The organism is Pseudomonas sp. 203-8, from assembly GCF_020708595.1.
GTDB classification, from domain to species: Bacteria; Pseudomonadota; Gammaproteobacteria; order Pseudomonadales; family Pseudomonadaceae; genus Pseudomonas; species Pseudomonas aeruginosa.
In genome coordinates this window covers 1-110,934 of the sequence record NZ_JAJFDF010000001.1, presented here as the reverse complement: position 1 = coordinate 110,934, position 110,934 = coordinate 1, and the positions used below count along the sequence as shown (strand labels likewise).

At 65.7% G+C, this 110,934-nt stretch carries 106 protein-coding genes and 2 tRNA genes (1 of these 108 only partly in view); 59 read left to right on the top strand and 49 right to left on the bottom strand.

What is annotated here, in order from left to right; translation table 11 throughout:
* A protein-coding gene (locus tag LJF27_RS00540) for a DUF4136 domain-containing protein (RefSeq protein WP_003095282.1) crosses the window boundary here: on the bottom strand, nt 1-173 show its 5' end (the start). The gene continues 391 nt to the left of window position 1, outside the view; 173 of the gene's 564 nt are visible here — the first part of the coding sequence; the start codon lies at nt 171-173; the stop codon falls past the left edge of the window.
* Nucleotides 174-304: 131 nt separating this feature from the next.
* On the opposite strand from LJF27_RS00540, the gene LJF27_RS00535 reads away from it, so the two are divergent.
* Nucleotides 305-1,240, top strand: a complete 936-nt coding sequence (locus LJF27_RS00535; protein WP_003102260.1) for a glycerophosphodiester phosphodiesterase family protein — start codon at nt 305-307, stop codon at nt 1,238-1,240.
* On the opposite strand, the gene LJF27_RS00530 is transcribed toward LJF27_RS00535, so the two are convergent.
* From LJF27_RS00530 to LJF27_RS00515, 4 genes are all read right to left on the bottom strand, one after another.
* Nucleotides 1,225-1,845: a DUF4136 domain-containing protein gene (locus LJF27_RS00530; RefSeq protein WP_023116781.1), complete on the bottom strand. Its 621-nt coding sequence runs from the start codon at nt 1,843-1,845 to the stop codon at nt 1,225-1,227. The two genes, LJF27_RS00535 and LJF27_RS00530, sit on opposite strands and share 16 nt — an antisense overlap.
* A 65-nt stretch (nt 1,846-1,910) precedes the next feature.
* Nucleotides 1,911-2,660, bottom strand: a complete 750-nt coding sequence (locus LJF27_RS00525) for a methyltransferase domain-containing protein (protein WP_003111303.1) — start codon at nt 2,658-2,660, stop codon at nt 1,911-1,913.
* A complete protein-coding gene (locus LJF27_RS00520; protein WP_023116780.1) occupies nt 2,657-2,962 on the bottom strand; it encodes a nucleotide pyrophosphohydrolase in 306 nt (101 codons plus the stop codon). The genes LJF27_RS00525 and LJF27_RS00520 overlap by 4 nt, the downstream gene beginning before the upstream one ends.
* A gap of 81 nt (nt 2,963-3,043) precedes the next feature.
* Nucleotides 3,044-3,901: a MaoC family dehydratase gene (locus LJF27_RS00515; protein WP_023098142.1), complete on the bottom strand. Its 858-nt coding sequence runs from the start codon at nt 3,899-3,901 to the stop codon at nt 3,044-3,046.
* Between the two features lie 260 nt (nt 3,902-4,161).
* Between LJF27_RS00515 and LJF27_RS00510 the strand changes: the two genes are divergently transcribed.
* Nucleotides 4,162-5,163, top strand: a complete 1,002-nt coding sequence (locus LJF27_RS00510) for an AraC family transcriptional regulator (protein ID WP_003095270.1) — start codon at nt 4,162-4,164, stop codon at nt 5,161-5,163.
* Between the two features lie 74 nt (nt 5,164-5,237).
* Here the strand turns inward: LJF27_RS00510 and LJF27_RS00505 are convergent, their stop codons facing one another.
* Nucleotides 5,238-6,593 carry a 3-oxoacyl-ACP reductase gene (locus LJF27_RS00505; protein ID WP_004352620.1) on the bottom strand — a complete coding sequence of 452 codons (1,356 nt, stop codon included), beginning with the start codon at nt 6,591-6,593 and terminating at the stop codon, nt 5,238-5,240.
* A gap of 254 nt (nt 6,594-6,847) precedes the next feature.
* Between LJF27_RS00505 and LJF27_RS00500 the strand changes: the two genes are divergently transcribed.
* Nucleotides 6,848-8,125 carry an acetyl-CoA C-acetyltransferase gene (locus tag LJF27_RS00500; RefSeq protein WP_003102247.1) on the top strand — a complete coding sequence of 426 codons (1,278 nt, stop codon included), beginning with the start codon at nt 6,848-6,850 and terminating at the stop codon, nt 8,123-8,125.
* A gap of 323 nt (nt 8,126-8,448) precedes the next feature.
* Here the strand turns inward: LJF27_RS00500 and LJF27_RS00495 are convergent, their stop codons facing one another.
* Nucleotides 8,449-8,916 (bottom strand): Lrp/AsnC family transcriptional regulator, encoded by a 468-nt coding sequence (locus tag LJF27_RS00495; protein WP_003095262.1) that lies wholly within the window; start codon nt 8,914-8,916, stop codon nt 8,449-8,451.
* A 154-nt stretch (nt 8,917-9,070) separates the two neighbouring features.
* On the opposite strand from LJF27_RS00495, the gene yedA reads away from it, so the two are divergent.
* The 6 genes from yedA (at nt 9,071) to LJF27_RS00465 (ending at nt 14,092) form a co-directional block, all read left to right on the top strand.
* A complete protein-coding gene (gene yedA, locus LJF27_RS00490) occupies nt 9,071-9,961 on the top strand; it encodes a drug/metabolite exporter YedA (protein WP_003112921.1) in 891 nt (296 codons plus the stop codon).
* Nucleotides 9,962-9,994: 33 nt separating this feature from the next.
* Entirely contained in the window at nt 9,995-10,240 is a 246-nt protein-coding gene (locus tag LJF27_RS00485) for a hypothetical protein (RefSeq protein WP_003102243.1), read from the top strand.
* 107 nt (nt 10,241-10,347) lie between these two features.
* Complete coding sequence (locus LJF27_RS00480) at nt 10,348-11,529, top strand: cyclic di-GMP phosphodiesterase (RefSeq protein ID WP_023116779.1); 1,182 nt, start codon at nt 10,348-10,350, stop codon at nt 11,527-11,529.
* A gap of 123 nt (nt 11,530-11,652) precedes the next feature.
* Nucleotides 11,653-12,546: a PA4780 family RIO1-like protein kinase gene (locus LJF27_RS00475; protein ID WP_003095255.1), complete on the top strand. Its 894-nt coding sequence runs from the start codon at nt 11,653-11,655 to the stop codon at nt 12,544-12,546.
* 89 nt (nt 12,547-12,635) lie between these two features.
* Complete coding sequence (locus tag LJF27_RS00470; protein ID WP_003161352.1) at nt 12,636-13,529, top strand: EamA family transporter; 894 nt, start codon at nt 12,636-12,638, stop codon at nt 13,527-13,529.
* The gene (locus LJF27_RS00465; RefSeq protein WP_010793738.1) at nt 13,526-14,092 is read left to right on the top strand and encodes a nucleotidyltransferase family protein; all 567 of its coding nucleotides are present in this window, start codon (nt 13,526-13,528) and stop codon (nt 14,090-14,092) included. The genes LJF27_RS00470 and LJF27_RS00465 overlap by 4 nt, the downstream gene beginning before the upstream one ends.
* Here the strand turns inward: LJF27_RS00465 and cueR are convergent.
* The 9 genes from cueR to LJF27_RS00420 form a co-directional block, all read right to left on the bottom strand.
* Nucleotides 14,061-14,459 carry a Cu(I)-responsive transcriptional regulator gene (gene cueR, locus LJF27_RS00460; protein WP_003095248.1) on the bottom strand — a complete coding sequence of 133 codons (399 nt, stop codon included), beginning with the start codon at nt 14,457-14,459 and terminating at the stop codon, nt 14,061-14,063. The two genes, LJF27_RS00465 and cueR, sit on opposite strands and share 32 nt — an antisense overlap.
* 63 nt (nt 14,460-14,522) lie before the next feature.
* Complete coding sequence (gene pmrB, locus LJF27_RS00455) at nt 14,523-15,956, bottom strand: two-component system sensor histidine kinase PmrB (RefSeq protein ID WP_003102237.1); 1,434 nt, start codon at nt 15,954-15,956, stop codon at nt 14,523-14,525.
* 23 nt (nt 15,957-15,979) lie between these two features.
* The gene (pmrA, locus tag LJF27_RS00450; RefSeq protein ID WP_003095244.1) at nt 15,980-16,645 is read right to left on the bottom strand and encodes a two-component system response regulator PrmA; all 666 of its coding nucleotides are present in this window, start codon (nt 16,643-16,645) and stop codon (nt 15,980-15,982) included.
* Nucleotides 16,646-16,657: 12 nt separating this feature from the next.
* The gene (locus LJF27_RS00445; RefSeq protein ID WP_014603335.1) at nt 16,658-17,518 is read right to left on the bottom strand and encodes a hypothetical protein; all 861 of its coding nucleotides are present in this window, start codon (nt 17,516-17,518) and stop codon (nt 16,658-16,660) included.
* A gap of 2 nt (nt 17,519-17,520) precedes the next feature.
* Nucleotides 17,521-18,648, bottom strand: coding sequence for a fused MFS/spermidine synthase (locus LJF27_RS00440; protein ID WP_003102234.1), 1,128 nt, complete (start codon nt 18,646-18,648; stop codon nt 17,521-17,523).
* A complete protein-coding gene (speD, locus tag LJF27_RS00435; protein ID WP_003095236.1) occupies nt 18,648-19,130 on the bottom strand; it encodes an adenosylmethionine decarboxylase in 483 nt (160 codons plus the stop codon). The genes LJF27_RS00440 and speD overlap by 1 nt, the downstream gene beginning before the upstream one ends.
* A 226-nt stretch (nt 19,131-19,356) precedes the next feature.
* Nucleotides 19,357-22,173, bottom strand: coding sequence for an FAD-binding and (Fe-S)-binding domain-containing protein (locus LJF27_RS00430; RefSeq protein WP_003123510.1), 2,817 nt, complete (start codon nt 22,171-22,173; stop codon nt 19,357-19,359).
* A 66-nt stretch (nt 22,174-22,239) separates the two neighbouring features.
* The gene (gene lldD / locus LJF27_RS00425; RefSeq protein ID WP_003100494.1) at nt 22,240-23,385 is read right to left on the bottom strand and encodes an FMN-dependent L-lactate dehydrogenase LldD; all 1,146 of its coding nucleotides are present in this window, start codon (nt 23,383-23,385) and stop codon (nt 22,240-22,242) included.
* A gap of 126 nt (nt 23,386-23,511) precedes the next feature.
* The gene (locus LJF27_RS00420) at nt 23,512-25,194 is read right to left on the bottom strand and encodes a lactate permease LctP family transporter (RefSeq protein WP_023116778.1); all 1,683 of its coding nucleotides are present in this window, start codon (nt 25,192-25,194) and stop codon (nt 23,512-23,514) included.
* A gap of 328 nt (nt 25,195-25,522) precedes the next feature.
* On the opposite strand from LJF27_RS00420, the gene LJF27_RS00415 reads away from it, so the two are divergent.
* Complete coding sequence (locus LJF27_RS00415) at nt 25,523-26,296, top strand: FCD domain-containing protein (protein ID WP_003095221.1); 774 nt, start codon at nt 25,523-25,525, stop codon at nt 26,294-26,296.
* Nucleotides 26,297-26,318: 22 nt separating this feature from the next.
* On the opposite strand, the gene smpB is transcribed toward LJF27_RS00415, so the two are convergent.
* Nucleotides 26,319-26,798, bottom strand: a complete 480-nt coding sequence (gene smpB, locus LJF27_RS00410; protein ID WP_003100496.1) for an SsrA-binding protein SmpB — start codon at nt 26,796-26,798, stop codon at nt 26,319-26,321.
* Between the two features lie 275 nt (nt 26,799-27,073).
* On the opposite strand from smpB, the gene LJF27_RS00405 reads away from it, so the two are divergent.
* Nucleotides 27,074-27,508, top strand: coding sequence for a type II toxin-antitoxin system RatA family toxin (locus LJF27_RS00405; RefSeq protein ID WP_003100497.1), 435 nt, complete (start codon nt 27,074-27,076; stop codon nt 27,506-27,508).
* Nucleotides 27,501-27,806 (top strand): RnfH family protein, encoded by a 306-nt coding sequence (locus tag LJF27_RS00400; RefSeq protein WP_003100502.1) that lies wholly within the window; start codon nt 27,501-27,503, stop codon nt 27,804-27,806. The genes LJF27_RS00405 and LJF27_RS00400 overlap by 8 nt, the downstream gene beginning before the upstream one ends.
* Nucleotides 27,807-27,873: 67 nt before the next feature.
* On the opposite strand, the gene LJF27_RS00395 is transcribed toward LJF27_RS00400, so the two are convergent.
* Nucleotides 27,874-28,404, bottom strand: a complete 531-nt coding sequence (locus LJF27_RS00395) for an outer membrane protein assembly factor BamE (protein ID WP_003113904.1) — start codon at nt 28,402-28,404, stop codon at nt 27,874-27,876.
* Nucleotides 28,405-28,501: 97 nt separating this feature from the next.
* On the opposite strand from LJF27_RS00395, the gene fur reads away from it, so the two are divergent.
* Nucleotides 28,502-28,906, top strand: coding sequence for a ferric iron uptake transcriptional regulator (gene fur / locus LJF27_RS00390; RefSeq protein ID WP_003095216.1), 405 nt, complete (start codon nt 28,502-28,504; stop codon nt 28,904-28,906).
* A gap of 69 nt (nt 28,907-28,975) precedes the next feature.
* On the opposite strand, the gene recN is transcribed toward fur, so the two are convergent.
* Nucleotides 28,976-30,652, bottom strand: a complete 1,677-nt coding sequence (recN, locus tag LJF27_RS00385) for a DNA repair protein RecN (RefSeq protein WP_003100507.1) — start codon at nt 30,650-30,652, stop codon at nt 28,976-28,978.
* A gap of 167 nt (nt 30,653-30,819) precedes the next feature.
* On the opposite strand from recN, the gene grpE reads away from it, so the two are divergent.
* From grpE to LJF27_RS00340, 9 genes are all read left to right on the top strand, one after another.
* Nucleotides 30,820-31,380, top strand: a complete 561-nt coding sequence (grpE, locus tag LJF27_RS00380) for a nucleotide exchange factor GrpE (RefSeq protein WP_003095213.1) — start codon at nt 30,820-30,822, stop codon at nt 31,378-31,380.
* Between the two features lie 89 nt (nt 31,381-31,469).
* Complete coding sequence (gene dnaK / locus LJF27_RS00375) at nt 31,470-33,383, top strand: molecular chaperone DnaK (protein ID WP_003095212.1); 1,914 nt, start codon at nt 31,470-31,472, stop codon at nt 33,381-33,383.
* Nucleotides 33,384-33,498: 115 nt separating this feature from the next.
* Nucleotides 33,499-34,632, top strand: coding sequence for a molecular chaperone DnaJ (gene dnaJ / locus LJF27_RS00370; protein ID WP_003095211.1), 1,134 nt, complete (start codon nt 33,499-33,501; stop codon nt 34,630-34,632).
* A 60-nt stretch (nt 34,633-34,692) separates the two neighbouring features.
* On the top strand, nt 34,693-35,499 hold the full coding sequence (dapB, locus tag LJF27_RS00365; RefSeq protein ID WP_003095210.1) for a 4-hydroxy-tetrahydrodipicolinate reductase: 807 nt from the start codon (nt 34,693-34,695) through the stop codon (nt 35,497-35,499).
* Nucleotides 35,500-35,681: 182 nt separating this feature from the next.
* Entirely contained in the window at nt 35,682-36,818 is a 1,137-nt protein-coding gene (carA, locus tag LJF27_RS00360) for a glutamine-hydrolyzing carbamoyl-phosphate synthase small subunit (RefSeq protein ID WP_003095209.1), read from the top strand.
* A gap of 11 nt (nt 36,819-36,829) precedes the next feature.
* Nucleotides 36,830-37,480, top strand: a complete 651-nt coding sequence (leuE, locus tag LJF27_RS00355) for a leucine efflux protein LeuE (protein WP_003095208.1) — start codon at nt 36,830-36,832, stop codon at nt 37,478-37,480.
* A 19-nt stretch (nt 37,481-37,499) separates the two neighbouring features.
* Nucleotides 37,500-40,721 (top strand): carbamoyl-phosphate synthase large subunit, encoded by a 3,222-nt coding sequence (carB, locus tag LJF27_RS00350; RefSeq protein WP_003095207.1) that lies wholly within the window; start codon nt 37,500-37,502, stop codon nt 40,719-40,721.
* The gene (greA, locus tag LJF27_RS00345) at nt 40,718-41,194 is read left to right on the top strand and encodes a transcription elongation factor GreA (RefSeq protein ID WP_003095206.1); all 477 of its coding nucleotides are present in this window, start codon (nt 40,718-40,720) and stop codon (nt 41,192-41,194) included. Before carB ends, greA begins: the two co-directional genes overlap by 4 nt.
* Nucleotides 41,195-41,204: 10 nt before the next feature.
* Entirely contained in the window at nt 41,205-41,612 is a 408-nt protein-coding gene (locus LJF27_RS00340) for a hypothetical protein (RefSeq protein ID WP_003113906.1), read from the top strand.
* A gap of 40 nt (nt 41,613-41,652) precedes the next feature.
* On the opposite strand, the gene yhbY is transcribed toward LJF27_RS00340, so the two are convergent.
* The gene (gene yhbY, locus LJF27_RS00335) at nt 41,653-41,967 is read right to left on the bottom strand and encodes a ribosome assembly RNA-binding protein YhbY (protein ID WP_003095204.1); all 315 of its coding nucleotides are present in this window, start codon (nt 41,965-41,967) and stop codon (nt 41,653-41,655) included.
* 94 nt (nt 41,968-42,061) lie between these two features.
* On the opposite strand from yhbY, the gene rlmE reads away from it, so the two are divergent.
* From rlmE to LJF27_RS00250, 17 genes are all read left to right on the top strand, one after another.
* Nucleotides 42,062-42,685, top strand: a complete 624-nt coding sequence (rlmE, locus tag LJF27_RS00330; RefSeq protein ID WP_023116777.1) for a 23S rRNA (uridine(2552)-2'-O)-methyltransferase RlmE — start codon at nt 42,062-42,064, stop codon at nt 42,683-42,685.
* Nucleotides 42,686-42,883: 198 nt separating this feature from the next.
* Entirely contained in the window at nt 42,884-44,803 is a 1,920-nt protein-coding gene (ftsH, locus tag LJF27_RS00325; RefSeq protein ID WP_003095200.1) for an ATP-dependent zinc metalloprotease FtsH, read from the top strand.
* Nucleotides 44,804-44,812: 9 nt separating this feature from the next.
* On the top strand, nt 44,813-45,664 hold the full coding sequence (gene folP / locus LJF27_RS00320; protein ID WP_003095197.1) for a dihydropteroate synthase: 852 nt from the start codon (nt 44,813-44,815) through the stop codon (nt 45,662-45,664).
* Between the two features lie 16 nt (nt 45,665-45,680).
* The gene (glmM, locus tag LJF27_RS00315; RefSeq protein ID WP_003116076.1) at nt 45,681-47,018 is read left to right on the top strand and encodes a phosphoglucosamine mutase; all 1,338 of its coding nucleotides are present in this window, start codon (nt 45,681-45,683) and stop codon (nt 47,016-47,018) included.
* 65 nt (nt 47,019-47,083) lie between these two features.
* The gene (tpiA, locus tag LJF27_RS00310; RefSeq protein ID WP_003100513.1) at nt 47,084-47,839 is read left to right on the top strand and encodes a triose-phosphate isomerase; all 756 of its coding nucleotides are present in this window, start codon (nt 47,084-47,086) and stop codon (nt 47,837-47,839) included.
* Between the two features lie 2 nt (nt 47,840-47,841).
* On the top strand, nt 47,842-48,231 hold the full coding sequence (gene secG, locus LJF27_RS00305; RefSeq protein WP_003095194.1) for a preprotein translocase subunit SecG: 390 nt from the start codon (nt 47,842-47,844) through the stop codon (nt 48,229-48,231).
* A gap of 13 nt (nt 48,232-48,244) precedes the next feature.
* Nucleotides 48,245-48,330, top strand: a tRNA-Leu gene (locus LJF27_RS00300).
* A 90-nt stretch (nt 48,331-48,420) separates the two neighbouring features.
* Nucleotides 48,421-48,497, top strand: a tRNA-Met gene (locus LJF27_RS00295).
* A 126-nt stretch (nt 48,498-48,623) separates the two neighbouring features.
* Nucleotides 48,624-49,082 carry a ribosome maturation factor RimP gene (gene rimP, locus LJF27_RS00290; protein ID WP_003095193.1) on the top strand — a complete coding sequence of 153 codons (459 nt, stop codon included), beginning with the start codon at nt 48,624-48,626 and terminating at the stop codon, nt 49,080-49,082.
* A gap of 44 nt (nt 49,083-49,126) precedes the next feature.
* Nucleotides 49,127-50,608 (top strand): transcription termination factor NusA, encoded by a 1,482-nt coding sequence (nusA, locus tag LJF27_RS00285; protein ID WP_003095192.1) that lies wholly within the window; start codon nt 49,127-49,129, stop codon nt 50,606-50,608.
* A 27-nt stretch (nt 50,609-50,635) separates the two neighbouring features.
* Nucleotides 50,636-53,158, top strand: coding sequence for a translation initiation factor IF-2 (infB, locus tag LJF27_RS00280; protein ID WP_003113908.1), 2,523 nt, complete (start codon nt 50,636-50,638; stop codon nt 53,156-53,158).
* 102 nt (nt 53,159-53,260) lie between these two features.
* Nucleotides 53,261-53,650, top strand: coding sequence for a 30S ribosome-binding factor RbfA (gene rbfA / locus LJF27_RS00275; RefSeq protein ID WP_003095188.1), 390 nt, complete (start codon nt 53,261-53,263; stop codon nt 53,648-53,650).
* A 2-nt stretch (nt 53,651-53,652) separates the two neighbouring features.
* The gene (truB, locus tag LJF27_RS00270) at nt 53,653-54,567 is read left to right on the top strand and encodes a tRNA pseudouridine(55) synthase TruB (protein WP_003100522.1); all 915 of its coding nucleotides are present in this window, start codon (nt 53,653-53,655) and stop codon (nt 54,565-54,567) included.
* Nucleotides 54,568-54,662: 95 nt separating this feature from the next.
* On the top strand, nt 54,663-54,932 hold the full coding sequence (gene rpsO, locus LJF27_RS00265) for a 30S ribosomal protein S15 (RefSeq protein ID WP_003095184.1): 270 nt from the start codon (nt 54,663-54,665) through the stop codon (nt 54,930-54,932).
* Nucleotides 54,933-55,105: 173 nt separating this feature from the next.
* Nucleotides 55,106-57,211, top strand: coding sequence for a polyribonucleotide nucleotidyltransferase (gene pnp / locus LJF27_RS00260; protein WP_003095181.1), 2,106 nt, complete (start codon nt 55,106-55,108; stop codon nt 57,209-57,211).
* Between the two features lie 272 nt (nt 57,212-57,483).
* Nucleotides 57,484-57,828: a BON domain-containing protein gene (locus LJF27_RS00255; RefSeq protein WP_003095177.1), complete on the top strand. Its 345-nt coding sequence runs from the start codon at nt 57,484-57,486 to the stop codon at nt 57,826-57,828.
* Between the two features lie 49 nt (nt 57,829-57,877).
* Nucleotides 57,878-58,075, top strand: coding sequence for a CsbD family protein (locus tag LJF27_RS00250; RefSeq protein WP_003095174.1), 198 nt, complete (start codon nt 57,878-57,880; stop codon nt 58,073-58,075).
* A 63-nt stretch (nt 58,076-58,138) separates the two neighbouring features.
* Here the strand turns inward: LJF27_RS00250 and LJF27_RS00245 are convergent, their stop codons facing one another.
* From LJF27_RS00245 to dksA, 16 genes are all read right to left on the bottom strand, one after another.
* Nucleotides 58,139-58,453 (bottom strand): DUF2845 domain-containing protein, encoded by a 315-nt coding sequence (locus tag LJF27_RS00245; protein ID WP_003100526.1) that lies wholly within the window; start codon nt 58,451-58,453, stop codon nt 58,139-58,141.
* Complete coding sequence (locus LJF27_RS00240; protein ID WP_003100541.1) at nt 58,450-58,743, bottom strand: DUF2845 domain-containing protein; 294 nt, start codon at nt 58,741-58,743, stop codon at nt 58,450-58,452. The genes LJF27_RS00245 and LJF27_RS00240 overlap by 4 nt, the downstream gene beginning before the upstream one ends.
* A 4-nt stretch (nt 58,744-58,747) precedes the next feature.
* Nucleotides 58,748-62,020 (bottom strand): DUF748 domain-containing protein, encoded by a 3,273-nt coding sequence (locus tag LJF27_RS00235; protein ID WP_003116075.1) that lies wholly within the window; start codon nt 62,018-62,020, stop codon nt 58,748-58,750.
* A gap of 124 nt (nt 62,021-62,144) precedes the next feature.
* Nucleotides 62,145-63,026 carry an oxygenase MpaB family protein gene (locus LJF27_RS00230; RefSeq protein ID WP_003113910.1) on the bottom strand — a complete coding sequence of 294 codons (882 nt, stop codon included), beginning with the start codon at nt 63,024-63,026 and terminating at the stop codon, nt 62,145-62,147.
* 97 nt (nt 63,027-63,123) lie between these two features.
* Nucleotides 63,124-65,061: an acetate--CoA ligase gene (gene acs, locus LJF27_RS00225; protein ID WP_003095161.1), complete on the bottom strand. Its 1,938-nt coding sequence runs from the start codon at nt 65,059-65,061 to the stop codon at nt 63,124-63,126.
* Nucleotides 65,062-65,254: 193 nt separating this feature from the next.
* Nucleotides 65,255-66,919, bottom strand: coding sequence for a glucose-6-phosphate isomerase (gene pgi / locus LJF27_RS00220; RefSeq protein ID WP_003100194.1), 1,665 nt, complete (start codon nt 66,917-66,919; stop codon nt 65,255-65,257).
* An 89-nt stretch (nt 66,920-67,008) separates the two neighbouring features.
* Nucleotides 67,009-67,389, bottom strand: a complete 381-nt coding sequence (gene panD / locus LJF27_RS00215; protein WP_003095150.1) for an aspartate 1-decarboxylase — start codon at nt 67,387-67,389, stop codon at nt 67,009-67,011.
* Between the two features lie 93 nt (nt 67,390-67,482).
* Nucleotides 67,483-68,334, bottom strand: coding sequence for a pantoate--beta-alanine ligase (gene panC / locus LJF27_RS00210; protein ID WP_003457159.1), 852 nt, complete (start codon nt 68,332-68,334; stop codon nt 67,483-67,485).
* Nucleotides 68,331-69,131 carry a 3-methyl-2-oxobutanoate hydroxymethyltransferase gene (gene panB / locus LJF27_RS00205; RefSeq protein WP_003095147.1) on the bottom strand — a complete coding sequence of 267 codons (801 nt, stop codon included), beginning with the start codon at nt 69,129-69,131 and terminating at the stop codon, nt 68,331-68,333. Before panB ends, panC begins: the two co-directional genes overlap by 4 nt.
* 249 nt (nt 69,132-69,380) lie before the next feature.
* A complete protein-coding gene (folK, locus tag LJF27_RS00200; protein ID WP_003095144.1) occupies nt 69,381-69,869 on the bottom strand; it encodes a 2-amino-4-hydroxy-6-hydroxymethyldihydropteridine diphosphokinase in 489 nt (162 codons plus the stop codon).
* The gene (locus LJF27_RS00195; protein WP_003095142.1) at nt 69,866-71,269 is read right to left on the bottom strand and encodes a polynucleotide adenylyltransferase PcnB; all 1,404 of its coding nucleotides are present in this window, start codon (nt 71,267-71,269) and stop codon (nt 69,866-69,868) included. The genes folK and LJF27_RS00195 overlap by 4 nt, the downstream gene beginning before the upstream one ends.
* A 900-nt stretch (nt 71,270-72,169) precedes the next feature.
* The gene (cbrB, locus tag LJF27_RS00190) at nt 72,170-73,606 is read right to left on the bottom strand and encodes a two-component system response regulator CbrB (protein WP_003095138.1); all 1,437 of its coding nucleotides are present in this window, start codon (nt 73,604-73,606) and stop codon (nt 72,170-72,172) included.
* Between the two features lie 26 nt (nt 73,607-73,632).
* Complete coding sequence (gene cbrA, locus LJF27_RS00185; RefSeq protein WP_014834135.1) at nt 73,633-76,584, bottom strand: two-component system sensor histidine kinase CbrA; 2,952 nt, start codon at nt 76,582-76,584, stop codon at nt 73,633-73,635.
* A complete protein-coding gene (locus tag LJF27_RS00180; protein WP_003095129.1) occupies nt 76,568-76,744 on the bottom strand; it encodes a hypothetical protein in 177 nt (58 codons plus the stop codon). The genes cbrA and LJF27_RS00180 overlap by 17 nt, the downstream gene beginning before the upstream one ends.
* A gap of 69 nt (nt 76,745-76,813) precedes the next feature.
* Nucleotides 76,814-77,695, bottom strand: coding sequence for a tRNA glutamyl-Q(34) synthetase GluQRS (gene gluQRS / locus LJF27_RS00175; RefSeq protein WP_003146131.1), 882 nt, complete (start codon nt 77,693-77,695; stop codon nt 76,814-76,816).
* A 67-nt stretch (nt 77,696-77,762) separates the two neighbouring features.
* Complete coding sequence (dksA, locus tag LJF27_RS00170) at nt 77,763-78,209, bottom strand: RNA polymerase-binding protein DksA (RefSeq protein WP_003095122.1); 447 nt, start codon at nt 78,207-78,209, stop codon at nt 77,763-77,765.
* A gap of 192 nt (nt 78,210-78,401) precedes the next feature.
* Between dksA and LJF27_RS00165 the strand changes: the two genes are divergently transcribed.
* Together LJF27_RS00165 and sfsA are read left to right on the top strand one after the other, a co-directional pair.
* The gene (locus LJF27_RS00165) at nt 78,402-79,574 is read left to right on the top strand and encodes a pyridoxal phosphate-dependent aminotransferase (RefSeq protein ID WP_003113459.1); all 1,173 of its coding nucleotides are present in this window, start codon (nt 78,402-78,404) and stop codon (nt 79,572-79,574) included.
* Nucleotides 79,574-80,281 carry a DNA/RNA nuclease SfsA gene (gene sfsA / locus LJF27_RS00160; RefSeq protein WP_003100180.1) on the top strand — a complete coding sequence of 236 codons (708 nt, stop codon included), beginning with the start codon at nt 79,574-79,576 and terminating at the stop codon, nt 80,279-80,281. Before LJF27_RS00165 ends, sfsA begins: the two co-directional genes overlap by 1 nt.
* Nucleotides 80,282-80,312: 31 nt before the next feature.
* Here sfsA and trmA read toward each other — a convergent pair whose 3' ends face one another.
* Nucleotides 80,313-81,404, bottom strand: coding sequence for a tRNA (uridine(54)-C5)-methyltransferase TrmA (gene trmA / locus LJF27_RS00155; protein ID WP_003116071.1), 1,092 nt, complete (start codon nt 81,402-81,404; stop codon nt 80,313-80,315).
* Nucleotides 81,401-82,696, bottom strand: a complete 1,296-nt coding sequence (locus LJF27_RS00150; protein WP_003095114.1) for an NCS2 family permease — start codon at nt 82,694-82,696, stop codon at nt 81,401-81,403. The genes trmA and LJF27_RS00150 overlap by 4 nt, the downstream gene beginning before the upstream one ends.
* A gap of 413 nt (nt 82,697-83,109) precedes the next feature.
* Here LJF27_RS00150 and LJF27_RS00145 point away from each other — a divergent pair, with 413 nt between their 5' ends.
* The gene (locus tag LJF27_RS00145; RefSeq protein ID WP_003100175.1) at nt 83,110-83,586 is read left to right on the top strand and encodes a SecDF P1 head subdomain-containing protein; all 477 of its coding nucleotides are present in this window, start codon (nt 83,110-83,112) and stop codon (nt 83,584-83,586) included.
* Between the two features lie 21 nt (nt 83,587-83,607).
* On the opposite strand, the gene LJF27_RS00140 is transcribed toward LJF27_RS00145, so the two are convergent.
* Together LJF27_RS00140 and LJF27_RS00135 are read right to left on the bottom strand one after the other, a co-directional pair.
* Nucleotides 83,608-84,501, bottom strand: a complete 894-nt coding sequence (locus tag LJF27_RS00140; protein ID WP_003095112.1) for a neutral zinc metallopeptidase — start codon at nt 84,499-84,501, stop codon at nt 83,608-83,610.
* 67 nt (nt 84,502-84,568) lie between these two features.
* A complete protein-coding gene (locus tag LJF27_RS00135) occupies nt 84,569-85,423 on the bottom strand; it encodes a PhzF family phenazine biosynthesis protein (RefSeq protein WP_023116776.1) in 855 nt (284 codons plus the stop codon).
* A 169-nt stretch (nt 85,424-85,592) separates the two neighbouring features.
* Here LJF27_RS00135 and alaC point away from each other — a divergent pair, with 169 nt between their 5' ends.
* Nucleotides 85,593-86,828 (top strand): alanine transaminase, encoded by a 1,236-nt coding sequence (alaC, locus tag LJF27_RS00130; protein WP_023103540.1) that lies wholly within the window; start codon nt 85,593-85,595, stop codon nt 86,826-86,828.
* Between the two features lie 58 nt (nt 86,829-86,886).
* Here the strand turns inward: alaC and LJF27_RS00125 are convergent, their stop codons facing one another.
* Nucleotides 86,887-87,336, bottom strand: a complete 450-nt coding sequence (locus LJF27_RS00125) for a DUF411 domain-containing protein (RefSeq protein WP_003095106.1) — start codon at nt 87,334-87,336, stop codon at nt 86,887-86,889.
* A 249-nt stretch (nt 87,337-87,585) separates the two neighbouring features.
* On the opposite strand from LJF27_RS00125, the gene LJF27_RS00120 reads away from it, so the two are divergent.
* The gene (locus LJF27_RS00120) at nt 87,586-88,035 is read left to right on the top strand and encodes a DUF4345 family protein (protein ID WP_023116775.1); all 450 of its coding nucleotides are present in this window, start codon (nt 87,586-87,588) and stop codon (nt 88,033-88,035) included.
* 3 nt (nt 88,036-88,038) lie between these two features.
* Here the strand turns inward: LJF27_RS00120 and LJF27_RS00115 are convergent, their stop codons facing one another.
* From LJF27_RS00115 to phuR, 3 genes are all read right to left on the bottom strand, one after another.
* The gene (locus LJF27_RS00115) at nt 88,039-88,551 is read right to left on the bottom strand and encodes a DUF4136 domain-containing protein (protein ID WP_003100166.1); all 513 of its coding nucleotides are present in this window, start codon (nt 88,549-88,551) and stop codon (nt 88,039-88,041) included.
* Nucleotides 88,552-88,631: 80 nt separating this feature from the next.
* Nucleotides 88,632-88,979: a Rieske (2Fe-2S) protein gene (locus tag LJF27_RS00110; RefSeq protein WP_003121065.1), complete on the bottom strand. Its 348-nt coding sequence runs from the start codon at nt 88,977-88,979 to the stop codon at nt 88,632-88,634.
* 102 nt (nt 88,980-89,081) lie between these two features.
* The gene (gene phuR, locus LJF27_RS00105; protein WP_003113453.1) at nt 89,082-91,376 is read right to left on the bottom strand and encodes a heme/hemoglobin uptake receptor PhuR; all 2,295 of its coding nucleotides are present in this window, start codon (nt 91,374-91,376) and stop codon (nt 89,082-89,084) included.
* 179 nt (nt 91,377-91,555) lie between these two features.
* Here phuR and LJF27_RS00100 point away from each other — a divergent pair, with 179 nt between their 5' ends.
* The 5 genes from LJF27_RS00100 to LJF27_RS00080 are packed head-to-tail and all read left to right on the top strand — an operon-like array spanning nt 91,556 to nt 96,222.
* Nucleotides 91,556-92,620, top strand: a complete 1,065-nt coding sequence (locus tag LJF27_RS00100) for a hemin-degrading factor (protein WP_014603331.1) — start codon at nt 91,556-91,558, stop codon at nt 92,618-92,620.
* Nucleotides 92,621-92,629: 9 nt separating this feature from the next.
* Complete coding sequence (locus LJF27_RS00095) at nt 92,630-93,523, top strand: hemin ABC transporter substrate-binding protein (RefSeq protein ID WP_003095100.1); 894 nt, start codon at nt 92,630-92,632, stop codon at nt 93,521-93,523.
* 50 nt (nt 93,524-93,573) lie between these two features.
* Nucleotides 93,574-94,557 carry a FecCD family ABC transporter permease gene (locus LJF27_RS00090; RefSeq protein ID WP_003121063.1) on the top strand — a complete coding sequence of 328 codons (984 nt, stop codon included), beginning with the start codon at nt 93,574-93,576 and terminating at the stop codon, nt 94,555-94,557.
* Nucleotides 94,557-95,324 carry a heme ABC transporter ATP-binding protein gene (locus tag LJF27_RS00085; RefSeq protein WP_003095098.1) on the top strand — a complete coding sequence of 256 codons (768 nt, stop codon included), beginning with the start codon at nt 94,557-94,559 and terminating at the stop codon, nt 95,322-95,324. Before LJF27_RS00090 ends, LJF27_RS00085 begins: the two co-directional genes overlap by 1 nt.
* Nucleotides 95,325-95,334: 10 nt before the next feature.
* On the top strand, nt 95,335-96,222 hold the full coding sequence (locus tag LJF27_RS00080) for a ChaN family lipoprotein (protein WP_016264158.1): 888 nt from the start codon (nt 95,335-95,337) through the stop codon (nt 96,220-96,222).
* 463 nt (nt 96,223-96,685) lie between these two features.
* Here the strand turns inward: LJF27_RS00080 and cbpA are convergent, their stop codons facing one another.
* The 4 genes from cbpA to LJF27_RS00060 form a co-directional block, all read right to left on the bottom strand.
* Nucleotides 96,686-97,483, bottom strand: a complete 798-nt coding sequence (gene cbpA, locus LJF27_RS00075) for a cAMP-binding protein CbpA (protein WP_003095096.1) — start codon at nt 97,481-97,483, stop codon at nt 96,686-96,688.
* A gap of 104 nt (nt 97,484-97,587) precedes the next feature.
* Nucleotides 97,588-97,860: a TfoX/Sxy family protein gene (locus LJF27_RS00070; RefSeq protein WP_003095094.1), complete on the bottom strand. Its 273-nt coding sequence runs from the start codon at nt 97,858-97,860 to the stop codon at nt 97,588-97,590.
* A 225-nt stretch (nt 97,861-98,085) separates the two neighbouring features.
* Entirely contained in the window at nt 98,086-98,433 is a 348-nt protein-coding gene (locus tag LJF27_RS00065; RefSeq protein WP_003095090.1) for a pentapeptide repeat-containing protein, read from the bottom strand.
* Between the two features lie 91 nt (nt 98,434-98,524).
* Entirely contained in the window at nt 98,525-100,087 is a 1,563-nt protein-coding gene (locus tag LJF27_RS00060) for a bifunctional aminoglycoside phosphotransferase/ATP-binding protein (protein WP_003111353.1), read from the bottom strand.
* 212 nt (nt 100,088-100,299) lie between these two features.
* Here LJF27_RS00060 and mrcB point away from each other — a divergent pair, with 212 nt between their 5' ends.
* From mrcB to LJF27_RS00045, 3 genes are read left to right on the top strand one after another with little or no spacing between them, the layout of a single operon-like run.
* On the top strand, nt 100,300-102,624 hold the full coding sequence (gene mrcB / locus LJF27_RS00055) for a penicillin-binding protein 1B (protein ID WP_016562373.1): 2,325 nt from the start codon (nt 100,300-100,302) through the stop codon (nt 102,622-102,624).
* 16 nt (nt 102,625-102,640) lie between these two features.
* Nucleotides 102,641-103,420, top strand: a complete 780-nt coding sequence (gene lpoP / locus LJF27_RS00050) for a penicillin-binding protein activator LpoP (RefSeq protein ID WP_019485574.1) — start codon at nt 102,641-102,643, stop codon at nt 103,418-103,420.
* The gene (locus LJF27_RS00045) at nt 103,420-103,749 is read left to right on the top strand and encodes a YqcC family protein (RefSeq protein ID WP_023116774.1); all 330 of its coding nucleotides are present in this window, start codon (nt 103,420-103,422) and stop codon (nt 103,747-103,749) included. The genes lpoP and LJF27_RS00045 overlap by 1 nt, the downstream gene beginning before the upstream one ends.
* Before the next feature lie 107 nt (nt 103,750-103,856).
* Here LJF27_RS00045 and LJF27_RS00040 read toward each other — a convergent pair whose 3' ends face one another.
* Nucleotides 103,857-104,309 carry a DUF4124 domain-containing protein gene (locus LJF27_RS00040; RefSeq protein ID WP_003095076.1) on the bottom strand — a complete coding sequence of 151 codons (453 nt, stop codon included), beginning with the start codon at nt 104,307-104,309 and terminating at the stop codon, nt 103,857-103,859.
* On the opposite strand from LJF27_RS00040, the gene LJF27_RS00035 reads away from it, so the two are divergent.
* From LJF27_RS00035 to msrQ, 7 genes are all read left to right on the top strand, one after another.
* On the top strand, nt 104,299-104,571 hold the full coding sequence (locus LJF27_RS00035) for a hypothetical protein (RefSeq protein ID WP_152934532.1): 273 nt from the start codon (nt 104,299-104,301) through the stop codon (nt 104,569-104,571). The two genes, LJF27_RS00040 and LJF27_RS00035, sit on opposite strands and share 11 nt — an antisense overlap.
* A gap of 288 nt (nt 104,572-104,859) precedes the next feature.
* A complete protein-coding gene (locus tag LJF27_RS00030) occupies nt 104,860-106,584 on the top strand; it encodes an acetolactate synthase 3 large subunit (RefSeq protein ID WP_003095071.1) in 1,725 nt (574 codons plus the stop codon).
* A gap of 2 nt (nt 106,585-106,586) precedes the next feature.
* Entirely contained in the window at nt 106,587-107,078 is a 492-nt protein-coding gene (ilvN, locus tag LJF27_RS00025) for an acetolactate synthase small subunit (protein WP_003095069.1), read from the top strand.
* Nucleotides 107,079-107,120: 42 nt separating this feature from the next.
* Nucleotides 107,121-108,137, top strand: coding sequence for a ketol-acid reductoisomerase (ilvC, locus tag LJF27_RS00020; RefSeq protein WP_003095066.1), 1,017 nt, complete (start codon nt 107,121-107,123; stop codon nt 108,135-108,137).
* Between the two features lie 154 nt (nt 108,138-108,291).
* Nucleotides 108,292-109,107, top strand: coding sequence for a CDP-diacylglycerol--serine O-phosphatidyltransferase (pssA, locus tag LJF27_RS00015; protein WP_003095061.1), 816 nt, complete (start codon nt 108,292-108,294; stop codon nt 109,105-109,107).
* A gap of 60 nt (nt 109,108-109,167) precedes the next feature.
* The gene (gene msrP, locus LJF27_RS00010) at nt 109,168-110,181 is read left to right on the top strand and encodes a protein-methionine-sulfoxide reductase catalytic subunit MsrP (RefSeq protein ID WP_003116065.1); all 1,014 of its coding nucleotides are present in this window, start codon (nt 109,168-109,170) and stop codon (nt 110,179-110,181) included.
* Nucleotides 110,181-110,789 carry a protein-methionine-sulfoxide reductase heme-binding subunit MsrQ gene (gene msrQ / locus LJF27_RS00005; protein ID WP_016253925.1) on the top strand — a complete coding sequence of 203 codons (609 nt, stop codon included), beginning with the start codon at nt 110,181-110,183 and terminating at the stop codon, nt 110,787-110,789. Before msrP ends, msrQ begins: the two co-directional genes overlap by 1 nt.
* Nucleotides 110,790-110,934: the final 145 nt, after the last annotated feature.

The following is a 110,934-nucleotide window of genomic DNA, read 5'->3' as shown; positions in this document are numbered from 1 at the left end:
AGGTCGCTCTTGATGCGTGGGTCGTCGGGGCGGTATTCGAAGGCGGGTTGCGACCAGCTCCAGCTACGGTAGGCGGCGAAGTCGCGGGAGCTGTCGAAGTCGCGGTCGAGCTGGGTGGTTTCGCAGGCTGCGAGGCTGAGGAGCAGGCCGAGCAGCAGGATTCGGCGGATCATGGTTTTTCTCCAGTCAGAGTTGACATCCAAGCTCAGTGCCGGATGAAAGGCAAGAGGAAACGCGGGTTTGAAGCGTCTCCACAAGTAACGTTGGCGAGCACCCGCCCTATAGGGCGCGACGGGAGAATGAAATGAATCGAAGTATTGCGATCCTGCTGCTGGGCCTGTCGCTGACCGGCTGCGTCGAGGCACGCTCGGTGGTACCGGCGGATGGCCCGGGCCCGCTGCTGGTGGCCCATCGCGCCGGCACCGCGGACTACCCGGAGAATACCCTGCTGGCGATCCGCAAGGCGCTGGACAACGGCGCCGACGCGCTATGGCTGTCGGTGCAGTTGAGCGCCGATGGCCATCCGGTGCTCTATCGCCCCGCTGACCTGGCGGTCCTGACCCAGGGCGCCGGCGCGGTCGGCCAGTCGAGCCTGGCCGAGCTGGCGCGCTTGAACGCCGGCTATATGTTCAAGGCCGAGGACGGCAGCTATCCCTACCGCCAGAAGCCGCTGCGGATTCCTACGTTGCGCCAGGCGCTACGGGCGATCCCGCCGCAGGTGCCGGTGTTCCTCGACATGAAGTCGCTGCCGGTGGAGCCGCTGGTCGATGCCGTGGCCGGCGAGCTGGAACGGCAGAAGGCCTGGTCGCGGGTGCGTTTCTATTCCACCGAGAAGGCCGCCAACGACTACCTGACGCAGCGCTACGCGGACCGCGCGCGACAGTTCGAAAGCCGCGATGCGACGCGCAACCGCCTGGTCGGCCTGGCCTTCGGCGAGCGCTGCGAGGCACCGCCGGCCGGCGGCACCTGGATGGGCATCGAGCTGCGCCGCGAACTGACGGTGACCGAGCGCTTCACCCTTGGCGAGTCTTCCTACAAGGTGCCGGCGGCGCAGTTGTGGACGCGCAAAGCGATGGACTGCGTGCGCCGCGAGCCGGTGAAGGTGGTGATGTTCGGCATCGAGACCGCCGAGGACTACCGCACCGCGCGCGCCCTGGGCGCCGATGCGGTGATGAGCAACTCGCCCAGGAAGATGGAGGCGATCCGCCGCCGGGTGCTCGCCGATCAGCCCGGCGGGTAGCTCGACAGCGCCCGTTTCACCGCTTCGCGCAGGGCCTTGGCCTGTTCGCTGGCGGAGTCGCCGGAGTCGAACTCGGCGCTGTTGCCCCACACCGGCTGGCCGCTGCGGGCGTCGTTCAGCTCGACGCGGACCACGGTGACCTGCACGGTGTAGCTGCGGGTCACCGGGTAGCTGGCGCCATAGCCGTACCAGGGATCGCGCCAGCCGCCGTAGTTGCCGTAGTAGCCGCCGTAGTAGTCGGTGACCTGGCGGGTGCGCAGTTCGTTGCGCAGGAACGCGCTGACCTGCAGGTCGGACGCGCTGCCCGGCCGCGCCGGGCGCAGGCCGCGCTGGTCGAGCTGCTGGCTGACGGCGTCGCGCAACTGGTTGTCGTCCAGGCCCTGGGGAAAGCCGCTGACCCCGGCGGCGGCCCAGCTCCAGCTACGGTAGCGGGCGTAGTCGCGCGGCGCCGCCGGATAGGCGCCGGGATCGAGGCCGGGATTGGCCGCGGTGGCCGGCTGCGGCGGGTAGGGCAGAGAGCTGGCGCGGTAGGGATTGTCGCCCTGGCAGGCACCGAGGGCGGCCAGGCTGGCGAGTAACGGCAGGATCAACAGTCGCGATTGCATGCTCGACGCTCCGTGGCCGCGCTACGTCGGCGGCCCTTGCAGGCTCAGACTGCATTCTGCGCCTTTCATTGCGGGCGGCACAGCCAGTGCAGGTAGCGGCCAAGCCCGGCAAAGGCCGGGTGGCGGCGGTAGGCCAGTTCCATTTCCACCAGGTCGAGCCGTTCGGCCTTGGCCTGGAACTCGCTCGGCATGTAGTCGTGGAACACCCGCACGCCGCTGCGCGCCTCGATGCGCCAACGCGCTGCCAGCGCCTGTTCCAGCTCGCGCGGGTCGAGCGGGCGCTGCGGGGTCAGGCTCTGCCCCTCGCCAGCGAAGCGTTCCTTGCGCAGCTTGCGGAAGTGGCCCTTGAGCAGGTTGCGGTAGATCAGCGCGTCGCGGTTGTAGAAGGCCAGCGACAGCCAGCCGCCGGGTGCGCAGAGTTGGTGCAGCACCGGCAGGATCGCATGGGGTTCGGCCAGCCACTCGAGCACGGCGTGGCAGAGCACCAGGTCGTAGGGCTCGGTGAGCTGGCCGAGCAGTTCCTGCCAGGGCGCCTGGATGAATTCGGCGGCCTGCCCGGCTTCGGCGAAGCGCTGGCGGGCGCCGTCGAGCATGGGTTGCGCTGGCTCGGCGAGGGTTACGCGGTGGCCGCGAGCGGCCAGCCAGAGCGACATGTGGCCGAGCCCGGCGCCGATGTCGAGGACCCGCAGAGGTCGCTCCGGGAGGGCCTCGGCGAGGTCGGCCTGGAGTACCGCGAGGCGGATCGCACCCTTGGCGCCGCCATAGATCTTTTCGGCGAAGCGCGTCGCCAGTTCGTCGAAATGGCGGTCGCTCATGGCAGGAAGCGCCGTTCGCAGTCGGCCAGCTTGGCGAGCACCACCTGTTCCAGGTCGAGGCCGGTTTCCCCGCAGAACAGCAGCAGATAAAGGACGATGTCGCCAACTTCCTGGCCAGCGTGTTCGAGCTGCTCGGCCGACAGCGTGCGCGACTGGTCTTCCGTCAGCCACTGGAAGATCTCCACCAGTTCGGCCATCTCGACGCTGGCGGCCATGGCCAGGTTCTTCGGGCTGTGGAATTGGCGCCAGTCGTTGCGGTCGCGGATGGCGTGCAGGCGCGCGGTGAGTTCGTGCAGGTCCATGGGGGATTCTTCGCGGTGGCGGTAAGCAGCCGCATAGCTTCGGGCTTTGCGCCCGAAGCTTCAAGGTATGGCGGACCGGCGTCAGCCCTGTAGCCGGCTCCAATGCCCGGCCATGTGCGGCAGGTCGTCCTTGCCGCGCAGGCTGAACTGGCCGTCCGCCGCCGCCGCGCTGGCCAGCAGGGTGAGGCTGGCCGGCAGCAGCACCGGCTTCTGGAAGCGCACCTCGACCCGATAGCCCGAGGCCGGCAGCCGCTCGCCGAGGGCGGCCAGGCTGCGAGCCTTGTTCCACAGGCCGTGGGCGATGGCGCGGGGAAAGCCGAACAGCTTGGCGCTGGGCGCCGACAGGTGGATCGGGTTGTAGTCGCCGGCGGCACGGGCATAGCGCCGGCCGATGTCGGCGGGCGCCTTCCAGTTGTCGATCGGCTCCAGCGGCAGCGGCTCCTGCTCGGCTTTCGGCGGAATTTCGCCGGGCACCTTGACGCCGCGGCAGAGCACCTTGCTGTCGCCGACCCAGAGCAGGCCAAGCTGGTCTTCCAGGCGGGTGACGATGCTGAAGGTGGCGCCCTTGTCGTGCGGTTGCAGGTTTTCCACCGCGACGCTCACGGTGAACGGGCCGAGGCCGCCGAGCGCGCGCAGCACGTCGATGCGGTTCTCCAGGTGGACCAGACCGAGCAGCGGGAAGGGGAAGCGCTTGTCGGTGAGCAGCGCCATCTGCAGCGGGAAGGCGAGGATGTGCGGGTAGGTCGGCGGCAGCAGGCCGTCGTCGCGGAAGCCGCAGACCTGGCGGTAGCGCTCGAGGTGCTTCGGGTCCACCGTGACCTGGCTGCGCAGGCCGCGCTCGGGCAGGGCCTTGCCGCGGATGCCGCGGCGCAGTGCGGCGCGCAGGAACAGGCCGGGCAGGGCGGGTGGGGCGGGCAGGTCGAGCCAGGCGGTGGGCATTGGACATCTCCTCGAAATAGGTGGCTGTCAGCTTAGTCGAGCACCCGCAGCAGGCATTGGCCGCCTGGCCGACGCCGCTGGCAGGGCGGTCAATTGGCTCCGGAATGCGTCTGCATCGAGATTTTCGACCACGCCGGCGGCTAGTCGATCTGAGGGTTTTTCCGTCATGCGGGATGGGTTATTTCTATGGCCTCTCCTTGAGAGGGGATGGCAAAGCTGCCTAAGATGGGCCCGCCCCATGGATAACTAGAAAAAACACCATGCGTGATCTGACCGACGATGTAGCGCTGATGCGCCCGGTGATCGACGCCCTGCGCGCCAGCGGCTGCGATCCGGACCGGGTCCTGGTCCGTGTCGGGCTGCCGCCGGGTGGCCTGCCGGCCGGCCGTTTCCCCCATTCCGCACAGAACCTGTTCTGGAAGGCCGCCGCCGACGAGTGCGGCGAAGAGCATGTCGGCCTGCACCTGGCCGAGCACCTGCCGGCGTTCCACGGCCTGCTCCTGGAATACCTGTTCCTCTCCAGCGATACCTTCGGCGCCGGCCTGCGCCATTCCCTGCGCTACGTACGCCTGCTGTCCGACACCCTGCAGGCGCAACTGGAGGTGGAGGGCGAGCGCGCGGTGCTGTCGCTGGGCGAATCGCCGGCGATCAACCGTCACTTCCCGGAAATGCTCGCCGGCGCGGTGATCCGCCTGTTCGGCGCGCTCACCGAGGGCGAGTTCAAGCCGCTGGAAGTGCAACTGATGAACGAAACCGGCGCGCCGATGGAGCGCTACCGTGCGGTCTACGGCTGCCCGACGATCCTCGGCATGCCGCGCTACGCGCTGGTATTCGATGCCGCGGTGCTGGACAAACCCTCGCGCCACGCCGCCCCGGAACTGCTGCGCATGCACGAGTCGCTGGCGCGCCGGCAACTGGCCGAAGTGGAGCGCCTGGACCTGGTGCGCCAGGTCCGCGAACTGATCGGCGAGTTGCTGGTGGACGGAGGCGCCACCCTGGAGCAGGTCGCCGCGCGCCTCGGCATGCCGGCCCGACGTCTGCGCGAACGCCTGGCGATGGCCGGGGTGCGCTTCAACGACCTGGTCACCGACTACCGCTGCCGACTGGCCAAGGAACTGCTGCTGAAGACCGACGAGCGCATCGAAGTGATCGTCGAACGCACCGGGTTTTCCGAGCCGAGCACCTTCTATCGCGCGTTCAAGCGCTGGGTCGGCGAGACGCCGGTGGAGTTCCGCCGGCGCGGGCAGCAGGGGCGCGGGTAGGGCCTGTCCGAAGGGGCTACCGGTGTTTTCCTGGTGCAGGGCGCCTGCCCGTCGCCGGGGAGTTAGGGGCCGCCTCAGGCCCCCAGCAGGCTCTGCCCGCACACCCTCAGCACCTGGCCGCTGACCGCGCCGGACGACGGCTGGGCGAACCAGGCCACCGTTTCGGCGACGTCCTGCGGCAGGCCGCCCTGGCTCATGGAGTTCATCCGCCGGCCGGCCTCGCGGATGGTCAGCGGAATGGCGGCGGTCATCTGCGTCTCGATGAAGCCCGGCGCCACCGCGTTGATGGTGATGCCGCGCTTGCCCAGCGCCGGCGCCCAGGCCTGGGCCAGGCCGATCAGGCCGGCCTTGCTCACCGCGTAGTTGCTCTGCCCGAGGTTGCCGGCGATGCCGCTGATCGACGCCAGCAACACCACCCGGCCGTTGTCATGCAGCTTGCCGCCGTCGAGCAGGGCCTGGGTCAGCACCTGCGGGGCATTGAGGTTGACGTTGATCACCGAGTTCCAGAAGTCGCTGCTCATCTTCGCCAGGGTCTTGTCGCGGGTGATCCCGGCGTTGTGCACGACGATATCGACGCCCTCAGGCAGCACGTCCACCAGTTGCTGCCCGGCGTCCGCGGCGCAGATGTCGAGGGCCACGGCACGGCCGCCGAGGCGCGCGGCGAGGCCTTCGAGGGCCTCCCTGGCCGGCGGCACGTCGAGCAGCACCACTTCCGCGCCGTCGCGCGCCAGGGTTTCCGCGATGGCCGCGCCAATGCCGCGGGCGGCGCCGGTGACCAGTGCGCGCTGGCCGGCCAGCGGCTTGCTCCAGTCGTGGACCTGGGCGCTGTTGGCGGCAAGACGGATCACCTGGCCGGAGACGTAGGCGCTCTTCGGCGAGAGGAAGAAGCGCAGTGCGCCTTCCAGTTGGTCCTCGGCGCCCTTGCCGACGTACAGCAACTGCACGTTGCCGCCGCGACGGATTTCCTTGCCCAGGGAGCGGGTGAAACCTTCCAGGCTGCGTTGCACGCTGGCGGCGACCGGGTCCTTGAGAGACTCGGGGGGGCGTCCGAGGACCACCACCTTCGGGCACTTGTCGAGGCCCTTGAGCACCGGCTGGAAGAAGTCGCGCAGCGCCACCAACTGCTCGAAGCGGGTCAGGCCGCTGGCGTCGAACAGCACCGCCTTGGCCCGCGGGCTGTGCTCGGCGGTCCAGCGCGGCAGCTCGAACTGTCCCTCGACGGCGGCGAACACCGCGTCGGTCAGCTTGCCGGCGAAGGGCAGCACGGCCTCGGCCAGCGCGCCGCTCCCGCCGATCACCAGCGGGCCGTCCACCGGCCGTACCCGGCCGGCCTGCCAGCGCTCCAGGCGCAGCGGGGAGGGAAGGCCGACGGCGCCAACCAGGCGGCGGCCGACGGGGGAGTTGGCGAAGGCGATGTAACGATCGGTCATGGAACGGGCTCCCGGTGGAAAGGCTCCAAGGCTGAAGGTGGATTCCGCCGGCCAACGATGCCGAGGGAACGCGGGTAACAGTGTGGACAACTCTACGCAGCCACCTGTTCGCCGCAATTGACCGCGCTGACCGGGATAACGGCAGGGCGGCCAATGCGACGCGACCGGCTAAGGTTAGCCTGTGCGCCACTGACCGCTCAGTTAACGGGTCGAGCCTCGGCTCGGCGTAAACGATTCCAGCAAGGAGTTCTTCCATGACCCAGCTGCGCCGGGTCGCCATTGTCGGCGGCAACCGTATTCCCTTCGCCCGCTCGAACACCGTGTACGCCACGGCGAGCAACCAGGAGATGCTCACTTCCGCCCTGGAAGGCCTGGTGGAGCGCTACAACCTGCACGGAGAGCGCCTTGGCGAGGTGGTGGCCGGCGCCGTGCTGAAGCATTCGCGCGACTTCAACCTGACCCGCGAATGCGTGCTCGGTTCGCGCCTGGCCCCGGAAACCCCGGCCTACGATATCCAGCAGGCCTGCGGTACCGGCCTGGAGGCGGCGATCCTGGTGGCCAACAAGATCGCCCTCGGGCAGATCGACAGCGGCATCGCCGGCGGCGTCGATACCACTTCCGACGCGCCGATCGGGGTCAACGAGGGCCTGCGCAAGATTCTCCTCGAGGCCAACCGCGGCAAGAGCAACCTGGACAAGCTCAAGAGCCTGCTGAAGATCCGCCCGCGCCACGTGGTCCCGGCCATCCCGCGCAACGGCGAGCCGCGCACCGGGCTGTCGATGGGGGAGTCCTGCGAACTGATGGCGCAGACCTGGCAGATTCCCCGCGACGAGCAGGACAGGCTGGCCTTCGAGAGCCACCACAAGCTGGCCGCGGCCTATGAGGAGGGCTGGCAGAACGACCTGATGACGCCGTTCCGCGGCCTGACCCGCGACCAGAACCTGCGCCCGGATATCGACCTGGAGAAGATCGGCACCCTCAAGCCGGTGTTCGAGCGCGGTTCGCGCGGCACCCTCACGGCGGCCAACTCGACGCCGCTGACCGACGGCGCCTCGGTGGTACTGCTGGCCAGCGAGGAGTGGGCGAAGGCGCGCGGCCTGCCGATCCTGGCCTATTTCAAGGACGGCGAGGCGGCGGCGGTGAACTTCGTCGATCGCCAGGAGGGCCTGCTGATGGCGCCGGTCTACGCGGTGCCGCGGCTGCTGGCACGCAACGGCCTGAGTCTGCAGGACTTCGACTACTACGAGATCCACGAGGCCTTCGCCGCCCAGGTGCTCTGCACCCTGAAGGCCTGGGAAGACCCCGAGTACTGCAAGACCCGCCTCGGCCTCGACCAGCCGCTGGGCTCCATCGACCGCAGCAAGCTCAACGTCAAGGGCAGCTCACTGGCCGCCGGCCACCCGTTCGCCGCCACGGGAGGACGGATCGTCGCCAACCTGGCCAAGCTGCTCTCGCTGGCGGAGCAGGGACGCGGGCTGATTTCCATCTGCGCCGCCGGTGGGCAGGGTGTGACCGCGATCATCGAGCGGTAATCCAATAGGGCGAGCGGCCTTGTCGCTCGACGATGTAAGCAACTCCGTGACTTGGGCGGTGCCGTGCGAACGGGACCGCCTTTTTTTTTGCTGGCGCCCTACGGTTCGGGTTCGTCGGCGGCGTTGGAGACAGCGAATTCGACGCTTGTACGGAGAATCCCCTCTCTCTTCAGGGAGAGAGTTGGGGTGAGGGCGGCTCCGCTATCGGCCGGGAGTGCCGCTGCGGCGGATAACGCCGTTGGCGTTATGCGCCCTACCGTTCGGGTTCGTGGCGGCGATGAAGTACGGATCCCGACGCCTGCCGGATAACCCCGGCGTAGGGCTCACGCCGCACATCCGCCATTGCCGTCCTGCCCCCGCAGGCTTGCCGGCTGGCGGTCGGCGAAGGGGGTGGAGAGGATCATCGAGGTCTTGCTGATGCCGAACTTCATCAGCCGGTCGATCAGGTCCTGCAGCTCCGGCATCGAAGCCACGGCGGCCTTCATCAGCACGCAGGCGTCGCCGGTGATCCGGTGGCAGAGGGTCAGTTGGGGGATCCGGGCCAGTTCGTCGAGCACCGACTGGCAATCCTTCTCGGTGATCCGCAGTTCGATCACGCACTCGATGGGCAGGCCGAGCTTGGCCAGGTTCACCGAGGCGTGGTAGCCGGTGATCACCCCTTCGGCCTCCAGCTTGGCCACCCGGTCGGCCACCGCCGGGGGCGACAGGTTGATGCGCCGGGCCAGTTCGGCGAAGGTCAGGCGGCCGTTGTCGATCAGGGCGGCGAGGAGCGCACGGTCGTATTTGTCCATGATGGATCCCGGTTGTCGAATCGACGGAAAGCATGGCCGATTTCCATGGAAAGAAAAGTGTTACGTCCCGATAACCAGCGGCTGTGCCTTAACCGGCGGGTAGCGACCTCATAAAATGAAGTCTTTCTCCCGCCTGCCCTGTCGAGTGCTTTCCATGCCTGCCCGTCGCCTTCCGCTGTTGCTTTTCGGTGCGTTCTTCGCCCTGTACTTCATCTGGGGCTCCACTTACCTGGCGATCCGCTTCGGCGTCGAGTCCTGGCCTCCGATGCTGATGGCCGGGGTGCGCTTCGTCATCGCCGGCGGCCTGATGTTCGCCTGGTTGCGCTGGCGCGGCGCGCCGTTGCCGACCTGGCGCGAGTGGCGCGGCGCGGGGGTCGTCGGAATCCTCCTGCTCAGTTGCGGCAACGGCGGGGTGACGGTGGCCGAGCACTGGGGCGTGTCTTCCGGGGTGGCGGCTCTCGCGGTGGCTACGGTGCCGCTGTTCACCCTGCTGTTCAGCCAGTTGTTCGGCCAGCGCAACACCACCCTGGAATGGGGCGGCATCGTGCTCGGGCTGTTCGGCATCGTCCTGCTCAACCTCGGTTCGAACCTCCAGGCCAGCCCTGCCGGCGCCGGCCTGATCCTGTTCGCTGCCGCGTCCTGGGCCTTCGGCTCGGTGTGGAGCCGGCGCCTGTCGCTGCCGGCCGGACCGATGGCCAGCGCCGCGGAAATGCTGGTCGGCGGCGCGGTGCTGCTGGTCGGCAGCCTGGCCAGCGGCGAGCGCCTGGAGCATTGGCCGAGCACCAGCGGCTGGCTGGCGCTGGTGTACCTGATCCTGTTCGGCTCGATCATCGCCTTCAGCGCCTACCAGTACCTGCTGCGCAACGTACGGCCGGCGGCGGCCACCAGCTATGCCTACGTCAATCCGGCGGTGGCGGTGTTGCTCGGCACCCTGTTCGCCGGCGAGCGGATCGGCGGTATCGAGGGGCTGGCGATGCTGGTGATCATCAGCGCCGTGGTGCTCATCGGCCTGCCCCAGTGGCGCGCCAGCCGCGCCGCCGCCTGAATGCCTTAAGCGATCCCTAAGGCGGGCTGCGCCATGCTGCGGCGCAGCGCCCGGATGGGCCGGGCTGACGGGGGTACGAAGATGAAAGCGCTGGTCATCGGTGTGGTCCTGGTGTTCCTTGGCGGTTGCGCCAGTCACGTGAGCCCCGGCGGCAAGGCCATCGAGTCGCCGATCAAGGAGTATTTCGGCCAGGACCCCATCGAGCGCCGGGCCTTCGGCGAGAGCGAGAACGGCGCCGAGGCCGAGGATTCGCCACTGCGTTTCCGCCTGACGCCCTGAACGGTCGCCCCGGGCGCCTGACCGGACGTGCAGAAGTCGTCTCCAGCGTCTTCAATACGGAATGACGGTCGCCGCCAGGCGGCCCCGTAGCGAAGGCCGGAGGGGCGATGGAGAGCATGCTGGACAGGCCCGAGCAGGAACTCGTGCTGGTGGTGGACGACACCCCGGACAACCTGCTGCTGATGCGCGAGCTGCTCGAGGAGCAGTACCGCGTGCGCACCGCCGGCAGCGGCCCGGCCGGGCTGCGGGCGGCCGTCGAAGAGCCGCGCCCGGACCTGATCCTGCTCGATGTGAACATGCCGGGCATGGACGGCTACGAGGTCTGCCGACGGCTCAAGGCCGATCCGCTGACCCGCGACATCCCGTTGATGTTCCTCACTGCCCGCGCCGATCGCGACGACGAGCAACAGGGCCTGGCCCTGGGCGCGGTGGATTACCTGGGCAAGCCGGTGAGCCCGCCGATCGTCCTGGCGCGGGTGCGTACCCATCTGCAATTGAAGGCCAATGCCGATTTCCTGCGCGACAAGAGCGAATACCTGGAACTCGAAGTGCGCCGTCGCACGCGCCAGCTGCAACAGTTGCAGGACGCCGTCATCGAAGCCCTGGCGACCCTTGGCGATCTTCGCGACAACCCGCGCAGCCGCCATCTTCCGCGTATCGAGCGCTATGTCAGGCTGCTCGCCGAGCACCTGGCGGCGCAGCGGGCGTTCGCCGACGAGCTGACTCCGGAGGCTGTCGACCTGCTGAGCAAGTCGGCGCTGTTGCATGACATCGGCAAGGTCGCGGTGCCCGACCGGGTCCTGCTCAACCCCGGGCAACTGGACGCCGCCGACACCGCCCTGCTACAGGGCCATACCCGCGCCGGGCGCGACGCCCTGGCCAGCGCCGAGCGGCGGCTCGGCCAGCCTTCCGGATTCCTCCGCTTCGCCCGGCAGATCGCCTACAGTCATCACGAACGCTGGGATGGCCGGGGCTTTCCGGAAGGCCTTGCGGGCGAGCGGATTCCCCTGGCGGCGCGGATCGTCGCCCTGGCCGACCGCTACGATGAACTGACCAGCCGGCACGCCTACCGGCCGCCGCTGGCGCATGCCGAGGCGGTGCTGCTGATCCAGGCCGGCGCCGGCAGTGAATTCGACCCACGGCTGGTGGAGGCCTTCGTCGCCGTGGCCGACGCTTTCGCCGAGGTTGCCCGGTGCTACGCCGACAGCGCCGAGGCGCTGGACGTGGAGATGCAGCGGCTGGAACAGGCGGTGGCGGAAAGCATCGAACTCACCGCGCCACCGGCCTAGTACGCCGATCGGTGCGCAGTCCGGCGGAAAGCCGGCGCGTCCGGCTGTGCTCGGCACGGCGTTTGCCGTATAACGTCAGACCCTTTGCCTTACACATTGGCCCCGAGGAACCGCGTAGCACCGATGAAGACACCCAGACGCCTGGAACCGTTGATCGAAGACGGCCTGATCGACGAGGTCGTGCGCCCGCTGATGAGCGGCAAGGAAGCCTCGGTCTATGTGGTACGTTGCGGCGACAGCCTGCGTTGCGCCAAGGTCTACAAGGAAGCCAACAAGCGCAGCTTCCGCCAGGCCGCCGAGTACCAGGAGGGCCGCAAGGTCCGCAACAGCCGCCAGGCGCGGGCCATGGCCAAGGGCTCGAAGTATGGCCGCCGCGAACAGGAGGAAGCCTGGCAGAATGCCGAAGTGGCGGCCCTGTTCCGTCTCGCCGGGGCCGGTGTGCGGGTGCCGAAGCCCTATGATTTCCTCGATGGCGTGTTGCTGATGGAACTGGTGGCGGACGCCGACGGCGATGCTGCGCCGCGTCTCAACGACGTGACGCTGGAGCCCGACGAGGCACGGCGCCACCACGCTTTCCTGATCCGCCAGATCGTCGCCATGCTCTGCGCCGGCCTGGTGCACGGCGACCTCTCCGAGTTCAACGTCCTGCTCGGTCCGGATGGCCCGGTGATCATCGACTTGCCGCAGGCGGTCGACGCGGCCGGCAACAACCATGCGTTCAGCATGCTCGAACGCGACGTCGGCAACATGGCCGCCTACTTCGGCCGCTTCGCCCCGGAACTCAGGCAGACCCGCTATGCCAAGGAAATGTGGGCGCTCTACGAAGCTGGCGAGCTGACAGCGGAAACCCCGCTCAGCGGCACCTTCGTCGAAGCCGAAGAGGCCGCCGACGTGCGCGCGGTGCTCCGCGAGATCGAGGCCGCGCAGCGCGAGGAGGCGCGTCGCCAGGCGCTGCGCCAGGCCGACGACGCGCCGCGTGGCGAGCGCGAGGAACCGCCGCCGCCCTGGTTGCAGTGAGCGGCTGGCGGATGTTTTTTCCCGCCAACTGTATCGCGACCCTTGCGCACGCAACTGCTAGCGTGGCCTGAAGTTTTCCGGAGGCCGCCATGCCTGTTGCACATATCCTGCTCGCCCTGCTGGTGACCCTGATCTGGGGTCTGAACTTCGTCGTGATCAAGGTCGGCCTCGGCGACTTCCCGCCGCTGCTGTTCTGCGCCCTGCGCTTCGCCCTGGCGGCGTTGCCGCTGCTGGTCCTGCGCGGGCCGATGCCGGCGCCGTTCGGACGCATCCTGCTGATCGGCGTGCTCCTCGGGGTGGTCAAGTTCGGCCTGCTGTTCGTCGGCATGGCCCAGGGCATGCCGGCCGGGCTGTCGTCGCTGGTGCTGCAGAGCCAGGTATTCTTCACCATCCTCATCGCCGCCCTGTGGCTGGGCGAGCGGCCGTCGCCGCGCGGGTTGTTCGGCCTCCTGCTGGCGGCGGCGGGGCTGGTCCTGATCGGCCTGGAACGGCCGCTGGGAGACAGCCTGCTGGCCTTCCTGCTGGTGGTCGCCGCAGCGCTGGCCTGGTCCTTCGCCAATATCGCCACCAAGCGTTCCGGGGCCACCGACATGCTGCGCCTGATCTGCTGGGTCAGCCTGGTCCCGCCTTTGCCGCTGCTGGCGCTTTCCTATCTATTCGAAGGTCCGCAAGCCATCGAGCGCGCCGTGCTGAACATGAGCTGGGGCGGCTTCGGCGCGCTGCTCTACATCGCCTTCGGCGCGACCACGGTGGGCTTCGCCATCTGGAGTTTCCTCCTGCGCCACTACCCGGCCAGCCTGGTGACGCCGTTCGCCCTGGCGGTGCCGGTGTCGGGCATGCTCGCCGGCTGGCTGCTGCTCGGCGAACGCCTCGACCTGGACAGCCTGCTGGCCTGCGCGCTGGTGTTCGTCGGGCTGGCCATCACCCTGTTGCCGGCCAGCCTGCTGCGACGCTTCGCCTGGCCGGTGCGGCGGTTGGGATGAAAACGGCGGAAGACATCCTCGCGCTGTTCGCCGCCGATTCCTCGCGCCTGCATCTGCTCCGCGTGCTGCGCGAGGTCGGCCCGGAGGGCGCCTGGATCGGCGCCGGCTTCGTGCGCAACGCGGTATGGGACCATCTGCATGGCTACGGCGAAGCCACGCCGCTGGCGGACATCGACGTACTTCATTTCGCCCCGCGGGCCCTCGACCCGCAGGCCGACGCCGACTTCGAGGCCGCGTTGCGCCGTCGCTGCGAGGTACCCTGGTCGGTGAAGAACCAGGCGCGCATGCACCTGCGCAACGGCGACCGGCCCTACCGGGATTGCGCCGATGCGCTGTGCCACTGGGCGGAAACGTGCACGGCGGTGGCGCTGCGGCTCGTCGGCGAACGCCTGGAGCTACTGGCACCGCTGGGCGTCGACGACCTGCTGGCGCTGAAGGTGCGGCCCACCGCGCATTTCGCCGGCAAGCCGGAGGTCTACCGGCGGCGCCTGCGGGAGAAGAACTGGACGGCGCGCTGGCCGCTGCTGGATATCAGTGGCAGCAGCCAGACGCCAGGTCCTTGAGGATCGGGCAGTCGGGGCGGTGGTCGCCCTGGCAGTGCTCGACCAGGTCCTGCAGGGTGTCGCGCAGGGTGCTGAGCTCCTCGATCTTGCGATTCAGCTCGCGCACGTGCTGCGCCGCCAGGGCCTTGACGTCGGCACTGGCACGCTGGCGATCCTGCCAGAGGGTGAGCAGCTTGCCGACTTCGTCGAGGGAGAAACCGAGGTCCCGCGAACGGCGGATGAACGCCAGGGTATGCAGGTCGTTCTCGTTGTAGTGGCGGTAGCCGCTGGCGCTGCGTCCGGCTGGGCGGAGCAACTCGATGGACTCGTAGTAACGGATCATCTTCGGCGTCAGTCCGCTTTTCTTCGCCGCTTCACCGATGTTCATCCGGGTCTCCTGGGAGGTTGCGAAGCCGCTAGCCTATCCCTTTCCCGGCCAATGCGCAGGCTATCAGATATGTGACCGCCCGCTGTCCGGACCTCTGGCCGGCGGCCGCGTCGCGTCCGGCTGGGTCTTCGGCAGGAACACCTGCACTTCCAGCCCTTTGCCCTCCAGTCCCTTGCCCAGGCCGATACTGCCGAAGTGCAGTTCGACGATGCGCTTGACGATCGGCAGGCCCAGGCCGCTGCCCTCGCCGCTGCTGGTGGCGGGGCTGCGGTAGAAGCGGGTGAAGATCGCCTGCTGCTCTTCCAGGGCGACCCCGGGGCCGTTGTCGCGCACCCGCAGCACGGCGTGCTGGGCGCGATTCTCGACGCGGATCTCGACCTGGCCCCCGGCCGGTGTGTAGCGCAGGGCGTTGCCCACCAGGTTGCCGACCATCGCCTTCAGCCACAGGTCGATGCCCATCACGTGCACGGTCTCCTGGTGCAACGACAGCTCGATGTCCTTGTCGATGGCCTGGCGCGCCAGTTCGGAGAGTACGTCTTCGGCCAGGGTGGCGAGGTTGACCGGGTGGAATTGCTCCAGCAGGGCGTCGCCGTCGAGGCGGGCGAGGAGCAGGATCTGCTCCATCAAGGTGCTGATCCGCTCGACGCTGCGACTGACTTGCAGCAGGCCGCGGGCGTGGGCCTTGGGGTCTTCCGAACGCAGCGCGACCTGGGCATGGGTGCGCAGGCTGGCCAGTGGCGTGCGGATCTCATGGGCGGCGTCGCTGGTCAGTCGGCGTTCGGCCTCGAGGGCGGTGCGCAGACGCTCCAGCAGGAGGTTGAGTTCGTCGATGAGGCCGCGGATCTCCAGCGGCACCGCTTCCACGGCGATCGGCTGCAGGTGTCGCGCGGAGCGCTGCTGGACCTCGGCCTGCACTTCGCGTAGCGGCGCCAGGCCGCGGGCAACGCCGAACCAGACCAGGCCGCCGAGCAACGGCAGCGCCAGCAGCAGTGGGAACAGCGAGTAGAACAGCAGCAGGTTCATGGTGTGCTGGCGGTAGATCAGGTTTTCGCTGATCCAGATCTGGAAGCCGTCGATGTTCAGCTGGAGCACCCGCCAGTGGGTGCCCTGGGCTTCCACGGTGCTGAAGCCGGGGCCCTGGGCCGTGATCTCCGGCGGCAGGTTGAGGCTCGACAGCAGCGGCTGGCCGTCGCGCCACAGGGCGTAGCCGAGGGCGCTTTCGCGGCGCAGCAGGGGCAGACCCTGGATCGCTTCGCGGCTGCGTTCGATGATCTCGGTGATGGAGCCGTCCTCGCCGGCCTGGTCTTCGGTGGCAAGGTCGAGCAGGCGCAGGGCGGCTTCGCCGAAGTCCACCATGTCGTCGTCGAACAGGCGGTTCACTTGCTTCAGCGAGAGGTGGTAGGTCAGCGCCGCCACGCTCAGCCAGCACAGCACGAAGCCGACCAGCAGGTTGACCAGCAGGCGCCGGCGGACGGAGGGGACGGCGGCACGGGACATCGGGGGACTCCGGTAGGCGGTTTTCAGGGCGCTGGCTGGTCGATGCCGTAGCCGATGCCGCGGACGGTGCGGATCAACTGGTTGCCGAGCTTGCGCCGCAGGTGGTGGACGTGGACTTCGATGGCGTTGCTCTCGACGTCGCCGCTCCAGCCGTAGAGGCTCTGCTCCAGTTGGTTGCGCGAGAGCACCTTGCCGCTGTTCTCCAGCAGCAGGCGCAGCAGTGCGTATTCGCGCGGCGCCAGTTCCACCGCCTGCCCGGACAGGGTCACCTGGTGGGTCGCCGGGTCCAGGCGCAGCTCGCCGTGCACCAGTTGCGGCAGGGCGCGACCGGTGGTGCGGCGGGTCAGGGCGCGCACCCGTGCCTGCAGTTCGTCGAGATCGAAGGGCTTGGTCAGGTAGTCGTCGGCACCGCTGTCGAGCCCGGCGACCCGGTCGGCCACCTTGTCCCGCGCGGTGAGCAGCAGCACCGGGGTGAGCCGGCCCTGGTGGCGCAGGTTACGCAGGATGTCCAGGCCGCTGCGGCGCGGCAGTCCGATGTCGAGCACCAGCAGGTCGAACTCGTCGGTGACCAGCGCGTTCTCCGCGGCCACGCCGTCGGTCACCCATTCCACGGTATCGCCTTCCAGGCGCAGCCCGGCGCGGATGCCGTCGCCGAGCAGCAGGTCGTCCTCGGCCAGCAGTATTCTCATGGCAGCCTCGTTTCAGTGATTCCACAATTCCCACAGGCTCAGGCCGGCCTCCAGCAGGAGGATGGCGACGATCAGCCATTCGACCCACAGTTCGCCCCGGAAGTAGCGGTATTCGCCGAGGCGGTCGGCGGCCAGTTCGTAGAGGTCCTGCAGCACTTCGATGCGGTCGTCCAGGGTCGCCAGGCGATCGTGCACTTCGGCCTGCATGGCCAGTTCGTTGTAGAGCCGGCGCACAGCGCCGTTCAGTTGCAGCGGCGGCTTCTCCAGGTGCGACTCCAGGCGGGCATAGGCCATGCGCCAGAGTGTAGTGCGTCGCACCTGCCGGTTCACATGTTCCTGGCGCCGCAGGGCGGCACGGCGCGGTAGCTGGGTCAGTTCGACATCGGCCTGGGCCGGTTCCCAGGCCGCCGCGGTCTCGCCTTCCAGGCGGCGCAGGTGACCTTCGTGCCAGGCGAAGACGGCCAGGCCTTCGAGCAGCTCCCGGCAGCGCTCGGGGTTGCCGATGACCAGCGCGCGGCCGGGGCGCCACAGCACCCGCTCGCCGAACGAGGGCGCTTCCAGGGTCGGCTGGCGCTCGTCCTCGCCGGCGGCCATCCAGGCTTCCAGGCGCTGGCGCCAGGCGTGCCCGGTCTGTAGCCCGGCGTTGGCGAAGATCACCAGCAGCTCGTCGTCGACGGCGGTCTCCGGCAGTTCCGCGTCTTCGCTCAGCTCGATGCGTTGCGCCAGGACGGCCAGCGCCGGCTGCGGATCGCGCAGGGTGGCCAGTAGCGGCAGGCCGCCGCCGTCCGCGGCGGAGCGGAAGCGTACCCGGTGCAGCAGGCAGGGCGCGCCGTTGACGGCCAGCGGTACGCTGGCCAGGGGAGCGGCGGACATCTTCAGGTCCTCGCCAGGGCCGGCAATTGTGCCGGGCCGAACTCGATCTCCTCGATATCCGGCGGTGCGACGAAGGGTACGCCGTCTTCCAGTACCGGTCCCGGTTGGGCTAGCAGGAAGCGGGTTTCCCGGTCCATCACGAAGCAGGCCTTGAGGTAGTCGCCGTCGAGGTGGTCGAGCCACAGCGGGCCGAGCTTGCGTTCGATGCGTCGGTCGATGTCCTCGGCCTGCCAGTGGTTCGTGTCGAGCCAGTCGGAAGCCAGCAGGAAGCCCCAGGAGGAGAGGAACGAGGGCACCGTGGCGCGGTAGCTGTGGACCTGGGAGAAGACACTGCGCAGGGTGCGGGCGAGGGCCGCGTGGGGCTTGTCGTCGCTGTGGGAGAACTCCAGCCCCTGCACCGCGACCACCCCGCCCGGTCGCAGGCGCGAATGCAGCAGCTCGTAGAACTGGCGGGTATAGAGAGCCTGGGCCGGGCCGTTGTCGAGCATGTCGACGACGTCGATGATGACCACGTCATAGAGCGACGGGTCGCGCTCGAGATAGGCCCGGCCGTCCTCGGCGAGCAGTTCGCAGCGTGGGTCGTCGAAGGCGCCCTGGTGCCACTGGAACAGGTGTTCGCGACACAGTTCCACCAGCTCCCGGTCGAGATCGACCATCACCGCCCGCCGCACGCTGGCATGGGACAGCACCTCGCGCAGGGTGGCGCCTTCGCCGCCGCCGATGATCAGTACGTCGCGCGGCTCGTCGTGGGCGAGCATGGCCGGCTGCACCAGCAGCTCGTGGTACAGCGACTCATCGCTCTCGGCGCTCTGGATCGCGCCGTCGAGCATCAGCACGCGGTCGTAGTTGTAGGTGTCGGCGATCAGCACGTTCTGCCAGCGCGTGCGGCCCTGGTAGAGCACCCGGCGCAGGCGGTAGACGTACTGGTCGAAGGGGTCGCTGTCCTCGATCGCGGTGATCGCGCCGTCGCCTTCCAGCAGCGGGTCCGGCGGATAGAAATAGAAGTGGTTCGGCGGCAGCGGCGGCAGCCCGGCGGCGACCTCCGCCGGCACCAGGCCGGTGAGGTCGACGGCGTAACGGGCCTGGCTCAGGTCGGGAGCCAGCGGGGCGCGTTCGATCGGCGTATCCATCAGGCCACCCCCGTGCCCTGGCCCAGCGCCCAGCGCAGGGTCGGGCTGTCTTCGTCGACCGGGCCATTGCCGGCCAGGCTGCGGCTGAGCAGCCCCAGGCGATGGCCGCCGAGGCCGCGGTCCATGCTCGAGATCAGGTGCCGACGGCTGCCCAGGCGTTCGCTGAGCACGCGCACGGCCTGGGCGCCATCGAGCACGTCGCCGCAGGTGAACACGTCGACCGCGGCATAGCCGTACTCCGGCCAGGTATGGATCGCCAGGTGCGATTCGGCGATCACCACCACGCCGGAGATGCCGATCGGGCTGAACTTGTGGAACGCCGAGGTGATGATGGTGGCGTTGGCCTGGCGGGCGGCCTCGAGCATGCTTTCCTCGATCCACTGGATATCGTCGAAGCGCTGGTCGACGCAGTCGAACAGCTCGATGACCAGTTGCTTGCCGAGCACGGTGATCGGATCGAGTCGCAACGGTTGAATTGCCATGAAGGCCTCCTGCTTCCGTTTCGGCGAGGGATGTCCTCGCGGTGGAAGGCACGATAGGCGCGGCTGACTTAAGAGGTGCTTAACGACGGATTTTTTGCCCGACCCGGCGCGGGCCGACGACGCCGGAGCAGCCATTTCGCCTGACGTAGGGCGAACAGCGCCAGCGGCGCTATCCGCTGCTTCTGCGGAGCATGGCCCGGCGGATAACCGCGAGTGGTTATTCGCCCTACCGAGGCGCGCCCTTCGCCTGCGTCACCCGGTCCACCAGGTAGACCACCCCGCGGTAGTCGATCCCGCCGTGCTCGCTGAGGCCGATCTCGCAGGTACGGCTGGTGGATACGCCTTCCTCGCAGAACTGCACGGCATCCTTCAGGCTGCGCAGGGAGTGAGCGTTCAGTTCCGGCGTGGTGAAGCCCTTGTCGCCGGCGAAGCCGCAGCAGTGGATGCCTTCCGGGATCACCACCTTGCGGGTGCAGCGGCCGACCAGGTCGATCAGCGCCTGGCTCTCGCCGAGGTGCTGGGTGCTGCAGGTGACGTGCACCGCTACCGGTTTGTCCTGCGGGATGAACTCCAGGCGATCGAGCAGGTGACTGCGGATGAATTTCACCGGGTCGTGGATCTGCAGCCGCGGATCGTCCAGACCCTGGACCAGGCGCAGGGTGCAGGGACTGGTGTCGCAGTAGATCGGGTCGAGGCCGCCGCGGCTGGCCTGGAGCAGGGCGGCGAGCAGCTCGTCGCGCTTGTCGTCGGCCTGCTTCGCATACCCCTTGGACGCGAACGGCTGGCCGCAGCAGAGGTTGTCCAGGTTATCCGGGAACACCACCTGGTAGCCGGCCTTTTCCAGTAGACGGCGGGTCTTGTCCAGCAGCGGCTCGCGCTCTTCGTCGCCGAAGGCCGGGCCCATGGCACGCGAGACGCAGGCGGCGAGATAGACCACCCTCGGCCGCTCGTCGTCGAGCGGGGCGGTCGGCGGCGCCAGGCGTACCGGCTGCGGCAGCGCCGGCGTCCATTGCGGCACGCGGCCGCCGCTGGCCTGGCTGAGGCCGCGGCTGGCCCTGGCCAGCAGGGGCGCGCCAAGCAGGCGCCGGGCGCCGTCGGCAGCGAGCAGGGCGAAGCGCGCAGCACGCATGGCTCCGGCAAAGTTGCGCGCCAGCCAGGTGGCGCCTTCGGCGTGGCGGGCGTCGGCGCCGCGCAGCTTGCGGATCAGCTCGCCGGTGTTGATGTTCACAGGACAGCGCTGGGCGCATAGGCCGGTGGCGGCGCAGGTGTCGATGCCCTGGTAGCGGTAGTCGCGCTCCAGCGCCGTGGTGTCGACGCCGGCGCGCTTCTTCGCCTGGATGTCGCGCCACAGGACGATGCGCTGGCGTGGCGTTAGGGTCAGTCCGCGCGACGGGCAGACCGGTTCGCAGAAACCGCACTCGATGCACTTGTCGACGATCTCGTCGGCAGCCGGCAGCGGCTTGAGGTTCTTCAGGTGGCTCTGCGGGTCGTCGCTGAGGACCACACCCGGGTTGAGGATGCCGCGCGGGTCGAGCAGGCGCTTGAGCTGCCACATCAAGCGATAGGCGTCCTCGCCCCACTCCAGTTCGACGAACGGCGCCATGTTGCGTCCGGTGCCATGCTCGGCCTTCAGTGAGCCGCCGTACTCCACCGCCACCAGGTGCGCCACGTCGTCCATGAACGCCGAGTAGCGGGCGATCTGCTCGGGCGAGTCGAAGCCCTGGGTGAAGACGAAGTGCAGGTTGCCCTCCAGCGCGTGGCCGAAGAGGATCGCCTCATCGTAGCGGTGCTTGTCGAACAGCTCGATCAGGCGGTTGACTCCCTCGGCCAGTCGTTCGACGGGGAAGGTGACGTCCTCGATGATCACCGTGGTGCCGGTCTCGCGCACCGCGCCGACAGCCGGGAAGGTGTCCTTGCGGATGCGCCAGAGCTGGTTGTAGACCGCCGGGTCTTCGCTGAAGTCGACCTGCTTCTCCAGCGGATATTCGGCGATGGAGGCCATGATCCGCCCGAGCTGTTCGTGCAGCAGCGTGCGGCTCGCCGCGCGGGACTCGATGAGCAGGGCGCAGGCACCGGCGGAAAGACTCTTCACCCATTCCGGCATGCCCTGCATGTTCTCAACCGAGCGCAGGCTGCGCCGATCGAGCAGTTCCACCGCCGAGACCGGCTGGCGCTTGAGCACCGCGACCGCCGTGCAGCAGGTTTCCACCGTGGGGAAAACCAGCAGCGCCGAGGCCTTGTGCGGGTGTTCCGGGACGGTGTCGTAGGTCACCGCGCTGATGAAGCCGAGGGTGCCCTCGGAGCCGACCATCAGGTGGGTGAGGATGTCCAGCGGCTCGTCGTAGTCGACCAGCGCGTTCAGCGACAGGCCGGTGGTGTTCTTCAGCCGGTACTTGTGGCGGATCTTCGCGGCCAGTTCGGCGTTGGCGCGGGTCTCGCGGCCGAGTTCGGCGAGCCGTTCCAGCAGCTCGCCGTGGCTGGCGCGGAAGGCCGCGACGCTGGCCGGGTCCTCGCTGTCCAGACGGGTGCCGTCGGCCAGCAGCAGGCGCAGGCCGGCGAGGGTGTGGTAGCTGTTCTGCGCGGTGCCGCAGCACATGCCGCTGGCGTTGTTGGCGACGATGCCGCCGATCTTGCAGGCGTTGATCGAGGCCGGGTCGGGACCGATCTTGCGGCCGAACGGCGCCAGCCAGGCGTTCGCCTGGGCGCCGATGACACCCGGCTGCAGGCGGATCTGCGCGCCGTCGGCGCGGATTTCCCGGCCGTTCCAGTTGTCGCCGAGGACGAGCAGCACCGAGTCGCTGATGGCCTGGCCGGAGAGGCTGGTGCCGGCGGCGCGGAAGGTCACCGGGACCTGCTCGCGGTAGGCGGCGGATAGGATCGCGGCGACCTCGTCCTCGCTTTCGACGCGCAGCACCAGCTTGGGAATCAACCGGTAGAAACTGGCGTCGGTGCCGAAGGCCAGGGTCGACAGCGGGTCGTCGAAGCGGCGTTCGCGCGGTATCAGCCGCTCGACGGTCTCGAGAAAGGGAATCGGCAGGCTCATCGGCTTTCCTCGGCCCTGGGACGACGGTCACGCCCCGGGCGTTTTCAGGCTTTTCTGGTGGGCGTCTCAGGCGCCCAGTTCGCGGACCAGCGAGTCGGCGCTGATCTCGCCGATCGACTTGGCCCCGGTGAGGACCATGGCCACGCGCATTTCCTTTTCGATCAGTTCGAGCAGGTTGCGCACCCCGGCCTCGCCGGCGGCGGCCAGGGCGTAGACGAAGGCGCGGCCGAGCAGCACGCTGTCGGCGCCGAGGGCGATCATCCGCACCACGTCGAGACCGGTGCGGATGCCGGAGTCGGCAAGGATCGCCAGTTCGCCCTTCACCGCATCGGCTATCGCCGGCAGCGCGCGGGCGCTGGACAGCACGCCGTCGAGCTGGCGGCCGCCGTGGTTGGAGACGACGATGCCGTCGGCGCCGAACTTCACCGCATCCCTGGCATCCTCGGGGTCGAGGATGCCCTTGATCACCATCGGGCCGTCCCAGAACTCGCGGATCCACTCCAGGTCCTTCCAGGAAATCGACGGGTCGAAGTTGGCGCCCAGCCAGCCGATGTAGTCCTCCAGTCCGGTCGGGTTGCCGCGGTAGGCGGAAATGTTGCCGAGGTCGTGGGGCTTGCCCAGCAGGCCGACGTCCCAGGCCCAGGCCGGGTGGGTCATGGCTTGCAGGATGCGGCGCGGCGCGGCGTAGGGGCCGCTCATGCCGGAATGGGCGTCGCGGTAGCGGGCGCCGGGGACCGGCATGTCGACGGTGAACACCAGGGTGGTGACGCCGGCGGCCTTGGCCCGCTCCAGGGCGTTGCGCATGAAGCCGCGGTCCTTCAGCACGTAGAGCTGGAACCACATCGGCCGGTCGATGGCCGGGGCGACCTCCTCGATCGGGCACACCGATACCGTCGACAGGGTGAAGGGCACGCCCTTCGCCGCCGCCGCGCGCGCCGCCTGGACCTCGCCGCGGCGGGCGTACATGCCGGTGAGACCGACCGGGGCGAGCGCCACCGGCATCGCCAGGGTCTCGTCGAACAGGCGGGTTTCCAGGCTCAGCTCGGACATGTTCTTCAGCACCCGCTGACGCAGGGCGATGGCCGACAGGTCTTCGACGTTGCGACGCAAGGTGTATTCGGCGTAGGCGCCGCCGTCGATGTAGTGGAAGAGGAACGGCGGCAGCTTGCGTTGGGCGGCGGCGCGGTAGTCGGTGGAAGCGGAAATGATCATTGGGCTCTTCCGTTGTGTCGAAAGGTTTCGCATCGAGCGCAGTGGAGCGGGACACGGCGGAAATGGCCGAGGGAGCCGGGCCATTTCCTGCGCAGTATCGCCGACGCGCGGCCGATCAGGGCGCGGTCAGTGCACCAGCATGCCGGTGAATAGGTATGCCTGGGCCAGGGTGATCAGTCCGACCAGCGCGGCGAAGATCAGGCTGTGCTTCAGGGTGAAGCGGAACAGGTCGGATTCCTTGCCGACCATCCCGGTCGCGGCGCAGGCCACGGCGATGGATTGCGGGGAGATCATCTTGCCGGTCACGCCGCCGCTGGTATTGGCGGCCACCAGCAGGGTGTCGCTGACTCCGATCTGGTGCGCGGTGGTCGACTGCAGGGAGCTGAACAGGGCGTTGGAGGATGTATCCGAACCGGTCAGGAATACCCCCAGCCAGCCGAGGAACGGCGAGAAGAACGGGAACGCCGCGCCGGTACCGGCCAGGACCAGGGCCAGGGTGGTGGACATGCCCGAGTAGTTGGTGACGAAGGCGAAGGCCAGGACCATGCCGATGGACAGGATCGGCCACTTCAGCTCCACCAGGACTTCCTTGAAAGTGGTAATACCAATTTTCGTTCCAATGCGCAGGATGAGCATCGATACCAACGCCGAGAGGAAGATCGCCGTGCCGGTGGCGGAGATCGGGTCGAACTTGAATACCGCGGCGATCGGCGTGGCGCTGGTGGCGATCGGTGCGCCCTTGACCACCAGTTGGTCGAGGTGCGGGATGGCGAAGTTGAACACCAGCCAGTAGAGCTCGCCGCCCGGGGCGAACAGGGCCTTGAAAGGTTTCAGGGTCCAGATGGTCACCAGTACGGTGAGCACCAGGAATGGCGACCAGGCCTTGAGGATCTCGCCGAAGCTGTAGGCGGACGGTTCGACGCTGCGTTGCCCGCCGAAGCCGCCACCGGCCACGGCCGCGCCGCCGCTGGCGGCGAGCGCTTCGCTGGCGCCCTGCGGCTGCCAGACCTTGAGGAACAGGGTCAGGGAGACCAGGCTGACCAGCGCCGAGGTGATGTCCGGCAACTCCGGGCCGATGAAGTTGGACGTCAGGTACTGGGTGATGGCGAAGCTGCCGCCGGCGACGATGGCGGCCGGCCAGGTTTCGCGGATGCCGCGCCAGCCGTCCATCATGAACACCAGCCAGAACGGTACCAGGATCGACAGGAACGGCAGTTGGCGGCCGGTCATGGCGCCGATCTTGAAGGCGTCGATGCCGGTCACCTGGCCGGCGACGATGATCGGGATGCCCAGTGCGCCGAAGGCCACCGGCGCAGTGTTGGCGATCAGGCACAGGCCGGCGGCGTAGAGCGGATTGAAGCCGAGGCCGACGAGCAGGGCGGCGGTGATCGCCACCGGCGCGCCGAAACCGGCGGCGCCTTCGAGGAAGGCCCCGAAGGAGAAGCCGATCAGCAGTACCTGCAGGCGCTGGTCGCCGGTAATCGACAGCACCGAGCTGCGGATCACCTCGAACTGGCCGCTCTTCACCGTCAGTTTGTAGAGGAAGACCGCGGCGACGATGATCCAGGCGATCGGCCAGAGACCGTAGAGGAAGCCGTAGCCGGCGGCGGCGAAGGCCATGTCGGCGGGCATGTGGAAGGCGAAGATGGCCACCGCGATGGCCAGCCCCAGGGTGATGCTGCCGGCGATGTGGCCCTTGAGGCGGAATACCGCCAGGGCGAGGAAGAAGAACACGATCGGGATGACGGCCGCGGCGGCCGACAGGCCGAGACTGCCCAGGGGGGTATAGAGTTGTTGCCAGGCTTGCATGGGGGTTGGCTCCCTAATTGTTGTTGGGTTTGCCTGTGACCAGATCGGATACGCGCCAAGACCTGTGTGTGCAAGGGCGCTGGGCAGCCGAACCTGGCAAAGCTCGCATAATTGGTAAGACCAATTTACAAAAGCGAGCGCTCAGGTTAAGAGTCGAGCGTTCGGCGTGTCAATTTGCCCGTCTACGACTTTTGTCTAAGGATGCTCGTGCGGGGCTCGTGGCGCCTCGCTTGTGGTGCGGGGAGCGGCTCGGTACGCTTCCTCTCTTTTTCGCGCTGGGCGCATGGCAGAGGCTTTGCGACGAAACTTCGGGTAAGGGTGTCGGGATATGGAATTTGGTCAGGTCAGGCAGCGCCGTCTGTCGGATGACATCGTTGCGCAACTGGAGGCGATGATCCTGGAGGGCACGCTGAAGTCCGGCGAGCGGCTGCCCGCCGAGCGCGTGCTTGCCGAGCAGTTCGGGGTTTCCCGGCCGTCGCTGCGCGAGGCGATCCAGAAACTGGTGGCGAAGGGGCTGCTGGTCAGCCGCCAGGGTGGCGGCAACTATGTGACCGAATCGCTGGGCGCGACTTTCAGCGATCCGCTGCTGCACCTGCTGGAAGGTAACCCGGAGGCCCAGCGCGACCTGCTGGAGTTTCGCCACACGCTGGAAGGGTCCTGTGCCTACTACGCGGCGCTGCGTGCGACCTCCCTCGATCATCAGCGCCTGACCGAGGCCTTCGAGGCGCTCCAGGCCTGCTATGCGCGCAACGACCAGGTCAGCGCGGAAGAGGGCGCCGCCGACGCGCGCTTCCACCTGGCGATCGCCGAGGCCAGCCACAACACCGTGCTGCTGCACACCATCAAGGGCCTGTTCGACTTGCTGCGGCGCAACGTGGTGACCAATATCGGCGGGATGTACGCGCAGCGCACGGAAACCCGCGCGCAACTGATGGAGCAGCACCAGCGCCTATACGACGCGATCATCAGCGGTCAGGCGGAGCTGGCCCGGGAGGTGTCCAACCAGCACATCCACTATGTGCAGGAGGTCCTGGCGGAGGTCCAGGAAGAGGCGCGCAGGATGAAGCGCTCGCAGCGCCGTCGCAGCGTGCAGGAAGACTAGCGAGGCGCGTGCAGGGAGGCGCTCAGTCGTCCTTGCCGTGGCGCATGGCGCGTTGGATCTCCCGATCGGAGTCGCGCTCCTTCTCGGTGTGGCGCTTGTCGAAGTCCTTCTTGCCCTTGGCCAGGGCGATCTCGCACTTGACCAGGTGCTTCTTCCAGTACATCGACAGGGCGACGCAGGCGTAGCCCTTCTGTTGCACGGCGCCGAACAGCTTGCCCAGTTCGCGCTTGTGCAGCAGCAGCTTGCGCGTGCGCACCGGGTCGGCGATCACGTGCGTGCTGGCGGTGGTCAGGGGCGTGATGTGGCTGCCGAGCAGCCAGGCCTCGCCATCCTTGAGCAGCACGTAGCTGTCGACCAGCTGGGCCTTGCCGGCGCGCAGGCTTTTCACTTCCCAGCCCGCCAGGGCGACGCCCGCCTCGAAGCGTTGTTCGATGAAATAGTCGTGCAGAGCCTTCTTGTTCTGCGCGATGGTCCCCGAAGGGTGTTTCTTCTGCTTAGCCATAGGCGGCGCATTATAGGGAGTCGCCGGCTTCACCGCTATGGGGCGGCGTCGCGCTTGAGGGATAGAGGCGAATTTCGGACAATGCCCACTCTTTTCCTGGCCGCTGGCCAAGGTTTTGTAAGAAAAGTCTTCAAGTGGCGTCAGGCTGCGCTGAGCGTTTTTTCTGCCGAACCCTGGCCCCGGTCGACGGGCGCAGCGCGCCGCCGTGGCGGATGCCGCCGTCCCGCCGGCTATGCTTGGGGAGTCGCCCGCTCGACAGCAGAAGTGAGAGTTCTATGAGCACCCATATCCAGCGTTCGGCGCTGTTGCCTTATCCCGCCCGCGCGCTGTTCGATCTGGTGAACGACGTGAAGCGCTATCCGGAGTTCCTGCCCTGGTGTTCGGCCAGCCAGGTCCTGGAGGAGAGCGAAAGCCTGATGCGCGCCGAGCTGACCGTGGCCAAGGGTAGCCTCAGCCAGCGCTTCACCACCCGCAACGTGTTGGTGCCGGGAGCTTCCATCGAGATGAACCTGGAAAACGGACCGTTCACCGAACTGCATGGCGTCTGGCAGTTCAAGGCGCTGGGCGAGAAGGCCTGCAAGATCACCCTCGACCTGACCTTCGATTACGCCGGGCCGCTGGTCAAGGCGACCCTCGGGCCGCTGTTCACCCAGGCCGCCAACACCATGGTCGACGCGTTCTGCCAGCGCGCCAAGCAACTCTATGGCTGAGATCGCCGTCGAGGTGGTCTACGCGCTGCCGGAGCGACAGGCGTTACTGCGCCTGAGCGTGCCGGCAGGTACCAGCGCACGCGAGGCCGTGCTGCTCTCCGGCATCGGCGAGGCCTTTCCAGGGCTGGATGTGCAAGGTTGCCCGCTGGGTATCTTCGGCAAGCTCCTGGCACGCCCGGAGGAGCGGATGCTGGAGGCTGGCGAGCGGGTGGAGATCTACCGTCCGCTGATCGCCGATCCCAAGGAGGTGCGCAAGCAGCGTGCCGCACGTGCCCGGAGCGAGCGCGAAGGCGGTTAGCCGCGGGGTTTCCTGCGGAAATGAAAAAGCCCGGCGAATGCCGGGCTTTTTCGTGGAACGCCAGCCGTCATTGCGGGCTGGGATCCAGAGGTTCGGGAGTCGGAACCGGTACCGGCTGGGCTTCGTCCACTTCGCGCTGGAGCTGTTCCAGGGTGGAGCCCGGTTTCGGCGGCTCTTCTTTCTGCGCTTCCGGTTTCTGCTGGTCGGCCGGCTGGGTGACGGTGGTGCTGCCTTCCTTGCCGAGGATCGCTTCGTCGCGGCTGACGCCGGGCATGAAGTCGCCGTTCAGGCCGGCCAGCTGGTCGCTGTCGTTGAAGAACAGGCTGACGCGCTCCTGCTGGCGACGACCGCCGCCCGGCTGGATGCTGTAGAGGTAGTCCCAACGATTGGCGTGGAAGGTATCGACGATGAGCGGGTTGCCCATGATAAACCGCACTTGGCGTCGGGTCATTCCGGGACGCAACTGGTCTATCATGTCCTGCGTTACGACGTTGCCTTGCTGGATGTCGATTTTATAGACGCCAGGAAACGAGCAACCGGCGAGTGCGGCAAGCCCCGCGAAAGCGAGACAGGTCAGCATGAGCTTGGCGTTTTGCATCGGTGAGCGACTTCCACTATCTTGGCTGGGCAAATAAAAGCCCGATCATACCCGTATTCCGGGATACTGCGAAACATCCCGCGCTGAGAAAGCAGACATGGTTGAAAATAGCGAACTTCGAAAAGCCGGCCTTAAAGTGACCCTGCCGCGGGTCAAGATCCTGCAGATGCTCGACTCGGCCGAGCAACGCCACATGAGCGCCGAAGACGTGTACAAGGCGCTGATGGAAGCAGGCGAGGACGTGGGCCTGGCAACCGTCTATCGGGTGCTGACCCAGTTCGAGGCCGCCGGCCTGGTGGTGCGTCACAACTTCGATGGCGGCCATGCCGTGTTCGAGCTCGCCGATAGCGGCCACCACGACCACATGGTCTGCGTCGATACCGGCGAGGTGATCGAGTTCATGGATGCGGAAATCGAGAAGCGCCAGAAGGAAATCGTCCGCGAGCGCGGCTTCGAGCTGGTCGATCACAATCTGGTGCTCTACGTGCGCAAGAAGAAGTAGTCGCGCAACGGTTCCATGCGAAAACGGCGACCCTGGGGTCGCCGTTTTCATTTTCCATTGAAGGAACGTTCAGTTCTGGGCGGCCAGGTTGACCAGTTTCTTCGCGTGGGCCAGGGATTCCTTGGTCAGGTCGACGCCGCCGAGCATGCGGGCGATCTCCTCGATCCGCTGGGCCTTGTTCAGGGTGGCGACCGCCGTACGGGTTTCGCTGCTGCCGCGTTCCTTGTGCACGAACAGGTGCTGGTGGCCCTGGGCGGCGACCTGCGGCAAGTGGGTCACGGTGAGGACCTGGCCGCGTTCGCCGAGGCGGCGCAGCAACTGTCCGACCACTTCGGCGGTGGGGCCGCCGATGCCGACGTCGACTTCGTCGAAGACCAGGGTGGGGATGCGCGAGGTCTGTGCCGTGATCACCTGGATCGCCAGGCTGATCCGCGACAGTTCGCCGCCCGAGGCGACCTTGGCCAGCCCTTTCAGCGGCTGCCCGGGGTTGGCGCTGACCAGGAACTCCACGCTTTCCAGTCCGTTGGCCTGCGGCTCGGCGCTGTCGCCGGGATGCAGGACGATGGCGAAGCGCCCCCCGGGCATGCCCAGGCGCTGCATCTCCTGCTCCACGCTGGCGGCAAGAGGTGCGGCCGCGGCCTGGCGCAGGCGGCTCAGTTCTTCGGCTTTTTCCTGGTAATGCCGGGCGTAGGCGGCCAGCTCGTCGCCCAGGCGTCCGACCGCTTCGTCGTCGGCGTTCAGCGCCTCCAGTTCGTCGAACAGGCGCTGCTGCAGGTCGGCCAGTTCGGCGGGCTGGACCCGGTGCTTGCGCGCCAGGGAATAAATGACGTCCAGGCGCTCCTCGACCTGCTGCTGGCGATTGGGATCGGCATCGAAGTGGTCGACGAAGCGGTTCAGTTCGCCGATCGCCTCCTCGACCTGGATCTGCGCGCTGGACAACAGGTTGACCGCTTCGCCGAGAGCGGCGGGCTGGCCGCTGAACGAGGTCAGGCGGTTGAGGCTGGCATTGAGCGCGGAAAGGACGTTGCCGGCATCGCTCTCGCTGCACATTTCCACGACTTGGCGGCAGGCGGCGAGCAGGCTTTCGGCGTTGCTCAGGGTCTTCTGCTCCTGCTCCAGGCTTTCCAGTTCGTTTTCGCCGAGGGACAGGTTTTCCAGTTCTTCCAGCTGGTAGCTGAGCAACTGGTGGCGGGCGCGTTGTTCGTCGCCGCTACGCGACAGGCGTTCGAGTTCCTGGCTGGTCTGCTTCCAGCGTTGCGCGGCGAGCTGCACCTGGCGCGCCAGCTCCTGGCAGCCGGCGTACTCGTCGAGCAGGCGCCGGTGGGTCTCGCTCTTCAGCAGCGACTGGTGCTCGTGCTGGCTATGGATGTCGATCAGCAGTTCGCCCAGGCTCTTCAGGTCGCCCAGCGGGCAGGGCGTGCCGTTGATGTAGGCACGCGAGCGACCTTCGGCAGTGATCACCCGGCGCAGGATGCACGGACCGTCCTGTTCCAGGTCGCGCTCGGCGAGCCAGTCGCGGGCCTCGGCGATGGCACTGACGTCGAAGCTGGCGAGAATGTCGGCCTTGTCCGCTCCGGGACGTACCGCGCCGCTGTCGGCGCGGTCGCCGAGGGTAAGGCCGAGGGCGTCGAGCATGATCGACTTGCCCGCACCGGTTTCGCCGGTGATCACGCTCATGCCGGTAGCGAGTTCGAGATCCAGGTGCTCGACGATGGCGTAGTTGTGAACGGACAGGTGAACCAGCATGGCGGGCGGCTCCGTGGGTTTTGTCTGGTTATTTATACAGTATTTTTTCCGGCTGGCAATTGCCGCTCGCCCCTTGAACCGTGGAAAGCCGTCCCCATATAGCCGGCAACGTTGCGAACTTATGCGTTCGCCTTGTATTTGCCAGCTTATTTTTGAAGGAGAGTGGCATGGCTGACGAACAGCAGACCCTGGATCAACAGACCCCCGAGCAGCCCACCGGCGCCGCCGAGGACCTGACCGCCCGCGTGCAGGAACTGGAAGAGCAGCTGGCTGCCGCCCAGGACCAGGCGCTGCGCATGGTCGCGGATCTGCAGAACGTACGCCGGCGTGCGGAGCAGGATGTCGAGAAGGCGCACAAGTTCGCGCTGGAGAAATTCGCCGGCGACCTGCTGGCGGTGGTCGACACCCTCGAGCGCGGCCTGGAGATGTCCGATCCCAACGACGAGGCGATCAAGCCGATGCGCGAAGGGATGGAACTGACCCTGAAGATGTTCGACGACACCCTGCGCCGCTACCAGGTGGAGGCGCTGAACCCGGAAGGCGAGCCTTTCAACCCCGAGCAGCACCAGGCGATGGCCATGCAGGAAAGCGCTTCGGCCGAGCCGGGCAGTGTCCTCAAGGTGTTCCAGAAAGGCTACCTGCTCAACGGCCGCCTGCTGCGTCCGGCGATGGTGGTAGTCAGCAAGGCGCCGGCGGAAACCCCGCCGTCCATCGACGAGCAGGCTTGAAATTCGACGCGACGACCCCATCTGGGTAGTCAACCGAGCACGAGACCCACGGGCGGGTCGCACGGAATCAAAGTTTCTGGAGAGTGAATATGGGCAAAATCATTGGCATCGACCTGGGTACCACCAACTCCTGCGTGGCTATCCTGGAGAACGGTAACGTCAAGGTCATCGAGAACGCCGAGGGCGCGCGTACCACCCCCTCGATCATCGCCTACACCAACGATGGCGAAACCCTGGTGGGCCAGCCGGCCAAGCGCCAGGCGGTCACCAACCCGCAGAACACCCTGTATGCGGTGAAGCGCCTGATCGGCCGTCGCTTCGAAGAGAACGTGGTTCAGAAAGACATCCAGATGGTGCCGTACAGCATCGTCAAGGCCGACAACGGCGACGCCTGGGTGGAAGTGAAGGGCCAGAAGATGGCGCCTCCGCAGATTTCCGCCGAAGTGCTGAAGAAAATGAAGAAGACCGCCGAAGACTACCTCGGCGAGCCGGTCACCGAAGCGGTGATCACCGTTCCGGCTTACTTCAACGACAGCCAGCGCCAGGCCACCAAGGACGCCGGCCGCATCGCCGGCCTCGACGTCAAGCGGATCATCAACGAGCCGACCGCGGCGGCGCTGGCCTATGGCCTGGACAAGGCCAAGGGCGACCACACCGTGATCGTCTATGACCTGGGCGGCGGTACCTTCGACGTGTCGGTGATCGAGATCGCCGAAGTCGACGGCGAGCACCAGTTCGAAGTGCTGGCCACCAACGGCGACACCTTCCTCGGCGGCGAAGACTTCGACATCCGCCTGATCGACTACCTCGTCGACGAGTTCAAGAAGGAAAGCGGCATCAACCTGAAGGGCGACCCGCTGGCCATGCAGCGTCTGAAGGAAGCGGCCGAGAAAGCCAAGATCGAGCTGTCCTCGACCCAGCAGACCGACGTCAACCTGCCGTATGTGACTGCCGACGCGAGCGGTCCGAAGCACCTGAACGTCAAGGTTTCCCGCGCCAAGCTGGAGTCCCTGGTCGAAGACCTGGTGCAGCGCACCATCGAGCCGTGCCGCACCGCGCTGAAGGATGCCGGCCTGGATGTTTCCGATATCCATGAAGTGATCCTGGTCGGCGGCCAGACCCGCATGCCGCTGGTACAGAAGACCGTTGCCGAGTTCTTCGGCAAGGAAGCGCGCAAGGACGTCAACCCGGACGAAGCCGTGGCTGTCGGTGCCGCCATCCAGGGCGCGGTCCTGGCCGGCGACGTGAAGGACGTGCTGCTGCTCGACGTGACCCCGCTGACCCTCGGCATCGAGACCCTGGGCGGCGTGATGACCGGTCTGATCGAGAAGAACACCACCATCCCGACCAAGAAGTCGCAGGTGTTCTCCACCGCCGACGACAACCAGGGCGCGGTGACCATCCACGTGCTGCAGGGCGAGCGCAAGCAGGCCGCGCAGAACAAGTCGCTGGGCAAGTTCGACCTGGCCGACATTCCGCCGGCTCCGCGCGGCGTGCCGCAGATCGAGGTGACCTTCGATATCGATGCCAACGGCATCCTGCACGTCTCGGCGAAGGACAAGGCCACCGGCAAGCAGCAGTCCATCGTGATCAAGGCATCCTCCGGCCTGTCCGAGGATGAGATCCAGCAGATGGTCCGCGATGCCGAGGCGAACGCCGAGGAGGACCGCAAGTTCGAGGAACTGGCTGCCGCTCGCAACCAGGGCGACGCGCTGGTCCACGCGACCCGCAAGATGATCACCGAGGCGGGCGACAAGGCCACCGCCGAGGACAAGGCGACCATCGAGAAGGCGCTGGGCGAGCTGGAAGCGGCGGTGAAGGGCGACGACAAGGCCGAGATCGAGGCCAAGATGAACGCTCTGTCCCAGGCTTCCACCCCGCTGGCGCAGAAGATGTACGCCGAACAGGCCCAGCAGGGCGAAGACGCTCCCCAGGGCGAGCAGGCGAAAGCCGCTGACGACGTGGTGGACGCCGAGTTCGAAGAGGTCAAGGACAACAAGTAAGCCCCGGCTTGCTTCTGCCCCGCGTGCCGGCCAGGCCGGTACGCATGATCCGCCACGCGGGAGCCTGCTCCCGCGTTGGCGTGTCTGGAGGGTCCTTAATTGAGACGGAAAGGTTATGGCGAAACGAGACTTTTACGAGGTTCTGGGGGTTGAGCGTGGCGCCAGCGAGGCGGACCTGAAGAAGGCCTACCGCCGCCTGGCGATGAAATATCACCCGGACCGCAATCCTGGCGACAAGGAAGCCGAGGACAAGTTCAAGGAGGCCAACGAGGCCTACGAGGTCCTCTCCGATGCCAGCAAGCGGGCGGCCTACGACCAGTACGGCCATGCCGGCGTCGATCCGAATATGGGTGGGGGCGCTGGCGCCGGTTTCGGCGGGGCGAGCTTCTCCGACATCTTCGGCGATGTGTTCAGCGATTTCTTCGGTGGCGGCGGTGCCCGCGGTGGCTCGCGCGGCGGCGCGCAGCGCGGCGCGGACCTGCGCTACACCCTGGACCTCGACCTGGAGGAGGCGGTACGTGGCACCACCGTCACCATCCGCGTGCCGACCCTGGTCGGTTGCAAGACCTGCAACGGCAGCGGCGCCAAGCCCGGTACCACACCGGTCACCTGCACCACTTGCGGCGGTATCGGCCAGGTGCGCATGCAGCAGGGCTTCTTCTCGGTCCAGCAGACCTGCCCGCGCTGCCACGGCACCGGCAAGATGATTTCCGATCCCTGTGGCTCCTGCCATGGCCAGGGGCGCGTGGAAGAGCAGAAGACCCTGTCGGTGAAGGTGCCGGCCGGCGTCGACACCGGCGACCGCATCCGCCTCACCGGCGAAGGCGAGGCCGGCAGCATGGGTGGTCCGGCGGGCGACCTGTACGTGGTGGTCAATGTGCGCGAGCACCCGATCTTCCAGCGCGACGGCAAGCATCTGTACTGCGAAGTGCCGATCAGTTTCGCCGACGCTGCGCTGGGCGGCGAGCTGGAAGTGCCGACCCTGGATGGCCGGGTCAAGCTGAAGATTCCGGAAAGCACCCAGACCGGCAAGCTGTTCCGCCTGCGCGGCAAGGGCGTGGCCCCGGTGCGCGGCGGCGGCGCCGGCGACCTGATGTGCAAGGTGGTGGTGGAAACCCCGGTGAACCTGGACAAGCGCCAGCGCGAGCTGCTCGAGGAGTTCCGCAAGTCGTTGCAGAGCGACACCTCGCATTCGCCCAAGGCCAGTGGCTGGTTCGAAGGCATGAAGCGTTTCTTCGACGACCTATAAACAAAAAAAGCCATGGGCGCGGCCTGACAGCCGCGTCCGGGTTCCGCGTGGAGTGGTTTTATGCGACGTATAGCCGTAGTGGGCGCCGCCGGGCGCATGGGCAAGAACCTGATCGAGGCCGTTCAGCAGACCGGCGGTGCCGCCGGGCTGACGGCGGCGGTGGATCGTCCGGATAGCACCCTGGTGGGGGCGGACGCCGGCGAGCTGGCCGGTCTCGGCCGGATCGGCGTGCCGCTGTCCGGGGACCTGGGCAAGGTCTGCGAGGAGTTCGACGTCCTGATCGACTTCACCCATCCCTCCGTAACCCTGAAGAACATCGAGCAGTGCCGCAAGGCGCGCCGGGCGATGGTCATCGGCACCACCGGCTTCAGCGCCGACGAGAAGCTGCTGCTGGCCGAGGCGGCGAAGGATATCCCGATCGTCTTCGCTGCCAACTTCAGCGTCGGCGTGAACCTTTGCCTGAAGCTTCTGGATACCGCGGCACGGGTGCTGGGCGACGAAGTGGATATCGAGATCATCGAGGCCCATCACCGGCACAAGGTCGATGCGCCGTCCGGCACCGCCTTGCGCATGGGCGAGGTGGTAGCCCAGGCGCTCGGTCGGGACCTTCAGGAAGTGGCGGTCTACGGACGCGAGGGGCAGACCGGCGCGCGGGCGCGGGAAACCATCGGCTTCGCCACCGTGCGCGCCGGCGACGTGGTGGGCGACCACACCGTGCTGTTCGCCGCCGAGGGCGAGCGCGTGGAGATCACCCACAAGGCTTCCAGTCGCATGACCTTCGCCCGTGGCGCGGTGCGTGCGGCGCTGTGGCTGGAGGGCAAAGAGAATGGCCTGTACGACATGCAGGATGTGCTCGGTCTACGCTGAGACGCTGCCGCACGTCGTCTTATTGGTGGACCGGAATGTCGCGATTCTGTAAACTACAGCTTTAGTGTGTCCACTAAAAGCAGCGCAGCATGAATCGAAAAAAAGCGGGATGACTCTTCACGGTGTCATCCCGCTTTTTTACACCTGCGCGACCAGTCAGGCTTGATTTACGGGAGGTCTTCTTGACTAAGCCAGCCATACTTGCACTTGCCGACGGCAGCATTTTTCGCGGTGAAGCCATCGGTGCCGACGGCCAGACCGTTGGCGAGGTGGTGTTCAACACCGCCATGACCGGCTACCAGGAAATCCTTACCGATCCTTCCTACGCCCAGCAGATCGTCACCCTGACCTACCCGCACATCGGCAATACCGGTACCACCCCGGAAGACGCCGAGGCCAACCGTGTCTGGGCCGCCGGCCTGATCATTCGCGACCTGCCGCTGATCGCCAGCAACTGGCGCAGCAAGCAGTCGCTGCCTGACTACCTGAAAGCCAACGGCACCGTCGCCATCGCCGGCATCGATACCCGTCGCCTGACTCGCATCCTCCGCGAGAAGGGTTCGCAGAACGGCTGCATCCTGGCTGGTGCCGACGCTACCGAGGAACGCGCGCTGGAGCTGGCTCGCGCCTTCCCCGGCCTGAAGGGCATGGACCTGGCCAAGGAGGTCACCACCGCCGAGCGCTACGAGTGGCGCTCCAGCGTCTGGAACCTGGAAAGCGACAGTCACCCGGAGATCCCGGCCGGTGAACTGCCGTATCACGTGGTGGCCTACGACTACGGCGTGAAGCTGAACATCCTGCGCATGCTGGTGGCGCGCGGCTGCCGCCTGACCGTGGTGCCGGCGCAGACACCGGCCAGCGAAGTGCTGGCGCTGAACCCTGACGGCATCTTCCTTTCCAACGGCCCCGGCGACCCCGAACCGTGCGACTACGCGATCCAGGCGATCCGCGAATTCCTCGATACCGAGATCCCGGTGTTCGGCATCTGCCTCGGCCATCAGTTGCTGGCCCTGGCCTCTGGCGCCAAGACCCTGAAGATGGGCCACGGCCACCACGGCGCCAACCACCCGGTGCAGGACCTGGACAGCGGCGTGGTGATGATCACCAGCCAGAACCACGGTTTCGCGGTCGACGAGAGCACCTTGCCGGACAACCTGCGAGCCACTCACAAGTCGCTGTTCGACGGTACCCTGCAGGGTATCGAGCGCACCGACAAGGTCGCTTTCAGCTTCCAGGGCCACCCCGAGGCGAGCCCCGGTCCGCATGACGTCGCCCCGCTGTTCGACCGCTTCATCTCGGCGATGGCCGAGCGTCGCTGAGGAGCAGAGCCATGCCGACCCTGGGGATAACCGATTTCTGGACCTACGTGCTGGGTGTGGTTTTCGTGATCCTGTTGCCCGGACCGAACTCGTTGTTCGTCCTCGCGACTTCGGCCCAGCGTGGCGTGGCGACCGGCTACCGGGCCGCCTGCGGCGTGTTCCTCGGCGACGCGGTGCTGATGCTGCTGTCGGCCCTTGGCGTGGCGTCCCTGCTGAAGGCCGAGCCGATGCTGTTCATCGGCCTGAAGTACCTCGGTGCGGCCTACCTGTTCTATCTCGGCGTCGGCATGCTGCGGGGCGCCTGGCGCAAGCTGCGCAATCCCGAAGCGACGGCGGCGCAGGCCGAACAGGTGGATGTCCACCAGCCGTTCCGCAAGGCGCTGCTGCTCAGCCTGTCGAATCCCAAGGCGATCCTGTTCTTCATCTCCTTCTTCATCCAGTTCGTCGATCCCGGCTATGCCTATCCGGGCCTGTCGTTCCTGGTGCTGGCGGTGATCCTGGAACTGGTCAGCGCCCTTTACCTGAGCTTCCTGATTTTCACCGGTGTGCGGCTGGCGGCCTGGTTCCGCCGGCGGCAACGGTTGGCTGCCGGCGCCACTTCGGGCGTCGGCGCCCTGTTCGTCGGCTTTGGTGTGAAGCTGGCCACCGCAACCCTGTCCTGATTATTGCAACGAGAGTCCCATGCCAAAACGTACAGACATAAAGAGCATCCTGATCCTCGGTGCCGGCCCCATCGTGATTGGCCAGGCCTGCGAATTCGACTACTCCGGCGCCCAGGCCTGCAAGGCCCTGCGCGAGGAGGGCTACCGCGTCATCCTGGTGAACTCCAACCCCGCGACCATCATGACCGACCCGGCGATGGCCGACGCGACCTACATCGAGCCGATCAAGTGGGCCACCGTGGCCAAGATCATCGAGAAGGAACGCCCCGACGCGCTGCTGCCGACCATGGGCGGCCAGACTGCGCTGAACTGCGCCCTGGACCTGGAGCGCCACGGCGTGCTGGAGAAGTTCGGCGTGGAGATGATCGGCGCCAATGCCGATACCATCGACAAGGCCGAGGACCGCTCGCGCTTCGACAAGGCGATGAAGGATATCGGCCTGGCCTGTCCGCGCTCGGGCATCGCCCACAGCATGGAGGAGGCCTACGGCGTGCTCGAGCAGGTCGGCTTCCCCTGCATCATCCGTCCGTCCTTCACCATGGGCGGCACCGGCGGCGGTATCGCCTACAACCGTGAAGAGTTCGAAGAGATCTGCGCCCGTGGCCTCGACCTGTCGCCGACCAACGAGCTGCTGATCGACGAGTCGCTGATCGGCTGGAAGGAATACGAGATGGAGGTGGTCCGCGACAAGAAGGACAACTGCATCATCGTCTGCTCCATCGAGAACTTCGACCCGATGGGCGTGCACACCGGTGACTCGATCACCGTGGCACCGGCGCAGACCCTGACCGACAAGGAATACCAGATCATGCGCAACGCCTCGCTGGCGGTATTGCGCGAGATCGGCGTGGAAACCGGCGGTTCCAACGTGCAGTTCGGCATCTGCCCGAACACCGGGCGCATGGTGGTGATCGAGATGAACCCGCGGGTTTCCCGCTCCTCGGCCCTGGCCTCCAAGGCCACCGGTTTCCCGATCGCCAAGATCGCCGCCAAGCTGGCGGTCGGCTACACCCTCGACGAACTGCAGAACGACATCACCGGCGGTCGCACCCCGGCGTCGTTCGAGCCGGCCATCGACTACGTGGTGACCAAGATCCCGCGCTTCGCCTTCGAGAAATTCCCGAAAGCCGATGCCCGCCTGACCACCCAGATGAAGTCGGTCGGCGAAGTCATGGCCATCGGCCGGACCTTCCAGGAGTCGGTGCAGAAAGCCTTGCGCGGCCTGGAAGTCGGCGCCACCGGCTTCGATCCGAAGCTCGACCTGAACGACCCGGAGGCCGACAGCATCCTCAAGCGCGAGCTGACCGTGCCCAGCGCCGAGCGTGTCTGGTACGTCGCCGACGCCTTCCGCGCCGGCAAGAGCGTCGAGGAAGTGTTCGAGCTGACCCGCATCGACGAATGGTTCCTGGTGCAGATCGAGGATCTGGTCAAGGACGAGGAGAAGGTCAAGACCCTCGGCCTGTCCTCCATCGATCGCGAGCTGATGTACAAGCTCAAGCGCAAGGGCTTCTCCGACGCGCGCCTGGCCAAGCTGCTCGGCGTCACCGAGAAGAACCTGCGCAGCCATCGCCACAAGCTGAAGGTACTGCCGGTCTACAAGCGCGTCGATACCTGCGCCGCCGAGTTCGCCACCGACACCGCCTACATGTATTCGACCTATGAGGAAGAGTGCGAGGCCAACCCGTCGAGCCGCGAGAAGATCATGATCCTCGGCGGCGGTCCGAACCGCATCGGCCAGGGCATCGAGTTCGACTACTGCTGCGTGCACGCGGCGCTGGCGATGCGCGAAGACGGCTACGAGACCATCATGGTCAACTGCAACCCGGAAACCGTCTCCACCGACTATGACACCTCCGACCGCCTGTACTTCGAGCCGGTGACCCTCGAGGACGTCCTTGAGATCGTCCGCGTCGAGCAGCCCAAGGGCGTGATCGTCCAGTACGGCGGCCAGACCCCGCTGAAGCTCTGCCGCGCCCTCGAAGAGGCCGGCGTGCCGATCATCGGCACCAGCCCGGACGCCATCGACCGTGCCGAAGACCGCGAGCGCTTCCAGCAGATGGTCCAGCGCCTGAACCTGCGCCAGCCGGCCAACGCCACCGCGCGCAGCGAAGACGAGGCCCTGGCCGCGTCCAAGGCCATCGGATATCCGCTGGTGGTTCGCCCGTCCTACGTGCTGGGCGGGCGGGCGATGGAAATCGTCTACCAGGAAGAAGAACTCAAGCGCTACATGCGCGAGGCGGTGCAGGTTTCCAACGACAGCCCGGTGCTGCTCGACCACTTCCTCAACTGCGCCATCGAAGTCGACATCGACGCGGTATGCGACGGCGAGATCGTGGTGATCGGCGCGATCATGCAGCACATCGAGCAGGCTGGCGTTCACTCCGGCGACTCCGCCTGTTCGCTGCCGCCGTACTCGCTGCCGCAGCACATCCAGGACGAGATCCGCGAGCAGGTCAAGAAAATGGCCCTGGAGCTTGGCGTGGTCGGCCTCATGAACGTGCAGATGGCGGTGCAGGGCGAGGATATCTTCGTCATCGAGGTCAATCCGCGCGCCTCGCGTACCGTGCCGTTCGTCTCCAAGTGCGTCGGCGAGTCGCTGGCCAAGGTCGCCGCCCGCGTCATGGCCGGCAAGACCCTGGCCGAGGTCGGCTTCACCCAGGAAATCATCCCGCCGTTCTTCAGCGTCAAGGAAGCGGTGTTCCCGTTCGCCAAGTTCCCCGGCGTCGATCCGATCCTCGGCCCGGAAATGAAGTCCACTGGTGAAGTGATGGGCGTCGGTGATAGCTTTGCCGAAGCCTTTGCCAAGGCTCAGTTGGGGGCCAGCGAGATTCTCCCGACCGCCGGTTGCGCCTTCATCAGCGTCCGCGAAGACGACAAGCCGTTCGCCGCCCAGGTGGCTGGCGACCTGGTCGCGCTGGGCTTCGAAGTGGTAGCCACCGCCGGTACCGCGCGTGTCATCGAGGCCGCGGGCCTGCCGGTGCGTCGCGTGAACAAGGTGACCGAAGGTCGCCCGCACGTGGTGGACATGATCAAGAACGACGAGGTCACCCTGATCATCAACACCACCGAGGGCCGGCAGTCCATCGCTGACTCCTACTCCATTCGTCGAAACGCCCTGCAGCACAAGATCTGCTGCACCACCACCATTGCGGGTGGGCAGGCGATCTGTGAGGCGCTCAAGTTCGGTCCCGAGAAGACCGTTCGGCGTCTGCAGGATCTCCACGCAGGAATCAAGGCATGAGCAAGTTCCCCATGACCGTCCAGGGCGCCCGCGCCCTGGAAGAAGAAGTGAAACACCTGAAGGGCGTGCTGCGCCCGCAGATCAGCCAGGCCATCGCCGAAGCGCGTGAACTGGGCGACCTCAAGGAAAACGCCGAGTACCATGCGGCGCGTGAACAGCAGGGCATGGTCGAGGCGCGTATCCGCGACATCGAGGCCAAGCTGTCCAACGCCCAGGTCATCGATGTCACCGCCATCCCGCACAGCGGCAAGGTGATCTTCGGCACCACCGTCGACATCGCCAATGTCGAGACCGACGAGACCGTGACCTACCAGATCGTCGGCGACGACGAGGCGGATATCAAGGGTGGCAAGATCTCGGTGAATTCGCCGATCGCCCGTGCGCTGATCGGCAAGACCGAAGGCGATGCCGTGCTGGTGAGAACCCCGGGCGGCGACGTCGAGTACGAGATCGTCGAGGTTCGCCATATCTAAGCGCGCCCCGTTGCGCGCAGGCGCGATCAGTTGGCTGCTGGCCCAGACGTTCTGGGTCGGCGGCCTCTGGTTGCTGCAGTTCGTGGTCCTGCCTGCGTTGGCCAAGACCGGACTGGCGCCGCTGCTGGTGGAAACCGTAGCCGCGGCGTTGACGCCGCTGCTGATCGGCTTCGCCGGATTCTGTGCGGCGCTGCAGGCGCTGGTGTTGGTGTCGAGCCACGGGCCGAGGAGCCTCTGGCGAGACCTTCGCGGTCAGTTGTTGCTCGCCGTCGCGCTGCTCTGCCTGGTGTATTTCCTGGTGCGTGGGCTGGCGCCCGAGGCGGTGCGCTGGCTGCTGTTCAACTACCTGGCGGTGGCGATGTGTGGCCTGCTGCTGGTGTTGCAGCCGGTACCGGGGCGGGACGAGGAAGGCGTCTGAACCAGGTCGGGAAGTTTCCCGACCTTGGTTGGATGGGGCATCAGATGCCGGCGAAACGGCTGATGTTCGAGAGATTCTTGTTCGGCTTCGGGTTCTTCCGATAGACCAGCGCCATCTTGCCGATGCTTTGCACCAGGTCGCTGCGCGACTGCGCGCAGAGTTCGTCGAGCAGGGCGCGGCGATCGTCGCGCTCGGCCAGCGCCAGTTTCACCTTGATCAGTTCGTGATCGTTGAGTGCGCGCTCGAGTTCGGCGAGAACGCCTTCGGTCAAGCCGTTCTCGGCTACGATCAATACCGGTTTCAGGTGGTGACCGATAGATTTGAACTGTTTCTTCTGCTCTTGAGTGAGCGCCATAATCAGACCCCTGGGAAAAAGTCGTCTATTTTACCCCAGTTTTAGTCCAAGTGATGCTGCCCCCGCCGACCGGGGGTGCCCGAAGAGGTATTCCGTGGCCCGCTCCAAAACCAGCCAGCGTTGGCTGAAAGAACATTTCGACGATCCCTACGTGAAGATGGCCCAGCGCGATGGCTATCGCTCGCGCGCCAGCTACAAGCTGCTGGAGATCCAGGAGAAGGACCGCATCCTGCGTCCGGGCATGACCGTGGTCGACCTGGGCGCCGCGCCGGGCGGGTGGTCGCAGGTCACCAGCCGGGTGATCGGCGACCGCGGCCGGCTGATCGCTTCGGACATCCTCGAGATGGACAGCATCCCCGACGTCACCTTTATCCAGGGCGACTTCACCGAGGACGCGGTGTTCGCGCGGATCCTCGAGGCGATCGGCGACCATCCGGTAGACCTTGTGATTTCCGATATGGCCCCCAATATGAGTGGAGTGCGGGCCTCCGACCAGCCGCGCGCCATGTATCTCTGCGAACTGGCGCTGGACCTGGCCGGCCGTGTGCTGCGGCCGGGCGGCGATTTCCTGATCAAGATCTTCCAGGGCGAAGGTTTCGACCAGTACCACAAGCAGGCCCGGGAAATGTTCGACAAGGTACAGATGCGCAAGCCCCTGTCGTCGCGTGATCGTTCGCGGGAACAGTATCTGCTCGCACGCGCCTTTCGCGGGGAATAGACTGGAATGATTGACCCTATAGCCTGTCTATTGGTCGATGACCTGTTGTGCCGGGACGGGCGAGGGTTCATAAAGGGTTACAGACAACGCCTGCGTGCGCGGGCGCTTGTGTAGTACTTTTGGCCGGAAGGAGTCTGGCCGTCGTGTGAAGCGGTTTCCAGGACGGAGCCGGCTTCAGAGGGTAGTCAATTGAACGACATGGCAAAGAATCTGATTCTGTGGCTGATCATCGCGGCGGTACTGGTGACCGTGATGAACAATTTCTCGAGCCCGAGCGAGCCACAGACGCTGAACTACTCGGACTTCATCCAGCAGGTCAAGGATGGCAAGGTCGAGCGAGTGACCGTGGATGGCTATGTCATCACCGGCAAGCGTAGCGACGGCGATACCTTCAAGACCATCCGCCCGGCGATCCAGGACAACGGCCTGATCGGCGACCTGGTCAACAACAACGTCGTGGTCGAGGGCAAGCAGCCCGAACAGCAGAGCATCTGGACCCAGTTGCTGGTCGCCAGCTTCCCGATCCTGGTGATCATCGCCGTCTTCATGTTCTTCATGCGCCAGATGCAGGGTGGCGGCGGCGGTCGCGGCGGCCCGATGAGCTTCGGCAAGAGCAAGGCGCGCCTGCTGTCCGAGGACCAGGTCAAGACCACCTTCGCTGACGTCGCCGGCTGCGACGAGGCCAAGGAGGAGGTCAGCGAGCTGGTCGAGTTCCTTCGCGATCCGGGCAAGTTCCAGCGCCTGGGCGGCCGTATCCCGCGCGGCGTGCTGATGGTCGGCCCGCCCGGCACCGGCAAGACCCTGCTGGCCAAGGCCATCGCCGGCGAAGCCAAGGTGCCGTTCTTCACCATTTCCGGTTCCGACTTCGTCGAGATGTTCGTCGGCGTGGGCGCTTCCCGTGTCCGCGACATGTTCGACCAGGCCAAGAAGCATGCGCCGTGCATCATCTTCATCGATGAGATCGACGCCGTCGGCCGCCATCGCGGCGCCGGCCTGGGCGGTGGTCACGACGAGCGCGAGCAGACCCTCAACCAGTTGCTGGTGGAGATGGATGGCTTCGAGATGAACGATGGCATCATCGTCATCGCTGCCACCAACCGTCCGGACGTTCTGGACCCGGCGCTGCTGCGTCCGGGCCGCTTCGACCGCCAGGTGGTGGTCGGCTTGCCGGATATCCGCGGGCGCGAACAGATCCTCAAGGTGCACATGCGCAAGGTGCCGCTGGGCGACCATGTCGATCCTGCCGTCATCGCCCGCGGTACGCCCGGTTTTTCCGGCGCCGACCTGGCCAACCTAGTCAACGAGGCTTCGCTGTTCGCCGCGCGCTCCAACAAGCGCATCGTCGACATGCGCGAGTTCGAGCTGGCCAAGGACAAGATCATGATGGGCGCCGAGCGCAAGACCATGGTCATGTCCGAGAAGGAGAAGCGCAACACCGCCTACCACGAAGCCGGCCACGCCATCGTCGGTCGCCTGGTGCCGGAGCATGACCCGGTCTACAAGGTGTCCATCATTCCGCGCGGACGCGCCCTGGGCGTGACCATGTTCCTCCCCGAGGAAGATCGCTACAGCCTGTCCAAGCGCGCGCTGGAAAGCCAGATCTGCTCGCTGTTCGGCGGCCGTATCGCGGAAGAGATGACCCTCGGCTTCGAAGGCGTCACCACTGGCGCTTCCAACGACATCATGCGTGCTACCCAGTTGGCGCGAAACATGGTGACCAAGTGGGGTCTGTCCGAGAAGCTCGGCCCGCTGATGTACGCGGAGGAGGAGGGCGAGGTGTTCCTCGGCCGTAGCGCCGGCAGCCAGCACGCCAATGTGTCGGGCGAGACCGCCAAGATGATCGACCAGGAAGTCCGGCGCATCATCGACGACTGCTACGGTACCGCCAAGCGACTGCTCGACGAGAACCGCGACAAGCTGGAGATGATGGCCGACGCACTGATGAAGTACGAAACCATCGACTCCGACCAGATCGACGACATCATGGCCGGTCGCGTGCCGCGCGAGCCGCGTGACTGGCAGGGTGGTTCGGGTACCGGCACTCCGCCGGCCAACCTGGAAGAGTCGGGCCGCCGCGAGAACACCCCTCCCATCGGTGGGCCGGCCGGCGAGCACTGAGAGCCCTGAATGAGCAATCCGCAATACCCGACCCGACTGCCTTGCGGCAGTCGGGTTCTTGATTTGGCCCGCCCACATGTCATGGGCATCCTCAATGTCACCCCCGATTCCTTTTCCGATGGCGGCCGTTACGACCGGCTGGACGATGCCCTGCGGCATGCCGAGCGCATGGTGCGGGAAGGCGCAACGCTCATCGACGTCGGCGGCGAGTCGACCCGTCCCGGTGCGCGCAGCGTTTCTCCGACGGAGGAGCTGGAGCGGGTCGCTCCGGTAGTCGAACGCATCGCTCGCGAGCTGGACGTCGTGATTTCGGTGGATACCTCCACGCCCGCGGTCATGCGCGAAACTGCGCGTCTCGGAGCGGGTCTGATCAACGACGTCCGTTCGCTGCAGCGCGACGGTGCGCTGGATGCTGCGGTGGATAGCGGCCTGGCGGTCTGCCTCATGCACATGCGTGGAGAACCGCAGACCATGCAGGATGCGCCTGCCTACCAGGATGTGGTGGCGGAAGTCGGCGCGTTCCTGCAGGAGCGTGTGGATGCCTGCGTGGCGGCCGGAATCGACCGCGAGCGGCTGTTGCTGGATCCGGGTTTCGGTTTTGCCAAGACACTGGAGCACAACCTGGTGCTGTTCAGGCATCTGCAGGCACTCCATGGCCTGGGCTTGCCGTTGTTGGTCGGCGTTTCGCGCAAGAGCATGATCGGCAAGGTACTGGGGCGGGAGGTGGACGAACGCCTCTACGGCAGCCTAGCTCTGGCGGCCCTGGCGCTGGCCAAGGGCGCACGGATAATTCGAGTGCATGACGTGGCGGCGACCGTCGACGTGATGCGAATGATCTCCGCCGTTGAAATGGCGGATTGAGCACGGAAGACAAAAGATGAGCAGAAAATACTTCGGGACTGACGGTATCCGTGGTCGTGTTGGCGAGTTTCCGATTACTCCGGACTTCGTTCTCAAGCTGGGCTGGGCGGTGGGCATGGCCTTCCGCCGGCAGGGCAACTGCCGGGTCCTGATCGGCAAGGATACGCGCAGCTCGGGTTACATGTTCGAGTCGGCCTTCGAGGCCGGGCTCTCCGCTTCCGGCGCCGATACCCTGTTGCTGGGACCGATGCCTACCCCCGGCATCGCCTACCTGACGCGGACTTTCCACGCCGAGGCCGGGGTGGTGATCAGCGCTTCGCACAATCCCCACGACGACAACGGCATCAAGTTCTTCTCCGGGCAGGGGACCAAGCTGCCGGACGACGTCGAGCTGATGATCGAGGAACTGCTCGATGCGCCGATGACCGTGGTGGAGTCCGCCCGTCTCGGCAAGGTTTCGCGGATCAATGACGCGGCGGGGCGCTACATCGAATTCTGCAAGAGCAGCGTGCCGACCAGCACCGACTTCAACGGTCTCAAGGTCGTGCTCGACTGCGCCAACGGCGCTACCTACAAGATCGCTCCCAGCGTCTTCCGGGAACTGGGCGCGGAAGTGACGGTGCTGGCGGCCAGCCCGAATGGCCTGAACATCAACGACAAGTGCGGCTCCACTCACCTGGATGGCCTGCAGGCTGCGGTGGTCGAGCACCATGCCGACCTCGGCATCGCCTTCGACGGCGACGGCGACCGGGTGATGATGGTCGACCATACCGGTGCGGTCGTGGATGGCGACGAACTGCTTTTCCTCATCGCGCGCGACCTGCAGGAAAGCGGGCGGCTGCAAGGTGGTGTGGTCGGCACCCTGATGAGCAACCTCGGCCTGGAGCTGGCTTTGCAGGAACTGCATATCCCGTTCGTGCGGGCGAAGGTCGGCGATCGCTATGTGATGGCCGAACTGCTGGCTCGGAACTGGATGCTGGGAGGGGAGAATTCGGGGCATATCGTCTGCTGCCAGAACACCACGACGGGCGATGCCATCATCGCGGCGCTACAGGTGCTGATGGCGCTCAAGCATCGCGGCCAGACCCTGGCCGAGGCGCGCCAGGGGATTCGCAAGTGCCCCCAGGTGCTGATCAATGTGCGCTTCAAGGGCGAAAGCGATCCGCTCGAGCACCCCTCGGTGAAGGAGGCCAGCGTCCGCGTCACCGAGCAAATGGGCGGGCGCGGTCGTGTCCTGCTGCGCAAATCCGGCACAGAGCCGTTGGTCCGGGTGATGGTCGAGGGCGACGAGGAAGCTAGCGTTCGTGCCCACGCCGAACAGCTGGCAAAAATTGTTTCTGAGGTATGTGCTTGATTTTGCTTGCCAGTCTGGAAACTGTTGAGTAACATCTGCGCCCACTTTGCCCCGCGAGGTACAGCATGCGTCGACCCTTGGTGGCCGGTAACTGGAAAATGCACGGTACGCATTCCAGTGTGGCCGAGTTGATCAAAGGCTTGCGTCAGCTGGCGTTGCCGAGCGGAGTCGATGTAGCTGTGATGCCACCTTGCTTGTTCATCAGCCAGGTCATCCAGGGCCTGGCCGGCAAGGCGATCGATGTAGGTGCGCAGAACAGCGCCGTCGAGCCGATGCAAGGCGCGCTGACCGGTGAGACTGCTCCCAGTCAGTTGGCGGATGTCGGTTGTAGCATGGTCCTCGTGGGCCACTCAGAGCGTCGCCTGATTCTCGGCGAGAGTGACGAGGTTGTGAGTCGCAAGTTTGCCGCGGCTCAGTCGTGCGGCCTGGTGCCGGTACTGTGTGTCGGGGAGACCCGGGCGGAGCGCGAGGCGGGCAAGACGCTGGAGGTTGTCGCAAGGCAGCTGGGAAGCGTGATCGACGAGTTGGGTGTTGGAGCTTTTGCTCGCGCAGTCGTGGCTTACGAGCCGGTCTGGGCGATCGGGACCGGGTTGACCGCGTCCCCCGCGCAAGCCCAGGAAGTGCACGCGGCGATCCGCGCGCAACTGGCAGCGGAAAATGCCGAGGTCGCAAAAGGTGTGCGACTCCTTTACGGCGGCAGTGTAAAGGCGGCAAGTGCAGCCGAGTTGTTCGGCATGCCGGATATCGATGGGGGGCTGGTAGGTGGAGCCTCCCTCAATGCGGATGAGTTCGGCGCGATCTGTCGTGCCGCGGGAAGCTGAAGATGCTGGAAAAGGTCGTAATTGTCGTGCACCTGCTGATGGCATTGGGTCTTGTTGGCCTGATCCTCGTTCAGCATGGCAAGGGTGCGGATGCAGGGGCTTCTTTCGGTGCAGGTGCTTCGGCAACTGTTTTCGGAAGCCAAGGTTCCGCTACCTTTTTGAGTCGGATTACTGGTATACTGGCAGCGGTTTTTTTCTTGACCAGCCTTGGCTTAGCGTACTTCGCTAAAGAAAAGTCTGATGCTCTGCAACACATCGGGCTGCCGGATCCGGCAGTTCTGGAGCAGAAGCAAGAGAAAGCACCGGCCGCTGACGATGTGCCGGTTCTTCAGGAGCAGTCCAAGCCTGCGGAAAGTGCAGGCGATGTACCGGCGGCTCCTGAACAGAAGTAAGAGAAAGGTTTCTGCCGAGGTGGTGGAATTGGTAGACACGCTACCTTGAGGTGGTAGTGGCCATAGGCTGTAGGGGTTCGAGTCCCCTCCTCGGTACCATATAAGCAAGCCCCGTCCTGCGGGGTTTGTCTCTGCAAGGTTCGGTTGACCCATCAAGGTGTCGGTCGTATAATCTTGCACCAGCTTTGACGCGGGGTGGAGCAGTCTGGTAGCTCGTCGGGCTCATAACCCGAAGGTCGTTGGTTCAAATCCAGCCCCCGCAACCAGTTTTTCAGGGCCCCTTTTTAGGGGCTTTTTGTTAGCTGGACAGTCCATGCCACGGTTCCGAGTGGCAATTTAGGGATGGGCGTTTCGCCCATTTTTTGTTTCTACGACATACGCGAGGCGATCAGGTGTCGAGCAAGCTAGAACAGTTGCAGGCCTTGCTGGCCCCTGTGGTCGAGGCGCTCGGCTATGAGTGCTGGGGCGTCGAGTTCATTTCCCAGGGTCGTCATTCGGTGTTGCGCGTCTATATCGACCGCCCCGAAGGCATCCTCATCGATGACTGTGAAGCCGTCAGTCGGCAGGTCAGCGGTATTCTCGACGTCGAAGACCCGATCAGCGGCGAGTACACCCTGGAGGTGTCCTCTCCGGGCATGGATCGGCCGCTGTTCACCCTCGAACAGTTCGCCAAGCATGCCGGCGAGCAAGTGAAGATCAGGCTGCGTTCGCCCTATGAGGGGCGGCGTAACTACCAAGGCATTCTCCGTGGTGTGGAGGAGCAGGATGTGGTGGTCCTGGTGGACGATCACGAGTACCTGCTGCCGATCGATTCGATCGACAAGGCCAACATCATTCCCCGTTTTGATTGAGACGCGAATCCGCGGATCCAATGGATTGAAAGGCGAGGCGTACAATGAGCAAAGAAGTACTGCTGGTTGTTGAGTCGGTATCCAACGAAAAGGGCGTACCGGCCGGCGTGATTTTCGAGGCGCTGGAGCTGGCTCTGGCGACCGCCACCAAGAAACGTTTCGAGGACGAGGTCGACCTGCGCGTCGAGATCAATCGTCATAACGGCAGCTACGAGACTTTCCGTCGTTGGCACGTCGTCGCCGACGAGGACTACCAGGACCCCGCCACCGAGATCACCGTCGAGGACGTCCAGGAGCAGAAGCCGGGCGCGAAGGTCGGCGAGGTCATCGAAGAAAAGATCGAATCCATCGAGTTCGGCCGCATCGCTGCGCAGACTGCCAAGCAGGTCATCGTGCAGAAGGTCCGCGAGGCCGAGCGCGCCCAGGTGGTCGATGCCTACCGCGAGAAGGTCGGCGAGATCATTTCCGGTACCGTGAAGAAGGTCACCCGCGACAACGTCATCGTCGATCTCGGCAACAACGCCGAGGCGCTGCTGGCCCGCGACCAGATCATTCCGCGCGAGACCTTCCGCGTTGGCACCCGCGTGCGTGCCCTGCTGAAGGAGATCCGTACCGAGAACCGCGGTCCTCAACTGGTCCTGTCGCGTACCGCGCCGGAAATGCTGATCGAGCTGTTCCGCATCGAAGTACCGGAAATCGCCGAGCAGTTGATCGACGTGATGGCCGCCGCCCGTGACCCGGGCTCGCGCGCCAAGATCGCCGTTCGTTCCAAGGACAAGCGCATCGACCCGCAGGGCGCCTGCATCGGCATGCGCGGTTCGCGCGTCCAGGCGGTATCCGGCGAGATCGGTGGAGAGCGGGTGGACATCGTCCTGTGGGACGACAACCCGGCGCAATTCGTGATCAACGCCATGGCTCCGGCCGAGGTGGCGGCGATCATCGTCGACGAGGATACCCATACCATGGATATCGCCGTCGCCGAGGACAATCTGGCGCAGGCTATCGGCCGCAGTGGCCAGAACGTCCGTCTGGCCAGCCAGTTGACCGGCTGGACCCTGAATGTGATGACCGAGGCGGATATCCAGGCCAAGCAACAGGCCGAGACCGGGGATATCCTGCAGCGCTTCGTCGACGAGCTGGATGTCGACGAGGAACTGGCCCAGGTACTGGTGGAAGAGGGCTTCACGACTCTTGAGGAAATCGCCTACGTACCGATGGAAGAGATGCTCAGCATCGATGGCTTCGACGAAGACATCGTCAACGAGCTGCGCTCCCGTGCCAAGGATCGTCTGCTGACCAAGGCCATTGCGACCGAAGAGAAGCTCGCCGACGCACAACCGGCAGAAGACCTGCTCAGCCTCGATGGCATGAGCAAGGAGCTGGCCCTGGACCTGGCGCTGCGTGGCGTAACCACCCGTGAAGATCTGGCCGAGCAATCGATCGACGATCTGCTCGACATCGACGGCATGGACGAAGAGCGTGCCGGCAAGTTGATCATGGCCGCCCGGGCCCATTGGTTCGAGTAAGCAGTCGCGGCCTGAGGAGAGAAGTGCATGACGCAAGTCACGGTGAAAGAACTGGCCCAGGTGGTCGACACACCGGTGGAGCGCCTGCTGCTGCAGATGCGTGACGCAGGTCTGCCGCACACCAGTGCCGAACAAGTTGTAACGGATAGCGAGAAGCAAGCCCTGCTGACCCACCTGAAAGGCAGCCATGGCGATCGCGCCAGCGAGCCGCGCAAGATCACCCTGCAACGCAAGACCACTACCACGCTGAAAGTGGGTGGCAGCAAGACGGTGAGCGTCGAAGTTCGCAAGAAGAAAACCTATGTCAAGCGCAGCCCCGACGAGATCGAGGCCGAGCGCCAGCGCGAACTCGAGGAGCAGCGCGCGGCGGAAGAGGCGGAGCGTCTGAAGGCCGAAGAGGCCGCTGCCCGCCAGCGTGCCGAAGAGGAAGCGCGCAAGGCCGAGGAAGCTGCGCGTGCCAAGGCTGCCCAGGAAGCAGCGGCTACTGCCGGTGCCGAGCCTGCCGTGGTGGCGGATGTCGCGGTTGCCGAACCAGTGGCCAAGCCTGCCGCCGTGGAAGAGCGCAAGAAGGAAGAGCCGCGCCGCGTGCCCAAGCGTGACGAGGACGATGACCGCCGCGACCGCAAGCACACCCAGCACCGTCCCTCGGTCAAGGAGAAGGAAAAGGTTCCTGCTCCGCGCGTGGCTCCACGCAGCACCGACGAGGAAAGCGATGGTTACCGTCGCGGCGGTCGTGGTGGCAAGTCGAAGCTGAAGAAGCGCAACCAGCACGGGTTCCAGAACCCGACAGGACCGATCGTGCGTGAAGTGAACATCGGTGAGACCATCACCGTAGCCGAGTTGGCCGCCCAGATGTCGGTCAAGGGTGCCGAAGTCGTCAAGTTCATGTTCAAGATGGGCTCCCCGGTGACCATCAACCAGGTCCTGGACCAGGAGACCGCCCAACTGGTCGCCGAAGAGCTGGGCCACAAGGTCAAGCTGGTCAGCGAGAACGCGCTGGAAGAACAACTGGCCGAGTCCCTGAAGTTCGAAGGCGAGGCGGTCACCCGCGCGCCGGTCGTCACCGTCATGGGCCACGTCGACCACGGCAAGACCTCGCTGCTCGACTACATCCGTCGCGCCAAGGTCGCCGCGGGCGAGGCCGGTGGCATCACCCAGCATATCGGTGCCTACCACGTCGAAACCGAGCGTGGCATGGTGACCTTCCTGGATACCCCCGGCCACGCCGCGTTCACCGCGATGCGTGCCCGTGGCGCCCAGGCGACCGACATCGTGATCCTGGTGGTCGCGGCCGACGACGGCGTCATGCCGCAGACCCAGGAAGCCGTGCAGCACGCGAAAGCGGCGGGCGTGCCGATCGTGGTCGCGGTGAACAAGATCGACAAGCCCGAGGCCAACCCGGACAACATCAAGAACGGCCTGGCCGCTCTCGACGTGATCCCGGAAGAGTGGGGCGGCGACGCTCCCTTCGTCCCGGTTTCGGCGAAGCTCGGTACTGGCGTCGATGAACTGCTCGAAGCGGTCCTGCTGCAGGCAGAAGTGCTCGAACTGAAAGCCACTCCGTCGGCCCCGGGCCGTGGCGTGGTGGTCGAGTCGCGCCTGGACAAGGGACGCGGCCCGGTGGCCACCGTGCTGGTCCAGGACGGTACCCTGCGCCAGGGCGACATGGTGCTGGTCGGCATCAACTACGGTCGTGTCCGCGCCATGCTCGACGAGAACGGCAAGCCGATCAAGGAAGCCGGCCCGTCGATCCCGGTCGAGATCCTCGGCCTGGACGGTACGCCGGATGCCGGTGACGAGATGACCGTGGTCGCCGACGAGAAGAAGGCCCGCGAAGTCGCCCTGTTCCGTCAAGGCAAGTTCCGTGAGGTGAAACTGGCGCGAGCCCATGCCGGCAAGCTGGAAAACATCTTCGAGAACATGGGCCAGGAAGAGAAGAAGACCCTGAACATCGTCCTCAAGGCCGATGTGCGCGGTTCGCTCGAGGCTCTGCAAGGCTCGCTCAGCGGCCTGGGCAACGACGAAGTGCAGGTCCGCGTGGTCGGTGGCGGCGTCGGTGGCATCACCGAGTCCGACGCCAACCTGGCGCTGGCTTCCAACGCGGTGCTGTTCGGCTTCAACGTGCGCGCCGACGCCGGCGCGCGCAAGATCGTCGAAGCCGAAGGTCTGGATATGCGTTACTACAACGTGATCTACGACATCATCGAGGACGTCAAGAAGGCCCTGACCGGCATGCTCGGCAGCGACCTGCGGGAGAACATCCTGGGCATCGCCGAGGTGCGCGACGTGTTCCGCTCGCCGAAGTTCGGCGCGATCGCCGGCTGCATGGTCACCGAGGGCATGGTGCACCGCAACCGTCCGATCCGCGTGCTGCGCGACGACGTGGTCATCTTCGAAGGCGAGCTGGAGTCTCTCCGTCGCTTCAAGGACGACGTCGCCGAAGTGCGTGCCGGCATGGAGTGCGGCATCGGCGTGAAGAGCTACAACGACGTCAAGGTCGGCGACAAGATCGAAGTGTTCGAGAAGGTCGAAGTCGCACGCAGCCTTTGATGGCGAGTGCGTAACCACAGCGCCCGGGCCGGCTTCCAGCTGTCCCGGGCGTTTGTCGCTTTTTTTTCCAGTGACCGGGTGTCGCTGGAGGCAGGTTGAAAAATGGCAAAAGACTACAGCCGTACCCAGCGTATCGGCGATCAGATGCAACGCGAACTGGCTCAACTGATCCAGCGCGAGATCAAGGACCCGCGCCTGGGCCTGGTCACCATCACCGGTGTCGAGGTCAGCCGCGACGTGGCGCACGCCAAGGTGTTCATCACCGTCATGGGCCAGGACGATGCCGGCAAGATCGCCCTGAACATGGAAATCCTCAACGACGCCGCCGGCTACCTGCGCATGCTGCTGGGCAAGTCGATGAAGCTGCGCAGCGTGCCGCAACTGCATTTCCACTACGACGAAAGCATCCGCCGCGGCGCCGAGCTGTCGGCGCTGATCGAGCGTGCGGTGGCCGAAGACGGCCGCCGCCACGGCGACGAGACCGAGGACTGAGCGTGGCCCAGGTGAAGCGTATCCGCCGCTCCATCAGCGGCATCCTGGTGCTCGACAAGCCGCGCGGCATGAGTTCCAACCAGGCACTGCAGAAAGTCCGCTGGCTGCTCAATGCCGAGAAGGCCGGCCACACCGGCAGCCTCGACCCGCTGGCCACCGGGGTGCTGCCGCTGTGCTTCGGCGAGGCGACCAAGTTCTCCCAGTATCTTCTCGATGCCGACAAGGGTTACGAGACGGTGATGCGCATGGGCATCACCACCACCACCGGCGACGCCGAGGGCGAACTGCTCGCCGAGCGGGACGTGACCGTCGGTCGGGACGATCTCGAACAGGCCCTGCCGCGCTTCCGTGGCGACATAGAGCAGGTGCCGCCGATGTACTCGGCGCTGAAGAAAGACGGACAGCCGCTGTACAAGCTCGCCCGTGCAGGAGAGGTAGTGGAGCGCGAGGCGCGTTCTGTTACTATTACGCGCCTGGATTTGCTCTCCTTCGAGCCGCCCTGTGCGACCCTGGCCGTTTCCTGCAGCAAAGGCACCTACGTGCGTACGCTGGTGGAAGATCTCGGCCAGGTCCTGGGCTGCGGCGCGCACGTCGCGGCACTGCGGCGGACCCAGGCCGGGCCGTTCGCCCTGGCCCAGGCGATCACCCTCGAGACGCTCGAACGCGTGCATGCCGAAGGTGGTCCGGAAGCGCTGGACCAATTCCTGATGCCGGAAGACAGCGGCCTGTTGCATTGGCCGGTGTTGCAGTTGTCCGAGCACAGTGCGTACTACTGGCTGCACGGGCAGCCGGTGCGGGCCCCGGAAGCGCCGAAGTTCGGCTGGCTGCGGGTGCAGGATCACACAGGTCGTTTCATCGGTATCGGTGAAGTGACCGACGACGGGCGTATCGCCCCGCGTCGACTGATTCGGTCATAAGACCGATACGAGGGTGGCTGTCAGCAGGCACGGTCATTCCTCCTTTTAAAACACGGGAAGCGATTCCCGGCCTGTTCACTCAGAGGAAGCCCATCATGGCACTGAGCGTTGAAGAAAAAGCGCAGATCGTTAACGAATACAAGCAAGCTGAAGGCGACACCGGTTCCCCGGAAGTGCAGGTAGCCCTGCTGTCCGCCAACATCAACAAGCTGCAGGATCACTTCAAGGCCAACGGCAAGGATCACCATTCCCGCCGTGGTCTGATCCGTATGGTTAACCAGCGCCGTAAGCTGCTGGACTACCTGAAGGGCAAAGACGTGTCTCGCTACACTGCCCTGATCGGCCGTCTGGGTCTGCGTCGCTAAGCGACGCCGGTCGGCAGCTTGAAGCAAGGAGCTGGAAGTCTGGCGTCGATACCCGCACACGAGGCGGGTATCGGCGTCGGGCTTCCAGCTTCGCGCTTTCTAGGAATCGATTCGGGTCCGACTCCCGGCATTCCACCGATTTCCCCCAAGGCAACATAGAAGGTAAAGACACCGTGAACCCGGTAACCAAGCAATTCCAGTTCGGTCAGTCGACCGTCACTCTCGAGACCGGCCGTATCGCTCGCCAGGCCACCGGCGCCGTACTGGTCACCATGGACGACGTCAGCGTGCTGGTCACCGTGGTCGGCGCCAAGTCGCCGGCCGAAGGCCGCGACTTCTTCCCGCTGTCCGTGCACTACCAGGAAAAGACCTACGCCGCAGGCCGTATCCCCGGCGGTTTCTTCAAGCGTGAAGGACGTCCTTCCGAGAAGGAAACCCTGACCTCGCGCCTGATCGACCGTCCGATCCGTCCGCTGTTCCCCGAAGGTTTCATGAATGAAGTGCAGGTCGTCTGCACCGTCGTTTCCACCAACAAGAAGTCCGATCCGGACATCGCCGCGATGATCGGTACCTCCGCCGCCCTGGCGATCTCCGGCATTCCGTTCGCCGGCCCGATCGGCGCCGCCCGCGTCGGTTTCCACCCGGAAATCGGCTACATCCTCAACCCCACCTACGAGCAACTGCAGAGTTCCAGCCTCGACATGGTCGTGGCCGGTACCGAAGACGCCGTGCTGATGGTGGAGTCCGAGGCCGACGAACTGACCGAAGACCAGATGCTCGGTGCCGTGCTGTTCGCCCACGACGAGTTCCAGGCGGTGATCCGTGCCGTCAAGGAGCTGGCCGCCGAAGCTGGCAAGCCGGCCTGGGACTGGAAAGCCCCGGCGGAAAACACCGTGCTGGTTAACGCCATCAAGGCAGAGCTGGGCGAAGCGATCTCCCAGGCCTATACCATCACCATCAAGCAGGACCGCTACAACCGTCTGGGCGAGCTGCGCGATCAGGCCGTGGCCCTGTTCGCCGGCGAGGAAGAGGGCAAGTTCCCGGCTTCCGAGGTCAAGGACGTATTCGGCCTGCTGGAATACCGCACCGTTCGCGAGAACATCGTCAACGGCAAGCCGCGTATCGACGGTCGTGACACCCGTACCGTGCGTCCGCTGCGCATCGAAGTCGGCGTGCTCGGCAAGACCCACGGTTCCGCGCTGTTCACCCGTGGCGAAACCCAGGCCCTGGTCGTCGCGACCCTCGGCACCGCGCGCGATGCCCAGTTGCTGGATACCCTGGAAGGCGAGCGCAAGGACGCCTTCATGCTGCACTACAACTTCCCGCCGTTCTCGGTAGGCGAGTGCGGCCGCATGGGCAGCCCGGGTCGTCGTGAAATCGGCCATGGCCGTCTGGCCCGTCGTGGCGTCGCCGCCATGCTGCCGACCCAGGACGAGTTCCCCTACACCATTCGCGTGGTTTCCGAGATCACCGAGTCCAACGGTTCCAGCTCGATGGCCTCCGTGTGCGGCGCCTCCCTGGCGCTGATGGATGCCGGTGTGCCGGTCAAGGCGCCGGTCGCCGGTATCGCCATGGGCCTGGTCAAGGAAGGCGAGAAGTTCGCCGTCCTGACCGACATCCTCGGTGACGAAGACCACCTGGGCGACATGGACTTCAAGGTTGCCGGTACCGACAAGGGCGTCACCGCCCTGCAGATGGACATCAAGATCAACGGTATCACCGAAGAGATCATGGAGATCGCCCTGGGCCAGGCCCTGGAAGCTCGCCTGAACATCCTCGGCCAGATGAACCAGGTCATCGCCAAGCCTCGCGCCGAGCTGTCTGAGAACGCCCCGACCATGCTGCAGATGAAGATCGACTCGGACAAGATCCGCGACGTCATCGGCAAGGGCGGCGCGACCATCCGTGGTATCTGCGAAGAGACCAAGGCCTCGATCGACATCGAGGACGATGGCAGCGTGAAGATCTACGGCGAAACCAAGGAAGCCGCCGAGGCCGCCAAGCTGCGCGTCCTGGCGATCACCGCGGAAGCCGAGATCGGCAAGATCTACGTCGGCAAGGTGGAGCGCATCGTCGACTTCGGTGCCTTCGTCAACATCCTGCCGGGCAAGGACGGCCTGGTGCATATCTCGCAGATCAGCGACAAGCGCATCGACAAGGTCACCGACGTGCTGCAGGAAGGCCAGGAAGTGAAGGTCCTGGTGCTCGACGTGGACAACCGTGGCCGCATCAAGCTGTCGATCAAGGACGTGGCTGCCGCCGAAGCTTCCGGCGTGTAAGTCGAGTCGTGATCGATGAAAACAGGGCCCTCGGGCCCTGTTTTCGTTTCCGCGACACGCTTCTCGGCGAAGGGGGTGAATCCTTGCATTTTGCAAGCCCTGCCATCGCCAATTCGGCATTCTGCAACCGTCTCGCTTCCGACCTGTTTTTTAACCTATTGTTTTTAAAGGATTTTATTTTAGAGGAAAACTGGCACAGCGCTTGCGATATCTACTATGCAACTGACGCCAGGAATGGCCGCAGTTTTTCGAAATCCATAGGAGAAACCGCAATGAAATTCAGCAAACTCGCTATTGCCGCTGCTACTGCCACTGCTCTGAGCTTCTCGATGGCCAATGCGTTCGCTGCCCAGCCCATCAGCCTGGCGGCCAACGACACTATGCAGAAAACCGAAGAAGCGGTTTCCGATACCTGGATCACCAGCAAGGTGAAATCCAGCCTGATCGCCAACAAGAATGTCAGTGGCGTCGATATCAAGGTCGAGACCAACAAAGGTGTGGTTTCCCTTTCCGGCAACGTGAAGAGCGATGCCGAGCGTGACCTGGCGATCGAGACCGCCAAGGGCATCAAGGGCGTGAAAGCCGTTTCCGCCGATGGCCTGAAATCGGTCGAGTAAGCGCCCGGGCCGAACGATCCCTTTTCCCTCGTCACCAGGAGGAAGACCGATGAATTCCGATGTGATCAAAGGTAAGTGGAAGCAACTCACCGGCAAGATCAAGGAGCGTTGGGGCGATCTGACCGACGACGATCTCCAGGCTGCCGACGGACATGCCGAATACCTGGTCGGCAAGCTGCAGGAACGCTATGGCTGGTCCAAGGAAAGGGCCGAACAGGAAGTTCGCGACTTCAGCGACCGCCTGTGAGCACGTAGAAAGAAGCCCCGCCGGGATAGATTGCCCGGCGGGGCTTTTTCATGGGCGCTGGATTCAGTCGCCGCGCCGGCTCTGGATGGCGCTGAGGCGGTTGCCCTCGAAACGGACGAAATACAGCATGCCGTTCCATGGGCCATAGACCCATTCCTGGACCTCGACCTCGTAGCGCTTGCCCCATTCCCCGACGACCTCGCGATAACCCAGGCTGTCGCGGCTGCGTGGCTCGCCGCAGCGCGCAAGGACGTCGGCGCTGCTGTCGCCGGTACTCACCAGGCGGCTGCCGCAACGCAGCGAATCGGCCTGAGCATGTGCCAACGGCAGCAGGGACAGCAACGCCACCAGCCCGGTGCGCGGAAGCGAGCGATTCAACGCTTGAACTCGATGCGTTTCAGCTTGTTGGCTTCGAAGGTCAGGATGTAGGTCACGCCGTTGCGCGGGCCGTACACCCACTCCTCGACCTTGAATTCCCGCCGATCGTAGCTGCCCAGGGTATAGCCGACGTCGTCGCGGTGATCCGGATCGCCGCACTTTTGCTGTACTTCGAAGGCCCGGTCGCCGACGCTGACCAGCGCACTGCCGCAACGCATGGTGTCGGCCTGCGCGCTCGCGCAGGCAAGGTAGAGCAGGGGGGCCGCGAGGGCGGCGAATCGCTTGTGCAAGGTATCACTCGCTATCCAGGTGCAGTTGGGTGTCGACATTACCCTTGTCTTCGCCTTCGGCGAAACTGACGTCGATCAAGTAGATGCGATCGTCCGGCAACTGGCCTTTCTCCACCAGGTAATCCTTGATCCGGGTGGCCCGGGCCTGGCCGATCTGGCGCAGCAGCACCTGGCTCTTGGCCCAGGAAGCGATCACCGCTTCGCGCATCTTCGCGGTGCGTTCGTCGCTGTCCAGTTCCTTCCACTCGGCCGGTGGCTGCTGCTTCAGGCGGGTCCGGTAGATGCCTTCGAGCAGCGGTGCCTGCATGTTCTCCGGCACCTCGAGCTGCTTGGCGTCGCTCGGTACCTTGTCGCCGCGACGCTGGAGCATGCGGTAGTAGGTGTTCTGGTATTCCAGTTCGAGACGCTTGGCGCCGATCGAGGGACCGTCAGCCGCGGCGGAGGCCACGCCTTCCACTTCCAGGCGCAGCGCCGGCCGCTCCTTGAGCGCATCGGCGAGCTTGTCGAGGTTGGCCTGGGCTTCTGGCGTCAGCTCGTCGCTGCCCGCGGCGAAGGGTACCGTGCCGAGATCCTCGTTACCGCCGGCGGCGAGGCCGGCGATGAACTTGAACGGCGCCTGCACGGCGCGCAGGACCAGGTTGCGCAGGGTCTGCCAGACGATCGGCATGACGCTGAACTCCGGGTTGTTCAGGTCGCCGGCCACCGGCAACTGGATATCGATGTTGCCCTTGGTGTCCTTGAGCAGGGCTACCGCCAGCTTCACCGGCAGGTCCACGGCATCCGGGCTATCGACCTTCTCGCCGAGTTGCAGGCCTTCCAGCAGGACCTTGTTTTCCGCCTTCAGTTGGCTGCGTTCGATCTGGTAGTGCAGGTCCAGGTTGAGTCGCCCCTTGCGGATGCGGTAGCCGGCGAACTTGCCGGAATAGGGCGTCAGGGTGGTCAGCTCGACGCGCTTGAAGCTGGTGGTGATGTCGAGCTTCTTCAGCGGGTCGAATGGGTCCAGTTCGCCGGCGATGGTCACCGGTGCGTACTTGTCGACCTTGCCCTTGATGTCCACCTTGGCCGGCTGCGAGTTGCGCGTGTCGAGGGTGCCGACTTCGCCGCTGAGCTGCTGGATGGCGGTACCGAACGGCGGCATCAGGGTCAGATCGGCGAAGTTCGCCGAGCCGTTGTTGATCCGTACGCCGCCGATGTGGATGCCCAGCGGCTTGCTCGCCGGCGCGTTCTTGCTTTCGGCGGCGGCCTTGCCGGACGAACTACCCGGTTGCGGGATGATCAGCTCGCTGACGTTGGTGCTGCGATCTTCGTTGATGATGAAGCGGGCGTAGGGCTCCTCGAAGGACACGCTCTGGATCGACAGGCTGTCCTCGTGCCGATAGGCGAGGCCGTTGAGGGTCAGCTTGGTCCATTTGACGAAGTCGCGGTCCTTGATGGTATCCAGGGTATGCAACTGGCTGACTTCGGCGCTGCCGTCGACGCTGAAGGCCAGCGGCTCGACGCTCTTCAGGTCGACCGCCAGCTCGCTGCCAAGGAAGCCGCTGCGCAGTTCCAGGCGGATGAACGGCGAGATGTAGGCCTGGGCCACGCGCAGGTCGATGTCGCGGGTACTGACCTTGAGCCTGGCGCTGACCGGGTCGAGCACCACCTGGCCGCTGGCCTGGACCTGGCCGCGGTTGCCGAGGCCGGTCTTGAGCTTGAGGTCGAAGGGGGTCTTGCCGAGGCTGTCGACGTTCTGCAGGTCGAGGTCCAGCGGGCCGACTTCCAGCGGGACCTCGGTGGCCGGCTGGCGATCCACCAGGTGCGCCTTGTAGCCGCGCAGCTGGGCGTCGCGCAGGACGATGTGCCAGGGCTTGGCGGGCGTCTCCGCGGCGGCTTTCGTACTTTCCGGCGGAGGCGTCTTTGCAGTGCCGGCGAGCTGTTGCGGCTTGTCGTTGGCCGCCTTGTCGATCTCCGCAGTCTTGGCCGTTTCCTGCCCGGTTGCCTTGCCGGTCTTCGGAGCCTCGCTCGTCTCTTGCTTGGCTACTTTTTTATCGGCAGCGCCGCCTTCCGCGGCCTTGGCGGACTCTTTGTCGTCCGTTGCCCTTTTCGTCTCGGCGACGCTGGTGCCCTTCTCCGCCGGCCTGTCCTTGCCCGCTTCGCCCGAGGCTATCGCGGCTGCCTTGGCGGCACCGTCGGTTGCCGGTTCGCGGGTGGTCTGCGCCGCGTCGGCCGGGGCAGCGGCGGGATCGGTGTTTTCCGCCGGCTTGGGCGCAGGCGCCTTGCGTGGCGGCGGAGTGAAGTCGGCGAACAGTTTCTGCCAGTCGAGCTGGCCGTCCTTCTCGCGCGCGGCCCAGGCTTCCAGGCCCTGGCTACGGACTTCGCCGAGCACCACTTCCTGCTTGGCCAGGTCCAGGGTGGTAGCGGCCACGTCGAGGCTGGCGAGCTTGGCCAGCGGCTTGCCCTGAGGCGAATTGATGCTGAAGTCGGCGAGTTTCAGCGCGGCCTTGTCGAGCAGCAGTTGGGTGTCCTTGGACAGGTCCAGGCGATAGTCGCTGGAGAGGCTGACCACGCCGTTCTCCAGCACCAGCGGGGCATTGTCGCGGACATAGGGCCACCAGGCCTTGAGCTGGATATCCTTGACGCTCAGGTGGCCCCTGGACGTGATCGGCACCAGGGTCAGGTCGCCTTCCCAGTCGAGGCGGCCGCCGTTCGGGCCGGTGGCGACCAGGGTCATCTTCGCGCCGTCGTCGGGCAGGGTGCTGAGGTTGTGCAGCTCGAAGCCCAGCGGATCGAAGCTGAAGTCCACCGGCTCGCTCGGTCGCAGGTCCTGGAAGTGCAGGCTGCCCTCGGCCAGTTGGATGCGGTCGATGCGCAGCGGGAACGGGTCGCTCGGCTGTTCAGGCTCGGGCGATTCGCTCGGCGGGATCCTGAACAGGCTGGCCAGGTTGAGCTGGCCCTTCTCGTCGAACAGCAGTTCGGTATGCGGACCTTCCAGCTCGACGTCGGCCAGGTGCAGCTGGCGTTTCCACAGGCTGTCCAGCTGCAGGTTGGCGTACAGCCGGCGGAAGGCGAGCTGGGGGTTCTTCTCCTCGCCCAGGCGCAGACCCCAGAGGGTCAATTCCAGGCTGAAGGGGTTGAATTCGATACGTTCGAGATGTGCGGGGACGGTGGCGTATTGCGCCAGTTGCTGGTTGGCGACGCGCAGCCCGATGCCGGGTATGAGCAGAAAGCCCAGCAGGCAATAGACGAGGAAGGTGATCAGCAGGGCGCTGACAGCGCGTTTCAGTCCTTTGGGCATGGCTCTCTTTCGTTTTCCGTTCTAAGCGGTGCGTTGGAGTATGGCACGGCCTCAAGGTTCCGACCGTGATTCGCGCCGTTTCAGAGCCTTTGGACGGGTATTCTTGCTGTCACGGCACGAAAGTTCAGTGGCTCACCGGCGGCAGACCCATGCGCCGGCAGGCTCGATGCATCGAAGCGTTGCGCACCGCCCAGCGCAGCAAGGGTACGCTGCGCCTGACGCTGCCGCGGATCAGGCGGCGTTGCAGCGGACTGAACGGGAGGTCGAGCATCGATCCGGCCCATTCCGGCAACAGCTCGGCGCCTGCGCGCAGCATCAGCGCGCCGAACGGCCTGGCCAGGGTGCTGGGCGCTGGTGCGTTGAAGAGAATCCGCACCACTTCGCGGGTGCGTTCGTCGCAACGCAGGCGTGGACGCATCGCCTCCAGGTAGGCGGCGATCTGCTGGCGGTCGCGCGGTACCGCGCGGGCGCCGAGGCGTTCGGCGACCAGGGCGATTTCCGAGTAGTAACGGTCCTGCTCGCTGCCCGGCAGGTCGGGATTGAGATAGCGCAGGTAGGACTTGAGAAAGCTGCTGACCTCGGCGACATGCACCCAGGTCAGCAGGTCCGGGTCGCTGGCGGAGTAGGGCGTGCCGTCGGGCAACTGGCCGATGACGCTTTCGTGGATGCGCCGGACCCGCTCGATCAGTCGCTCGGCATCGGCCAGCGGGCCGTAGGTGGTGGCCGAGATGAACTGACCGGTGCGACGCAGGCGCCCGAGCAGGTCGTCGCGGAAATTGGAGTGGTCCCACACCCCCGCCAGGGCCAGCGGATGGAGCATCTGCAGGAGCAGCGCGCCGATGCCGCCGATCATCATGCTGCTGAAGTCGCCGTGGACCTTCCAGCAGGCGGCATCGGGGCCGAACAGGCCCGGATCGCCTTTCGGCGACTCGAAGTCGACACCGCCGACGGCGAGCCCGGTAAGGCTCAGCACCTGGCTTTCGATATGGCGACGGACGCTTTCCATGGGGGGCTCGCTACGACAGGGCAGGCACGAGCTTAACCCAGGCGCCGGAGAGACTGGAACCGTCCCGCGCCGCAGGGCGGCGGGACGGTTGCGCGGGTCAGCGGTTGAGGCGGTTGTCGATCAACCCCTGCACCACTCCCGGATCGGCCAGGGTCGAGGTATCGCCGAGACTGTCCAGCTCGTTGCAGGCGATCTTGCGCAGGATACGCCGCATGATCTTGCCGGAGCGGGTCTTCGGCAGGCTGGGCGCCCATTGCAGGTGATCCGGCTTGGCGAAGCTGCCGATCTCCTTGCCGACCAGGGCCAGCAATTCCTGTTGTAGCGCCTCGCTGGGCTGACTGCCGGCCATCAGGGTGACGAACGCGTAGATGGCCTGGCCCTTCACGTCATGCGGGCAGCCGACCACTGCCGCCTCGGCCACCGCATCGTGCAGGACCAGCGCGCTCTCGACCTCGGCGGTGCCGATCCGGTGTCCGGAGACATTGATCACGTCGTCGACCCGGCCGGTGATCCAGTAGTAGCCGTCTTCGTCGCGGCGCGCGCCGTCGCCGCTGAAGTAATACCCGGGGTAGGGCTTGAAGTAGGTGTCGATCATCCGCTGGTGGTCGCCGTAGACGCTGCGGATCTGACTCGGCCAACTGGCCTTGATCGCCAGTACGCCGCTGCCCGCGCCGTCGATTTCCTTGCCTTTCTCGTCGAGCAGCACGGGTTGCACGCCGAAGAACGGGCGGGTAGCCGAGCCTGGCTTTAGCGCAGTGGCGCCGGGCAACGGGGTGATCAGGATGCTGCCGGTCTCGGTCTGCCACCAGGTATCGACGATGGGGCAGCGCTTCTCGCCGACCACCTGGTAGTACCACTCCCAGGCCTCCGGGTTGATCGGCTCGCCCACCGAGCCGAGCAGGCGCAGGCTGCTGCGCGAGGTCTGGCGGACCGGGGCGTCGCCTTCGCGCATCAGCGCGCGGATCGCGGTCGGCGCGGTGTAGAAGATATTCACCTGGTGCTTGTCGATCACCTGCCAGAAGCGCGAGGCGTCCGGGTAGTTGGGCACGCCCTCGAACATGAGGGTGGTGGCGCCGTTGGCCAGCGGGCCGTAGACGATATAGCTGTGTCCGGTGACCCAGCCGACGTCGGCGGTGCACCAGTAGACGTCGCCATCGTGGTAGTCGAACACGTACTTGTGGGTCATCGCCGCGCCGAGCAGGTAGCCCCCGGTGGTGTGCAACACGCCCTTCGGCTTGCCGGTGCTGCCGGAGGTATAGAGGATGAACAGCGGGTCCTCGGCGTCCATCGCTTCCGCCGGGCAGTCGGCTGAGGCCGCGTGGAGCGCCTCGTGGTACCAGATGTCGCGGCCTTCGACCCAGGGTATGTCGCCCTGGGTGCGCTCGACCACCACCACGGTAGAGACGTCCGGGCAGTCCTTCAGTGCCTTTTCCACATTCTGCTTCAGCGGGATGTACTTGCCGCCGCGCACGCCCTCGTCGGCGGTGATCACGGTGCGGCAGTCGGCATCGAGGATGCGGTCGCGCAGCGAGTCCGGCGAGAAGCCGCCGAACACCACCGAGTGCACCGCCCCGATACGGGCGCAGGCGAGCATGGCGTAGGCGGCCTCGGGAATCATCGGCATGTAGATGCAGACCCGGTCGCCCTTTTCCACGCCGCGGCTCTTCAGCACGTTAGCCAGGCGGCAGACGTTGTGGTGCAGCTTGCGGTAGGTGATGTGCGCGGATTCGCTGGGGTTGTCGCCTTCCCAGACGATCGCGATCTGTTCGCCGCGGCGTTCCAGGTGGCGATCGATGCAGTTGTAGGCGACGTTCAACTGGCCGCCCTTGAACCAGGTGGCCTGGCCTTTCCTCAGGTCGCCGTGGTGGACGCTGTGCCAGGGCTTGAACCAATCGAGGAAGGCCTTGGCCTGCTCGCCCCAGAACTCGTCGGGGTTCTCGACGGATTGGCGGTACAGGCGCTGGTAGTCGTCGTCGTTCAGGTAGGCACGCTGGCGGACGGCGTCCGGCACCGGGTGGACGCTGATCTCGAACATGGCGGTTTCCTTTGTTTTTCTGCTCCGCAAGGTGTCGAGAGACCGCACGCGGCCCCTCTCCAGGTTCGACCAAGGGTGGGCCAGGCGAGAGCCATGTTCAAGTGCCAAAGGCGCGAGCGGGGAAGGCGCCGGGGTCAATCGCCGGACGGAATGAAAAAGCCCGGCCTAGGGCCGGGCTTTGGGGAGAGGCGGATCAGCCGCGATGGCGGCCGCGGAAGAAGTCGATCAGGCCTTGGGTCGAGGCGTCCTCGGCCGGGGTTTCCTCGCTGCCGACCAGGCGCGAATAGACACCCTTGCCGAGTTCCTTGCCAAGCTCCACGCCCCATTGGTCGAAGGCGTTGATGCCCCAGAGGATGCTCTGTACGTAGACCTTGTGCTCGTACATGGCGATCAGCGCGCCGAGGCGGCGGGCGCTGATGCGCTCGACCACCAGGGTGTTGCTCGGTCGGTTGCCCGGAATCACCTTGTGCGGCGCCAGGCGCTGCACTTCGGCTTCCGGCAGGCCCTTGGCGCGCAGTTCGGCCTCGGCCTCCTCGCGGCTCTTGCCGAGCATCAGCGCCTGGCTCTGCGACAGGCAGTTGGCGTACAGCCACTGGTGATGGTCGGCCACCGGGTTGTAGCTGCTCACCGGGACGATGAAGTCCGCCGGGATCAACTGGGTGCCTTGGTGCAGCAACTGATGGTAGGCGTGCTGGCCGTTGCAGCCGACACCACCCCAGATCACCGGCCCGGTGCCGCTGGTGACCGGCGTGCCGTCCTGGCGCACGCTCTTGCCGTTGGATTCCATGTCCAGTTGTTGCAGGTGGTCGGTGATATTCCGCAGATAGTAGTCGTAGGGCAGGATCGCGTGGCTGTTCGCGCCCCAGAAGTCGCCGTACCAGACGCCGAGCAGGCCGAGCAGCACCGGGATGTTGCGTTCGAACGGCGCGGTCTGGAAATGCTGGTCCATGTTGTAGGCGCCGGACAGCAGTTCCTTGAAGTTGGAGATGCCGATGGACATGGCGATCGGCAGGCCGATGGCCGACCACAGCGAGTAGCGGCCGCCGACCCAGTCCCACATGGGGAAGATGTTTTCCTCGCGGATGCCGAAGGCGATCGCGGCTTCCTTGTTGCTGGAGACGGCGATGAAATGGCGGTAAAGCTCTTCCTCGGTGCCGCCCTGGGCCAGGTACCAGGCGCGTGCGGCCTGGGCGTTCTTCAGGGTTTCCAGGGTCCCGAAGGACTTGGAGGAAACGATGAACAGGGTGGTCTCGGCGTTCAGGCGGCTGGCCAGTTCATGGAACTCGCTACCGTCGATGTTCGCCAGGTAGTGGCAGCGCACGCCTTTCTGGGCGAACGGCAGCAAGGCTTCGGATACCAGTTGCGGGCCGAGGAAGGAGCCGCCGATGCCGATGTTCACCACGTCGGTGATCGGCTTTTCGGTATAGCCGCGCCACAGGCCGTTGTGCACGTAGCCCACCAGCTCGGTCATCTGGTGCAGGACGCGGTGGACTTCCGGCATCACGTCGACGCCATCGACCAGCACCTTGTCGCCGATCGGTCGACGCAGCGCGGTATGCAGTACCGGTCGGCGCTCGGAGGCATTGATCGCCTCGCCGTCGAACATCGCCCGGATCGCGTCGCTCAGCCGTGCTTCCTCGGCCAGCTTCACCAGCAGGTCGATGGTGTCCTGGCGAATCAGGTTCTTCGAAAAGTCGAGGAACAGCCCACAGGCGCTGAAGGAAAACCGCTTGAAGCGCTCCGGATCGTCGATGAACGCCTGGCGCATCCTGAAGTCCTGCAGTTCCTGGCGATGGGCGGCCAGGGCGCGCCAACTGTCGAGTTGCGTGGCATCCAGCGGAGTGAGGTGGTGCTTCATGGCTGACCTTCTGGTTGGAATTCGATGGCGCACTTATTTGAACATGAAAAAGCCCGGATGAAACCGGGCTTTATCCAGAGGGGGCGAGGTCAGGCGACCTGTATCGGAATCGCCTCGCTGGTATGGCTGAGCTGGTTGCCCGGCGCCATGTACAGCATGCGCGGCTTGTGGCTGGCCAGTTCGGCTTCGCTGTAGTGTGCGTAGGCGCAGATGATCACGCGGTCGCCGACCTTGGCCTTGTGTGCCGCGGCGCCGTTCACCGAGATCATCTTCGAGCCGTTCTCGGCGCGGATCGCATAGGTGGTGAAGCGCTCGCCGTTGTCGACGTTGTAGATCTGGATCTGTTCGTACTCGCGGATTCCGGAGAGGTCCAGCCAATCGCCGTCGATGGCGCAGGAGCCTTCGTAGTCGAGGACGGCATGGGTGACTTCGGCGCGATGCAACTTGGCTTTGAGCATGATGGCGTGCATGGGGCGACTCCTATCGGGTCCGCGGGGGGCGGCAGAGTATGGCGAGTCCGTGGTGAGCGCTCAAGCCCCCGGGAACCGGGGGCTCGGCATGCGTCAATCGAGGTGGACTGAGAGGTTGTCGATCAGCCGCGTACTGCCCAGGTAGGCGGCGACCAGGATCACCAGTTGGCGGTCGCCGGGTACCCCGGGGCGCAGGCTGATCGGCTCGCGGATTTCCAGGTAGTCGGGGCGCAGCCCGGCCTGTTCCAGGGCCTGGCGGGCGTCGGCGAGCAATGCCGGGAAGTCCTCGGCGCCGGCGCGGATGCGTTCGCCGAGCTGCCGCAGGGTGCGGTAGATCGCCGGGGCGGCGGCGCGCTGCTGCTCGTCGAGGTAACCGTTGCGCGAGGACAACGCCAGGCCATCGGCGGCACGCACCGTCGGCTCGCCGAAGATCTGCACCGGCAGGTTGAGGTCGCGGACCAGCTTGCGGATCACCGCCAACTGCTGGAAATCCTTTTCGCCGAACAGCGCGAGGTCCGGCTGGACCATGTTCAGCAGCTTGCTGACCACGGTCGCCACGCCTTCGAAATGGCCGGGACGACTGGCGCCGCAAAGGCCTTCGGAGACGCCGGGAACATGGATGCGGGTCTGCCCGTCCATGCCGTCGGGGTACATTTCCTCGACGGTCGGGGTGAACAGCAGGTGGCAGCCGGCTTCGAGCAGGCGTTCCTGGTCGGCTGCGAGGGTTCGCGGGTATGTGTCGAGGTCTTCGCTGGGGCCGAATTGCAGCGGGTTGACGAAGATGCTGACGACCACGAAGTCGGCGCGTTCGCCGGCTTTCTTTACCAGCGCGGCATGGCCGGCGTGGAGGTTGCCCATGGTCGGCACGAAGCCGATGCGCTTGCCTTCGCTGCGGGCGCGCGCCACCGCGGCGCGCAGTTCACGGACGGTCTTGACGGTGTTCATGCGTTGAATCCGTGTTCGGCGGCGGGGAAGGACACGTCCTTGACGGCGCGGACATAGGCCGCGATGGCGGCCGGGATGCTCTCCTGGCCTTGCATGAAATCCTTGACGAACTTGGGCGAGCGGCCGGTCAGCGAGAGACCGAGCATGTCGTGCATGACCAGCACCTGGCCATCGGTCGCCGCACCGGCGCCAATCCCGATCACCGGGATCTTCACCGCCTGGGTGATCTCTTCGGCCAGCACGCTGGGCACGCACTCCAGCAGCAGCATGGCGGCGCCGGCCTGCTCCAGGGCGATGGCATCGGCGCGCAACTGGCGCGCCTGGGTTTCCTGGCGGCCCTGGACCTTGAAGCCGCCGAACAGGTTGACCGCCTGCGGGGTCAGGCCGAGATGCGCGCAGACCGGCACGCCCATCTGTGCCAGGCGGGCGATCGGCTCCGCCAGCCAGGCCCCACCCTCCAGCTTGACCATGTGTGCGCCGGCCTGCATCAGGCGGACCGCGTCGGCAAGGGTCTGGGCCACGGAATGGCTGGATTCGAAGGCCAGGTCGGTGACGATCAGGGAACCTTTGTTACCGCGTTTCACGCAGGCCGTGTGATAGGCCATTTCCTCGTTGCTGACCGGCAGGGTGCTGTCGTGACCCTGCAATACCATTCCGAGCGAATCTCCGACCAGAAGCACGTCCACGCCGGCCTGGCTGGCGGTGTGGGCGAAGGTGGCGTCGTAGCAGGTCAGCATGGCGATCTTCTCGCCGCTCTGCTTCAACCCTTGCAGGGTGGTCAGGGTTACATCAGGCATGGAAAGGCTCCTCGGTGGGCCGGTGATGAGCCGGCGCGGGGCAAACGGCCACTTATAGTCCGGATGGGGTGGCTCGAAGTCAATTGCAGGTGTTACCGCATTGTTACGGCGTTACTGCCACTGCCGAACGCCGCGCTGCCTGCGGTTGCGCGCGCAGTGTACGCCCATCCGCGGCGTCCTTCGTCAGCTTTTCGGTAACAGTGTGAAGAGCCCGCCGCGAGGTATCCGCGCAGCGGCGGGCAGGCAGGGTCAGGCGCCCGGAAGGCGTTCGATGCCCTCGAACGGACAGGCCGCGAGCAGCTCCGGCAGGTGGCGGCCATCGGGCAGGCGCAGGTCGGGGGCGAGATCGGCGAGGGGATAGAGCACGAAAGCGCGCGCCTGCATGTGGTAGTGCGGCACCTTCAGGCGCGGCAGGTCGAGCAATTGTTCGCCGAACAGCAGGATGTCCAGGTCGAGCGTGCGCGGACCCCAGCGCAGGTCGCGGACGCGCCCCTGTTCCAGTTCGATGGCCTGCAGGGCGTCGAGCAGGTCGAGCGGCGCCAGGTTGGTGTCGAGGGCCGCCACGCCGTTGACGAAGCGCGGCTGGTCGGCGGGGCCGAGCGGGTCGCTGATATAGAGCGGCGAGACGGCGACCAGGCGGGTCTCGGGAAGCCGCTCGAAGGCATCGAGGGCAGCCTGGATCTGCTCGCGCGGTTCGGCCAGGTTGCTGCCCAGCGCCACGTAGACGCGCTGGATCATTCGCCGCTTCCGCCGCTGCCTTCCTTGCGCGGCCCGCGGCGCCGACGGCCGCTGTTGCCGCCGCGGCGACGCTTGCGCGGGGCGCTGCCGTCTTCCTGGCTGACCAGGTCGCGGATCATGTTGCGCCGCTCGCTGTCGCTGACTTCCTGGTAATCGGTCCACCATTGGCCGAGTCCTTCGGTTTCCTCGCCGGCACTTTCGCGCAGCAGGAGGAAGTCGTAGCCGGCGCGGAAGCGCGGGTTTTCCAGGAGCAGGTCGGCGCGCTTGCCCTGGCGTCGCGGCAGACGTTCCTGCATATCCCAGATCTCGCGGATCGGCAGGGTGAAACGCTTGGGAATGGCAATCCGCTGGCACTGTTCGCTGATCAGTTCGTGGGCGGCTTCCTGCATCGCCGGGATAGCCGGCATGCCTTTCTCCTGCAACTGCGCGACGCGCGCCGGCAGGGCCGGCCAGAGCAGCGCGGCGAAGAGGAAGGCCGGGGTTACCGGCTTGCCCTGGCGAATACGCGCATCGGTATTGGCCAGGGCCTGGCGGATCAGCTTGCCGGTGTAGTCGGGGTTGGCCTGCAGTGCCTTGGCGCTGGCCGGGAACAGCGGCGCGAACAGTTCGTACTCGACCAGCAGTTCGAAAGTGCGCTCGGCCCGGCCGGCGAGGAACAGCTTGAGCACCTCGTCGAACAGGCGCGCCGAAGGGATTTCCCGCAGCAGCGGGGCCAGCCGGCGAATCGGCGCGGCGCTGTGCTTCTCGATCTCGAAGTCGAGCTTGGCGGCGAAACGTACCGCCCGCAGCATCCGCACCGGGTCTTCCAGATAACGCTGCTCCGGATCGCCGATCAGGCGGATCAGGCGATTGCGGATGTCGTGAACGCCATTGGCGTAGTCCAGCAGCCGCTCGCTGGTGACGTCGAAGTACAGGGCATTGATGGTGAAGTCACGGCGCTGGGCGTCGTCTTCCAGGCTGCCATAGACGTTGTCGCGCAGGATGCGGCCGCTTTCGTTGCTGGACGCGCGGCTATCGCCATCGTCCTGGCCTTCCGGATGATGGGCGCGGAAGGTGGCGACCTCGATGATCTCGCGGCCGAAGTGCACGTGTACCAGTTTGAAGCGGCGGCCGATGATCCGCGCGTTGCGGAATTCGGCGCGGACCTGCTCCGGCGTGGCGCTGGTGGCGACATCGAAGTCCTTGGGAGCGATGCCGAGCATCTGGTCGCGTACGCAGCCCCCGACCACGTAGGCCTGGTAGCCGGCCCGCTGGAGGATCTCGACGACCTTGACGGCGTTCCGGCTGAACTGGTCCCGGCGCAGGGAGTGCTGGTTGTTACCGATGACTTCCGGGGTTGTACGGACGGCGCGCGGACGGCGCAGGGGGGAACGAATGGTCTGGATCAGCTTTTTCAGCATGGATGTGTTATCGGGAGCACGATGTGGGTGATTGCACGCCTGCGTTGCTCAAACAGGACGGACGTCGGGTAATGCTGCGGCATTATCAGGACCTCTCGGGCGAGGCGTGTTCTGTACCCGTTGAATGTTTGGCCCCGCGACGCACAGGGCGTCCCGGGCGCCGGAACCGACTGCGCCATGCATCCTGACAGAAACGAACAGGGGCCGTACATCCTGTTCCCGCGAAGCGGGAGAGGGCCGGGAAGGCTGCGGTGAATCTGGCAAGGCATGCGGATGGCCGCATAGTCTGCGCGGATTCTAGCATTGGATGGGGAAATGGTGTAAGGCGAAGGAAAAACGGGGAAAACGGAGGGAGGGGGTGAAGCTACTGGGGGAGCCGAAGCTCCCCCCCAAGTAGGTGCGTGCTTTGTTTTTATTATGATTTCGGGCTTGTTGTTTTTGTTTGTCGACCCGTCCCTTGAGCCAGTCGCTTCAGGGATATCTCCCAGGCTGGGAGTTCAATAGCAAACGGATTGCTTTGGTCGCTGATGCTGCCATGATCGTCGAGCGATCCAACCAGTCTGTGCGCTGCCTCAAGGCAGTTTTATTCTTCTTCCGACTGGCTGCGGGACGGGTCCCGACAGCAACTCCTCTCCAAAAGAATCAGTTAGCTGCGCCTCCGCGATTTTGTTTTTGTTGTGCTGGAGTCGTTACGTGTTGTTTTTATTGTCTTCGTCGTTGCTTGTTATTGTTGTTGTGCCAATACATAAGCAGATGCCGTGCCAGTTTTTCGAAACCCAGTAAAATCAAGGGGTTGAGGTTTTCGGTGGGTCGGCGGAGGGCACAAAAAAACCGGGTTCCCGTTACCGATGAACCCGGTTTCTGTTACGCGGTACGTCCGCGGTAACAGGTTGCAGGGTGTTACGAGTCGGCCGAGGCCCCTGATTTACGCCGCGGAATGCCCAGGCGCTGGCGGCGTTCCCACAGGCATTTGCGGCTGATGCCCAGCTTGCGGGCCAGCTCGGTCTCGGTCATGTGGTCCTGGTGCTCGAGGACGAAGTGCTGGAAGTAGTCTTCCAGCGAAAGGTCCTCGGTGGGCTCGTGGTTGCTGGCCGCGGCGCCCGCCGGGCCGAGGCCGAGGTCGGCGGCGAAGTCGTCCTCGAGGTCGTCCAGCTCGATGTCGATACCCAGCAGGTCGGCGTGGATTTCCTGGCTCTCGCTGAGGATCACCGCCCGCTCGATGGCGTTTTCCAGTTCGCGCACGTTGCCCGGCCATGGGTAATGGCGGATCGCCTGTTCGGCGTCGTGGGCGAAGCTGAGCGGCGCGCGCCCCATCCGGGTGCACTGGCGAGCCAGAAAGGCGCGGGCGATCTCCATCACGTCGTTGCCACGCTCGCGCAGGGCGGGCAGCTTCAGCGAGATCACATGCAGGCGGTAATAGAGGTCTTCGCGGAATTGCCCGGTCTTGGCCAGGGTTTTCAGGTCGCGGTGGGTGGCGGCGATCAGGCGCACGTCGACCTTCTGCGATTGCACCGAGCCGACCCGGCGGATCTCGCCTTCCTGCAATACGCGCAGCAGGCGGGCCTGGGCCTCCAGCGGCAGTTCGCCGATCTCGTCGAGGAACAGGGTGCCGCCGTCGGCCGCTTCGACCAGCCCGGCGCGCCCGGCGCTGGCACCGGTGAAGGCGCCTTTTTCATGGCCGAACAGCTCGGATTCGATCAGGGTTTCCGGAATCGCCGCACAGTTCACCGAGATCAGCGGCGCCTTGGCGCGCTTCGACAGGTTGTGCAGGGCGCGGGCGACCAGTTCCTTGCCGGTGCCGGACTCGCCCTGGATCAGTACCGTAGAGTCGGTCGGCGCGACCTTGCGAATCTTGCTGTACAGCTCTTGCATCGGCGCACAGGAGCCGATGATGCCTATCTCGCCGTCGGCTGCCGCCGGGCTGGCGCCGCGCTCGCCGCCGGCCTTGCCGCCGTTGGCGGAGACCGGGGCCGCGCTGCGGTTCTCCTGGCGGTCCTTGAGGATGCGCGCCACGGCCTGGAGCATTTCGTCGTGGTCGAAAGGCTTGGCGATGTAGTCCACCGCGCCCATCTTCATCGAATCCACCGCCGAACGCAGGCTGGCGTAGCTGGTCATGATCAGCACCGGAATGCCTTCGGCGAGCTTGATCAGTTCGGTGCCGGGGGCGCCCGGCAGGCGCAGGTCGCTGACCACCATGTCGAAGGAGGGGATGGTGTAGCGCTCCTGGGCTTCCTGCACCGAGCCGGCTTCGCTGACCTGGTACTGGTTGCGCTCCAGCAGGCGTCGCAATGCAGATCGGATAATGGTTTCGTCTTCGACGATCAGAATATGTGCCATGTATTCAGCTCTCTCGACGTGCTCGTCTACAGCTCGGCCGTCGGGCCAGGGTGCCGCGGCAGGGTCACGCGGAAGCGGGTGCCGCATTCTCGCTGGTGATCCGTCGGGCTCTCGATGGTTATCTGTCCATAATGCTCTTCCACGATCGAATAGACCAGTGCGAGGCCGAGCCCGGTCCCCTTGCCGGGGTCCTTGGTGGTGAAGAACGGTTCGAACAACTGGTCCATGATCGCCTTCGGGATGCCGCTGCCCTCGTCCTCGACGACCAGGTCCACGGTATGTTCCGAGGCTTCGCTGCGGACCCGGATCGCGCCGCCCGGCGGGCTGGCGTCGCGAGCATTGGAGAGCAGGTTGATCAGCACCTGGGCCAGGCGCTGCGAGTCGCCCTCGACCCAGTGCGCCGGATCGCAGAGGTTGAAGAACTCTACTTCGACGCTACGCCGGTTCAGCGACAGCAGTCCGATGGCCTCCTGGGCGACTTCGCTCAGGCACACCGGTTCCAGGGCCTGCAGGTGGCTGCCGGAGTGGGCGAAGCTCATCAACGACTGGACGATGCGCGATACGCGCTTGGTCTGGTCGAGGATCTGCTCGCTGATCTCGGTCAGCTCGCCGTCGCCTTCGCGTTCCTCGCGCAGGTTCTGCGCCAGGCAGGCGATGCCGGTGATCGGATTGCCGATCTCGTGGGCCACCCCGGCGGCAAGGCGGCCGATGGAAGCCAGGCGCTCGGAGTGGACCAGCTTGTCTTCCAACAGTTGGGTTTCGGTGAGGTCTTCCACCAGTAGCACCAGGCCGCTGTTGCCCGGCGCCAGGGGTTCCTCGATGGCCGCCTTGTGCAGGTTCAGCCAGCGGGTGTGGCCGTCGTAGACCAGGCGCTGCTTGTGCAGGTGCTCGTCGGGGGCGTCGATGAAACGTTCCAGCAGGCCCTTCCAGGGTTCGGGCAAGGCCGACAGGCGCGAACCGACGACCTTCTGCGCGCCGACCCCGGTGAGTTCCTCGATGGCGCGGTTCCACATCAACACTTCCTGGTCCTTGGCCAGGGAGCAGACGCCCATCGGCAGGTCTTGCAGGGTCTGCCGGTGGTAGCGGCGCAAGGTGTCGAGTTCGGCAGCCAGGCCAGTCAGCCGGGAGTGATAGTCCTCCAGGCGGCTCTCGATGAAGTGGATGTCCTCGGTGACGTAGCTTTCTTCGCTGGTCTTGTAGGGAAGGAAGGTCTCCACGATGTCCTGGGCGACACTGGGTCCCATCAGCCCGGAAAGGTTCGCCTCGATGCGGTCGCGCAAGCGACGCAGGGCATAGGGGCGACGTTCGTCGAAGGGCAGGTGGAGATCGCGCAGGGCCTGCTCGACCTCCTTCTGCGCGGTCTTGGCGCCCAGCGGCTTGGCCAACTGGCTGGCGAACTCCTGCGGCGAACCGGCGAACAGTTCGCGGCGTTGCGGACGGCGTACGTTGTCCACCGCGCAGGCCTCGGCGGCGCCTTTTTCCTCGTCGCTGGCCTCGGTGAACAGCGACACCAGGGTGAATACCAGCACGTTGGCCGCCAGCGAGGACAGCGCCGCCAGGTGCCAGTTCGAATCGTCCAGCACGTAGATCACGTCGAACAGCGGCAGGTACAGGCCCTGTACGTTCCCCATCAGGGGCAGCAGCATGGTGATCGCCCAGACCAGCATGCCGGCGATCAGCCCGGAGATGAAGCCACGGCGGTTGGCGGTCGGCCAGTACAGCACCGAGAGGGCGCCGGGAAGGAATTGCAGGGTGGCGACGAAGGACACTATGCCCAGGTTGGAGAGGTCCTGTTCGGCGCCCAGCAGCAGGTAGAAGGCGTAGCTGGCCATGATGATGGCGACGATCAGCAGGCGCCGGGTCCATTTCAGCCAGCGGTAGATGTTGCCCTGCGCCGGCGGCTGGTAGAGCGGCAGCACCAGGTGGTTGAGGACCATTCCCGAGAGCGCCAGGGTCATCACGATAGTCAGCCCGCTGGCGGCGGAGATGCCGCCGATGAAGGCGGCCAGGGCCAGGGCCGGGCTGTCCACCGCCAGGCCGAGGCCGATGGTGTAGTACTCCGGTGTGGTCGAGGCGCCGAGGCGCAGCCCGGCCCAGAGGATCGGCGGTACCGCCAGGCTCATCAGCAGCAGGAACAGCGGCAGGCCCCAACTGGCGGAAATCAGCGCGCGCGGGTTGAGGTTCTCGGTGAAGATCATGTGGAACATGTGCGGCATCACGATGGCCGCGGCGAAGAACACCAGCAGCAGCGTTCGCCATGGACCTTCGGCCAGCGGCGTGTGCAGGGTGGTCAGCGCGGTCTGGTTCTGCAGCAGCCAGACTTCCAGGCCTTCCGGCCCGCCGAAGACGCCGTACAGGGCGTAGAGGCCGATACTGCCGAGCATCACCAGCTTGACCAGCGACTCGAAGGCGATGGCGAACACCAGTCCCTCGTGGCGTTCGCGGGTGGCGATGTGGCGAGCGCCGAAGAGGATCGCGAACAGGGTGATCAGGGTGCAGAAGACGAATGCGACCCGCTCCTGGGCCGGGTCGCGGGTGAGAATGCTGATCGAGTCGGTGACCGCCTGGATCTGCAGGGCCAGCATCGGCAGCACGCCGATCAGCATGAACAGCGTGGTCAGGGCGCCGGCCCAGGTACTGCGGAAACGGAAGGCGAAGAGGTCGGCCAGCGAGGACAGCTGGTAGGCGCGTGTCACCCGGAGGATCGGATAGAGCAGCACCGGGGCGAGCAGGAAGGCCCCGGAAATCCCCAGGTAGATGGCGAGGAACCCGTAGCCGTACTGGTAGGCCAGGCCTACCGTGCCGTAGAACGCCCAGGCACTGGCGTAGACGCCCAGCGACAGGGTGTAGACCAGCGGGTGGCGTACCAGCCGGCGCGGCACGTAGCCGCGCTCGGTGATCCAGGCGATGCCGAAGAGGGTGGAGAGGTAGGCGACGCTGATCAGGATCAGCTGGGTCAGGCTAAAGCTCGTCAGCATCGCGCTGGCTCTGCAGGATGAAAGTGACCACGATGAGGATCAGCCACAGCAGGTACGGGCGGTACCAGGCGCCGTTGGGGTCGATCCACCAGTCCATGATGGCGGGGGAAAAGAGATAGATGCCCACGACCAGGAGCAGGACCAGTCGGTAGATGTACATGCCGCTTCCCTCATGCTTGGGCCGGCAGGCTACAGGCTGCGGGTGGGTGCCGGCAAGCCGCCGGGCGGGCTACAGGCGTTCCTCGGGAAGGGTAGCGCAGCGCGGGATGCGCGTGGCGTCCCAGTGCGCGACGCCCCAGGCCAGCGCCTCGCTGGCGCTGGCCTGGGCCAGTTCGGCCGGCGGCCGCTGGCCGAGCGCGCGCAGGGCGCGGGTCAGCGGCGCGGCGGCCTGCTCGGCGGGCAGTGGCGGGGAGCGGTAGGACTTGCCGAGCTTGTGCCCGTCCGGCTGGACGATCAGCGGCACGTGCAGGTAGCGCGGCTGGCTCAACCCCAGCAATTCCTGGAGGTAAAGCTGGCGCGGGGTCGAGTCGAGCAGGTCGGCGCCGCGGACGATGTCGGTGATGCCCTGCCAGGCGTCGTCCAGCACCACCGCCAGTTGGTAGGCGTAGAAGCCATCGCGGCGCTGGATGACGAAATCGCCGACCTCGCGGCCGAGATGCTGGCGGACTTCGCCCTGCACGCGGTCGACGAAGCGATATTCCAGCTCCGGCACGCGCAGGCGGATCGCCGCATCCTCGCGGGCGTGCCCGGCGTCGCGGCAGAAGCCCGGGTAGATCCCGGCGAATCCCTCAAGCTGCTTGCGCGAGCAAGTGCAGGCGTAGGCCAGGCCGCTGCGCAGCAGTTGCTCGACCACTGCGGCGTAGGCCGGGAAGCGTTCGCTCTGCCGCTCCACCGCGCCGTCCCATTCGAAGCCGTAGCGCTCCAGGGTTTCCAGGATCGCCTGCTGGGCGCCCGGGACTTCGCGGGGCGGGTCGAGGTCCTCCATGCGCACCAGCCAGCGGCCGCCGACGGCACGTGCGTCCAGGTAGGAGGCGACGGCCGCCACCAGGGAACCGAAATGCAGGTAGCCGCTGGGCGTCGGGGCGAAGCGGCCTACATAGGAAGAGGTCATGGCGCGGGCGGTGCGGCGGGGAACGGCGGAAACGAAACGGGGCGCCTTGGCGCCCCGTCGGTCCGGCTCAGGAGCCGAGTTGCTTCTCGCGGATTTCCGCGAGGGTCTTGCAGTCGATGCAGAGGGTCGCGGTGGGGCGCGCCTCCAGGCGACGGATGCCGATCTCGACGCCGCAGGAGTCGCACCAGCCGTACTCTTCGTCTTCGATCAGTTGCAGGGTCTCGTCGATCTTCTTGATCAGCTTGCGCTCGCGGTCGCGGGCGCGCAGTTCCAGGCTGAATTCTTCTTCCTGGCTGGCGCGGTCGGCCGGATCGGGGAAGTTGGCCGCTTCGTCCTGCATGTGATGCACGGTACGGTCGACCTCTTCCATCAGCTCCTGTTTCCATTTGTTCAGGATCGCGGTGAAGTGCGCGCGCATGCGCTCGCTCATGTACTCCTCGCCCTTGGTTTCCTGATAGGGTTCGAAGCCGCGGGTCATCTGCTGGCTGCTCTGTTGTTTTGCTTTGGTGGACATGAATGGCCGCCTCTCACTTTCGCTAATCCTGTCCGCGGCAGGGTTCCCTCGCCGGCTCTCCGGCCCCGCGGTCGCAAGCGGGCGAACTTACCAGAACGATAACCTTGGCGCTACTCCCGGTTGTCGAGGCTGGTGTCGCCCGCGTAATGGCTTGGTTAGAATCGGTTTTTCCTCGCAAAGTTCGGAATATCCATGGCTACCTCCTATAGCGCGCGCAGTCGGGCCATCGAGCCTTTCCATGTCATGGCCCTGCTGGCGCGGGCCAACGAGTTGCAGGCCGCCGGCCACGATGTGATCCACCTGGAGATCGGCGAGCCGGACTTCACCACGGCCGAGCCGATCGTCGAGGCCGGGCGCGCCGCCCTGGCCGCCGGGCATACCCGCTACACCGCCGCCCGCGGCCTGCCGGCGCTGCGCGAGGCGATCGCGAAATTCTACGGCGAACGCTACGGGGTCGACCTCGACCCACAGCGCGTGCTGGTCACTCCGGGCGGTTCCGGAGCCCTGCTGCTGGCCAGCAGCTTGCTGGTCGACCCCGGCCGCCACTGGTTGCTCGCCGACCCGGGCTACCCGTGCAACAGGCATTTCCTGCGCCTGGTGGAAGGCGCCGCGCAACTGGTGCCGGTGGGGCCGGACAGCCGTTACCAACTGACACCGGATCTCATCGAGCGGCACTGGGATTCAGACAGTGTAGGCGCTCTGGTGGCGACGCCGGCGAATCCGACCGGGACCCTGCTCGATCGCGACGAACTGGCCGGCCTGTCGGGCGCCTTGAAGGCCCGCGGCGGGCACCTGGTGGTGGACGAGATCTATCACGGCCTGACCTATGGCGTGGACGCCGCGTCGGTGCTGGAAGTCGACGACGACGCTTTCGTCCTGAATAGTTTTTCCAAGTATTTCGGCATGACCGGCTGGCGCCTGGGCTGGCTGGTGGCGCCGACAGCGGCGGTGCCTGAACTGGAGAAGCTGGCGCAGAACCTCTACATCAGCGCGCCGAGCATGGCCCAGCAGGCCGCGCTGGCCTGTTTCGAGCCGACCACCATCGCCATTCTCGAAGAGCGTCGCGAAGAGTTCGCCCGCCGTCGCGACTTCCTCCTGCCGGCCCTGCGCGAGCTGGGTTTCGGAATCGCCGTGGAGCCGGAAGGCGCCTTCTATCTCTACGCCGATATCAGTGCGTTCGGCGGCGATGCCTACGCCTTCTGCAAGCACTTCATCGAGACCGAGCACGTGGCCTTCACTCCGGGGCTGGATTTCGGCCGCCACCAGGCCGGCCACCACGTGCGTTTCGCCTATACCCAGAACCTGCCGCGCCTGCAGGAAGCGGTGGAGCGGATCGCCCGCGGCCTGAAGAACTGGCGGCCCTGATGCGTTTCGAGCAGCCACTGGAAGAAGGCCGCCTGCTGCGTCGCTACAAGCGTTTCCTCGCCGATATCGAGAGCGCCGGCGGCGAGCGCCTGACTATCCACTGTCCGAATACCGGTTCGATGCTCAATTGCATGAGCGAAGGTTGCCGGGTCTGGTTCAGCCGCTCCAACGACCCCAAGCGCAAGCTGCCGGGGACCTGGGAGCTGAGCGAGACTCCGCAGGGCCGCCTGGCCTGCGTCAACACGGCGCGGGCCAACCGCCTGGTAGAGGAGGCGCTGCTGGCCGGGGACATCGCGGAGCTTGCCGGTTTCACCGCTCTGCGCCGGGAAGTGGCCTACGGCGTGGAGAACAGTCGCGCCGACTTTCGCCTGGAATACCCCACGGGCGCACTGTTCATCGAGGTGAAGAGCGTCACCCTGGGCTTCGACGAAACCGCCGTGGCGGCCTTTCCCGACGCGGTGACGCTGCGCGGCGCCAAGCACCTGCGCGAACTGGCGGCGCTGGCGCGGGAGGGGATCCGCGCGGTGCAGCTGTACTGCGTGAACCTTTCCGGGGTCGAGGCGGTGCGCCCCGCCGACGAGATCGATCCAGCCTATGGCAAGGCGTTGCGCGAGGCGGCGCAAGCGGGCGTCGAGGTGCTGGCCTATGGCGCCGAGGTGACGACGGAAGGATTGCACCTGGCGCGGCGCCTCCCGGTGCGACTCTGAGGCACAGCCGCGCCGTGGGGCGCGGCCACTCTCAGCGGCGTTCGAGCAGGACGCCGCTTTCCATGTGGTGGGTGTAGGGGAACTGGTCGAACAGCGCGCAGCGGCTGATCCGGTGCGTGTCGTGCAGTTGGGCGATGTTCTGCGCCAGGGTTTCCGGGTTGCACGAAATGTACAGGATGCGCTCGAAGCGTCGGGCCAGCTCGCAGGTGTCCGGATCCATGCCGGCTCGTGGCGGATCGACGAAGACACTGCCGAAGGCGTAGCTCTTCAGGTCGATGTCGGCCAGGCGGCGGAACGGGCGAACCTCGTTCAGCGCCTGGGTCAGCTCTTCGGCCGACAGGCGCACCAGGCTGACGTTGTCCACCGCGTTGTCGGCCAGGTTGGCCAGCGCCGCATTGACCGAGGACTTGCTGATCTCGGTGGCCAGCACCTTGCGTACCCGGGTGGCCAGGGGCAGGGTGAAGTTGCCGTTGCCGCAGTACAGTTCGAGCAGGTCGTCGTCGCGCTGGCCGAGCGCCTCGTAGGCCCAGCCGAGCATCTTCTGGTTGACCTCGCCGTTGGGCTGGGTGAAAGCCCCCTCGGGCTGGCGGTAGCGGAAGCGCCGGCCGGCGACCGACAGTTCCTCCTCCACATAGTCGCGTCCGACGACGATGCGCTTGCCGCGCGAACGCCCCACCAGGTTCACGCCCAGTTCCGCCGCGAGCTTTTCCGCTGCCTGTCGCCAGGCGTCGTCGATCGGCCGGTGGTAGCAGAGGGTGATCAGCGCGTCGCCGGCCAGGGTGGTGAGAAACTCCACCTGGAACAGCTTGAAGCCCAGCGCCGGGTCGGCCCAGGCCGCCTTCAGGCGCGGCATCAGTTCGTTGATGCGGCGGCTGGCGATGGGGAAATCCTCGATCAGGATCGGCGTGTGCTTGTCGCCCTGCTCGAACATCGCGTAGTGACGCTTCTCGTTGCCGGTTTCCCGCCACAGGCGGAATTCGGCGCGCAGCCGGTAATGTTCGCGCGGCGACTCGAAGACCTCCGGCGCGGGTGCCGCGAATGGGGCCAGCAATCCGGCGAGGCGGGACTTCTTGTCTTCCAGTTGCGCGGCGTAGGCGCTGGGGTCGAACTGTGGACGGCTCATGCGTTGAAGAAGCCCAGCTTGATCACGAACAGCACGGAGAGGATCACCAGCGCCGGGTTCAGTTCGCGCCAGCGCCCGGACAGCACCTTGATCGCGGTCCAGGAAATGAAGCCGAAGGCGATGCCGGTAGCGATCGAATAGGTGAACGGCATGGCCAGCGCGGTGACGACCACCGGCGCGGCGACGGTGATGTCTTCCCAGTCGATCTCTGCCAGGCCCGAGGCCATCAGTACGGCGACGAAGAGCAGCGCCGGGGCGGTGGCGAAGGCCGGTACGCTGCCGGCCAGCGGGGCGAAGAACAGCGCGAGGAGGAACAGGATGGCGACGACGATGGCGGTCAGGCCGGTGCGGCCGCCGGCGCTGACGCCCGCGGCGGACTCGATGTAGCTGGTGGTGGTCGAGGTGCCCAGCAGCGAGCCGCCCATGGCGGCGGTACTGTCGGCGATCAGCGCGCGGCCCATCTTCGGCATGTGGCCGTCCTTGCCCATCAGTCCGGCGCGCTTGGCGACGCCGATCAGGGTGCCGGAGTTGTCGAACAGGTCGACGAAGAGGAAGGCGAAGATCACGCTGACCAGGCCGATGTCCAGCGCGCCCTTGATGTCCAGTTGGAGGAAGGTCGGCGCCAGCGACGGCGGCATCGAGACCACGCCGCCGAACTGGGTCACGCCGAGCAGGATGGCGATGGCGGTGACCACCAGGATACCGATCAGCACCGCGCCGGTGACGCTACGCGCCTCCAGGGCGACGATCAGGATGAAGCCGAGGGTGGCGAGGATCGGTGCCGGCTTGGTCAGGTCGCCCATGCCGATCAGGGTTGCCGGGTTGTCCACCACGATGCCGGCGTTCTGCAGGGCGATCAGTGCGAGGAACAGGCCGATACCGGCGGCGATCGCCGAGCGCAGCGGCAGGGGGATGCTGTTGATGATCCATTCGCGGATGCGGAAGATCGACAGCAGGAAGAACATGGTGGCGGAAATGAACACTGCGCCCAACGCGACCTGCCAGCTGTGGCCCATGTGCAGCACCACGGTGTAGGTGAAGAAGGCGTTGAGGCCCATGCCGGGGGCCAGGGCGATCGGGTAGTTGGCGATCAGGCCCATGATGGTCGAGCCGATGGCCGCTGCCAGGCAGGTGGCGACGAACACCGCGCCCTTGTCCATGCCGGTCTCGCCGAGGATGCTCGGGTTGACGAAGAGGATGTAGGCCATGGTCAGGAAGGTGGTGATCCCCGCCAGGATCTCGGTGCGCACCGTGGTGTTGTGCGCCTTTAGTTGAAACAGCTTTTCCAGCATGTTGGATTCCCCTGAATGTGCTCTGCAACGATCCCCATGGCGCCAGCAGAAGTGGCCGGCCGCGGAGCCGGCCGCCGACCAGGGAAAACCGAATTTCCGCGTGGCGGGCGTTGCATCGCTGTCTCGTCGGCGCGGTATCGCGAACGATCCCGGCAGACGGCTGAGTCCCGAAAATGCGCGAGCCGCATGAAACGACCCACGCACGCCAGGGGCCTCGCGGCGGCCTGCGTGGGGTTCATACGGCTCGAAAAGGCGCGCATCATACCAGTTCGCGGGAGATGGGTGAATTTCCGCCAGTCTAGTCGATCGTCGCTTCGCGGAAGGGCCTGCTCGCCCGCCCGGCGCGGGCGGCGTTAACATAGGCGTTGGCGTCCGGACGGACGCTCCGCCCAGGTTTTCTGCAGTACCTCATCATGAAACGCTCGAAACTCGCACTCCTTCCGCTGGGCCTGGCGCTGCTGCTGGCCGCCTGCGCCAGCGATCCGCTGCCGATCCCGCAGCACAGCTTCGGGGTCTATGCCACCGCCAGCACGCCTTCCGCGGCGTTCCGCACCCTGGCCGACCCGCAGGGCAAGGCCATGCTGGTGGCGCTGAAGCCCAGCCTGACCCAGGCTGACGTACTCCGCGCCGAGGTCCTGTACGACCAGAACGGTCGACCCGGCGTCGAAGTCACCTTCACCGAACCGGCCGCCCGCCGCCTGGCCGCGCTGACCGGCGAGGCCCGGGGGCGCACTCTCGCGGTACTGGTGGACGGGCGCCTGCGCCTGGCGCCGCGGGTGCGCGAGCCGATCCGCAACGGCAAGGTCTATCTCGACGGGTTGGCTTCGGTCTACGAGGCCAGGGAACTGGCCGATCAGTTGAATGCGCTGGGAAGCCAGCCGGGGCGCTAAGCGCCCGGCTGGCGGCGAGGCTCAGAGCGTCTGGGCCTTGAAGGTATCGCAACTGGCCGGCGAGCCGCTCTCGAAGCCGGTCTTGAACCAGCGCATGCGTTGCGCCGAGGAGCCATGGGTGAAGGAATCCGGCACCACCATGCCGCGGCCCTGGCGTTGCAGGCGATCGTCGCCGATGGCGTTGGCGGCGTTCAGGGCTTCTTCGATGTCGCCCGGCTCCAGCCAGTTCAGCCGCTGCTGTGCACGGTTGGCCCAGACCCCGGCGAAGCAGTCCGCCTGCAGTTCCTGGCGTACCGACAGGCCGTTGGCGCCCTCCATGCGCGCGCCGCGCTGGCGGGCTGCGTTGATCTTGGCCGAGATGCCCATCAGGTTCTGCACGTGGTGGCCGACCTCGTGGGCGATCACATAGGCCTGGGCGAAGTCGCCGGCGGCGGAGAAGCGCTGTTCCATCTCGCGGAAGAACTCCAGGTCGAGGTAGACCCGGCGGTCGGCCGGACAGTAGAACGGCCCGGTGGCCGACGAGGCGAAGCCGCAGGCGGAATTCACCCCATTGCTGAACAGCACCAGCTTGGGCTGTTGGTATTGTGCCTGGCCGCTGGCGAAGATCTGTTCCCAGGTGTCCTCGGTGTCGCCGAGGATCGAGCGGACGAACTCGCTCTGCTCGTCATTGGCCGCCGGGGCCCGACCGCCGGCCTGCTGCTGGGTGGCCGGCGCCGGGCTGTCCATCTGGCCGAGCAGCGACCCGAGGATCTGCATCGGGTCCTGGCCCATCAGCAGGCCGACCACCACCACGATGGCCACCCCACCCAGGCTGAGGCCCTTGCCGCCGATGCGCATGCCGCCACCGCCGCCTGCGCCTCCTTCGCCCCGGGCATCAATCACGTTGTCACTGCGTCGTCCTTTGCGCCAGAGCATGGCGGTTCTCCTGTACGTTTCGCTTCTTCAGTGTTGTCGTCGTCCGCCGCCAGCGCCACCCCGACCGTCAGGCCGAGGTCAGCAGCTCGGCGCGGGCGAGCAGTTGGACGTGGCCGCCGACCCTGACGCCGCCGTCTGTCGCGACCTGGACGTCGAGTCGGCTCGGCCGGTCGAGGAAGCGTCCCTGGTGCAGGACGAAGGGTTCGCCGCGCGCGGCAAGCCCGTATTCCACCAGGTAGGCGGCGACCGGACCGGCAGCGCTGCCGGTAGCCACGTCTTCCACCAGCCCCAGGTTGTCCCAGGTGCGGCCCTCGCGCCCGTCGACGTCGAGCAGATAGACAAACGCCGCGCCGAGTTTATCCAGGGCTTCTTGCAAATCGTTGACCTGACGGGCTCGACCCAGTGCCTCGGCGGTCACCGGCAGGAGCAGGTAGGGCAGGCCGGTGCTCACCACCCGCGGCGGATGCCCGGACAGGTCGTTGGCCGATAGCGAGAAGGCTTCGGCGAACCAGCGGCAGGTCCCGGCGTCCGGGGTGGCGCCGAATTCGGCGCGGCCCTGGTCCATCTCGGCGTAGAAACCGCTGCCCGCCCGCACGCTGCGCAGGGCCACCGACTTGCTGGCCAGGTGCAGCGTCCAGTGCTGTTCGTTGTCGCCGCCGCGCAGGTGATGGAGCAGGGCGGCGGCGCCGAGCAGCGGGTGGCCGGCGAACGGCAGTTCTTCCTCCAGGGTGAAGATCCGTGCGCGGAAGGCCCGTGGGTCGTCGCCCGGCAGCAGGAAGATCGACTCGAACTGGCGCAGTTCGCGGGTCCAGGCCTGCATGGCGGCGTCATCGAGGGCGCTGGCGTCGTCGAATACGGCCAGACCGTTGCCGGTGAGCGGACGCTCGTCGAACACATCGAGTTGCCAGTAGCGTCGGGACATGGGCCTTTTCCTGTGAAATGGAATGAAAAACGCGAGGGGGGACTCGACAAGCAGCCTATCGGCCTTTATGTTCGCCGACAAGAAAGCGCCTGGCTTGCGCTTTCCAGGCCGCCGCAGCGGTCGGCGTCGCTCGGACGGTTCCGGGCGCTTACGTTACTCCGAGGACAGCATGGCTGAATCACGCCCTGCGCGCCGTTTCGCGCGCATCGACCGCCTTCCCCCCTACGTTTTCAATATCACCGCCGAACTGAAGATGGCCGCTCGTCGCCGTGGCGAGGACATCATCGACCTGAGCATGGGCAATCCCGACGGGCCGACCCCGCCGCATATCGTCGAGAAGCTCTGCACCGTCGCCCAGCGCGAAGACACCCATGGCTACTCCACCTCGCGTGGCATCCCGCGCCTGCGCCGGGCCATCTCGCACTGGTACCGTGACCGCTACGACGTGCAGATCGACCCGGAAAGCGAAGCCATCGTCACCATCGGCTCCAAGGAAGGCCTGGCGCACCTGATGCTGGCGACCCTCGACCATGGCGACACCATCCTCGTGCCCAACCCGAGCTATCCGATCCACATCTACGGTGCGGTGATCGCCGGCGCCCAGGTGCGCTCGGTGCCGCTGGTGCCGGGCATCGATTTCTTCAACGAGCTGGAACGGGCGATCCGCGAATCGATTCCCAAGCCGCGCATGATGATTCTCGGTTTCCCCTCCAACCCTACCGCGCAGTGCGTCGAGCTGGACTTCTTCGAGCGCGTGGTGGCGCTGGCCAAGCAGTACGACGTGATGGTCGTGCACGACCTGGCCTATGCAGACATCGTCTACGACGGCTGGAAAGCGCCGTCGATCATGCAGGTACCGGGTGCCAAGGATATCGCCGTGGAGTTCTTCACCCTGTCGAAGAGCTACAACATGGCCGGCTGGCGGATCGGCTTCATGGTCGGCAATCCCGAGCTGGTCTCGGCCCTGGCGCGGATCAAGAGCTACCACGACTACGGCACCTTCACGCCCCTGCAGGTGGCGGCCATTGCCGCTCTGGAAGGCGACCAGCAGTGCGTCCGCGATATCGCCCGGCAGTACCAGCAGCGCCGCGACGTCCTGGTGAAGGGGCTGCGCGAGGCCGGCTGGATGGTGGAGAACCCGAAGGCCTCGATGTACGTCTGGGCGAAGATCCCCGAGCCCTACGTGCATCTGGGCTCGCTGGAGTTCGCCAAGAAGCTGTTGCAGGACGCCAAGGTCTCGGTGTCGCCGGGGATCGGCTTCGGCGACTACGGCGACGATCATGTGCGTTTCGCCCTGATCGAGAACCGCGACCGCCTGCGCCAGGCGGTGCGCGGGATCAAGGCGATGTTCCGCGCCGACGGGCTGCTGTCGCCGCAGAGGAAGGTCGATAGCCTGGCGGAGTGATCCTCACGTCCTGCTACAAGGAAAAACGCCGTTTTCCCTGGGGAAAACGGCGTTTTCGTTAGCGTCCCGGGTACTCCGCCAGTACCGAGGCCTGGCCGCTCCTGGTCAGGCCGACGACCTGGTAGGCGTCCTGGCGGTCGCCCATTTCCATGCCCGGCGAGCCGACCGGCATGCCCGGTACGGCGGCGCCGACCAGGTCGGCGCGTTCGCGCAGCTTGAGGATGTCGGCTGCCGGCACGTGGCCTTCGACGAACTTGCCGTCGATCACTCCGGTATGACAGGAGCCCATGCTGTAGGGCACGCCGAGACGGCTCTTGACTGCGCTCATGTCTGCTTCCACATGGTCGGTGACCTTGAAACCGTTGGCTTCGAGGTGCTTGATCCAGTCCTTGCAGCAGCCGCAGTTGGCGTCGCGGTGGACGTCGATGGCCAGCGGTTCGGCGGCCTGGACCAGGGAACCGTGGAGCAGGGTGGCGGCCAGGACGGCCAGGGGGGCGAAGCGGCGCATGGGATTCTCCTTGCTGCGAGCGAATGCCGGGAGCATACCGCTGGCACCCGCCGCCACCCAGCCGGTGAGCTGTATCCACTTGTGACGAAGCGATGCGCTGCCCGCCGCGCCGGGTTGCCGTTGGGCAGGGACGGATTGTCGCAGCGAACTCGTCGGCGCGGTTTGGGTCTGCTGTCCTTAGGGTTGCCGGGGCGTTCGCCGCCGGTGTCGAACTGACCGCTGGGGGCAACAGGCCCGAGGAGAAAGGGGATGCTCTTCGCCCGTTTGGTTTTGCTGGTTCAGGCGCTGGTATGGGGCGCGCTGGGAGTGCTGTACTGGGTGCGTCCCTACGAGATGGCCAATCTCAGTGGCATGCTGCTGATGGAGCCTTCGGCGGTCAGCGATGCGCGGGTGTTCTATGGCGGCCATCAGTTCGCCCTGGCGTTGTTCCTGCTGTTCGCCCTGCGCCGGGCTTCGCTGGTGCAGCCGGCGTTGATCCTGGTAGTGCTGCTGCAATCGATCCTGACCCTGTCGCGGCTATTGATTGCCTGGATCGAGGGCGGGATGGAGGCCGACGGCAACCTGTTCGGCCTGCTGTTCCGCGGCGCAATGGCTGCCCTGGAGATCGCCGCCCTGTGGTGGCTGCAACGGCGGCCGCCCCGGCTGTCGGCACCCGGCGAGAGCGCCGAGCGTCGCGAGGACGACTTCGACGGCCTGTGACATTCAAGGTTGACTGCGACTCGGGAAGTCCTTCAGCAACTGCGCGACGCCGCGGTCGAACGCTTCCTGGGTCAGCGCCGGATCGTGCAGTTGGCGGCTCAGCACGCTTTCCAGAAGGACCCTGCCGTTGCTTTCGTCAAGGATGCGCAGCGCCAGCCTGGCCTCGGTGTCTTCGGTCAGTTGGGTCTGGGTGAAGACGCCATCCTGAGTGATCACCGGGCGCATTTCCAGGCCCGGCTGGCGTTGCAGGCCGAGGGCGTAGATCACCCGCAGGTCGCCGTGTTCCGCGTGGTAGCGATAGCCCTTGGCCTCCAGGGCGCGGCGCACGGCCGTATCGAAACGCTCCTCGAAGTCGATGCGGTGCCCCTCGGCGCGTACCGCCTGGATGAAGAAAGTCCGGTAATCCGCCGCTGTTACGCCAGGGGCGAGCCGTACGGGGCCCGGTTCATTGCGGCAGGCATAGAGCAGCAGGCCGAACAGGAGCAGCAGGACGAAGCGCAGGCTGAATCGGCGCATGGCGCGTTCCTTCCTCTTTTTTATCTTTGTGCCGCAAGCCTAGCCGTTGCCTCGCGGCTTGCCGCCCATCCCCCGTTGGGTCAGTCGTCCAGCTCCACCCAGAGGCCTTCGGCGTCTTCCCGGCAGGGCAGGGCGCGCAAGCGCTCGCCAGCGCAGGGGCCGGCGACGCACTCGCCGGACTCGATGAGGAACAGCGCGCCGTGGCTGGCGCAACGGATCAGGCTGGCGCTGTCGTCGAGGAAGGCATCGGGCTGCCACTCCAACGGGATGCCGCGATGCGGGCAGCGGTTCAGGTAGATGTAGGCGCGGCCGTCGCGACGCACCGCGAACAGCCGCCGCTCATCGACGAGGAAGCCGCGGCTGTTGCCTTCGGCGAGATGGGAAGAGGGACACAGGTGGATCATGGGCGCTCCGTTTGCCGGGATCATTATCCCTGATCCGGAGGACGGCTTTCACCTGTGGCATGGAAAGCGCCCGGCATGGCCAGGCGCTGGGTATGGGGGCACTTCCGTGTGCGAAGGGGTAACGGGTCAGATGTCCCAGACCAGGTTGACCGCGAAATTGCGGCCTGGCTGGGACAGTCGGTCGATGTTGGCCGGGGCCAGCGCCGAAGCCTCGCCGACGCTGTCGTAGCCGCGCACGTCATCCCACAGCCAGTATTTCTTGTCGGTCAGGTTGTAGAGACCGGCGTTGAGGGTCAGGTCCTTGCTCAGCCTGTAGTAGGCGCTGAGGTCGAGGACGCCGAAGCCCGGGGTCTTGAACTGGCTGGCGGTGCCATCCGGGGTGTGGAAGGTGCTGTCGTCGACGCGATCCTTGCGTTTGACCAGGGTCCAGCTGAGCAGCCCGCCGTAGTTGCCGTCTGCTTCGTCGTAGCCCAGGCCGAACACTCCGGTGAGTGGGTTGACGCTGTTGATCGGCTCGCCGTTGTCCTTGTTGCGACCGTAGGCGTAGGCCACGCTGCCCTGGGTGTAGAGTCCCTGCGGCGCGCCGAAGGCGCCCAGCTCCAGGCGGCCCTTGAGCTCGACGCCCTTGATCACCGCCCGCTCGATGTTGTTGGACTGGAAGGTCTGGCCGTTGCCGCCGGTGCTATCGGTATTCAGGGCGTCTTCGTCGATGAAGTCGCGATATTTGTTGTAGAACACCGCTACACCGAAGCTGCCTTCGTCGAACTTGCCGCGCAACCCGGTCTCGAAGCTCTGGCTCTTTTCCGGCTTGAGGTTGGGGTTAGGCTCGATGTGGTAGCCCGCCTGCAGGTTCTCGAATCGACCGTACAGCGCCTTGGCGGTGGGCGTGCGGAAGCCCTGGGCGTATTGGCCGTACCAGGTGTAGTGCTGGGCGAAGTCGTAGGTCACGCCGAACTTGGGCGAAACCCGGTGCCATTTCTTGTCCGACTCGTCGACCGCGGTGTTCTGGCTCTGCTTCATGGTGCGCAGGAACTCGTCGGTGATGTGCGGCTCCATGCGCGTGTAGTCGTAACGCAGGCCGGGAGTGAAGGTCCAGTCGTTCCAGCTGATGCTGTCCTGGGCGAACAGGGCGTAGGTCTTCACCGTCGGATCGGGAAAGTCGCTGCTGCGTTCCAGGGCATCGCGCGGGCTGTCCGCGCCGGTGTCCAGGTTGGTGCCGGTGCCGCTGCGCATGCCGGTGACCTTCTGGTGCTTGAGATTGATCCCGTAGCTCAGCAGGTGCTCGGTCTCGCCGATGGCGAAGCTCTTGTCCAACTGGCTGTCGAAGACCCACAGGCGTTCCTTGTAGGTAGTGTCGCGGGTGCGCAGGACCTTGCGGGTGATCGGGTAGTAGAACTCGCGGGTCGCCTGGTCGGTCTTCGCCAACTGGTAGTTCAGGCTCCACTGGATGCGATCGGCGACCTGGCTGTCGAGCAGGAAATGGTGCTCCAGGCCGTAGCGCTCGCGAGTCAGGGTGTCGTTGCCCTTGCGCCACTGGTACATGCCGCCCGGCAGCATGCTCGGCGGGATGGCCGGCTTGCCCTTGTCGTACGGGCCGCCATAGGCGCTCTTCTGGTCGGTATCGACGTCGCTCTTGTACTTCTCGAAGACCAGCCCGAAGCGGCTGCCCTCGGCGTAGTTCCAGCCCAGCTTGCCGAGCAGGCTGTAGCTGTCGGCGTCTTCCGGGTTGGCTTCGCTGCGCGAGAGCCCGGTGCCGCCGTGGCCGCCGTTGGATTCGGTCTCGTGGCCCTGGCGGTAGCCATAATGCAGCAGGCCGTCGAAGTCGTCGGCGCGGCCGGCGACGGTGGCCGAGGTCAACCAGGAGTGGCTGGCCGACTCGTAGCCGGCCTTCAGCCGGGCGCCGACGTCCTTGCCGTCCTTGATGATGTCCGACGGGTCGAGGGTGAAGTAGCTCACCGCGCCGCCGATGGCGTTGCTGCCGTACAGCGCCGAGGCCGGGCCGCGAAGGATTTCCACGCGCTTTACGATGTCCGGATCGACGTAGTTGCGGTGGGTCTGCGCGTAGGGGCCGCTGAAGAAGTCGTTGGGCAGTTCGACCCCGTCGATCTGCGTAAGGATGCGGTTCCCGTCGATGCCGCGGATGTTGTAGCCGGTGATCCCGGCACGCTGGCCGGCGCCGCCGACCGAGACTCCCGGTTCGTAGCGCACCAGTTCCTTGATGTTGTTGACGTTCTGCCGGTCCAGTTGTTCGCGGGTCTGCACGCTGACGGTGCTTGGCACCGAATCCACTGCCTGCTCGGTACGGGTGGCGGTGATGGTGGTCGGGGTCAGCGGGACGGCGTTCCCCGCCAGGGCCAGGGAAGGGCTGAGCAACAGCAGGGCCAGGCAGGGGCGCAGGGCGAAGGGCGGGGAGAGCGGCATGTGGGACTCCTTGGGTCGGGCCGGTGGCGAATAGCCAGGGGGACGTCGGGCGCACAAGGTACTGCCAGAAAAACGCTAATGCAAATAATTATCAAATGGATTCAGATATGCGTTTTGTGGCAAAGTTCACCTGTTTTGCGCGTAGCGCGACCGAACCGGATATGCCCGAGGAACCGTCGATGAGCAGCACTCCCAGCCTTTCCCATTCCCCTGCCGAGCTTTACCGCGCCTGGCAGGACCTGCGCGCCGAGCGACCGCAGCTACGCGCGCGCGACGCCGCCGCGCTGTTGCAGGTCAGCGAAGGCGAGCTGGTCGCCAGCCGGGTCGGCATCGATGCCGTGCGCCTGCGGCAGGACTGGGCCGCCTTGCTGCCGGCGCTCGGCGAACTGGGGCCGATCATGGCGCTGACCCGCAACGAGCATTGCGTCCACGAACGCAAGGGGCCGTATCGCGAAGTGACGGTCTCTGCCAATGGGCAGATGGGCCTGGTGGTCTCGCCGGATATCGACCTGCGCCTGTTCCTGGGGGGGTGGAGCGCTGTCTTCGCCATTGCCGAGGAGACAGCGCGGGGTACCCAGCGCAGCATCCAGGTGTTCGACCAGCAGGGCGTGGCGGTGCACAAGGTGTTCCTTACCGAGGCCAGCGACGTCCGCGCCTGGGAACCGCTGGTCGAGCGCCTGCGGGCTGCCGAGCAGGATGCCGTGCTGGCCCTGCGCGAACCCCGCGCGCCGGCTGCTTCGCTCGTCGATGCGCAGATCGATGCCGCCGCCTTGCGCGAAGGCTGGGCCGCGTTGAAGGACACCCATCATTTCCACGCCCTGCTGAAGAAGCATGGCGCGCAGCGCACCCAGGCGCTGCGCCTGGCTGGCGGCGAATGGGCCGAGCGCCTGGACAATGGCGACCTGGCGAAACTCTTCGAAGCGGCGGCCGAAAGCGGGTTGCCGATCATGGTGTTCGTCGGCAACGCCCACTGCATCCAGATCCATACCGGGCCTGTGTGCAACCTGAAGTGGCTGGACGACTGGTTCAACGTGCTCGATCCGGAATTCAACCTGCACCTGAAGACCACCGGCATCGCCGAGCTTTGGCGGGTGCGCAAGCCGAGCACCGATGGCATCGTAACCAGCTGGGAGGCCTTCGACGCCGACGGCGAACTGATCGTGCAACTGTTCGGCGCGCGCAAGCCCGGCGAGCCCGAGCGCGACGACTGGCGCGAACTGGCCGAATCCTTCAAGGCGCTCTGAGGAGAGATCATGCGTATCGATCGACTATTCAACGGGTTGGCGCTGGGCATCCTGCTCGGCACCGGCATGGCCCAGGCCGCCGAGCTGCCGCAACGCTGGGTGAGCGCGGGCGGCTCGCTGAGCGAATGGGTAGTGGCGCTGGGCGGCGAGAGCAAGCTGGTCGGGGTGGACACCACCAGCCAGCATCCGCAGGCGCTGAAACAGCTGCCGAGCGTCGGCTACCAGCGCCAACTGGCTGCCGAGGGCGTGCTGGCGTTGCGTCCGGATATCCTCATCGGCACCGAGGAAATGGGGCCTCCGCCGGTACTCAAGCAGCTCGAAGGCGCCGGCGTGCGGGTCGAGACCCTCTCCGCCAAGCCGGATCTGGAGGCACTGGAAAGCAACCTGAAGAAGCTCGGCGACTGGCTCGGCGTGCCCCAGCGCGCCGAGGCCGCCGAACTTGACTATCGTCAGCGGCTGCGGCGCCAGGCGGACTGGATCGCGGCCGCGCAGAAGAGCCAGCCGGCCCCGGGCGTCCTGCTGGTGATCGGAAACGCCGGCGGTCAGTTGCTGGTAGCCGGGCGCAATACCGGCGGCGATTGGGTCCTGAACCGGGCCGGAGCACGCAACCTGGCTACCCATGAGGGTTACAAGCCGATCTCGGTGGAAGCCCTGGCAGCGCTCGATCCGGTCGCGGTGGTGATCGCCGACCGCAGCCTCGAAGGTGATGCGGCGCGTGCCGCGCTGCTCAAGCAGAACCCCGGCCTCGCCGCAACCCGCGCGGCGCGTGACGGACGACTGCTGGTGCTGGACCCGACGCTCCTGGTGGGCGGCCTCGGTCCGCGCCTGCCGGATGGCCTGGCGGCTCTCTCCGCAGCCTTTTATCCTTCCGCGAAACCGCTGAGTACGGAAGCCGCCCATTGAAATCGGTTGTTCGTCCCCGCGCACTGTTCGGTGCGCTGGGGATTTCGCTCGTGTTGGTCCTCTGGTTGTCCCTCGCCCTCGGTCCCGTCAGCCTGCCGCTGGGCGATACCCTGCGCGCCGCGCTGCGCCTGGCCGGGCTGCCGCTCGATGGAACGGGCCTGGCCCAGGCGGAAATGATCCTCGGCCAGATCCGCCTGCCGCGGACCCTGCTCGGCCTGGCCGTGGGCGCGGTGCTGGCGCTGTCCGGGGTGGCGATGCAGGGCCTGTTCCGCAACCCGCTGGCCGATCCAGGGCTGGTCGGGGTGTCCAGCGGCGCGGCCCTCGGCGCGGCGCTGGCCATCGTGTTCGGCGCCTCGCTGGGTGGCTTGCCGGCGTTCCTCGCGCCTTACCTGCTGTCGCTGTGCGCCTTCGGCGGCGGCCTGGGGGTGACCTGGCTGGTCTATCGACTTGGCCGCCGCGATGGCCAGACCAGCGTGGCCACCATGTTGCTGGCAGGGATCGCCTTGACCGCGCTGTCCGGCGCGGTGATCGGACTGTTTACCTATCTCGCCGATGACGCCACCTTGCGTACCCTGACCTTCTGGAACCTGGGCAGCCTGAACGGCGCCAGCTACCCACGACTCTGGCCGCTGCTGCTGGTGGCGCTGCTGGTGGCCTGCTGGCTACCGCGCCGGGCAGATGCGCTGAACGCACTGCTGCTCGGCGAGTCCGAGGCCCGTCACCTGGGCTTCGACGTCGAGCGATTGAAGGCCGAACTGGTGCTTTGCACTGCCCTTGGCGTCGGCGCCGCAGTGGCGGCGGCGGGGATGATCGGCTTCATCGGCCTGGTGGTGCCGCACCTGATCCGTCTGGTTGCCGGTCCGGATCATCGGACGTTGCTGCCGGCCTCGATGATGGCCGGCGCCATTCTCCTGCTGCTTGCCGACCTGCTGGCGCGCCTGGCGCTGGCTCCGGCGGAGTTGCCGATCGGCATCGTCACGGCACTGATCGGCGCGCCGTTCTTCCTTTATCTGCTATTGCGGGGGCGGGCCTGATGCTGCGCGTGGAGAACCTGTCCATCCGCCGTGGCGGAAAGACTGTACTGGAAGGCCTCGAACTGGAGCTGCGGCCTGGCGAGATGCTCGGCGTACTCGGCCCCAACGGCGCTGGCAAGAGCACCTTGCTTGGCGCTCTCTGTGGCGAACTGGAGCCGGCCGAAGGGCTGGTACTGCTCGACGAGCGCGGCCTCGACGACTGGCCGGGCGTCGCTCGCGCGCAGCGCCTGGCGGTGCTGCCGCAGAGTTCGTCGCTGGGCTTCGCCTTTCCGGTGGAGGCGGTGGTCGGCTTCGGTCGGCTGCCCCATTCCAGCGGCCGCGAGCGCGATGTGCAGATCGTCGCCGAGGCCTTGGCGGCGGCCGACGCCAGCCATCTGGCCGGGCGCAGCTACCTGGCGCTGTCCGGCGGCGAACGCCAGCGCGTGCACCTGGCGCGGGTGCTGGCGCAGCTGTGGCCGGGCGAGCCGGGGCAGGTGCTGCTGCTCGACGAACCGACCTCGGCGCTCGACCCGCTGCACCAGCACACCACCCTGCAGGCGGTGCATGATTTCGCCCGCCGCGGTGCCTCGGTGCTGGTGATCCTCCACGATCTCAACCTGGCCGCGCGCTATTGCGACCGCCTGCTGCTGTTGCAGAATGGTCGCCCGCACCTGCTCGGTACGCCCGAGGAAGTCCTGCGCCCCGAGCCGTTGCGCGCGGTGTTCGGCCTCGAGGTCCTGGTCCAGCGTCATCCCGAGCGAGGTCATCCGCTGATCGTCGCCCGTTGAAGGAGTCGCCATGCGCATTCGCCTGTTCGCTTTCTGTCTGCTGCTGGGCGGCTGCCAGTCCCAACTGCCGCCGCTGCCTGATTGGCAGAGCCCGGAAGGGCGCGACGATCCGCAGACGGGACGAATCGTCGAATTGCGCAGCGGCGTGACGCTGAGCCCGCAGCAACTGGTCGCACGCCTGGCGGCCGCGCCGCGAGTGATCGTCGGCGAGAAGCACGACAATCCCGATCATCATGCCGTGGAGCTGTGGCTGGCGCAGGCCCTGGGCGAATACCGGGCGCAGGGCAGCCTGCTGCTGGAAATGCTCGATCCCGGCCAGCAACCACGGGTGGATGCGGTCCGCGCACAACTCGGGAACGGCAAGCCGGTGGCGAACCTGGAGGAGGCCCTGGACTGGCAGAAAGGTTGGGACTGGACGCAGTACGGACCCCTGGTGTCCTGGGCGGTTGCGCAACCCGCGCCGTTGCTGGCGGCGAACCTCCAGCGGAGCGAGATCATGCGCATCTACAGGGAGCGACCGCCGCTTCCCGGAACGGCCTCCAGGCGTGACAGCGTGCGCCTGCCGCTGCTTGCGCAGATTCGCGAATCCCACTGCGGCATGCTTCCCGACGATCAATTGCCGGCGATGCTCGCCGTCCAGCAGCAACGTGACCGCCGCATGGCCGAGCGTTTTCGCGATGCGCCACTGCCGGCGATGCTCGTCGCCGGCAGCTTCCACGCCCGACGCGACCTCGGCGTACCGGTCCACCTGCGCGACCTTGGTGCGGAGAAGGGTGCGCAGGTACTGATGCTGGTCGAGGCCGGGCAGGCGGTAACGACGCGTGAGGCCGACTACGCCTGGTACACGCCGGCACAGCCGGACAAGGACTATTGCGCGGAGATGAAGAAGGCACGTTGAAGGAAGGGCGCGAGGCCTGGAGCCGTGTATCGCGCTACGTTTTCGCGGGCAAAAAAAGACCCGGCAAAGTGCCGGGTCGAAACCGTGATTAGCTTGATGAGGAGATAATCTGAAGAGTCCGACTGCTTGGTCTCTCAGCTTACCTGCTGGCCTCGCGACCAGTTGTTGTAATAATAACTATTCTCATTATCAGGTCAAGCCGGTTCTCATTCATTCCATCGCCAGCCGATGAACGGTCGTCTCCGGCCGAATCGCAGGCAAAAAAAGACCCGGCAAAGTGCCGGGTCAAAAACCGTGATTAGCCTGATGAGGAGATAATCTGAAGAGTCCGACTGCGTGGGTCTCTCAGCTTACCGGCTGATCTCGCGACCAGTTGAGTGACATAATAATGATTCTCATTTCCATGTCAAACGCTTTCGCCAAACTTTTCTGCTAGCTAGTCGCGAGCCCTCTGGAATGGGCCTCAGGCGCTGCGGCGCAGGCGCAGCTGGGTCACTTCCCGGTTAAGCAGGTCTATCCGCCGGGCCATGCCTTCGATCAGGCTATGGGCGATTCGCGGGTTGTTCTGCATAAGGCCGAGGAACTGCTCCTTGGGAATCACCATCACCGTGCAGGGTTCGCTGGCGACCACCGTGGCGCTGCGTTTCTCGCGAGTGAACACGGCCATGGCGCCGAAGATCTCGTCCTTCTGCACATCGCCGACTTTCTGGCCGTCCACCAGCGCTTCGGCATGCCCCTCGATGATGATGAACACATGATCCGCATCGTCGCCCTGGCGGATCAGCGCCTCGCCCGCGGCGAAGTGGCGGAAGCCGGTGGCCGGGCGGACTTCCGGCTGCTTCAGGTGCGCCAGCGCATCGCCGAGCAGGGCAGTCTGTCCGATCAGGTACTGCAATAGCAGTTCCTGACGTTCCTGGTCAGCATGGATGTGCTGGAGCAGCGCATCGCGCGAATAGGGCAGCAGGCGGATCGGCTCTTCGTTGGCATGCCGGCAGGCGGGGAGCTCGAGTCCGCGTCGAAGGCCGAGGAGGTCGCCTTCCTGGAGGTAGAACAGTGGGCGTTCGTCGACCAGCGCATGCAGCAGGCCGCTTTCCACCAGGAATACCTGGTCGGCGGGCAGCTCGCGTTCCAGGTCGTCGCTACGTTCCAGTTCCAGGGCGGGGCCGCTGGGTGCCAGGCCTTCGAGCAAGCGGTGAGGGATTCCCTGCAGGCGATTGATCAATTGGTCGGCATAAGCCGGTTGCTCGCCGAGTAGATACATGGCCATTTCCTTGAGCTGCCTGGTCGGGAGAGGAGGTACGAACGTCCACGAGACGATAGGTGGGCGCCCGGGGGGAGTAAATATCTTCCCGTGGCAGGTGTGAGCTAGCTCTTGTTTCGCACGGGGAAAGTCTCCAGCTCGCCGAGCAGTGCGGCCTTGTGGTCTGGGGACAGCTCGTTCCAGTGAACGTCGAGGAGTGCGCCTTCGATGGCATAGAGCAAGACTTTCGAGGCTCGGAAGCCGCGCGCGCGGACCGCGCGATAGGCTCCCACCGAGCCGAGCCGACGCAGATCGGTGGCGCTGTGGATACCCACGGCATGCAACCATTGGGTCGAGGTTTTCCCGAGGTTTTTCAGGTTCAGCAGTTCGTCGTTCATCGTCGGTCCTTGCGATGCCGCTCAGAAGCGTGATGGCGCGGAACTGCCTGGAACCGGTCCGGAGCCGACAGGGCCGGCGCGATGGAGCGAGATGGCCGACGCGAGCGGCCTTCGCCCTTACGATCCGGCGTAGGCGGTCCGGGACCGATCCTCAGCCGGCCGGGTACCTGCCAGAAGTGTAGCGGCCTCCCGGCAAAACGTGGCCTGGCGTGGTCCTTCCGCTTCTCAGGGCTCCGGCAGGTAGCGCAGGCGGGTGCCGAAGTTCACCGACATGCGGATCTCGTCCGGCGCCAGGCGCAACGGGAAATACGTACCGGATATCTGCGCATGGGCCAGGCTGGCGCCCTCCAGGCGCGCCTCGCGCAGATCCACGCCGCGCAGGTCGGCGCCGCGGAAATAGGCATCGCTGAAGTCGACGCGGGCGGCATCCAGCAGACGCAGGTCGAGGCCGCGGAAGTCGCCGCCGGCCAGGTCGATCCAGCCGTCGGCCGGCTTCTGTCGGTTGAAGCCTTCGATGTCTTCGGCGTGGAGCAGTTGGTAGAGCGGCGAGTCGAGCTGACGGGGCGAGTTCATGGGCGGCGTCCTGCGCAGAAGGCTCGCCGTGAGTATAGAAGAGCAGCGGCACGGCGCCCGCCCTGGAGGGGCGGGCGCCGTGGCAGTTCGTTCAGAGACCGGGCAGGCGCTGGCGAATGCCGTCGACCAGCCCGTCGAGGCTGGCCGCGTCGTGGGTGTCTACACGCTTGCTCTGGACCGTCTCCGCCGCTGTCAGCGGCTCGCGGGTAGCCTGCTGGGTGCGGATCACGTCGAGAGTCGCGTCGGACGGGTCCTTGCCTTCCGCCTGGCGTTGCGCAAGCCAGCCGGCGATCACCGCTTCGGGTGCCTGGCAGTCGAGGATCAGGAACGGCACGCCGGTTTCTTCCGCGATGTGGCAAGCGGCCTGGCGCTGATTCTGCTTCAGGTAGGCGGCGTCGATCACCACCGGATAGCCGGCCTGGAGGATCTTCGCGGCCAACTGGTGAAGGTGCGCATAGGTCGCTTCGCTGGCCTGGCTGCTATAGATGCCGGCGGCGAACTGGCCCCTGTCGTGTTCCGGCTGCTCGCCGAACAGACGCTTGCGTTCGACATCCGAGCGCAGGCGCACGGCGCCCAGAGCCTCCACCAGACGCATGGCCACCTGGCTCTTGCCGACCGCGGAGACACCATGGGTGACCGCCAGGAAGCGCGAGGGAATGGCGCTGTAGCTTTCCGCCAGGTTGGCGTAGTTGCGGTACTGGCGCAGGGTCGCCGCGCGCTGCACGGCATCGGTCTGGTAGCCGAGGCTGAACAGCGCGACCTTGGCGCGGACCATGGCGCGGTAGGCCTTGTAGAAGTTCAGCAGTTCCAGGGCCTGGTAGTCGCCGGTGTGTTCCAGATAGAGGCTGACGAAGCGTCGAGCGTGGCACTTCAGGCCGCGATCTTCCAGGTCCATCGCGAGGAAGGCGAAGTCGGCGCAGACATCGGTGAAACGGAACGGCTCGTTGAATTCGATGCAGTCGAACAGCACTACCCTGCCGTCGATCAGCGCGGCGTTGCCTAGGTGGATGTCGCCGTGGCATTCGCGGATGAAGCCCTTCGCCTTGCGCTCCTGGAGCACCGGCAGCAGGCGTTCGAAGCTGCTTTCCGCCCAGGCTTCGAGGGCATCCAGCTGTTGCAGGTCGGCCTTGTCCTTGAGCAGCGGGCGAACCTGCTCGAAATTCTGCCGCACCGGCGCCATGCAGGACTCGGCGGTGCCCAGCGGGTGCTCCAGCGGCACCTTCGGAGTGTTCTGGTGGAAGTGCGCGATCTGCTCGGCCAGTTCGTCGATATGCTGGTTGGACAGTTCGCCGCGGCCCTGGATTGCCGCCAGCAGGTTGTCCTGCGGGAACTGGCGCATCTTCAGCAGGTATTCGATTGCCTCGCCGTCGCCGCCGATCCGCGGCGCCTCTTCGCTGCCGGTGATCGGCAGGACCTCCAGGTAGAGATCGTCGGTGAGGCGCTGGTTCAGGCGCAGCTCTTCGTTGCAATAGAAGCGGCGCTTGTCCAAGCTGGTGAAATCGAGAAAGCCGAAATCCATCGGCTTCTTGATCTTGTAGGCGTAGGGACCGGTCAACAGGACCCAGGAGATGTGCGTCTCGATGACCTCGAAGCGCTCCACCGGGTGGGGGTAGAGGGCCGGGTTCTGCAGGGCGGCGATCAGGGTCTGGCTCACGGGATATCCTTGCCTCTGAAATATGCGAAAACCCGCATTATGGCGGGAAGGGGTGACAGTGCAAACCTCGCTGGCGGATAGCAACCATTTGCCGGATCGCCGGTCGAATGCGCCGCGCTGCCGCCGCGTCTATCCACCGGGGCCGCGCAGACCGTGGATGCCGCCGATGCGGTGTCTGTCCGCTGTGGATAAAGTACGTATAATGCGCCGCCATGACGCGTCCCCGATCCCCCCGTTCCCGTAACAGCAAAGCACGCCCGGCACCCGGCCTGAACAAATGGCTCGGCTGGGCTCTCAAGCTCGGCCTCGTCGGCCTGGTGCTCCTCGCCGGCTTCGCCATCTATCTCGATGCCGTGGTGCAGGAGAAATTCTCCGGCCGGCGCTGGACCATCCCGGCGAAGGTCTATGCCCGCCCGCTGGAGCTGTTCAACGGCCTGAAGCTGAGCAGGGAAGACTTCCTGCGCGAACTCGACGCCCTCGGCTACCGTCGCGAGCCCAGCGTGAGCGGCCCTGGAACCGTATCGGTGGCGGCCAGCGCGGTCGAACTCAATACCCGTGGCTTCCAGTTCTACGAAGGCGCGGAACCGGCCCAGCGCGTGCGCGTGCGCTTCAACGGCAACTACGTCAGCGGGCTGAGCCAGGCCAACGGCAAGGAACTGGCGGTGGCGCGCCTTGAGCCGCTGCTGATCGGCGGCTTGTATCCGGCGCACCATGAGGATCGCATCCTGGTCAAGCTCGATCAGGTGCCGACCTACCTGATCGACACCCTGGTCGCGGTCGAGGATCGCGACTTCTGGAACCACCATGGCGTGTCGCTGAAATCCGTGGCCCGGGCGGTGTGGGTCAACACCACGGCCGGCCAGCTGCGCCAGGGCGGCAGCACCCTGACCCAGCAGTTGGTGAAGAACTTCTTCCTGAGCAACGAACGCAGTCTGAGCCGCAAGATCAACGAAGCGATGATGGCGGTGCTGCTGGAACTGCACTACGACAAGCGCGACATCCTCGAGTCCTATCTCAACGAGGTGTTCCTCGGCCAGGATGGGCAACGAGCGATCCATGGCTTCGGCCTGGCCAGCCAGTATTTCTTCAGCCAGCCGCTGGCCGAGCTCAAGCTCGACCAGGTGGCGCTGCTGGTCGGCATGGTCAAGGGACCGTCCTACTTCAACCCGCGGCGTTACCCGGATCGTGCGCTGGCGCGGCGCAACCTGGTGCTCGACGTGCTCGCCGAGCAGGGCGTGGCGACCCAGCAGGAAGTCGACGCCGCCAAGCAGCGCCCGCTCGGCGTTACCCGGCAGGGCAGCATGGCCGACAGCTCCTATCCGGCCTTCCTCGACCTGGTCAAGCGCCAGTTGCGCCAGGACTACCGCGACGAGGACCTGACCGAGGAAGGGCTGCGCATCTTCACCAGCTTCGATCCGATCCTGCAGGAGAAGGCCGAGACCTCCGTCAACGAAACGCTCAAGCGCCTCAGTGGGCGCAAGGGAGTCGACCAGGTCGAGGCGGCGATGGTCGTGACCAATCCGGAAACCGGCGAGATCCAGGCCCTGATCGGCAGTCGCGACCCGCGCTTCGCCGGCTTCAACCGGGCCCTGGACGCGGTGCGGCCGATCGGTTCGCTGATCAAGCCGGCGGTCTACCTGACCGCTCTCGAGCGGCCGAGCAAGTACACCCTGACCACCTGGGTGCAGGACGAGCCCTTCGCGGTGAAAGGCCAGGACGGCCAGGTCTGGCGACCGCAGAACTACGACCGGCGCTCGCATGGCACGATCTTCCTGTACCAGGGCCTGGCAAACTCCTACAACCTGTCCACCGCCAAGCTCGGCCTCGACGTCGGTGTGCCCAACGTGCTGCAGACCGTCGCCCGGCTGGGTATCAACCGTGACTGGCCGGCCTATCCTTCGATGCTGCTGGGCGCCGGTTCGCTCAGTCCGATGGAGGTCGCCACCATGTACCAGACCATCGCCAGCGGCGGCTTCAACACGCCGTTGCGGGGGATCCGCAGCGTCCTCACTGCCGACGGCCAGCCGCTCAGGCGCTATCCGTTCCAGGTCGAACAGCGCTTCGACTCGGGCGCCGTCTACCTGGTGCAGAACGCCATGCAACGGGTCATGCGCGAAGGCACCGGGCGTTCGGTGTACAGTCAATTGCCGTCGTCGCTGACCCTCGCCGGCAAGACCGGCACCAGCAACGACTCGCGCGATAGCTGGTTCTCCGGTTTCGGCGGCGACCTCCAGGCTGTGGTCTGGCTCGGTCGCGACGACAACGGCAAGACGCCGCTTACCGGCGCCACCGGTGCCTTGCAGGTGTGGGCCAGCTTCATGCGCAAGGCGCATCCGCAATCGCTGGAAATGCCGATGCCGGAGAACGTGGTGATGGCCTGGGTCGACGCGCAGACCGGGCAGGGCTCGGCGGCGGATTGCCCGAATGCCGTACAGATGCCCTATATTCGTGGCAGCGAGCCCGCCCAGGGCCCAGGCTGTGGGAGCCAGAACCCCGCCGGCGAGGTGATGGACTGGGTACGTGGCTGGCTGAATTGATCCGAGAGGACCTGACGTGAAGAAGATTTTCGTATTCGCCGCGCTTGCCGGCAGTGCCCTGCTCGCGGGCTGTGCCAGCCCGCAGCATGGGGCGATCCCGGTGGTGGATTCCGGTACTCCGGTTTCCAACCAGGAAAGCGGCGGTTTCCGCATCACCCGTACCCAGGTACCGCGTACCCAGCAAGGCGCCGCCACCCAGGGCATTCCCCAGGGCGGCGACTCCGGCGTGGTGGTGATGGTGCCGCAGGGCGCCAATTCCGCACCGATCCAGACTTTCCCGGCGCAGTCCGGCGCCGCGCCGATCAGCAGCGCTCCGCTCGGCACCGGCACCCAGTACCAGGCTCCGCCCAGCAGCGCCTCCACGCCACCGCTGGGCGGCAGCTACAACATGCCGCCCAGCGGCGCCAGTCGTTCCGCGCCCACCGGCATTCCGGCCTCCGGCTCGGCCGGCAGCCTGGCAGCCGACGAGCAGTTGGACGGGCCGGTCCTGGCGATGCTCACAACCGCCCAGCAACAGCAGGGCAGCGGCGACCTGAACAGTGCCGCCGCCAGCCTCGAGCGAGCCCAGCGCATCGCTCCGCGCGAGCCTCAGGTGCTCTATCGCCTGGCCCAGGTGCGCCTGGCCCAGGGCGATGCGGCTCAGGCCGAGCAGGTCGCGCGCCGTGGCTTGAGCTACGCCAATGGCCGGCCGACCTTGCAGGCCGGGCTCTGGGAACTGATCGCCCAGGCGCGGGAGAAGCAGGGAGACTCCGCCGGCGCTGCGCTGGCCCGGCAGAAGGCAAAGGTCAGCTCCTGATGGATCGACGGGTCTATGCGCTGGCCGACCAGTTGTTGCTGATCGAGCGTGAGTTGCGTGCCCTCGGCTGGTGGAGCGAAAACCGCCCCGCCCCGGAAGCGCTGGCCAGCCCCGAGCCGTTCTGCGTGGATACGCTGGCGCTCGAGCAATGGCTGCAATGGATCTTCCTGCCGCGGATGAAGCTGATTCTCGAAAGCGACAGCGCCTTGCCGCAGGCCTCGGGTATCCTGGCCATGGCCGAGGTGGCCTATGCGCAGCGTGGCGAGGAAGTCGCCGGTCTGCTGGCGGCGCTTGGCGAGTTCGACCGGCTGATCGGCGGGCCGTCATGAAGCTTCGGCAGTAAAGAAAAACCCGGCTACAGGCCGGGTTTTTCTTTGCTTCAAGCAAGGCGGAGAGCCGGGTCAGCCCCCAGCTGCGGGACGGGGCTGTGTTCGCCTCAGCGGCAATTCTCCTGGATCGCCTTTTCGGCCTTGGCGATTCGCTCCTGGCGTTCTTCCTCGCCGAGGCGACGGAGTTCGCCCTTGCCTTCGTCGACCCTTACGCGCGGGTTGTTCTTCAGTTGCGCGAGGTTGTTGCGGGTCTCTTCGCAGAACTGCTTACGCTCGGCCTCTTCCTTCGCCACTTGCTGCTTCACCTTGTCGTCGATCGCCTTCTGCTCGGGATCGGCCGGTTTCTGCTGGATGGTCGGTGCCGGGGTCGAGGGGGGCAGGGGGAAGTTGTCCGGCGGCGGGGCGGTCTGGGTATTCACCGTGGTCGCTTGCGCACCTTGCGGCGGTTGTGCGCCGAAGTGGGTGACGCCCTCGGCGTCGACCCATTTGTAGATCGGGGCGGCCATGGCGAAAGAGGAAAGGGCGAGCAACAAGCTGGCCGGGAGGATCATGCGTCGCATGCGGAGTCCTTGGAATGCGCTAACTGCGGCTAACTATAACCAAATCCGCCAGCGCGGCATGCTGCACGGCATCACAACCGCCGCCGGAGACGGCCTCGCCGTGGCAAGTCCTCGCGGGAATCATGGGCATTTTGGAAAAGTTTGCTCTAAATCGGAATTTTCTAGCCATAAAATCTGTTTTTGGTCATTGATCAGCTTTTTTATGGAAGGGTATGGCAGCTTCCTTGGAATTTTTTTTGATAATTTTCAGAATAAAGCTTGACTTGCGTTCGACGAATGCGAAGAATCCAAGCTCGCTGTAGCGGGCCGTCTGCAACCCAGTCCCCTCTCCGGCAGACCATGAGGTGCCTACCCGCGCCGAAAGTTACACCCTGCTTCGCGTTACCTCGCGCTGGGTGGAAGAGCTCCGTAACACCAGGCGCCCTTCCAAGTTTGCTCAATCGGCAGTTGACGTAGCCGGTGACTACCGTCACCCATGCTCTGCCGGGCAGCCAACCGAATTTCGGTCGCCCGCCCCTGGGTGGCCGTATAGCGTTCTAGAGGTGAAAACGTGGAGCTTTTATCTGGCGCTGAAATGGTCGTCCGCTCGTTGCGCGACGAAGGCGTTAAGTACATCTACGGGTACCCGGGTGGTGCCCTCCTGCATATCTACGACGCGCTCTTCAAGGAGCACGACGTGACCCACATCCTGGTGCGCCACGAACAGGCGGCTACCCATATGGCCGACGGCTACGCCCGCGCCACCGGCAAGCCCGGTGTCGTGCTGGTGACTTCCGGCCCGGGCGCGACCAACGCCATCACCGGTATCGCCACCGCATACATGGACTCCATCCCGATGGTGATCCTGTCGGGCCAGGTGCCGAGCAACATGGTCGGTACCGATGCGTTCCAGGAAACCGACATGGTCGGGATCTCCCGGCCGATCGTGAAGCACAGCTTCATCATCAAGCATCCCTCGGAAATTCCCGAGGTGATCAAGAAGGCCTTCTACCTGGCGCAGTCCGGTCGTCCGGGGCCGGTGGTCGTGGATATTCCGAAGGACATGGGCGACCCGACGCAGAAGTTCGAATATTCCTATCCGAAGAAGGTCAAGTTGCGTTCGTACAGCCCGGCCGTTCGCGGTCACTCGGGACAGATCCGCAAGGCCGCCGAGATGCTCCTGGCCGCCAAGCGCCCGGTGGTCTATTCCGGCGGCGGCGTGATCATGGGCAATGCCGCGGCGCCGCTGACCGAGCTGGCGCAGATGCTCAACCTGCCGGTGACCAACACCCTGATGGGCCTCGGCGGGTATCCCGGCGCGGACCGCCAGTTCCTCGGCATGCTCGGGATGCATGGCAGCTTCACCGCCAACCTGGCGATGCATCACAGCGACGTGATCCTCGCGGTCGGCGCGCGTTTCGACGACCGGGTCATCAACGGTGCGGCGAAGTTCTGCCCGAACGCCAAGATCATCCACATCGACATCGATCCGGCGTCGATTTCCAAGACCATCAAGGCCGACATCCCGATCGTCGGCCCGGTGGACAGCGTTCTCACCGAAATGGTCGCGATCGTCAGGGAAATCGGCGAGACCCCGAACCAGGATGCCCAGGCTGCCTGGTGGAAGCAGATCGACGAGTGGCGTGGTAACCGTGGGTTGTTCCCGTACGACAAGGGCGACGGCAGCATCATCAAGCCGCAGACCGTCATCGAGACGCTCTACGAGGTTACCCATGGCGATGCCTTCATCACCTCCGATGTCGGCCAGCACCAGATGTTCGCCTCGCAGTACTACAAGTTCAACAAGCCCAATCGCTGGATCAACTCCGGCGGTCTCGGCACCATGGGCTTCGGCTTCCCGGCGGCGATGGGCATCAAGCTCAACTTCCCGGACGACGATGTCGCCTGCGTGACCGGCGAGGGCAGTATCCAGATGAATATCCAGGAACTGTCTACCTGCCTGCAGTACGACCTGCCGGTGAAGATCGTCAACCTGAACAATGGTGCCCTGGGCATGGTCCGCCAGTGGCAGGACATGCAGTACAACAGCCGTTATTCGCATTCCTACATGGAATCCCTGCCGGACTTCGTCAAGCTTGCCGAAGCCTACGGGCATGTCGGCATGCGCATCACCGACCTGAAGGATCTGAAGCCGAAGATGGAGGAGGCGTTCGCCATGAAGAATCGCCTGGTCTTCCTCGACATCCAGGTGGACGCCAGCGAACACGTCTATCCGATGCAGATCCGTGACGGCGCGATGCGCGACATGTGGCTGAGCAAGACGGAGCGTACCTGATCATGCGACACATCATTTCCCTGCTGCTGGAAAACGAGCCAGGCGCATTGTCCCGTGTGGTCGGCCTGTTCTCCCAACGCAACTACAACATCGAAAGCCTGACCGTGGCGCCGACCGAGGACCCGACCCTGTCGCGTCTGACGCTGACCACCGTGGGGCACGATGAGGTGATCGAGCAGATCACCAAGAACCTCAACAAGCTGATCGAAGTGGTCAAGCTGGTGGATCTGTCGGAAAGCGCCCATATCGAGCGCGAGCTGATGCTGGTGAAGGTCAAGGCCACGGGCGCCCAGCGCGCCGAGGTCAAGCGCACCACCGATATCTTCCGTGGGCAGATCGTCGACGTCACCAGTAGCGTCTATACCGTGCAACTGGCGGGTACCAGCGACAAACTGGACAGCTTCATCCAGGCCATCGGCACCGCGTCGATCCTGGAAGTGGTCCGCAGTGGCGTCACCGGCATCGCCCGTGGCGACAAGACTCTGAGCATCTGAACTGAAAGCAGGCCCGCGAGGCCTTACTGAAGGGGAATTCCCATGCGCGTTTTCTACGATAAAGACTGTGACCTCTCGATCATCCAGGGCAAGAAAGTTGCCATCATCGGCTACGGCTCCCAGGGCCACGCCCATGCCTGCAACCTGAAGGACTCCGGCGTCGACGTCACCGTGGGCCTGCGTAGCGGCTCCGCCACCGTGGCCAAGGCCGAAGCGCACGGTCTGAAGGTTGCCGACGTGAAGACCGCCGTCGCCGCAGCCGACGTGGTCATGATCCTCACCCCGGACGAGTTCCAGGGCCGCCTGTACAAGGAAGAGATCGAGCCGAACCTGAAGAAGGGCGCCACCCTGGCCTTCGCTCACGGCTTCTCCATCCACTACAACCAGGTCGTCCCGCGCGCCGACCTCGACGTGATCATGATCGCGCCGAAGGCACCGGGTCACACCGTGCGTTCCGAGTTCGTCAAGGGCGGTGGCATCCCTGACCTGATCGCCATCTACCAGGACGCTTCCGGCAACGCCAAGAACGTCGCCCTGTCCTACGCCTGCGGCGTCGGCGGCGGTCGTACCGGTATCATCGAAACCACCTTCAAGGACGAGACCGAAACCGACCTGTTCGGTGAGCAGGCCGTTCTCTGCGGTGGTTGCGTCGAGCTGGTCAAGGCCGGTTTCGAAACCCTGGTCGAAGCCGGTTACGCGCCGGAAATGGCCTACTTCGAGTGCCTGCACGAGCTGAAGCTGATCGTCGACCTGATGTACGAAGGCGGCATCGCCAACATGAACTACTCCATCTCCAACAATGCCGAATACGGTGAGTACGTAACCGGTCCGGAGGTGATCAACGCCGAGTCCCGTGCTGCCATGCGCAACGCCCTGAAGCGCATCCAGGACGGCGAGTACGCGAAAATGTTCATTACCGAAGGTGCGGCCAACTACCCGTCGATGACTGCCTACCGCCGCAACAACGCCGCTCACCCGATCGAGCAGATCGGCGAGAAGCTGCGCGCGATGATGCCGTGGATCGCAGCCAACAAGATCGTCGACAAGAGCAAGAACTAAGCGGCTCCGGCGACAGACGAAAAAACGCGGCCCCGGCCGCGTTTTTTCGTTCTTGCCTGGCGATCTGGTATAAAGCCTGGGCCGGCGGAGTTGTCTTCCTAGTCAGAAGTGCTGTCGGCATATTCGTACCCCATCAGTTCCCAAGGAATTGTCCATGAGTGAACGTCCCGAGGAGCCGAACAAGGCCTCCGACGAAGAAAGCCTGCTGCCCATCGACGAACATATAGAAGAAGGGCACGACGCCGAAGGGCGGAAGGTTCGTCACCGCGGTATCTACCTGCTGCCCAACCTGTTCACCACGGCGGCCCTGTTTTCCGGCTTCTACGCCATCATCAATGGCATGAGCGGCCAGTTCGCCAACGCCGCCATCGCTATCTTCGTGGCCATGGTCCTCGATGGACTGGACGGCCGCGTGGCTCGCCTGACCAACACCCAGAGCGCCTTCGGCGCCGAGTATGACTCGCTGTCCGACATGGTCGCCTTCGGTGTGGCGCCGGCGCTGGTCGCCTTCGAATGGGCGCTTGGCAGCCTCGGCAAGGTCGGCTGGATGGTCGCCTTCATCTACGTTGCGGGCGCAGCCCTGCGTCTGGCTCGTTTCAACACCCAGGTCGGCAAGGCCGACAAGCGCTATTTCATCGGCCTGGCCAGTCCGGCCGCCGCGGCGCTGGTGGCGGGCACGGTATGGGCGTTCAGCGATTTCGAGATCCAGGGCGCCAAGGTTGCCTTCCTCGTCGCCCTGCTGGTCGCCGCCGCCGGTGTGCTGATGGTCAGCAACATCAAGTACCACAGCTTCAAGGATCTCGACCTGCGCGGCCGGGTGCCGTTCGTGGCGATCCTTATCGTGGTGCTGGCCTTCGCCGTGGTCTTTACCGACCCGCCGCGCATCCTCCTGTTGCTGTTCCTTGCCTACGCGGCCTCCGGTCCTGTGCAATACCTGCTGCAACTGCGTCGCCGGAAGCAGCCGAGCTGATGTAATTTCCAACGGGCTCCGTAGTCTACTGGCACAAAGCTGGTCATTGCGGAGCCCGTCATGCTGATCAAGATTCCCTCCCGTTCCGACTGTTCCGAGTCGGAAGTCACGTCCGAAACCCTCTACCTGTCCCGTCGGCGCCTGCTCGGCGCTTCCCTCGCCGGATTGGCGCTGGCCAGCGGCCTGCCACGCCTGGGCTTTGCCGACGAGCAGCGCTATGCCGGTGTCGAGTCGGTACCGGCGCCGGGCTGGTTCGCCGAAAAGCTACCGCAGACCCGCTGGCAGGCGGTGAATGTCCAGGGGGAGGCGATCACGCCATTCAAGGACGCCACCCACTACAACAATTTCTACGAGTTCGGGCCGAACAAGGGCGACCCGGCGGAAAACGCCTCGGCCCTGAAGACCGAGCCCTGGTCGGTGGTGATCGACGGCGAGGTCGGCAAGCCGGGTACCTATGCCCTCGAGGATTTCGTCAAACCCTACCAACTGGAAGAGCGCATCTATCGGCTGCGCTGCGTGGAAGCCTGGTCGATGGTGATCCCTTGGCTGGGCTTTCCCCTGGCGGACCTGCTCAAGCGGGTCGAACCCAATGGGCAGGCGAAGTTCGTCCGTTTCGAAACCCTGCAGCGTCCGGAACAGATGGTCGGCCAACGCTCCGGTTTCTCGGTGATCGACTGGCCTTATATGGAAGGCTTGCGCATGGACGAGGCGATGCATCCCCTGGCAATTCTGGCGGTGGGCATGTACGGGCGGCTGTTGCCCAACCAGAATGGCGCGCCGTTGCGCCTGGTGGTGCCGTGGAAGTATGGCTTCAAGAGCATCAAGTCTATCGTGCGTATCAGTCTGGTCCGCGAGCAGCCGAAGACCACCTGGGAAAGCATTGCCGCCAACGAGTACGGGTTCTATGCCAACGTCAATCCGCAGGTCGACCACCCGCGGTGGTCCCAGGCCCGCGAGCGGCGCCTGCCCAGTGGGTTGTTCAGTCCCAATGTGCGGGATACGCAGATGTTCAATGGCTACGGGAGTGAGGTCGCTTCCCTTTATAGCGGCATGGATCTGAGGAAGTACTACTGATGCGCTACTGGTATCTGCGCCTTGCGGTATTCCTGGGGGCGTTGGCGGTGCCGGCCTGGTGGTTGTACCAAGCCTGGATCTTTGCCCTCGGACCTGACCCGGGCAAGACCCTGGTCGATCGACTGGGGCTGGGCGCCTTGGTATTGCTGCTACTCACCCTGGCGATGACGCCACTGCAGAAGCTGAGCGGCTGGCCGGGCTGGATCGCCGTGCGCCGCCAGTTGGGGTTGTGGTGCTTCACCTATGTGCTGCTGCACCTGAGCGCTTACTGCGTGTTCATCCTGGGGTTGGACTGGGGGCAGTTGGGCATCGAGTTGAGCAAGCGTCCCTACATCATCGTGGGAATGCTTGGATTCGTCTGCCTGTTCCTGTTGGCGATCACTTCCAACCGCTTCGCCATGCGCAAGCTCGGTAGCCGCTGGAAGAAGCTGCATCGCCTGGTCTACCTGATCCTTGGGCTCGGCTTGTTGCACATGCTCTGGGTGGTGCGGGCAGACCTGGAGGAGTGGACCCTGTACGCTGTGGTTGGTGCGTCGCTCATGCTGCTGCGGCTACCCTCGATCGCTCGCCGCCTGCCCAGGCTTCGAACTCGTCACGGTGTTTCGTAATAAAAGTTTCAAATAAGTGTTGACGCCAGTTTCTATCTCCCTATAATGCGCACCACTCCCGGCGACGACGAAGAGTAAATGCTTGAAAATCAAGGATTTACGGATTCTCTTCCAGGGGGTGGTGAAGCGCTCCGGCAGGTTGTTC

What these genes read in the sequence shown, in the direction of transcription:
- LJF27_RS00535 (WP_003102260.1), top strand. Translation starts at nt 305, where the DNA reads ATGAATCGAAGTATTGCGATCCTGCTGCTGGGCCTGTCGCTGACCGGC.
- LJF27_RS00530 (WP_023116781.1), bottom strand. Translation starts at nt 1,845, where the DNA reads ATGCAATCGCGACTGTTGATCCTGCCGTTACTCGCCAGCCTGGCCGCC.
- LJF27_RS00525 (WP_003111303.1), bottom strand. Translation starts at nt 2,660, where the DNA reads ATGAGCGACCGCCATTTCGACGAACTGGCGACGCGCTTCGCCGAAAAG.
- LJF27_RS00520 (WP_023116780.1), bottom strand. Translation starts at nt 2,962, where the DNA reads ATGGACCTGCACGAACTCACCGCGCGCCTGCACGCCATCCGCGACCGC.
- LJF27_RS00515 (WP_023098142.1), bottom strand. Translation starts at nt 3,901, where the DNA reads ATGCCCACCGCCTGGCTCGACCTGCCCGCCCCACCCGCCCTGCCCGGC.
- LJF27_RS00510 (WP_003095270.1), top strand. Translation starts at nt 4,162, where the DNA reads ATGCGTGATCTGACCGACGATGTAGCGCTGATGCGCCCGGTGATCGAC.
- LJF27_RS00505 (WP_004352620.1), bottom strand. Translation starts at nt 6,593, where the DNA reads ATGACCGATCGTTACATCGCCTTCGCCAACTCCCCCGTCGGCCGCCGC.
- LJF27_RS00500 (WP_003102247.1), top strand. Translation starts at nt 6,848, where the DNA reads ATGACCCAGCTGCGCCGGGTCGCCATTGTCGGCGGCAACCGTATTCCC.
- LJF27_RS00495 (WP_003095262.1), bottom strand. Translation starts at nt 8,916, where the DNA reads ATGGACAAATACGACCGTGCGCTCCTCGCCGCCCTGATCGACAACGGC.
- yedA (WP_003112921.1), top strand. Translation starts at nt 9,071, where the DNA reads ATGCCTGCCCGTCGCCTTCCGCTGTTGCTTTTCGGTGCGTTCTTCGCC.
- LJF27_RS00485 (WP_003102243.1), top strand. Translation starts at nt 9,995, where the DNA reads ATGCTGCGGCGCAGCGCCCGGATGGGCCGGGCTGACGGGGGTACGAAG.
- LJF27_RS00480 (WP_023116779.1), top strand. Translation starts at nt 10,348, where the DNA reads ATGGAGAGCATGCTGGACAGGCCCGAGCAGGAACTCGTGCTGGTGGTG.
- LJF27_RS00475 (WP_003095255.1), top strand. Translation starts at nt 11,653, where the DNA reads ATGAAGACACCCAGACGCCTGGAACCGTTGATCGAAGACGGCCTGATC.
- LJF27_RS00470 (WP_003161352.1), top strand. Translation starts at nt 12,636, where the DNA reads ATGCCTGTTGCACATATCCTGCTCGCCCTGCTGGTGACCCTGATCTGG.
- LJF27_RS00465 (WP_010793738.1), top strand. Translation starts at nt 13,526, where the DNA reads ATGAAAACGGCGGAAGACATCCTCGCGCTGTTCGCCGCCGATTCCTCG.
- cueR (WP_003095248.1), bottom strand. Translation starts at nt 14,459, where the DNA reads ATGAACATCGGTGAAGCGGCGAAGAAAAGCGGACTGACGCCGAAGATG.
- pmrB (WP_003102237.1), bottom strand. Translation starts at nt 15,956, where the DNA reads ATGTCCCGTGCCGCCGTCCCCTCCGTCCGCCGGCGCCTGCTGGTCAAC.
- pmrA (WP_003095244.1), bottom strand. Translation starts at nt 16,645, where the DNA reads ATGAGAATACTGCTGGCCGAGGACGACCTGCTGCTCGGCGACGGCATC.
- LJF27_RS00445 (WP_014603335.1), bottom strand. Translation starts at nt 17,518, where the DNA reads ATGTCCGCCGCTCCCCTGGCCAGCGTACCGCTGGCCGTCAACGGCGCG.
- LJF27_RS00440 (WP_003102234.1), bottom strand. Translation starts at nt 18,648, where the DNA reads ATGGATACGCCGATCGAACGCGCCCCGCTGGCTCCCGACCTGAGCCAG.
- speD (WP_003095236.1), bottom strand. Translation starts at nt 19,130, where the DNA reads ATGGCAATTCAACCGTTGCGACTCGATCCGATCACCGTGCTCGGCAAG.
- LJF27_RS00430 (WP_003123510.1), bottom strand. Translation starts at nt 22,173, where the DNA reads ATGAGCCTGCCGATTCCCTTTCTCGAGACCGTCGAGCGGCTGATACCG.
- lldD (WP_003100494.1), bottom strand. Translation starts at nt 23,385, where the DNA reads ATGATCATTTCCGCTTCCACCGACTACCGCGCCGCCGCCCAACGCAAG.
- LJF27_RS00420 (WP_023116778.1), bottom strand. Translation starts at nt 25,194, where the DNA reads ATGCAAGCCTGGCAACAACTCTATACCCCCCTGGGCAGTCTCGGCCTG.
- LJF27_RS00415 (WP_003095221.1), top strand. Translation starts at nt 25,523, where the DNA reads ATGGAATTTGGTCAGGTCAGGCAGCGCCGTCTGTCGGATGACATCGTT.
- smpB (WP_003100496.1), bottom strand. Translation starts at nt 26,798, where the DNA reads ATGGCTAAGCAGAAGAAACACCCTTCGGGGACCATCGCGCAGAACAAG.
- LJF27_RS00405 (WP_003100497.1), top strand. Translation starts at nt 27,074, where the DNA reads ATGAGCACCCATATCCAGCGTTCGGCGCTGTTGCCTTATCCCGCCCGC.
- LJF27_RS00400 (WP_003100502.1), top strand. Translation starts at nt 27,501, where the DNA reads ATGGCTGAGATCGCCGTCGAGGTGGTCTACGCGCTGCCGGAGCGACAG.
- LJF27_RS00395 (WP_003113904.1), bottom strand. Translation starts at nt 28,404, where the DNA reads ATGCAAAACGCCAAGCTCATGCTGACCTGTCTCGCTTTCGCGGGGCTT.
- fur (WP_003095216.1), top strand. Translation starts at nt 28,502, where the DNA reads ATGGTTGAAAATAGCGAACTTCGAAAAGCCGGCCTTAAAGTGACCCTG.
- recN (WP_003100507.1), bottom strand. Translation starts at nt 30,652, where the DNA reads ATGCTGGTTCACCTGTCCGTTCACAACTACGCCATCGTCGAGCACCTG.
- grpE (WP_003095213.1), top strand. Translation starts at nt 30,820, where the DNA reads ATGGCTGACGAACAGCAGACCCTGGATCAACAGACCCCCGAGCAGCCC.
- dnaK (WP_003095212.1), top strand. Translation starts at nt 31,470, where the DNA reads ATGGGCAAAATCATTGGCATCGACCTGGGTACCACCAACTCCTGCGTG.
- dnaJ (WP_003095211.1), top strand. Translation starts at nt 33,499, where the DNA reads ATGGCGAAACGAGACTTTTACGAGGTTCTGGGGGTTGAGCGTGGCGCC.
- dapB (WP_003095210.1), top strand. Translation starts at nt 34,693, where the DNA reads ATGCGACGTATAGCCGTAGTGGGCGCCGCCGGGCGCATGGGCAAGAAC.
- leuE (WP_003095208.1), top strand. Translation starts at nt 36,830, where the DNA reads ATGCCGACCCTGGGGATAACCGATTTCTGGACCTACGTGCTGGGTGTG.
- carB (WP_003095207.1), top strand. Translation starts at nt 37,500, where the DNA reads ATGCCAAAACGTACAGACATAAAGAGCATCCTGATCCTCGGTGCCGGC.
- greA (WP_003095206.1), top strand. Translation starts at nt 40,718, where the DNA reads ATGAGCAAGTTCCCCATGACCGTCCAGGGCGCCCGCGCCCTGGAAGAA.
- yhbY (WP_003095204.1), bottom strand. Translation starts at nt 41,967, where the DNA reads ATGGCGCTCACTCAAGAGCAGAAGAAACAGTTCAAATCTATCGGTCAC.
- ftsH (WP_003095200.1), top strand. Translation starts at nt 42,884, where the DNA reads ATGGCAAAGAATCTGATTCTGTGGCTGATCATCGCGGCGGTACTGGTG.
- folP (WP_003095197.1), top strand. Translation starts at nt 44,813, where the DNA reads ATGAGCAATCCGCAATACCCGACCCGACTGCCTTGCGGCAGTCGGGTT.
- glmM (WP_003116076.1), top strand. Translation starts at nt 45,681, where the DNA reads ATGAGCAGAAAATACTTCGGGACTGACGGTATCCGTGGTCGTGTTGGC.
- tpiA (WP_003100513.1), top strand. Translation starts at nt 47,084, where the DNA reads ATGCGTCGACCCTTGGTGGCCGGTAACTGGAAAATGCACGGTACGCAT.
- secG (WP_003095194.1), top strand. Translation starts at nt 47,842, where the DNA reads ATGCTGGAAAAGGTCGTAATTGTCGTGCACCTGCTGATGGCATTGGGT.
- nusA (WP_003095192.1), top strand. Translation starts at nt 49,127, where the DNA reads ATGAGCAAAGAAGTACTGCTGGTTGTTGAGTCGGTATCCAACGAAAAG.
- infB (WP_003113908.1), top strand. Translation starts at nt 50,636, where the DNA reads ATGACGCAAGTCACGGTGAAAGAACTGGCCCAGGTGGTCGACACACCG.
- rbfA (WP_003095188.1), top strand. Translation starts at nt 53,261, where the DNA reads ATGGCAAAAGACTACAGCCGTACCCAGCGTATCGGCGATCAGATGCAA.
- rpsO (WP_003095184.1), top strand. Translation starts at nt 54,663, where the DNA reads ATGGCACTGAGCGTTGAAGAAAAAGCGCAGATCGTTAACGAATACAAG.
- LJF27_RS00255 (WP_003095177.1), top strand. Translation starts at nt 57,484, where the DNA reads ATGAAATTCAGCAAACTCGCTATTGCCGCTGCTACTGCCACTGCTCTG.
- LJF27_RS00250 (WP_003095174.1), top strand. Translation starts at nt 57,878, where the DNA reads ATGAATTCCGATGTGATCAAAGGTAAGTGGAAGCAACTCACCGGCAAG.
- LJF27_RS00235 (WP_003116075.1), bottom strand. Translation starts at nt 62,020, where the DNA reads ATGCCCAAAGGACTGAAACGCGCTGTCAGCGCCCTGCTGATCACCTTC.
- LJF27_RS00230 (WP_003113910.1), bottom strand. Translation starts at nt 63,026, where the DNA reads ATGGAAAGCGTCCGTCGCCATATCGAAAGCCAGGTGCTGAGCCTTACC.
- acs (WP_003095161.1), bottom strand. Translation starts at nt 65,061, where the DNA reads ATGTTCGAGATCAGCGTCCACCCGGTGCCGGACGCCGTCCGCCAGCGT.
- pgi (WP_003100194.1), bottom strand. Translation starts at nt 66,919, where the DNA reads ATGAAGCACCACCTCACTCCGCTGGATGCCACGCAACTCGACAGTTGG.
- panD (WP_003095150.1), bottom strand. Translation starts at nt 67,389, where the DNA reads ATGCACGCCATCATGCTCAAAGCCAAGTTGCATCGCGCCGAAGTCACC.
- panC (WP_003457159.1), bottom strand. Translation starts at nt 68,334, where the DNA reads ATGAACACCGTCAAGACCGTCCGTGAACTGCGCGCCGCGGTGGCGCGC.
- panB (WP_003095147.1), bottom strand. Translation starts at nt 69,131, where the DNA reads ATGCCTGATGTAACCCTGACCACCCTGCAAGGGTTGAAGCAGAGCGGC.
- folK (WP_003095144.1), bottom strand. Translation starts at nt 69,869, where the DNA reads ATGATCCAGCGCGTCTACGTGGCGCTGGGCAGCAACCTGGCCGAACCG.
- LJF27_RS00195 (WP_003095142.1), bottom strand. Translation starts at nt 71,269, where the DNA reads ATGCTGAAAAAGCTGATCCAGACCATTCGTTCCCCCCTGCGCCGTCCG.
- cbrB (WP_003095138.1), bottom strand. Translation starts at nt 73,606, where the DNA reads ATGGCACATATTCTGATCGTCGAAGACGAAACCATTATCCGATCTGCA.
- cbrA (WP_014834135.1), bottom strand. Translation starts at nt 76,584, where the DNA reads ATGCTGACGAGCTTTAGCCTGACCCAGCTGATCCTGATCAGCGTCGCC.
- LJF27_RS00180 (WP_003095129.1), bottom strand. Translation starts at nt 76,744, where the DNA reads ATGTACATCTACCGACTGGTCCTGCTCCTGGTCGTGGGCATCTATCTC.
- gluQRS (WP_003146131.1), bottom strand. Translation starts at nt 77,695, where the DNA reads ATGACCTCTTCCTATGTAGGCCGCTTCGCCCCGACGCCCAGCGGCTAC.
- dksA (WP_003095122.1), bottom strand. Translation starts at nt 78,209, where the DNA reads ATGTCCACCAAAGCAAAACAACAGAGCAGCCAGCAGATGACCCGCGGC.
- LJF27_RS00165 (WP_003113459.1), top strand. Translation starts at nt 78,402, where the DNA reads ATGGCTACCTCCTATAGCGCGCGCAGTCGGGCCATCGAGCCTTTCCAT.
- sfsA (WP_003100180.1), top strand. Translation starts at nt 79,574, where the DNA reads ATGCGTTTCGAGCAGCCACTGGAAGAAGGCCGCCTGCTGCGTCGCTAC.
- trmA (WP_003116071.1), bottom strand. Translation starts at nt 81,404, where the DNA reads ATGAGCCGTCCACAGTTCGACCCCAGCGCCTACGCCGCGCAACTGGAA.
- LJF27_RS00150 (WP_003095114.1), bottom strand. Translation starts at nt 82,696, where the DNA reads ATGCTGGAAAAGCTGTTTCAACTAAAGGCGCACAACACCACGGTGCGC.
- LJF27_RS00145 (WP_003100175.1), top strand. Translation starts at nt 83,110, where the DNA reads ATGAAACGCTCGAAACTCGCACTCCTTCCGCTGGGCCTGGCGCTGCTG.
- LJF27_RS00140 (WP_003095112.1), bottom strand. Translation starts at nt 84,501, where the DNA reads ATGCTCTGGCGCAAAGGACGACGCAGTGACAACGTGATTGATGCCCGG.
- LJF27_RS00135 (WP_023116776.1), bottom strand. Translation starts at nt 85,423, where the DNA reads ATGTCCCGACGCTACTGGCAACTCGATGTGTTCGACGAGCGTCCGCTC.
- alaC (WP_023103540.1), top strand. Translation starts at nt 85,593, where the DNA reads ATGGCTGAATCACGCCCTGCGCGCCGTTTCGCGCGCATCGACCGCCTT.
- LJF27_RS00125 (WP_003095106.1), bottom strand. Translation starts at nt 87,336, where the DNA reads ATGCGCCGCTTCGCCCCCCTGGCCGTCCTGGCCGCCACCCTGCTCCAC.
- LJF27_RS00120 (WP_023116775.1), top strand. Translation starts at nt 87,586, where the DNA reads ATGCTCTTCGCCCGTTTGGTTTTGCTGGTTCAGGCGCTGGTATGGGGC.
- LJF27_RS00115 (WP_003100166.1), bottom strand. Translation starts at nt 88,551, where the DNA reads ATGCGCCGATTCAGCCTGCGCTTCGTCCTGCTGCTCCTGTTCGGCCTG.
- LJF27_RS00110 (WP_003121065.1), bottom strand. Translation starts at nt 88,979, where the DNA reads ATGATCCCGGCAAACGGAGCGCCCATGATCCACCTGTGTCCCTCTTCC.
- phuR (WP_003113453.1), bottom strand. Translation starts at nt 91,376, where the DNA reads ATGCCGCTCTCCCCGCCCTTCGCCCTGCGCCCCTGCCTGGCCCTGCTG.
- LJF27_RS00100 (WP_014603331.1), top strand. Translation starts at nt 91,556, where the DNA reads ATGAGCAGCACTCCCAGCCTTTCCCATTCCCCTGCCGAGCTTTACCGC.
- LJF27_RS00095 (WP_003095100.1), top strand. Translation starts at nt 92,630, where the DNA reads ATGCGTATCGATCGACTATTCAACGGGTTGGCGCTGGGCATCCTGCTC.
- LJF27_RS00085 (WP_003095098.1), top strand. Translation starts at nt 94,557, where the DNA reads ATGCTGCGCGTGGAGAACCTGTCCATCCGCCGTGGCGGAAAGACTGTA.
- LJF27_RS00080 (WP_016264158.1), top strand. Translation starts at nt 95,335, where the DNA reads ATGCGCATTCGCCTGTTCGCTTTCTGTCTGCTGCTGGGCGGCTGCCAG.
- cbpA (WP_003095096.1), bottom strand. Translation starts at nt 97,483, where the DNA reads ATGTATCTACTCGGCGAGCAACCGGCTTATGCCGACCAATTGATCAAT.
- LJF27_RS00070 (WP_003095094.1), bottom strand. Translation starts at nt 97,860, where the DNA reads ATGAACGACGAACTGCTGAACCTGAAAAACCTCGGGAAAACCTCGACC.
- LJF27_RS00065 (WP_003095090.1), bottom strand. Translation starts at nt 98,433, where the DNA reads ATGAACTCGCCCCGTCAGCTCGACTCGCCGCTCTACCAACTGCTCCAC.
- mrcB (WP_016562373.1), top strand. Translation starts at nt 100,300, where the DNA reads ATGACGCGTCCCCGATCCCCCCGTTCCCGTAACAGCAAAGCACGCCCG.
- LJF27_RS00045 (WP_023116774.1), top strand. Translation starts at nt 103,420, where the DNA reads ATGGATCGACGGGTCTATGCGCTGGCCGACCAGTTGTTGCTGATCGAG.
- LJF27_RS00035 (WP_152934532.1), top strand. Translation starts at nt 104,299, where the DNA reads ATGCGTCGCATGCGGAGTCCTTGGAATGCGCTAACTGCGGCTAACTAT.
- LJF27_RS00040 (WP_003095076.1), bottom strand. Translation starts at nt 104,309, where the DNA reads ATGCGACGCATGATCCTCCCGGCCAGCTTGTTGCTCGCCCTTTCCTCT.
- ilvN (WP_003095069.1), top strand. Translation starts at nt 106,587, where the DNA reads ATGCGACACATCATTTCCCTGCTGCTGGAAAACGAGCCAGGCGCATTG.
- ilvC (WP_003095066.1), top strand. Translation starts at nt 107,121, where the DNA reads ATGCGCGTTTTCTACGATAAAGACTGTGACCTCTCGATCATCCAGGGC.
- pssA (WP_003095061.1), top strand. Translation starts at nt 108,292, where the DNA reads ATGAGTGAACGTCCCGAGGAGCCGAACAAGGCCTCCGACGAAGAAAGC.
- msrP (WP_003116065.1), top strand. Translation starts at nt 109,168, where the DNA reads ATGCTGATCAAGATTCCCTCCCGTTCCGACTGTTCCGAGTCGGAAGTC.
- msrQ (WP_016253925.1), top strand. Translation starts at nt 110,181, where the DNA reads ATGCGCTACTGGTATCTGCGCCTTGCGGTATTCCTGGGGGCGTTGGCG.